This is a genomic window from Mesorhizobium sp. XAP4, from assembly GCF_029269325.1.
Classification (GTDB): Bacteria; Pseudomonadota; Alphaproteobacteria; order Rhizobiales; family Rhizobiaceae; genus Mesorhizobium; species Mesorhizobium ciceri.
On record NZ_JARIXW010000008.1, the window covers coordinates 172,769 to 281,587 of the forward strand.

At 59.5% G+C, this 108,819-nt stretch carries 110 protein-coding genes and 2 pseudogenes (1 of these 112 running past the window's edge); 68 read left to right on the forward strand and 44 right to left on the reverse strand.

All coding sequences use genetic code 11. The features are described 5' to 3' along the window. The 11 genes from P3C39_RS29325 to P3C39_RS29375 form a co-directional block, all read left to right on the forward strand. Window positions 1-1,446, forward strand: partial view of a sugar ABC transporter ATP-binding protein gene (locus P3C39_RS29325; protein ID WP_024505179.1) — the 3' portion only. Its footprint begins 138 nt before the window's first position; 1,446 of the gene's 1,584 nt are visible here — the last part of the coding sequence; its start codon lies beyond the left edge, outside the window; it ends in the stop codon at window positions 1,444-1,446. After that, on the forward strand, window positions 1,443-2,390 hold the full coding sequence (locus P3C39_RS29330; RefSeq protein ID WP_027035675.1) for an ABC transporter permease: 948 nt from the start codon (window positions 1,443-1,445) through the stop codon (window positions 2,388-2,390). The genes P3C39_RS29325 and P3C39_RS29330 overlap by 4 nt, the downstream gene beginning before the upstream one ends. 159 nt (window positions 2,391-2,549) lie before the next feature. Beyond that, window positions 2,550-4,076, forward strand: a complete 1,527-nt coding sequence (locus P3C39_RS29335; protein ID WP_027035676.1) for a sugar ABC transporter ATP-binding protein — start codon at window positions 2,550-2,552, stop codon at window positions 4,074-4,076. Next, the gene (locus P3C39_RS29340; protein WP_024505176.1) at window positions 4,073-5,089 is read left to right on the forward strand and encodes an ABC transporter permease; all 1,017 of its coding nucleotides are present in this window, start codon (window positions 4,073-4,075) and stop codon (window positions 5,087-5,089) included. The genes P3C39_RS29335 and P3C39_RS29340 overlap by 4 nt, the downstream gene beginning before the upstream one ends. 122 nt (window positions 5,090-5,211) lie before the next feature. After that, on the forward strand, window positions 5,212-6,135 hold the full coding sequence (locus tag P3C39_RS29345; RefSeq protein ID WP_050580526.1) for an ABC transporter permease: 924 nt from the start codon (window positions 5,212-5,214) through the stop codon (window positions 6,133-6,135). An 81-nt stretch (window positions 6,136-6,216) separates the two neighbouring features. Next, a complete protein-coding gene (locus P3C39_RS29350) occupies window positions 6,217-7,440 on the forward strand; it encodes a sugar ABC transporter substrate-binding protein (RefSeq protein ID WP_024505174.1) in 1,224 nt (407 codons plus the stop codon). 59 nt (window positions 7,441-7,499) lie between these two features. Continuing rightward, window positions 7,500-8,789 (forward strand): histidinol dehydrogenase, encoded by a 1,290-nt coding sequence (gene hisD / locus P3C39_RS29355; protein ID WP_275954857.1) that lies wholly within the window; start codon window positions 7,500-7,502, stop codon window positions 8,787-8,789. 59 nt (window positions 8,790-8,848) lie between these two features. Next, window positions 8,849-9,892 carry a LacI family DNA-binding transcriptional regulator gene (locus P3C39_RS29360; RefSeq protein ID WP_024505172.1) on the forward strand — a complete coding sequence of 348 codons (1,044 nt, stop codon included), beginning with the start codon at window positions 8,849-8,851 and terminating at the stop codon, window positions 9,890-9,892. Then, window positions 9,879-10,442 carry a hypothetical protein gene (locus P3C39_RS29365; RefSeq protein ID WP_024505171.1) on the forward strand — a complete coding sequence of 188 codons (564 nt, stop codon included), beginning with the start codon at window positions 9,879-9,881 and terminating at the stop codon, window positions 10,440-10,442. The genes P3C39_RS29360 and P3C39_RS29365 overlap by 14 nt, the downstream gene beginning before the upstream one ends. A 10-nt stretch (window positions 10,443-10,452) precedes the next feature. Continuing rightward, complete coding sequence (locus P3C39_RS29370; RefSeq protein ID WP_275954793.1) at window positions 10,453-11,343, forward strand: N-acyl homoserine lactonase family protein; 891 nt, start codon at window positions 10,453-10,455, stop codon at window positions 11,341-11,343. Window positions 11,344-11,354: 11 nt separating this feature from the next. Continuing rightward, window positions 11,355-12,287 (forward strand): 3-hydroxyacyl-CoA dehydrogenase, encoded by a 933-nt coding sequence (locus tag P3C39_RS29375; RefSeq protein ID WP_245265400.1) that lies wholly within the window; start codon window positions 11,355-11,357, stop codon window positions 12,285-12,287. A 134-nt stretch (window positions 12,288-12,421) separates the two neighbouring features. Here P3C39_RS29375 and P3C39_RS29380 read toward each other — a convergent pair whose 3' ends face one another. The 6 genes from P3C39_RS29380 to P3C39_RS29405 all read right to left on the reverse strand — a co-directional run bounded on the left by P3C39_RS29380 (window position 12,422) and on the right by P3C39_RS29405 (window position 16,876). Then, window positions 12,422-12,742 carry a hypothetical protein gene (locus P3C39_RS29380; protein WP_275954792.1) on the reverse strand — a complete coding sequence of 107 codons (321 nt, stop codon included), beginning with the start codon at window positions 12,740-12,742 and terminating at the stop codon, window positions 12,422-12,424. After that, window positions 12,739-13,245 (reverse strand): hypothetical protein, encoded by a 507-nt coding sequence (locus tag P3C39_RS29385; protein ID WP_275954856.1) that lies wholly within the window; start codon window positions 13,243-13,245, stop codon window positions 12,739-12,741. The genes P3C39_RS29380 and P3C39_RS29385 overlap by 4 nt, the downstream gene beginning before the upstream one ends. 122 nt (window positions 13,246-13,367) lie before the next feature. After that, window positions 13,368-14,111 carry an amino acid ABC transporter ATP-binding protein gene (locus tag P3C39_RS29390; RefSeq protein WP_275954791.1) on the reverse strand — a complete coding sequence of 248 codons (744 nt, stop codon included), beginning with the start codon at window positions 14,109-14,111 and terminating at the stop codon, window positions 13,368-13,370. Next, on the reverse strand, window positions 14,108-15,082 hold the full coding sequence (locus P3C39_RS29395) for an amino acid ABC transporter permease (RefSeq protein WP_013525195.1): 975 nt from the start codon (window positions 15,080-15,082) through the stop codon (window positions 14,108-14,110). The genes P3C39_RS29390 and P3C39_RS29395 overlap by 4 nt, the downstream gene beginning before the upstream one ends. A 59-nt stretch (window positions 15,083-15,141) precedes the next feature. Beyond that, window positions 15,142-15,975, reverse strand: coding sequence for a transporter substrate-binding domain-containing protein (locus P3C39_RS29400; RefSeq protein WP_275954790.1), 834 nt, complete (start codon window positions 15,973-15,975; stop codon window positions 15,142-15,144). Between the two features lie 439 nt (window positions 15,976-16,414). Beyond that, window positions 16,415-16,876, reverse strand: coding sequence for a hypothetical protein (locus tag P3C39_RS29405; RefSeq protein WP_275954789.1), 462 nt, complete (start codon window positions 16,874-16,876; stop codon window positions 16,415-16,417). Between the two features lie 168 nt (window positions 16,877-17,044). Between P3C39_RS29405 and P3C39_RS29410 the strand changes: the two genes are divergently transcribed. Then, window positions 17,045-17,788, forward strand: coding sequence for a hypothetical protein (locus P3C39_RS29410; RefSeq protein WP_275954788.1), 744 nt, complete (start codon window positions 17,045-17,047; stop codon window positions 17,786-17,788). A gap of 104 nt (window positions 17,789-17,892) precedes the next feature. Then, window positions 17,893-18,168: a hypothetical protein gene (locus tag P3C39_RS29415; protein WP_275954787.1), complete on the forward strand. Its 276-nt coding sequence runs from the start codon at window positions 17,893-17,895 to the stop codon at window positions 18,166-18,168. Window position 18,169: 1 nt separating this feature from the next. Here the strand turns inward: P3C39_RS29415 and P3C39_RS29420 are convergent, their stop codons facing one another. Then, window positions 18,170-18,763 carry an SOS response-associated peptidase family protein gene (locus P3C39_RS29420; protein WP_275954786.1) on the reverse strand — a complete coding sequence of 198 codons (594 nt, stop codon included), beginning with the start codon at window positions 18,761-18,763 and terminating at the stop codon, window positions 18,170-18,172. A 71-nt stretch (window positions 18,764-18,834) separates the two neighbouring features. Beyond that, complete coding sequence (locus tag P3C39_RS29425; protein ID WP_275954785.1) at window positions 18,835-19,098, reverse strand: DUF982 domain-containing protein; 264 nt, start codon at window positions 19,096-19,098, stop codon at window positions 18,835-18,837. 797 nt (window positions 19,099-19,895) lie between these two features. Between P3C39_RS29425 and P3C39_RS29430 the strand changes: the two genes are divergently transcribed. The 3 genes from P3C39_RS29430 (at window position 19,896) to P3C39_RS29440 (ending at window position 24,074) form a co-directional block, all read left to right on the forward strand. After that, window positions 19,896-21,089: a tyrosine-type recombinase/integrase gene (locus P3C39_RS29430; protein WP_275954784.1), complete on the forward strand. Its 1,194-nt coding sequence runs from the start codon at window positions 19,896-19,898 to the stop codon at window positions 21,087-21,089. Between the two features lie 673 nt (window positions 21,090-21,762). Beyond that, complete coding sequence (locus P3C39_RS29435; RefSeq protein ID WP_275954783.1) at window positions 21,763-23,235, forward strand: protein adenylyltransferase SelO; 1,473 nt, start codon at window positions 21,763-21,765, stop codon at window positions 23,233-23,235. A 326-nt stretch (window positions 23,236-23,561) separates the two neighbouring features. Further along, window positions 23,562-24,074 carry a ferritin-like domain-containing protein gene (locus tag P3C39_RS29440; protein ID WP_063170775.1) on the forward strand — a complete coding sequence of 171 codons (513 nt, stop codon included), beginning with the start codon at window positions 23,562-23,564 and terminating at the stop codon, window positions 24,072-24,074. 607 nt (window positions 24,075-24,681) lie between these two features. Here the strand turns inward: P3C39_RS29440 and P3C39_RS29445 are convergent. Together P3C39_RS29445 and P3C39_RS29450 are read right to left on the reverse strand one after the other, a co-directional pair. After that, window positions 24,682-24,987, reverse strand: a complete 306-nt coding sequence (locus tag P3C39_RS29445) for a hypothetical protein (RefSeq protein WP_013525146.1) — start codon at window positions 24,985-24,987, stop codon at window positions 24,682-24,684. Further along, on the reverse strand, window positions 24,941-25,144 hold the full coding sequence (locus tag P3C39_RS29450) for a hypothetical protein (protein ID WP_275954782.1): 204 nt from the start codon (window positions 25,142-25,144) through the stop codon (window positions 24,941-24,943). The genes P3C39_RS29445 and P3C39_RS29450 overlap by 47 nt, the downstream gene beginning before the upstream one ends. Before the next feature lie 477 nt (window positions 25,145-25,621). Between P3C39_RS29450 and P3C39_RS29455 the strand changes: the two genes are divergently transcribed. From P3C39_RS29455 to P3C39_RS29500, 10 genes are read left to right on the forward strand one after another with little or no spacing between them, the layout of a single operon-like run. Next, entirely contained in the window at window positions 25,622-26,326 is a 705-nt protein-coding gene (locus tag P3C39_RS29455; RefSeq protein ID WP_013525145.1) for a heme-binding protein, read from the forward strand. Further along, window positions 26,323-28,203 (forward strand): methanol/ethanol family PQQ-dependent dehydrogenase, encoded by a 1,881-nt coding sequence (locus P3C39_RS29460; protein WP_275954781.1) that lies wholly within the window; start codon window positions 26,323-26,325, stop codon window positions 28,201-28,203. Before P3C39_RS29455 ends, P3C39_RS29460 begins: the two co-directional genes overlap by 4 nt. Further along, window positions 28,184-29,053, forward strand: coding sequence for a substrate-binding domain-containing protein (locus P3C39_RS29465; protein WP_275954780.1), 870 nt, complete (start codon window positions 28,184-28,186; stop codon window positions 29,051-29,053). Before P3C39_RS29460 ends, P3C39_RS29465 begins: the two co-directional genes overlap by 20 nt. Beyond that, window positions 29,050-29,583 carry a c-type cytochrome gene (locus P3C39_RS29470; protein WP_013525142.1) on the forward strand — a complete coding sequence of 178 codons (534 nt, stop codon included), beginning with the start codon at window positions 29,050-29,052 and terminating at the stop codon, window positions 29,581-29,583. Before P3C39_RS29465 ends, P3C39_RS29470 begins: the two co-directional genes overlap by 4 nt. Next, complete coding sequence (coxB, locus tag P3C39_RS29475) at window positions 29,580-30,590, forward strand: cytochrome c oxidase subunit II (protein ID WP_275954779.1); 1,011 nt, start codon at window positions 29,580-29,582, stop codon at window positions 30,588-30,590. The genes P3C39_RS29470 and coxB overlap by 4 nt, the downstream gene beginning before the upstream one ends. Further along, a complete protein-coding gene (gene ctaD / locus P3C39_RS29480; protein WP_013525140.1) occupies window positions 30,587-32,563 on the forward strand; it encodes a cytochrome c oxidase subunit I in 1,977 nt (658 codons plus the stop codon). The genes coxB and ctaD overlap by 4 nt, the downstream gene beginning before the upstream one ends. After that, window positions 32,560-33,165, forward strand: a complete 606-nt coding sequence (locus tag P3C39_RS29485) for a cytochrome c oxidase subunit 3 (RefSeq protein ID WP_013525139.1) — start codon at window positions 32,560-32,562, stop codon at window positions 33,163-33,165. The genes ctaD and P3C39_RS29485 overlap by 4 nt, the downstream gene beginning before the upstream one ends. 1 nt (window position 33,166) lies before the next feature. Beyond that, window positions 33,167-33,508: a hypothetical protein gene (locus tag P3C39_RS29490; RefSeq protein WP_063170778.1), complete on the forward strand. Its 342-nt coding sequence runs from the start codon at window positions 33,167-33,169 to the stop codon at window positions 33,506-33,508. Then, window positions 33,505-34,383: a cytochrome c oxidase assembly protein gene (locus P3C39_RS29495; RefSeq protein ID WP_275954778.1), complete on the forward strand. Its 879-nt coding sequence runs from the start codon at window positions 33,505-33,507 to the stop codon at window positions 34,381-34,383. Before P3C39_RS29490 ends, P3C39_RS29495 begins: the two co-directional genes overlap by 4 nt. Further along, entirely contained in the window at window positions 34,364-34,780 is a 417-nt protein-coding gene (locus tag P3C39_RS29500) for a c-type cytochrome (RefSeq protein ID WP_013525136.1), read from the forward strand. The genes P3C39_RS29495 and P3C39_RS29500 overlap by 20 nt, the downstream gene beginning before the upstream one ends. 77 nt (window positions 34,781-34,857) lie before the next feature. Here P3C39_RS29500 and P3C39_RS29505 read toward each other — a convergent pair whose 3' ends face one another. The 5 genes from P3C39_RS29505 to P3C39_RS29525 all read right to left on the reverse strand — a co-directional run bounded on the left by P3C39_RS29505 (window position 34,858) and on the right by P3C39_RS29525 (window position 39,096). Then, window positions 34,858-35,637, reverse strand: a complete 780-nt coding sequence (locus tag P3C39_RS29505) for a hypothetical protein (protein WP_275954777.1) — start codon at window positions 35,635-35,637, stop codon at window positions 34,858-34,860. A gap of 56 nt (window positions 35,638-35,693) precedes the next feature. Continuing rightward, window positions 35,694-36,086: a phage holin family protein gene (locus P3C39_RS29510; protein WP_013525134.1), complete on the reverse strand. Its 393-nt coding sequence runs from the start codon at window positions 36,084-36,086 to the stop codon at window positions 35,694-35,696. Then, the gene (locus P3C39_RS29515) at window positions 36,083-36,691 is read right to left on the reverse strand and encodes a hypothetical protein (RefSeq protein ID WP_127368832.1); all 609 of its coding nucleotides are present in this window, start codon (window positions 36,689-36,691) and stop codon (window positions 36,083-36,085) included. Before P3C39_RS29515 ends, P3C39_RS29510 begins: the two co-directional genes overlap by 4 nt. Before the next feature lie 272 nt (window positions 36,692-36,963). Continuing rightward, window positions 36,964-37,809 (reverse strand): manganese catalase family protein, encoded by an 846-nt coding sequence (locus P3C39_RS29520; RefSeq protein WP_063170783.1) that lies wholly within the window; start codon window positions 37,807-37,809, stop codon window positions 36,964-36,966. 171 nt (window positions 37,810-37,980) lie between these two features. Continuing rightward, window positions 37,981-39,096, reverse strand: a complete 1,116-nt coding sequence (locus tag P3C39_RS29525; RefSeq protein WP_164752036.1) for a hypothetical protein — start codon at window positions 39,094-39,096, stop codon at window positions 37,981-37,983. A gap of 158 nt (window positions 39,097-39,254) precedes the next feature. Between P3C39_RS29525 and P3C39_RS29530 the strand changes: the two genes are divergently transcribed. Both P3C39_RS29530 and glf read left to right on the forward strand, forming a co-directional pair. Continuing rightward, window positions 39,255-40,427, forward strand: coding sequence for a glycosyltransferase (locus P3C39_RS29530; RefSeq protein WP_275954775.1), 1,173 nt, complete (start codon window positions 39,255-39,257; stop codon window positions 40,425-40,427). A gap of 2 nt (window positions 40,428-40,429) precedes the next feature. Beyond that, window positions 40,430-41,572 carry a UDP-galactopyranose mutase gene (gene glf / locus P3C39_RS29535; protein WP_275954774.1) on the forward strand — a complete coding sequence of 381 codons (1,143 nt, stop codon included), beginning with the start codon at window positions 40,430-40,432 and terminating at the stop codon, window positions 41,570-41,572. 87 nt (window positions 41,573-41,659) lie between these two features. Here the strand turns inward: glf and P3C39_RS29540 are convergent, their stop codons facing one another. Further along, window positions 41,660-42,826: a beta-glucosidase gene (locus tag P3C39_RS29540; RefSeq protein WP_013525128.1), complete on the reverse strand. Its 1,167-nt coding sequence runs from the start codon at window positions 42,824-42,826 to the stop codon at window positions 41,660-41,662. A gap of 451 nt (window positions 42,827-43,277) precedes the next feature. On the opposite strand from P3C39_RS29540, the gene P3C39_RS29545 reads away from it, so the two are divergent. Continuing rightward, window positions 43,278-43,553 (forward strand): hypothetical protein, encoded by a 276-nt coding sequence (locus P3C39_RS29545; protein ID WP_275954773.1) that lies wholly within the window; start codon window positions 43,278-43,280, stop codon window positions 43,551-43,553. 1,272 nt (window positions 43,554-44,825) lie between these two features. On the opposite strand, the gene P3C39_RS29550 is transcribed toward P3C39_RS29545, so the two are convergent. Further along, window positions 44,826-45,335: a hypothetical protein gene (locus tag P3C39_RS29550; RefSeq protein ID WP_275954772.1), complete on the reverse strand. Its 510-nt coding sequence runs from the start codon at window positions 45,333-45,335 to the stop codon at window positions 44,826-44,828. Between the two features lie 535 nt (window positions 45,336-45,870). Between P3C39_RS29550 and P3C39_RS29555 the strand changes: the two genes are divergently transcribed. The 3 genes from P3C39_RS29555 to P3C39_RS29565 all read left to right on the forward strand — a co-directional run bounded on the left by P3C39_RS29555 (window position 45,871) and on the right by P3C39_RS29565 (window position 47,326). After that, complete coding sequence (locus P3C39_RS29555) at window positions 45,871-46,605, forward strand: Crp/Fnr family transcriptional regulator (RefSeq protein ID WP_013525123.1); 735 nt, start codon at window positions 45,871-45,873, stop codon at window positions 46,603-46,605. Between the two features lie 19 nt (window positions 46,606-46,624). Further along, window positions 46,625-46,861: a hypothetical protein gene (locus tag P3C39_RS29560; RefSeq protein WP_024504626.1), complete on the forward strand. Its 237-nt coding sequence runs from the start codon at window positions 46,625-46,627 to the stop codon at window positions 46,859-46,861. Between the two features lie 225 nt (window positions 46,862-47,086). Then, entirely contained in the window at window positions 47,087-47,326 is a 240-nt protein-coding gene (locus tag P3C39_RS29565) for a hypothetical protein (protein ID WP_032899472.1), read from the forward strand. A 387-nt stretch (window positions 47,327-47,713) separates the two neighbouring features. On the opposite strand, the gene P3C39_RS29575 is transcribed toward P3C39_RS29565, so the two are convergent. Next, window positions 47,714-47,998, reverse strand: a complete 285-nt coding sequence (locus P3C39_RS29575; RefSeq protein WP_013525119.1) for a hypothetical protein — start codon at window positions 47,996-47,998, stop codon at window positions 47,714-47,716. Between the two features lie 111 nt (window positions 47,999-48,109). After that, a complete protein-coding gene (locus P3C39_RS29580; protein ID WP_013525118.1) occupies window positions 48,110-48,358 on the reverse strand; it encodes a hypothetical protein in 249 nt (82 codons plus the stop codon). A gap of 278 nt (window positions 48,359-48,636) precedes the next feature. On the opposite strand from P3C39_RS29580, the gene P3C39_RS29585 reads away from it, so the two are divergent. The 3 genes from P3C39_RS29585 to P3C39_RS29595 all read left to right on the forward strand — a co-directional run bounded on the left by P3C39_RS29585 (window position 48,637) and on the right by P3C39_RS29595 (window position 53,560). After that, complete coding sequence (locus tag P3C39_RS29585; protein ID WP_275954771.1) at window positions 48,637-51,789, forward strand: GAF domain-containing protein; 3,153 nt, start codon at window positions 48,637-48,639, stop codon at window positions 51,787-51,789. 111 nt (window positions 51,790-51,900) lie between these two features. Next, window positions 51,901-52,227, forward strand: a complete 327-nt coding sequence (locus tag P3C39_RS29590; protein ID WP_027161870.1) for a low affinity iron permease family protein — start codon at window positions 51,901-51,903, stop codon at window positions 52,225-52,227. Beyond that, window positions 52,172-53,560, forward strand: coding sequence for a phospholipase D-like domain-containing protein (locus tag P3C39_RS29595; protein ID WP_275954770.1), 1,389 nt, complete (start codon window positions 52,172-52,174; stop codon window positions 53,558-53,560). The genes P3C39_RS29590 and P3C39_RS29595 overlap by 56 nt, the downstream gene beginning before the upstream one ends. A gap of 138 nt (window positions 53,561-53,698) precedes the next feature. Here the strand turns inward: P3C39_RS29595 and P3C39_RS29600 are convergent, their stop codons facing one another. The 6 genes from P3C39_RS29600 to P3C39_RS29625 form a co-directional block, all read right to left on the reverse strand. Continuing rightward, window positions 53,699-53,920, reverse strand: a complete 222-nt coding sequence (locus tag P3C39_RS29600) for a hypothetical protein (RefSeq protein ID WP_013525114.1) — start codon at window positions 53,918-53,920, stop codon at window positions 53,699-53,701. A 9-nt stretch (window positions 53,921-53,929) separates the two neighbouring features. Next, complete coding sequence (locus tag P3C39_RS29605; RefSeq protein ID WP_013525113.1) at window positions 53,930-54,130, reverse strand: hypothetical protein; 201 nt, start codon at window positions 54,128-54,130, stop codon at window positions 53,930-53,932. A gap of 714 nt (window positions 54,131-54,844) precedes the next feature. Next, a complete protein-coding gene (locus tag P3C39_RS29610; RefSeq protein ID WP_013525111.1) occupies window positions 54,845-55,138 on the reverse strand; it encodes a DUF768 domain-containing protein in 294 nt (97 codons plus the stop codon). Between the two features lie 142 nt (window positions 55,139-55,280). Continuing rightward, window positions 55,281-55,883 carry a DUF4142 domain-containing protein gene (locus tag P3C39_RS29615; protein WP_082826787.1) on the reverse strand — a complete coding sequence of 201 codons (603 nt, stop codon included), beginning with the start codon at window positions 55,881-55,883 and terminating at the stop codon, window positions 55,281-55,283. 59 nt (window positions 55,884-55,942) lie between these two features. Continuing rightward, window positions 55,943-57,340 (reverse strand): cytochrome b6, encoded by a 1,398-nt coding sequence (locus tag P3C39_RS29620; protein WP_013525109.1) that lies wholly within the window; start codon window positions 57,338-57,340, stop codon window positions 55,943-55,945. 234 nt (window positions 57,341-57,574) lie between these two features. Beyond that, complete coding sequence (locus tag P3C39_RS29625; protein WP_013525108.1) at window positions 57,575-57,820, reverse strand: hypothetical protein; 246 nt, start codon at window positions 57,818-57,820, stop codon at window positions 57,575-57,577. Between the two features lie 714 nt (window positions 57,821-58,534). On the opposite strand from P3C39_RS29625, the gene P3C39_RS29630 reads away from it, so the two are divergent. After that, a complete protein-coding gene (locus tag P3C39_RS29630) occupies window positions 58,535-59,044 on the forward strand; it encodes a DUF892 family protein (protein ID WP_024504634.1) in 510 nt (169 codons plus the stop codon). Window positions 59,045-59,555: 511 nt separating this feature from the next. Here the strand turns inward: P3C39_RS29630 and P3C39_RS29635 are convergent. Continuing rightward, window positions 59,556-59,720 carry a hypothetical protein gene (locus tag P3C39_RS29635; protein ID WP_164752019.1) on the reverse strand — a complete coding sequence of 55 codons (165 nt, stop codon included), beginning with the start codon at window positions 59,718-59,720 and terminating at the stop codon, window positions 59,556-59,558. Window positions 59,721-59,829: 109 nt separating this feature from the next. Here P3C39_RS29635 and P3C39_RS29640 point away from each other — a divergent pair. Continuing rightward, window positions 59,830-60,015 (forward strand): annotated as a pseudogene (locus P3C39_RS29640) (amino acid synthesis family protein); the annotation flags it as partial. A 450-nt stretch (window positions 60,016-60,465) separates the two neighbouring features. Further along, a complete protein-coding gene (locus P3C39_RS29645; protein ID WP_050596224.1) occupies window positions 60,466-60,783 on the forward strand; it encodes a metalloregulator ArsR/SmtB family transcription factor in 318 nt (105 codons plus the stop codon). A 113-nt stretch (window positions 60,784-60,896) separates the two neighbouring features. Here P3C39_RS29645 and P3C39_RS29650 read toward each other — a convergent pair whose 3' ends face one another. Next, the gene (locus P3C39_RS29650) at window positions 60,897-61,196 is read right to left on the reverse strand and encodes a DUF1236 domain-containing protein (protein ID WP_013525105.1); all 300 of its coding nucleotides are present in this window, start codon (window positions 61,194-61,196) and stop codon (window positions 60,897-60,899) included. 464 nt (window positions 61,197-61,660) lie between these two features. On the opposite strand from P3C39_RS29650, the gene P3C39_RS29655 reads away from it, so the two are divergent. The 3 genes from P3C39_RS29655 to P3C39_RS29665 all read left to right on the forward strand — a co-directional run bounded on the left by P3C39_RS29655 (window position 61,661) and on the right by P3C39_RS29665 (window position 64,204). Next, complete coding sequence (locus tag P3C39_RS29655) at window positions 61,661-62,038, forward strand: low affinity iron permease family protein (RefSeq protein WP_063170791.1); 378 nt, start codon at window positions 61,661-61,663, stop codon at window positions 62,036-62,038. Between the two features lie 590 nt (window positions 62,039-62,628). Further along, entirely contained in the window at window positions 62,629-63,585 is a 957-nt protein-coding gene (locus P3C39_RS29660; protein WP_346016456.1) for a DUF4142 domain-containing protein, read from the forward strand. Between the two features lie 22 nt (window positions 63,586-63,607). Further along, complete coding sequence (locus P3C39_RS29665) at window positions 63,608-64,204, forward strand: hypothetical protein (RefSeq protein ID WP_013525101.1); 597 nt, start codon at window positions 63,608-63,610, stop codon at window positions 64,202-64,204. Window positions 64,205-64,704: 500 nt separating this feature from the next. On the opposite strand, the gene P3C39_RS29670 is transcribed toward P3C39_RS29665, so the two are convergent. Next, on the reverse strand, window positions 64,705-66,477 hold the full coding sequence (locus P3C39_RS29670) for an SLC13 family permease (protein ID WP_275954769.1): 1,773 nt from the start codon (window positions 66,475-66,477) through the stop codon (window positions 64,705-64,707). A gap of 1,141 nt (window positions 66,478-67,618) precedes the next feature. Between P3C39_RS29670 and P3C39_RS29675 the strand changes: the two genes are divergently transcribed. After that, entirely contained in the window at window positions 67,619-68,548 is a 930-nt protein-coding gene (locus P3C39_RS29675) for an NAD(P)/FAD-dependent oxidoreductase (protein WP_224673150.1), read from the forward strand. A gap of 63 nt (window positions 68,549-68,611) precedes the next feature. Here the strand turns inward: P3C39_RS29675 and P3C39_RS29680 are convergent, their stop codons facing one another. Then, window positions 68,612-68,851, reverse strand: coding sequence for a hypothetical protein (locus P3C39_RS29680; RefSeq protein WP_013525097.1), 240 nt, complete (start codon window positions 68,849-68,851; stop codon window positions 68,612-68,614). A 693-nt stretch (window positions 68,852-69,544) separates the two neighbouring features. Here P3C39_RS29680 and P3C39_RS29685 point away from each other — a divergent pair. From P3C39_RS29685 to P3C39_RS29695, 3 genes are all read left to right on the forward strand, one after another. Then, window positions 69,545-69,838 (forward strand): helix-turn-helix transcriptional regulator, encoded by a 294-nt coding sequence (locus tag P3C39_RS29685; protein WP_013525096.1) that lies wholly within the window; start codon window positions 69,545-69,547, stop codon window positions 69,836-69,838. A 239-nt stretch (window positions 69,839-70,077) separates the two neighbouring features. Continuing rightward, entirely contained in the window at window positions 70,078-70,329 is a 252-nt protein-coding gene (locus P3C39_RS29690) for a hypothetical protein (RefSeq protein ID WP_024504642.1), read from the forward strand. 314 nt (window positions 70,330-70,643) lie between these two features. Further along, window positions 70,644-70,919 (forward strand): hypothetical protein, encoded by a 276-nt coding sequence (locus tag P3C39_RS29695; protein ID WP_013525094.1) that lies wholly within the window; start codon window positions 70,644-70,646, stop codon window positions 70,917-70,919. A 1,723-nt stretch (window positions 70,920-72,642) separates the two neighbouring features. On the opposite strand, the gene P3C39_RS29700 is transcribed toward P3C39_RS29695, so the two are convergent. Together P3C39_RS29700 and P3C39_RS29705 are read right to left on the reverse strand one after the other, a co-directional pair. Then, window positions 72,643-73,542: an SIR2 family protein gene (locus P3C39_RS29700; RefSeq protein ID WP_024504643.1), complete on the reverse strand. Its 900-nt coding sequence runs from the start codon at window positions 73,540-73,542 to the stop codon at window positions 72,643-72,645. A gap of 543 nt (window positions 73,543-74,085) precedes the next feature. Next, window positions 74,086-74,394 carry a hypothetical protein gene (locus P3C39_RS29705; RefSeq protein ID WP_013525091.1) on the reverse strand — a complete coding sequence of 103 codons (309 nt, stop codon included), beginning with the start codon at window positions 74,392-74,394 and terminating at the stop codon, window positions 74,086-74,088. Window positions 74,395-74,958: 564 nt separating this feature from the next. Between P3C39_RS29705 and P3C39_RS29710 the strand changes: the two genes are divergently transcribed. The 4 genes from P3C39_RS29710 (at window position 74,959) to P3C39_RS29725 (ending at window position 78,507) form a co-directional block, all read left to right on the forward strand. After that, window positions 74,959-76,593 carry a GMC family oxidoreductase gene (locus P3C39_RS29710; protein ID WP_013525090.1) on the forward strand — a complete coding sequence of 545 codons (1,635 nt, stop codon included), beginning with the start codon at window positions 74,959-74,961 and terminating at the stop codon, window positions 76,591-76,593. Between the two features lie 571 nt (window positions 76,594-77,164). Beyond that, the gene (locus tag P3C39_RS29715; RefSeq protein ID WP_013525089.1) at window positions 77,165-77,509 is read left to right on the forward strand and encodes a hypothetical protein; all 345 of its coding nucleotides are present in this window, start codon (window positions 77,165-77,167) and stop codon (window positions 77,507-77,509) included. Window positions 77,510-77,795: 286 nt separating this feature from the next. Further along, entirely contained in the window at window positions 77,796-77,972 is a 177-nt protein-coding gene (locus P3C39_RS29720) for a hypothetical protein (RefSeq protein WP_013525088.1), read from the forward strand. Window positions 77,973-78,009: 37 nt separating this feature from the next. Then, window positions 78,010-78,507 (forward strand): metallophosphoesterase, encoded by a 498-nt coding sequence (locus tag P3C39_RS29725; protein WP_013525087.1) that lies wholly within the window; start codon window positions 78,010-78,012, stop codon window positions 78,505-78,507. A gap of 237 nt (window positions 78,508-78,744) precedes the next feature. Here P3C39_RS29725 and P3C39_RS29730 read toward each other — a convergent pair whose 3' ends face one another. Beyond that, complete coding sequence (locus tag P3C39_RS29730) at window positions 78,745-79,176, reverse strand: hypothetical protein (RefSeq protein ID WP_063174019.1); 432 nt, start codon at window positions 79,174-79,176, stop codon at window positions 78,745-78,747. A gap of 305 nt (window positions 79,177-79,481) precedes the next feature. Between P3C39_RS29730 and P3C39_RS29735 the strand changes: the two genes are divergently transcribed. The 3 genes from P3C39_RS29735 to P3C39_RS29745 are packed head-to-tail and all read left to right on the forward strand — an operon-like array spanning window position 79,482 to window position 81,613. Then, window positions 79,482-80,507, forward strand: coding sequence for a glycosyltransferase family 2 protein (locus P3C39_RS29735; protein WP_224673147.1), 1,026 nt, complete (start codon window positions 79,482-79,484; stop codon window positions 80,505-80,507). Next, on the forward strand, window positions 80,482-81,174 hold the full coding sequence (locus P3C39_RS29740; protein ID WP_013525084.1) for a class I SAM-dependent methyltransferase: 693 nt from the start codon (window positions 80,482-80,484) through the stop codon (window positions 81,172-81,174). The genes P3C39_RS29735 and P3C39_RS29740 overlap by 26 nt, the downstream gene beginning before the upstream one ends. Further along, window positions 81,167-81,613 carry a GtrA family protein gene (locus P3C39_RS29745; protein ID WP_275954768.1) on the forward strand — a complete coding sequence of 149 codons (447 nt, stop codon included), beginning with the start codon at window positions 81,167-81,169 and terminating at the stop codon, window positions 81,611-81,613. The genes P3C39_RS29740 and P3C39_RS29745 overlap by 8 nt, the downstream gene beginning before the upstream one ends. A gap of 3 nt (window positions 81,614-81,616) precedes the next feature. Here the strand turns inward: P3C39_RS29745 and P3C39_RS29750 are convergent, their stop codons facing one another. From P3C39_RS29750 to P3C39_RS29770, 5 genes are all read right to left on the reverse strand, one after another. After that, complete coding sequence (locus tag P3C39_RS29750) at window positions 81,617-82,240, reverse strand: hypothetical protein (protein WP_013525082.1); 624 nt, start codon at window positions 82,238-82,240, stop codon at window positions 81,617-81,619. Further along, on the reverse strand, window positions 82,227-83,474 hold the full coding sequence (locus P3C39_RS29755) for a hypothetical protein (RefSeq protein WP_013525081.1): 1,248 nt from the start codon (window positions 83,472-83,474) through the stop codon (window positions 82,227-82,229). The genes P3C39_RS29750 and P3C39_RS29755 overlap by 14 nt, the downstream gene beginning before the upstream one ends. Beyond that, the gene (locus P3C39_RS29760; RefSeq protein WP_013525080.1) at window positions 83,471-83,707 is read right to left on the reverse strand and encodes a hypothetical protein; all 237 of its coding nucleotides are present in this window, start codon (window positions 83,705-83,707) and stop codon (window positions 83,471-83,473) included. Before P3C39_RS29760 ends, P3C39_RS29755 begins: the two co-directional genes overlap by 4 nt. Window positions 83,708-84,094: 387 nt before the next feature. Then, window positions 84,095-85,003 (reverse strand): lipid kinase, encoded by a 909-nt coding sequence (locus tag P3C39_RS29765; RefSeq protein ID WP_013525079.1) that lies wholly within the window; start codon window positions 85,001-85,003, stop codon window positions 84,095-84,097. A gap of 20 nt (window positions 85,004-85,023) precedes the next feature. Continuing rightward, complete coding sequence (locus P3C39_RS29770) at window positions 85,024-85,545, reverse strand: hypothetical protein (RefSeq protein ID WP_275954767.1); 522 nt, start codon at window positions 85,543-85,545, stop codon at window positions 85,024-85,026. A gap of 297 nt (window positions 85,546-85,842) precedes the next feature. On the opposite strand from P3C39_RS29770, the gene P3C39_RS29775 reads away from it, so the two are divergent. The 4 genes from P3C39_RS29775 (at window position 85,843) to P3C39_RS29790 (ending at window position 90,987) form a co-directional block, all read left to right on the forward strand. Next, a complete protein-coding gene (locus P3C39_RS29775) occupies window positions 85,843-86,106 on the forward strand; it encodes a hypothetical protein (protein WP_013525078.1) in 264 nt (87 codons plus the stop codon). 332 nt (window positions 86,107-86,438) lie between these two features. Then, window positions 86,439-87,830, forward strand: coding sequence for a family 16 glycosylhydrolase (locus P3C39_RS29780; protein WP_275954766.1), 1,392 nt, complete (start codon window positions 86,439-86,441; stop codon window positions 87,828-87,830). A 101-nt stretch (window positions 87,831-87,931) separates the two neighbouring features. Then, window positions 87,932-89,677, forward strand: a complete 1,746-nt coding sequence (locus P3C39_RS29785) for a type I secretion system permease/ATPase (RefSeq protein WP_013525076.1) — start codon at window positions 87,932-87,934, stop codon at window positions 89,675-89,677. A 20-nt stretch (window positions 89,678-89,697) separates the two neighbouring features. After that, the gene (locus tag P3C39_RS29790) at window positions 89,698-90,987 is read left to right on the forward strand and encodes an HlyD family type I secretion periplasmic adaptor subunit (protein WP_338039895.1); all 1,290 of its coding nucleotides are present in this window, start codon (window positions 89,698-89,700) and stop codon (window positions 90,985-90,987) included. Window positions 90,988-91,685: 698 nt separating this feature from the next. Here the strand turns inward: P3C39_RS29790 and P3C39_RS29795 are convergent. Both P3C39_RS29795 and P3C39_RS29800 read right to left on the reverse strand, forming a co-directional pair. Next, window positions 91,686-92,111, reverse strand: coding sequence for a nuclear transport factor 2 family protein (locus P3C39_RS29795; RefSeq protein WP_255337261.1), 426 nt, complete (start codon window positions 92,109-92,111; stop codon window positions 91,686-91,688). A gap of 386 nt (window positions 92,112-92,497) precedes the next feature. After that, on the reverse strand, window positions 92,498-92,812 hold the full coding sequence (locus P3C39_RS29800) for a YMGG-like glycine zipper-containing protein (RefSeq protein WP_013525070.1): 315 nt from the start codon (window positions 92,810-92,812) through the stop codon (window positions 92,498-92,500). Window positions 92,813-93,078: 266 nt separating this feature from the next. Here P3C39_RS29800 and P3C39_RS29805 point away from each other — a divergent pair, with 266 nt between their 5' ends. Both P3C39_RS29805 and P3C39_RS29810 read left to right on the forward strand, forming a co-directional pair. Beyond that, on the forward strand, window positions 93,079-93,273 hold the full coding sequence (locus tag P3C39_RS29805) for a recombinase family protein (protein ID WP_245268668.1): 195 nt from the start codon (window positions 93,079-93,081) through the stop codon (window positions 93,271-93,273). A gap of 369 nt (window positions 93,274-93,642) precedes the next feature. After that, on the forward strand, window positions 93,643-93,828 hold the full coding sequence (locus P3C39_RS29810; protein ID WP_245268667.1) for a recombinase family protein: 186 nt from the start codon (window positions 93,643-93,645) through the stop codon (window positions 93,826-93,828). Between the two features lie 34 nt (window positions 93,829-93,862). Here the strand turns inward: P3C39_RS29810 and P3C39_RS29815 are convergent, their stop codons facing one another. After that, window positions 93,863-94,918 (reverse strand): sensor histidine kinase, encoded by a 1,056-nt coding sequence (locus tag P3C39_RS29815; RefSeq protein WP_013525069.1) that lies wholly within the window; start codon window positions 94,916-94,918, stop codon window positions 93,863-93,865. Continuing rightward, window positions 94,915-96,354: an ATPase domain-containing protein gene (locus tag P3C39_RS29820; RefSeq protein WP_013525068.1), complete on the reverse strand. Its 1,440-nt coding sequence runs from the start codon at window positions 96,352-96,354 to the stop codon at window positions 94,915-94,917. The genes P3C39_RS29815 and P3C39_RS29820 overlap by 4 nt, the downstream gene beginning before the upstream one ends. A gap of 256 nt (window positions 96,355-96,610) precedes the next feature. On the opposite strand from P3C39_RS29820, the gene P3C39_RS29825 reads away from it, so the two are divergent. The 4 genes and pseudogenes from P3C39_RS29825 to P3C39_RS29840 form a co-directional block, all read left to right on the forward strand. Next, on the forward strand, window positions 96,611-98,527 hold the full coding sequence (locus P3C39_RS29825; RefSeq protein WP_275954764.1) for a PAS domain-containing sensor histidine kinase: 1,917 nt from the start codon (window positions 96,611-96,613) through the stop codon (window positions 98,525-98,527). Between the two features lie 725 nt (window positions 98,528-99,252). Further along, window positions 99,253-99,636: a hypothetical protein gene (locus P3C39_RS29830; protein WP_224673134.1), complete on the forward strand. Its 384-nt coding sequence runs from the start codon at window positions 99,253-99,255 to the stop codon at window positions 99,634-99,636. Window positions 99,637-99,678: 42 nt separating this feature from the next. Further along, entirely contained in the window at window positions 99,679-99,924 is a 246-nt protein-coding gene (locus P3C39_RS29835) for a hypothetical protein (RefSeq protein WP_013525065.1), read from the forward strand. 393 nt (window positions 99,925-100,317) lie between these two features. Further along, window positions 100,318-100,653: pseudogene (locus tag P3C39_RS29840) on the forward strand (helix-turn-helix domain-containing protein); the annotation flags it as partial. 476 nt (window positions 100,654-101,129) lie between these two features. On the opposite strand, the gene P3C39_RS29845 reads toward P3C39_RS29840, so the two are convergent. Both P3C39_RS29845 and P3C39_RS29850 read right to left on the reverse strand, forming a co-directional pair. After that, on the reverse strand, window positions 101,130-101,357 hold the full coding sequence (locus P3C39_RS29845) for a hypothetical protein (RefSeq protein ID WP_013525064.1): 228 nt from the start codon (window positions 101,355-101,357) through the stop codon (window positions 101,130-101,132). A 9-nt stretch (window positions 101,358-101,366) separates the two neighbouring features. Continuing rightward, window positions 101,367-102,110 (reverse strand): Crp/Fnr family transcriptional regulator, encoded by a 744-nt coding sequence (locus tag P3C39_RS29850; protein WP_013525063.1) that lies wholly within the window; start codon window positions 102,108-102,110, stop codon window positions 101,367-101,369. A 1,084-nt stretch (window positions 102,111-103,194) separates the two neighbouring features. Between P3C39_RS29850 and P3C39_RS29855 the strand changes: the two genes are divergently transcribed. The 4 genes from P3C39_RS29855 (at window position 103,195) to P3C39_RS29870 (ending at window position 104,646) form a co-directional block, all read left to right on the forward strand. Beyond that, entirely contained in the window at window positions 103,195-103,425 is a 231-nt protein-coding gene (locus tag P3C39_RS29855; protein ID WP_013525061.1) for a hypothetical protein, read from the forward strand. Beyond that, on the forward strand, window positions 103,425-103,667 hold the full coding sequence (locus P3C39_RS29860) for a DUF982 domain-containing protein (RefSeq protein WP_013525060.1): 243 nt from the start codon (window positions 103,425-103,427) through the stop codon (window positions 103,665-103,667). The genes P3C39_RS29855 and P3C39_RS29860 overlap by 1 nt, the downstream gene beginning before the upstream one ends. Before the next feature lie 79 nt (window positions 103,668-103,746). Next, window positions 103,747-104,139 (forward strand): response regulator, encoded by a 393-nt coding sequence (locus P3C39_RS29865; RefSeq protein ID WP_013525059.1) that lies wholly within the window; start codon window positions 103,747-103,749, stop codon window positions 104,137-104,139. 300 nt (window positions 104,140-104,439) lie between these two features. Next, window positions 104,440-104,646 (forward strand): DUF982 domain-containing protein, encoded by a 207-nt coding sequence (locus P3C39_RS29870; protein ID WP_275954855.1) that lies wholly within the window; start codon window positions 104,440-104,442, stop codon window positions 104,644-104,646. A 597-nt stretch (window positions 104,647-105,243) separates the two neighbouring features. Here P3C39_RS29870 and P3C39_RS29875 read toward each other — a convergent pair. Next, complete coding sequence (locus P3C39_RS29875) at window positions 105,244-105,465, reverse strand: DUF768 domain-containing protein (RefSeq protein WP_013525056.1); 222 nt, start codon at window positions 105,463-105,465, stop codon at window positions 105,244-105,246. Window positions 105,466-105,897: 432 nt separating this feature from the next. Here P3C39_RS29875 and P3C39_RS29880 point away from each other — a divergent pair, with 432 nt between their 5' ends. Together P3C39_RS29880 and P3C39_RS29885 are read left to right on the forward strand one after the other, a co-directional pair. Continuing rightward, window positions 105,898-106,149: a hypothetical protein gene (locus tag P3C39_RS29880; RefSeq protein WP_024505862.1), complete on the forward strand. Its 252-nt coding sequence runs from the start codon at window positions 105,898-105,900 to the stop codon at window positions 106,147-106,149. A 657-nt stretch (window positions 106,150-106,806) separates the two neighbouring features. Beyond that, window positions 106,807-107,538, forward strand: a complete 732-nt coding sequence (locus tag P3C39_RS29885; RefSeq protein WP_275954763.1) for a Crp/Fnr family transcriptional regulator — start codon at window positions 106,807-106,809, stop codon at window positions 107,536-107,538. Window positions 107,539-108,819: the final 1,281 nt, after the last annotated feature.

Below are 108,819 nucleotides of genomic sequence, written 5' to 3' on the forward strand. Positions count from 1 at the left end.
GAGAACGGTGCGGGCAAATCGACGCTCATGAAGATTCTCATGGGAGCTTATCGAACGGATGAAGGCCGCATTCTGTTCGCCGGAGAGGACGTCACGGCCTTGTCGCTTCGCGACAGGATCGACCGCGGTATTGCAATGATCTTCCAGGAACTGAGCGTCTTGCCGAACCGCTCGGTTGCCGAAAATCTGTTCATCCTTCGCGAGCCACTCGCCTTCGGCATGCGCGTCGACACCAGAACAATGGTTCGCGATGCCCAGGCTCTGATCGAGCGGTACGCCTTCTCGCTTGATGCTTCCGCGCGTGTGGGCGATCTGGCCTTCGCCCAACGCCAGATGGTCGAGATCCTCAAGGCGATCTCGCGGGGCGCCAAGCTGCTCGTCATGGACGAGCCGACTTCATCACTGACCATCCACGAGGAAGAAACGCTTTTTCGGACCATCGGTCAGCTCAAGCAGGGCGGAATCGGTATCGTTTACATCAGCCACCGCATGGCCGATGTGCTGCGGCTTTCGGATCGCATCTCGATCATCAAAGATGGCCGACTGGTTGGCCCACTTGATCCGAGCAAGACATCCATCGAGGATATCGCTGCGATGATGTCGCGGCCGAGGGGCGACGCGCCTTTGCCGACCGCCACAGTGTCCGCGAAACGCCACCCGGCAACGTCGATCGGGGCGCCGGCTCTTGAGGTCCGCGATCTAGCCACGTCGCGCAAGCTGTCCGACATATCGTTCTCGATCGATCCAGGCGAGATCGTCGGCCTTGCCGGGCTTGTCGGCAGCGGCCGCTCGACCTTGGGCAAGGCTTTGTTCGGCATCCTTCCAGACGTATCCGGCCACATCAGTGTCGCAGGCGAACCCGTTCGGCCGGGCAGCGTAAGCAGAGCGATCGCTGCTGGTGTCGCGCTTGTTCCCGAAGACCGTCGGCTCGAAGGGCTTGTTGGCGGGCGCTCAATCGAGGAGAATCTTGCGCTTCCCCGGCTTTCCGATTTCTCGCTCGCGGGTCCCCTTGGGCCGATGGCGAAGGCGCGGATAGCGGCTCTGTTCAGACAATACCGCGACGACCTCAACATCCTGTGCCGCGGCCCCTTACAGAAAGCCCAGGAGCTTTCAGGCGGCAATCAGCAAAAGATCGTCTTCGCAAAATGGCTGGCAATGAAGCCGAAGCTGTTGATCCTCGATGAGCCAACTTCCGGCGTGGACGTCAATGCCAAGCGCGATATGCGCGAGCTTGTGCGCCGCACGGCGGGCGATGGCGTCGCCGTGCTGCTCATTTCTTCGGAACTCGAAGAACTCCTGGATTTGTCCGATCGCATTCTGGTGATGGCGCAGGGGCGGATAACGCGCAGCATGGGCAGCGCGCACGACGAGACCGGGCTTCGCGCGTTGCTGCAGGCCGAGGCCGCCAGACAAACCAGCGTACACGCTCAGGGAGTTGCAGCATGAAATCGTCCTCGATGCCGATGCGCGCTAGTGCGATGAATTTTTTCCGCGATCACATCACCTATGTGATCTTCCTGGCGATCACCCTCTATTTCGTCTTGTTCGCCCCCCATTTCGCGTCAGTCTCAACCGCAAGCGCCGTTCTGCGTATCACAGCCATCGTTTCCGTGATGGCGATCGGCATGACGTTCGTCATCATCTGCGGTGAAATCGACCTGTCGGTCGGTTCGGTTGCCAGCTTTTCAGGTATGATCGGAGCGTTGCTGCTCGATCAGAGTGTCCCGGCCTATGTCGCCGCCCTTCTGGTGTTGGGCGCCGGGGCCTCGATCGGCGCGGTGTCGGGCGTGCTTGTTACAAAACTGCGCATTCCATCGTTTCTCGTAACGCTTGGAATGTTGTCCATCTTTTCCGGACTGGCACTGACCATCACCGGCACCCGGCCCGTGTCGATCGTCGATGATGATTTTTCGAATCTGTTCTGGAACGGCAGTTTTCTGGGCATGCAGGCACCGATCTGGTGGACGATCGTCCTTACGGCCGTCGGCTACTACCTGCTGCATCAAATGCCCTACGGCAGGCGTGTTTATGCGACCGGTGGAAATGCTGTTGCCGCGCGCTTTTCCGGTGTGCGCACGGACGGCGTCAAAATCTTCGCCTTTGCGATATCCGGCATGACCGCATCCCTTGCGGGCCTGATGCTCGCGGCCCGCTCCACGGCTGGCAATCCCAGCCTGGGAGCGGGTCTTGAACTGGATGTGATCGCGGCCGTGATCATAGGCGGGACAAGTCTCTTTGGCGGTTATGGATCAATCGTCGGTTCCGTCGTCGGCGCAATCTTCATAGGCATTCTCGGATTTGGTCTTCTCGTGCTCGGTCTATCGACCAGCATCCAGGAGGTCATCAAGGGAGCCATCATCATCATTGCGGTCTCATTGAACCGCCGTTGAAAGCAGCAGCCCGGCATGAAATCGGAAGATATGCGGCTCCGCAATTAAAGGGTCGATGATCTGTTGATTACAGCGCATTTCGATGAAATAGTAAAAAGAGAACGTTCTCACTGCGTGTTTTGGGATGGAAGAGGGCGTTTTGGAGGAAATCTGTTGAGTGTGTCGCCGCCACGATTGCAGGCCGTTGCCGTTACCAAATCCTACGGCGCGACCACAGCATTGGAAAATGTGTCGCTGGATCTGGCGGCGGGCGAAGTCCATGCGGTGCTCGGCGAAAACGGCGCCGGCAAATCCACGCTGGTCAAGATCCTCAGCGGTGTGATTGCGCCAAACAGCGGTCAGATGCGTCTCGACGGTGCGGTCTATGCGCCGCATTCGATCCTGCATGCGCGACAAGCAGGCGTCGCCACGGCTTTCCAGGAATTGAGCCTCGCGCCCAACTTGACCGTTGCCGAAGCGCTGCTGCTGCCCGCCATGAAGCGCGGGGCGTTCGGCCTGGTCTCTCCCTACCAGACAGCGCGAGCCGCAGCTGAAATCCTGCATCGCTATCGTTTGGATGACGTCTCGCCGATCGCCGGCATCGCCAGCCTGTCGCTCGCCCACAGGCAGCGGCTCGAGATCGCCCGAGCCATGCACTATGCCGAAAAGGTTCTTATCCTTGACGAGCCTACGGCAGCATTGACCGATGTCGAATGGCTGTTCGATCTGGTTCGCAGCACGACTGCGGCCGGGACCGCCGTCCTCTATATTTCACACCGCCTGGCCGAGGTGCGCACCTTGTGCAAGCAGGCAACGGTGCTGCGAAACGGCCGTTCCGTGGCAAGCGTCGGACTATCGGACGCCAGCGATGCCGATATTTTCGAGCTGATGGTCGGCCGCACGGAGATGGCGCACGGGCGCCGCACCCACTCGTTCGCTCGCGAGACGCGTTCCGCGCTCGAACTGAACAATGTCACCGGCGCAAAGCTCAAGGGCGTCACACTCGACGTGAAAGAGGGCGAGATCGTCGGCATCGCCGCTTTGGAAGGCCAAGGCCAGCGCGAACTTTTCCGCACCCTTGTCGGCCTGGATAAAGCGACGTCGGGACAAATCCTGGTCGGGGGAAAGCCCGTACAACCTAAAAGCCCACGTCATGCCATCGCGGCCGGACTGAGCTTCCTTCCCGAAGAACGCAAGGTGGAAGGGATATTCTCGACACTGTCGACGGCAGCAAACATCGTGCTGCCCGTCATCCAGAACATCAGCCGGACCGGTTTTGTCTGGCCCGCGCTGGAACGGCACAGTGCCGCACGGGCATCCGAAGGGGTCGAACTCAATCCTCGCTATCTCGATTTTCGTATCGCCGACCTCTCCGGAGGCAATCAGCAGAAGGCATTGCTTGCGCGTGCGATGTTTACGGGCGCGCGTACATTGCTTCTCTACGATCCGACCCGAGGCGTCGATGTCGGCACCAAGCAGGCTATCTACGCGGCCATTCAGGCCTTTGCCGACAGGGGTGGATCGGTGCTTCTCTATTCATCGGAACTTACAGAACTGACGCGTCTGGCCGACCGCTGTCTGGTGCTCTACGGCGCACGAATTTTCGAGCAGTTCACGGGCGAAGCCATCGAAGAGCGTGCGCTGGTCGCAGCCCTTACCGGTCATTCCCGAGACCCCGCAAAATCAAAGCGCGAGGCCGCGGCATGAGCATTCTTGCAACCAAGGCGGCAGCCACCTCTCACCGCCTCGCCCCGTCAATGCCGGCAAGGGCAAAAGCCTTACTGGCCAGCGGCACCGGCATCATCATCGTTCTCTACATCATCCTGTATGGCCTGTATTCCATATGGGATCCTACCGCGCTGACCGCCGACACAGTGCTCAACCTGACGAACAATGCCGTTCCCCTTGCGATCGCGGCGGCGGGTCAGACGTTGATCGTGCTGTCCAGAGGCTTCGACCTTTCCGTCGCCGGCGTCATCTCGCTAACCAATGTCATCATGGCGGCTTATCCGCTGGACGGCCCGTTGGGGGCAGTCGAAAGCCTTGCCATCTGCCTGGCGATCGGAGGCGTGGTCGGCCTGGTAAACGGTTTCCTGGTCGCCGTGCTGCGTCTCCAGTCGATCGCCGCCACGCTGGCGACGATGATCATCTGCCAGGGCCTTTCATTGGTGATCCTCGACGCGCCGGGAGGTACGGTCGCGGATTTCATCTCCTATGATCTGACCGACGTGCTTTTCGGCGTGATCCCGATCTCGGGGCTCTTCGTCGCGGGCGTTGTCGCTCTCTGGATGATTTGCCGACGCACGGCGTTCGGCACAGGCCTTTATGTCGTGGGGGCTGATGAAACAGCTGCGCATCTGTCAGGCATCAATGTCAAACGCGTCCGAATTCTAAGCTTTGTTATCGGTGGCATGCTCTACGGCCTCGCGGGTTTCATGCTCAGCGCTCAAACTGCGACAGGAAATCCCAACGCAGGCGCCTCTTTCCTGATGCTGACCTTCGCTGCCGTGGCGCTCGGCGGCACGTCGCTGAGCGGTGGGCGCGGCAGTGTCATCGCCAGCATCATCGGCGCCGCCACGCTCATGTTGCTGCAGAAGGTGCTGTTCGCCGGCGGCGTGTCGTCCTTCTACACCGGCATTTTCCAGGGCGTGGTGCTCGTGCTGGCGGTGGTGTTTGGAAATGTCGTGACGCATTTTGTTGAACGAAGAGGTGCAACGTGACCGAAGCGCACCCTCCCGGGGCGGCTGTAGCCCCTGCCCCGCGGGCCCAACGGCACACGGAACGTGTCGCCGACAATAGGCGTACCGCACGCTTGCGGCCAGAGACAATCACGGCGGTCTGCGTGTTCGGTATCAGTATCCTGCTGGTGCTGGGTTCACGCTTCGTCAGCCCGGCACTCGGTTCATGGGATCACGTCAACACCATAATCCTTCTGGCGTCGTTCCTGATCGTCGTGGCCTTCGGCCAGGGGATCGTCATCATGATCGGAGGTCTCGACCTTTCAGTCCCGGCGCTCATAACGCTTGGCGGCGTGCTGACGACCAGTTGGATCGATGCCTCCAGCGGCATGAGCTTGCCGCTGATACCGGCGATCTTGCTGATCTGCGCGTGCATTGGCGGGATCAGCGGCCTTGGGGTGACCTTGCTGCGTATCCCGCCCTTCATCATGACCATGGCGACGGGGATCATCACCGCTTCCGCAGCACTTGGGCTTACGAGCGGCACACCGCGCGGCGCGGCTCCCCCAATCCTGACCGCTCTGATGAAAGCGAGTTGGATCGGCATCCCGGTCATCCTCCTATTCATCCTGGTTTTCGCCATCCTCGGCTCAGTGCTGCAGGGTCGAACATCCTACGGTCGCCGCCTGACAGCCATCGGCGCGAATCCGGTCGCGGCTCATGTCGCGGGCATTGCAGTGCGCAGTTCGGTTCTGATCGCCTATATGCTGAGCGCAGCCGCATCCGGGTTTGCCGGCATGATGCTGGCGGGCTACGCAAACGGCGCAACGCTGCGCATGGGCGACGACTATCTGCTTCCCTCGATTGCGGCCGTCGTCATCGGCGGCTCGTCCATTCTTGGTGGCAGCGGCTCTTTCGTCGCCACGATAGGCGGTGCCATCCTGCTCACCGCGTTGAGTACGGTGATCTCGGCGCTTGGCATTCCACAGGGCTGGCGCACGGTCATCGAGGGCTCGATCATCCTCATTGCCCTGCTCCTGCTGAGGGAAAACACCTTCGCGTTCCTAAGACGCCGACTGGCGCGGTAAAGACCGCCCGCGCCCGGCGATCCGGGACGTTCAGTGAGAACGTTCCCATCAACAAGCGGTCAACGATCTGGGAGACCTTCGATGCCAAACTGGAAGAGAAAACTAAGTCTATGCGCAGCCGCTCTTTGTACTGCCGCGGTCAGCCTTTCGCTCACCGCCCCGTCGGCGTCAGCGCAGGACAAGAAGTTCAAAATCTACCTGAGCATGAGCTACAGCGGCAACTCTTGGCAGTCGGAGGCAGCCAACATCGTCAAGGCGCTTGCCGCCACCCCACCCTACGACAAGACCGTGGAACTGACCCAGGTGATCTCGGGCACGGATCCCCAGGCTCAGATCGCTGCGTATGAGAGCATGATTGCCGCCAAAGCCGACGGCATTATCAGCTTTCCGATTTCTTCCACCGCCCTCAATCGCGTCATCCACAAAGGCTGCGAGAAGGGCGTGAAGTTCTTCATGTACGACGCGACGGTCACCGAGCCCTGCGCCTACAACGTCAGTTACATTACCGCTGGCTTTGGCGAGAACAGCGCTCAGGCCCTGGTCAATGCGCTCGGCGGCAAAGGCAAGATCTTCCTCAGCCGCGGCGTTCCCGGCAACTCGGTCGACAAGCGCCACACCGATGGAGCCATGTCGGTCTTCAAGAAGTACCCCGGCATACAGGTCGTGGACGAATACTATTCCTTCTGGGACGACCGTACGACCCAGCAGGAAACAGCCAAGGCGCTCGCAGCGCATCCCGACGTCGACGGCATCTGGGCTCAGGCCGGTGAATACGGTGCGATCCAGGCCCTCATGGACAAGGGAAGCAAACTGGTGCCGATGACGGGCGAAAACTCGAATGGCTTCCGCCTTGCGCTGGCCAATCCAGATTTCCAGAAGCGTGGCCTGAAAGGCGTTTCCGCCGGCTCGCCGCCGGCCAGTGCTGGCTATGCTTTCAAGCTGATGATGGAAGCCCTGACTGGAAAGCGCGATCTCAAGCCGGGCAACATCGAATATCCTCTGCCATGGGTGCCCGCCGACCAGGTCAAGCTGTGCAAAGGCCAGACGTTCGAAGATGGTTGCAACGCCTTCCCGGAAGGCGTCGTGCCCAGTTCCTTCGTGACGGAGGTGTTCAGCCCGACGCTTCTGCCGGAGCTTTCCATCCAGTCGGCGCTTGAAGGCAAGCCAACCCCAGGCGCGACCATCCAGCCTTTGCCGGCCGATGTTCCGAAAGCCGCCGACGAGCCCGGCATCAACTGCCAGAAATGCGAGCCGCCGGCAGACCAGTACAAGCTCACCAAGGTTCAGCCAACCGTCAATCCGTAATGGCCAAGGCGGGCGGCGTCACGCCGCCCGCTCCACCTTTTTCAAGAACGAGGACGAACATGCCCAGTTATCTCAAGCGCGGCCAGGACGCGAGCACAGTGGCGGCGGTCGACGCCAGAACGCGATTGACCGTTGAAAATATTCTCGCCGACGTCGAGGCGAGAGGTGACGCGGCCGTGCGCGAGCTCTCTGAAAAATTCGACAACTGGTCGCCAGAAAGCTTTCGCCTTTCCGAGCAGGACATTGAAAAAGCCCTGTCCGCGGTTGCTCCACGCGATCTCGAAGACATCCGCTTCGCCCAGGCGCAAGTGCGCAATTTTGCCCAGCATCAGCGCGATTCCATCAGGGATATCGAAGTCGAGACCTTGCCCGGCGTCGTACTCGGCCACCGCAACATTCCAGTCAATGCCGTTGGCTGTTATGTGCCCGGCGGCAAATATCCGATGGTTGCTTCGGCGCATATGAGCGTAGTCACGGCGCGCGTAGCCGGCGTGAAGCGCGTGATTGCCTGCGCACCGCCTTTCCACGGCGGCCCGCATCCGGCGATCGTCGCCGCCATGCATCTGGGCGGTGCCGACGAAATCTACGTGCTTGGCGGTGTGCAGGCAGTAGCCGCCATGGCGCTCGGCACCGGTACTATCGCCCCGGTCGACATGCTGGTCGGTCCCGGCAATGCCTTTGTCGCCGAAGCCAAGCGCCAGCTCTTCGGCCGCGTCGGTATCGACCTCTTCGCCGGCCCGACCGAAACACTGATCATCGCCGACGAAAGCGTCGACGGCGAGATCTGCGCAACCGATCTCCTCGGCCAGGCCGAGCATGGGCCCACCTCGCCCGCCGTCTTGCTTACCACCTCCGAGAAGCTCGCCCGGGCAACCATGGCCGAAGTCGAACGGCAGCTTCTGCGGTTGCCGACAGCGGAACTCGCCGGCAAGGCCTGGGCAGACTACGGCGAAGTGATCGTGTGTGAGTCCGATGAGGAGATGGTGCGCGAGGCGGACCGCATCGCTTCCGAGCATGTGCAGGTCATGACGAGCTACCCTGATTACTTCTTGAACAACATGACCAACTACGGCGCCTTGTTCCTTGGGCCTCGCACCAATGTGGCATTTGGCGACAAGGTCATCGGCACGAACCACACGCTGCCGACCAAGAAAGCAGCGCGCTACACTGGCGGACTGTGGGTCGGCAAATTTCTCAAGACCTGCACATACCAGCGGATCCTCACCGACGAGGCCAGTGGACTGGTCGGCGAATATTGCTCGAGGTTGTGCATGCTGGAAGGTTTTGCCGGACACGCCGAGCAGGCCAATATCCGCGTGCGGCGCTACGGCGGCCGAAACGCCGCTTGACGACCTTGAACAAAGCACGTCGAAACATGGTTCGCCGCTAAAACTGGAGCCTAGCAGCCATGACCGAAGTCGTCCTGAAGCAGCCTCACACGCCCCGCATAACGGTGAAAGATTTGGCAAGACAATTGGGCATGTCGGTATCCACGGTTTCGCGAGCCTTTTACGAGGACGCCGTGATCGCGCCAAAGACGCGCGCGAGAATCCTCGCGCGCGCGGCGGAACTCGGCTACCAGCCCAATCCGCTCGCACGCGGCCTCATCACCAAGAGCAGCCGCATCGTCGGCATCGTCGTGTCCGACATCACCAATCCATTCTATCCCGAAGTGCTGACGCGGCTGACAGGAAAGCTGCAAGCCCTCGACCTGAATGTGATGCTGGTGGTGACCGACCCAAAGCGCAGCGAGGATGAGACGCTTCGCGTCCTGCTCTCCTATCACCCCGACGTGGTGATCATCCTGGCCACGACGCTTTCTTCGGCATCGTCCGATGCCTGCCGCAAGGTCGGTACACCCGTCGTGTTCTTCAACCGCTACGATGCCAGCCAGCGGTCCTATGCGGTGACTTGCGACAATGAACTCGGCGGCAGGACGGTCGCCGACCACCTGATCGATCTCGGACACAGGCGCCTGGCCTATGTCGCCGGCTTGCCGAATGCCTCGACCAACGTCGATCGCTGGAAGGGTTTTCATGCCCGCTGCCTGGAAAGAGGCGTGCAGGCTCCTCTCAGCAGCGTAGGGCAGGAATTCAGCTACGCGGCTGGCTATGCCGCCGCGCATGGGTTTCTCTCGTCCGACGAACCACCGACCGCGCTTTTCTGTGCGAACGATATCCTGGCGATCGGCGCGATGGACGCGGCAAGACGCGATTTCGGCCTTTCGATACCGGACCGTCTGTCCGTCGTTGGTTTCGATGACATCGCGATGGCCTCCTGGCCGTCGCATGATCTCACAACTGTTGGTCAGCCAATGGAACTGATGGTGGAGCGCACCGTGGACCTGACGCTGTCCCTGTCGCGCAACGATGCCAGTCAGCCCGCCCTGCAGCGCATTCCGGGAAAACTCGTCGAACGCAGCACCACGAGGGCCATCGATGGCAGGCAATAAGTCTTCTCTGTCGATGCTGGACTGGGCGGCGCAAATTCATGGCCCGGACTGTGCTGGCTTTGGCCCCGCTCGCGAAGTCGCGGCCTTGTCTCTGCCTGAAGGTGTGGCGGATGAGGTGGTCGCCTATGGTCTCGAGGCCCGCCAGGTCTACAACGGTCTTAAGCGTTTAATCGGGCAGGTCGCTGGCCTGATGATCCTGCTGCAGGCAAGCGGCCGCCGCGAAGTGCTCGATCTTCCGTCTATCGCCAGTGCCGCGGAATTGTTCGACGAACTCCGCGAACGCCTTTCAAAGTTGCGGACAACGTCTCGCCTTGATGTGCATCTGCAGCAGTTGATCAGCGCACACAGGCTCGTGGGCACCTGCCTCGCTGTTCTGCGCGAGCAGCAAGCTGCCAAGAACACCCCAGACCTCGCCGAGCCGCTCGGCAATTTGTCGGCGGCTTACAGGCATCTGCAATCGGCATCCGAGGATCGCTTCGGAATGACCATGGTCGATTTCAGGCATTCCTGTTGCAACTGCGGGGCCGAAGGCCGCTTATCATCAGTCTAGGGAGGAAATAATGTCACAGTATTCGATCTGGATTCTCGAATATTCCTACGTCACCAAATACCACAAAAGTGGCGTTCTTTATGGTGCGCACAACCAGGGCTACGTCAAACTTCCGTACTGCTACGCCCTGATCAAAGGCAACGGACACGTTGCCATGGTGGATGTCGGCTACAACGACAAAGACTATGGAAAGCACCTTGGAGACAAGTTCGGCGTCGAGAACTGGCGCTCCCCAAAGGAGGTTCTCGCCGGGGTCGGCCTGACACCCGAGGAGGTCGATACGGTCTTCATCACCCACGCCCATTTCGACCATTTCGGCAATGTCGAGGATTTTCCGAAGGCGAAATTCTACATTCAGGAACGCGAGATCGCGAAGTGGACCTGGGCGATGTCGCTGCCTGACAGGCTCCGCTGGATGATGGTGGCTGTCGATCCCGGTGACATCATCCGTGGCGTCGATCTTGCGCGCCAGAAACGGCTCATTTGCGTCGATGGCACCGTAGAGAACGCTCTTCCGGGGATCGACCTTCATGTCGCCTACGACAGCCACACCTTTGCGTCCATGTGGGTCAATGTCCGCAACGACGGCAAGGCGCGGTCTTCCGATGCCTGGGTGCTCGCCGGCGACCTGGTCTATGTCTTCGAGAATGTCGAAGGCCTAGGGGGCGTCGTCGATGTCGATACGCCGATGTATGTGCCGGTCGGTCTTGCTCTTGGTAGCCAACAGAACCTGTTGATGGCCACCGAAGCGATGATGAAACAGGTCGGCTATGAAGCGCAACGTGTCATTCCAGTACACGAGGAAAGGCTCAAGGACCGCTTTCCGTCGCGGATCACCAAGGACGGACTGCGCATTTCGGAAATCTGCCTGGCTGACGGCGAGACATCCAAGGTACGATGATGTCAACAAACTTGAAGCAAGTCGCCGTTGTTGGCGGCGGCCTCGTCGGAAGCGGCTGGGCGCTGGTCTTTGCGCGTGCCGGCATCCCGGTTCGCCTATTCGACGCAAGTGAAGACATCCGGCAAGCCGCGCCCTCTCGTATCCGCGCCAGTCTTTTGGACATGCTAGAATTCGGCTTGGTCGATGACGTCGATGCAATCGCGCGGCGCATCGAAGTGGTCGACAGCATGGTCGATGCAGTATCGGCGGCCGACTACGTGCAGGAATCGGTCTTCGAACGCGCCGATGTAAAAACCGCCGTTTGCGCCGAGATCGGTGCAGCCATACGTGACGACGCGGTGGTAGGCAGTTCCAGCTCCGGCATACCGGCTTCGATGTTCACTGAACAGGCCCCAAGGCGATCGCGCTTTCTGATCGCCCACCCGGTAAATCCGCCGCATCTGGTGCCGCTTGTCGAACTGGTACCCGCGCCATGGACAGATCCGGAAATCGTTCCATGGCTGCGCGAGGCGATGGAGCAAGTCGGACAGGTGCCGATCGTCGTCAACCGTGAGATCGAAGGCTTTATTCTCAACCGCCTCCAAGGTGCGCTGCTGAACGAGGCCTGGGCGCTGTTGGATGCGGGCTTGGCAAGTGTGGCCGACATCGATCGAACAGTTGCTCATGGTCTCGGCCTGCGCTGGTCGTTCATGGGACCGTTCGAGACGATCGATCTGAATGCGCCCGGTGGCATAGAGGATTACGCGCAACGTTTGGGAACGCTTTACCACTCGATCGCGCAGGATCGCCGCGATCCGAAACCTTGGTCTCCTGATCTGATAGAATTCGCCACGGCCGAGCGCCGGGAAGTACTGGCGAAGCCAGAGCTTGAGGCCCGTTCGGCATGGCGCAACCGTCGGCTTATGGCTCTAATTTCTCATAAGCGGGGTCAACCGGAACGTTAGATTTTCCTCCTCCGCAAGAAGCGATGGAGGTCACATGACGTGTATGGGAATGGCGGTTGAGATGCCGGCGGAATAGCACCGTTCCCGACCTTCGTCGCACTCCAAGCAGCCTTCACCACGCGTTGAGCAAGTGCCTATGGATATGCCTCCTCGGGGCGAGCGAGCATCATGAGATCACCGACGTTTTTCTGATCGGCAAGCGTCCAAAGCCGATCGGCAAGCGAACGTACGGCAAGTTTCGGGCAACCGTAGCGGGCCAGGGCGGCAAATTTCTCCTGGAGCGCTGCGTCCGACATAGGTCGATAGAGGCTGCCGGTAGCAACGCCTTCGGATACCGCTACAGAAGAGCCATCCGTGTACCGGATTGAGACATGCGCGGCTTCGACCGACGCGCCAGCGTCGACCTCGACTGGGCGCACCTTGGCACGGAGAGCCTTGACCTGCGGATCGTTCACCGCGGCATCGCTGAAGTCTTCGCACCAGCATGGCCGCGCAACAGACTGACGGCCACCGCATGCTGGGCGCTCACCTGCGCCTCGCGCCCCGTGGTGACTTCGGGGCGATCAGCCGCCCTCGGGCCCTCGCCGGCGGCCCTTAGTCTTAGACCCGCCTGCGTTCGATAAAGGCAGATCGTCACGGCCGCCACGAGCACGGGCAGCATGTAAGCCAGCGGATTCTGATTAAAGAGGGCCGGACCGATCAGCGGCAATCCCGAGAGGTAGGGGACAGGCAGCGAAGCAAATCCGCTGACCGCGGTTCCGCCGCCCGCAAGCCCGAACAGGGCGCGGGCCAGGAGGGCCGTGAGGCCAGCGCACAGCAAGTTGATGGCAATCCCGGCTACGAGCTGGTTGACCGCGAGGCTGACGCACAGCAGGGCGAGCAGAAGTCCCGCCACCGCGCCCAGCAAGACCCCGGCGACGAGCCCCGCGACCGGTGAGCCTGTGAGATAGGGCCGAATGCGCTTGCGATTCTATCAGTCCCGACATGGACCGGTGGATTGCCGTGCCTGGTGCGCGATCGGCGAACTGGAACCGCTGCCCCATGACATCTCACCGCCATTGGCTTGGCAAAATGTACGTATCAGTGCTTCAGTATCTGGCTGAGAAACAGCTTGGTCCGATCGTGCTGAGGATTGCCGAAGAAGCTGTCCGGCTTGCCTTCCTCGACTATCCGGCCGGCATCCATGAAGATGACGCGATCGGCCACCGCCCGTGCAAAGCCCATTTCATGAGTGACGCAAACCATAGTCATGCCGTCGCGCGCTAGCGCGGTCATCGTATCGAGCACTTCCGACACCATTTCCGGGTCGAGTGCCGATGTCGGCTCATCGAACAGCATCACCGCCGGCTTCATGCTCAGGCTTCGCGCAATGGCGACGCGCTGCTGCTGGCCGCCCGACAGCTGGACCGGGAATTTGTTCGCCTGTTCGGGAATGCGCACGCGCTCCAGGAACTGCAGCGCGGTTTTGCGTGCCTCGGCGGCGGAAACGCCCTTGACCCACATCGGCCCGGCCATGCAGTTCATCAGCACGGTCAGATGCGGAAACAGGTTGAAGTGCTGGAACACCATGCCGACATTGCTGCGCACGTCGGCGACGTTCTTCATCTTTGGGTGAAGATGGATGCCGTTGACGGCGATGTCGCCCTTCTGATGCGATTCGAGGCGATTGAAGCAGCGGATCAGTGTCGACTTTCCGGAGCCGGACGGGCCACAGATGACGATGCGTTCGCCTTTGTGGACCGTCAGATTGATGTCCTTCAGGGCATGGAACTGGCCGTACCATTTGGAGACGGCTCTGGCTTCAATGATGGCTTGAGCGCTCATCGCACCTTGCTCCTGGCATAGTGCCGTTCGATGCGGGACTGGATCAGCTCGAGGCAGATCGACAGCATCCAGTAGATGAGAGAAGCCGAAATCAACATTTCCATGTGCTGGAAGGTCTTCTGGCCCAGCGTGCGGGCAAGGAACATCAGTTCCCAGACGCCGATGACCGAGACCAGCGAACTGTCCTTGAGCATGGAAATGAACTGGTTGCCGGTCGGCGGAATGATGACCGGAAGCGCCTGCGGCAGTATGATCCGGCGCATGGTCAGCGAAAAGCCAAAACCCATCGAGCGCGATGCTTCCCATTGACCACGGTCGATGCTCTGGATTCCCGATCGGAAAATTTCGGTCATGTAGGCGCCGTAGCACAGCGAGAGCGCCAGGATGCCGGCGGGTACCGCACCGACCACGAAGCCCAGTTGCGGCAGGCCGAGATAGATCAGATAAACCTGCATCAGGAGCGGCAGGCCGCGAAAGAACGAAGTGTAGAAGCTTGCGATGGCGTAGGCGAAGCCGTTGGTGGAGAGCTTGGCTACGGCACCCAGTATGGCGATCAGGGAGGCGATGATGATGGAGATGGCCGAGACGTAGAGCGTGGTCACCACGCCCTGGGAAATCAGGAATGGCAGCTTTTCCCGGATGAAGGGCAGGCTGAGATGAAAGGTCGCGAAGAAGGCCAGGAAGAGCAGCAGCAGTTCGAACCAGACGATGGCGATCTGGACACGCAGCGAGGCGAAGCCGATCAGGACGACATTGAGGACGAACAGAAGCGCGATCACGAAGGCGATGGCAAACCGACCATAGAGGCCGCTCTGCGACGGTTCGCCGATGACCGGGCGCATCAATTCGCCGAAGCTCGTCGACGTCAGGTTGAAGGCGAGGAAGATCGCAAAGACGACGCCGAACATCGTCGCCACAAACCACGGCTTGTGCACGAGGACTTCAGCTTCGACGGTATCGGGGTAAAGCATAGCCTGTCCCTTCGAATGGTCGGCGGCCCGCACAGGCGAGCCGCCAGCGAACGTCGGAACTAGTTTACGACCGAGTAGTCGACCCCGTACCATTTCCTGGAGAGCGTGCTCAGCGTTCCGTCGCCTTTCATGGCCTTCACGGCATCGGCGATCCTGGCCGAGAATTCCGGGTCACCGTGTTCGATTGCGACAGCCAGGGGCTCATAAAACACCGGATCGCCGATCTGCTTGATCGGATAACCGGCTTTCACGGCATCGACGATGCTGGGCTGCGACGAGACGACGGCATCGAGCCGAACGCCGTCACCGACCCGCAGATCGTCGAAAGCGGTGGTGGAGTTCTCGTAGGAGTGCACTTCCTTCGGGTTGAGCTTGTATTCGAATGGCGGCGCACCGGCCGCGTCGAGCGTCAGATCCTTCTTGGCATAGGCTTCGAAGGTCGATGTCGTCGTCGCGCCGACAACCTTGCCATCCAGATCGCTCAACGATTTGGCCTTGCTGTCCTTGTGAACCGCAACCGCTGCTGGCGTGTAGTAGTAGACAGCGGGAAAATCGAAGATCTCGGCGCGCTTCTTCGTCGGCGTCATCGAGCCGACATGCATGTCCCAGCGGCCGACCCAGTTGCCGGCGGTGATGATGTCCCAGCCCGGCGTCACGAACTCGACCTTGACGCCGATACGCTTGCCGATCTCCTTGGCGACATCGATGTCGAAGCCGTCCAGCTCGTTGCTGGCATTGAGGAAGGACTGCGGCGCCCAGTTGGCGTCAGTTGCGACCTTGAGAGTTCCGGCCGCCACGACACGGTCCAGCACCGCGCCGGCCTGAGCCGGAAGCGTCGTCAATGTCAGGGCAAACGAAGCCGCCAATGTCGCCAATTTCAGAGATGTTTTCATGTGTACCGTTCCCCTTGTTGTTGTTGCAAATTTAGAAATGAGACCGCTGTCGGCGCATCCTCTGAAACATGTCGGCGCCGGCGACTGTCGGCGCTCCAAGGAAGAACGGCGTATAAACCGCAGTCCTGCACGCGTCCGCAACAACAGCGGGCGATTGTCGCGCGCAGGACGGAGGAAATTCGCCCCCGCCGCGGGCGGTGAACGGGACAGCCGTAGGAGCGTCAGCATAGCGCCGGCCGCAGGACGGGACGCGGGACCGACTGTCCCCGTCCGGGGCGGTCCGCATGACTTTGCGTCACGATGGAAGCCGACCAGCCGTGATCGCGCGCAGTTCCGGTCCTCGGAAGTCAAGCCGCTGATCGCATCGATGCTGCTGGGTTGCCAGCACCAGCGCGAGTTGGCCCGGAAATCGATGAGCTCCTGCGCCCTTCGGCTCCTCTCAATTGCGTGGCAGCTTGTGAATTTCCCGCCTGACAGGCCCGCCCCTGTCACAACTGGTGCAGAAAAGCGCGCGCTCGACCGAACTGAACAGAGCGCCTTTTCCGTAGCGTTTGATGAGCCCGGCTGGTTTTACCGTTGCGTGGTGCGAACAGGATCTGCACCAGGCCCGCAACACATGCCATTCGCGAAGATCGCCGAGCGCAACATCAAGGCCGGCGTGAACGCTGCCGTCGATGATGGTCTGTGGCGGGATCGTCACCTCACCAGGTGTCAGAATTTTCTCCATCACATGCCGACTGTTGTAGTGGATTAGCAACATGCCCGGCCGGCGCCGGATGGCGGCCTGCCAGGCTGCCTGACTGACCGTTGAATCGGGAGAACGCGAGATGGTTTCTGACAAAGCCTGCTCCTCGCGATCCCAGACCTCGATCCGAAAATTGTCTTCCGCTGTTTTCGCCATAGCTTCGCCGGCCAGCGCGATTGACGCCGAGCCACGGTCCTTTGCTGCTCAAGATCACGCTGAAATAAGGAACATATTCCTCTCTCGTCAAGGCATACTTGACTCATCGTTCTCTTTTTGTTCTCCTTGACAGAGATAGGCCATAGGAGGCGAACCATGGAACTTCGCTTGAACATCGAGAACGCAACACCAGAAGAGCTCGCACGCGGCATCGCCGCAGCCGAAGCCGTGTTTGCACGCGCCGGCATTACGGCTTTGCAGGGCGCGGAAGGACTGTTTGCGTTGGAAGGGTGGGATATCAAAGGCTTTCCAGAAGACGACAAGCCTACTGAAGACGAGAACCAGGCCGCCACAGTCTGGCTGGAGGCCGACGAGGCTGCGACGACTGCTTGTTGTGCGGGCTGGCCGGAGGACAAAATTCCGCGCCATCAGGTCATGGAACTGATCAACGTTCCCCGCAAGAAGTTGCAGGCCGAGGCTCTTCCGGACACGTGGCCGGCGCGTAAGCAGCTCTATCCTGACCTCGTCAAACGGCTGGAGGTTACAGCTGGCCCAGACCGCCAGATCGATTTCGACATTGCCTTCGTTCTGGGTTGGGTGCCCGAGCGGCCGACGCTGGATCGAGTTGAGCCGCTTTCCGAAGAGGGAGACCGTATCCCCTTCTTCACCAGCGATCTTGCCCAGGTCGAAGAGATGGCCCGCAAGGCGCTCAGGGACTGGACAATCGAGATCGACAGGGATCCCTGCGATGCCCACGTTTTCGACCCGGCGGCCAGTGATGACGATGATGAATTGCGCATGGCGGCATGGCGTGATTTCGACGGCTCCCTGCACATGGAGAAGCCACCGGCAAATCCTGCAATCGCGCTGACGCTGGCCATGATGCGTGGCCAGTCGATGCATTTCGAATAGTGGTCAAACGCAGTCGGGTTTCACCAACGCCATCGGTCATCGACCGCGACTGGCCTCACCAGGTTGCGCTGCCAGATGACCTTTGCACCGACCGGAACTTCACCATGATCGCGAAGTTCTGCCAGGAACGAGGGCTTAAGCACCAGACACGGCATGTGCAGGCGATATGGCCGAACGGCAAATATGAAACCTATCGGCTCCATTGCTTCAGCGAAGCCGCATCTGCAGAGGCCTTTCTCGATCACTTCGAGGGGCTGAGGTTCGATCCGAGGCAGGATCGGGAGAATGGAAAGGTGCGAGGCGTCTGGCGCCGCACGGGCGAATATACGCCGGTCCTCGATCTCGGTCCGCTCAGCGTACCAGAGATCTTGCGCAGCTAAGTCACGAGCTTTCGGGGCGAACTGTCTCCACCGAGAGGGATCCAGCGGGAAGCGGACGCAGCAGCTCAGCCTCAGGCTTTGTCAAATTGATCCAGGCCGCCCAATTCTCGGGCTGAAGGACCACCACCTGACGATTGTGATATAGCGCGACGTCCGGCCCGGGTTCGGTCGTCAGCATGGTGAAGGTGGGAGGCTTGTTGCCGACAGCTTCACGCCAAAGCCCGGCGATGACCATGAACGGAGAGCCGTTGAGCGTGAAGCGATGTTTCGCCTTCGGATACTTCGTGCCTGTGAATTCGAAGAACGCGGACGCAGGAACGAGGCAGCGTTTGCTGTTTGCGAACTGCCGGCCTTCGGAGCGGAAGTTGAACACAGGGCCGCCTTTTGGTCCGGCCGGCGGAAATCCGAACGTCATCGATGTCAGTTCGATCGCATCCCCGGCGGCACGCATTATTGGCGCCGGTTCACTGATGCGCACGTCGTCCGCCTGTGGCAGGTCGAGTTCGGTCTGGTGGGTGGGGATTTTGAGCGCCAGCGACGCCATCATCCGGCAATATTCAGCCCAGAGGACATGCTGTTCGTAATCGTTGCACATGGAAGGCTCCGGACCTGGGCGACCTGTCTACAGTAAGGCAGTCGAGGCCACGATGAAAAGCGGATCGGCGCTCAGCGGAACGGATCCCGCTCAACGAGGATGTCGGCCTCCTTTGCGGCCTCAACGAAGGCCTTGCGTGCGTCACGGGTTTCTTTCAGGCCCTCGAGCACACCAAGGCAGGCTTTGCGAGCAGCGACATGTTTCTTGCCGGTCATCGCCGGCCATCGGTTCAGCAGGATGTCCGCTGCCTGGGCTACTCGCTCAACTGTATAGATCGTGTTCCTCGACCTGCCGAGGGCCACGCGTACAGGCTTTTCAAAGCGCTGGTCTTGCACGCAACCCTCCCAAACGCGAACGCGACTCAATTCATGATGAGATCTTAGGTTCCCGGTCTCTAGTGCTGTCCGAAGAACCTGTGGGCTGTGCATCAGTTTGGAAATCCGTTCACATCTAACCCCATTATATGAAAAAATCCCGCATCGGCCGTGTTTGAGGGACGGCAAATGCCCCTGCAACGATACGGCGAAAATTCGAGCCCATTGATCTGGACTTGCTCCAGCGGGTGTTCGACCAACTGTGCATCGAGCGCCGTCTAGCCCAAAAAGACAAGGAACAGAGGGAAGACCTCGCTGCGGAAGTCGTCAGCGTTTTCCAGAACGGGATCACGGACGAAGCGGATCTATTGGCGGTAGCGCTCTCCCGACTCGAACCCCCGCGGCCGCGGTCTGCTATCCTATTTTCACGTCGCCACCGCCGTTTGCCGCATTGGCCGGACAGATCCATTCCAGGCATTCCAAGGAAAGGGTAGCGTGATTGCTTCTTAGGTGAATGCTCCACTGTCGCGGAACTCAGCCCGCGAGGCGATGTGCAGCGAGTAAAGCAATGAAACGCGCACCTGGCGGGCTCCCGCTGTTCGGCATTAATCGAGAACAGGCAGCGGTAGCTATCGGCGTCAGTCCAACGACGTTCGACCAGATGGTCGCGGATGGCCGTATGCCACAACCGCGGATGCCTAGCAAAGAGCGCGCTTTGTCTGGGACGTGGAGGAACTGGCAGAGGCATTCGGGCGGCTACCACACCGCAACAGCAAACTTGACGGCATGTCCTCCAGCGATAATCCTTGGGATCGCAGATGATGGACGTGGCGAGCACCATGGTGAAATTCAATCTGAAAGGCGTTGTCGAAGACAGGGATCGGCACGGCAATATCCGGCTGTACTTCCGCGCACCGGGTAGAAAAAAGATCCGTCTGCGAGAAAAGCCAGGTTCAGCCGAGTTCCACGAAGAAGTGCGCTGCGCGCGAGATGGCGTTCCTTATGCTTCGCCGGGCAGTCTGATGTGGCTTTGCCAGGAGTATTTCCGGCGCGGTGGCGCAGAGGTCGGCGAAGGCACGATGCTTCGACGACGAACGATACTCGAAGGCGTGTGCAAACTGCCTCACCCGCTGAGCGGGTCGGTCAATCCGGACTTTTCGACGAAGGGTTCATTACCATTCGCGGCCATGAAGCGGGCTCACGTCAAGGAGCTTCGTGATACCCGGTCAGACGCTCCGGGGGCAGCCAACAATATCACAAAAGCCATTAGCGCAATGTTCGCCTGGGCCAAGGATGCCGAGCTGGTCGAGGTCAATCCGGCAAACGGAATAAAGCGCCTGACTTCGGGCAATGGCGAAGGTTTCCACACCTGGGAAGTGTCGGAGATCGTCCAGTATGAGAAACGGCATGCGCGCGGCACCATGGCTCGTATGGCGCTGGCGATTTTCATGTTCACAGGTTTGCGACTGTCCGATGCAGCAATCTTTGGCAGACAACACATTACCCAGGTTCGCAACAAGGATACCGGGACCTGGGAGAAGTGGATCAGGATCAAGCCTGGCAAGACCGACAAGAGCAAGGTGCGCAAGGAAGCGATTGTCGTCGAACTGCCTCTGCTCCCAGAACTCGAGGATGAGCTTTCCTTCGCCCCGGCCGGCAACCTGACATTCCTCGTCACCGAGTATGGTCGGCCTTTCTCGGAAAACGGCCTTGGCAACAAGATGCGCCAATGGTGCGACGAAGCGGGGCTCCCGGGCTGCAGCGCCCACGGGGTCCGCAAGGCAGGCGCCACCGTTGCCGCAGAAAACGGTGCCACGCATGAACAGCTGAAGGCGATTTACGGCTGGACGACGTATCAGCAGCCCGATCATTACATCCGCAAGGCACGCCGCCGGATAGTGGCGCAGTCTGCCCGGACGCTTCTGGTATTCGATCGAAACGAGAACGAAAATGTCCCACTTTTGGAGGGGGTGGAAGAGAGTGGGACAAAAAAGTACAAAAAACCCAATTAAATCAACGGCAGAGAAAGCCGATGGTGGGCCCGGAGGGCCTTCCACCAGGGAAGGCTTCGGTTCGGGCCCGCCATGCTCTCCTCGAACGTAGCGGCTATGACGCCAAGGATGGCATTTGAAGGACCCCCTTAGGGTGATTGTGTCCAATGGCGCGCGATCGCTTGGATCAAAAACGCGGGAACGCGACCTTATCTTCTTTGATCTCGCCTGATGACATGCCCGTACGGATCCGCCCGGCGAGCGTATGGGTTGCGGCCAGCGTACCGTCGGGGACATCATCATAAAACTGACGTCCGCGCCATTCGGGAGGCGCCCCAGCTGCAACGTAGTCTCGACAGTTTTTCCTTCGCCTGCGGCCTAGTACGGCCATGAGGGTGACCCGACAAGATCGTCGTCATGGACAATGGATCCACAAGGCCTTCTGTGGTCAAGACAGCAGAAGGGGTCAGCTTGCCTGTCGCCTTTCGTCGCACGGTAGCCCCGAAACGCGACGTAGGCGGGTAGTTCAAAGCTTATCCGGTGCCGGCCTGATGGATCCGAATGGTACCAGCGAGATTGTGTCCTATATGACAAGTGAAGACAGTCTCCTCGAGACGGGAGCTGTTGGGTCCTTCCGTCAGAGCCAGATTTCATGACGGCACCTGCGACCGCCGAATAAACCCAGGGCATTCAGATGCGGCTTCTCGCCCTCAACAACAGCTATGCGCAATTGCCCGAGCGCTTCTTCGCGCACACGGATCCGAAGCCGGTGTCCGAACCCCGGCTGATCCGATTCAACCGGCCACTTGCGGAGGAACTCGGGCTCGATGCCGACCAGCTTACCAGCCCGGATGGATTGGATATGCTCTCTGGCCATAGATTTCCGGAAGGCTTGCAGGCAATCGCCCTGGCCTATGCAGGTCACCAGTTCGGAAACTTCGTGCCTCAGCTCGGCGACGGGCGCGCTCTGCTGCTTGGCGAGGTGGTGGACGTTAACGACATTCGCCGTGACATCCAGTTGAAGGGATCGGGACCGACGCGGTTCTCGCGCAATGGCGACGGCCGCGCAGCCGTCGGCCCGGTTCTGCGCGAGTATGTCGTCAGCGAAGCAATGGCCGCGCTGGGCATTCCGACGACTCGAGCCTTGGCGGCTGTGCTCACCGGGGACCCGGTATATCGCGAGGTCCGGCTGCCCGGCGCTGTCCTTACAAGAGTGGCGGCCAGCCATATCCGGATAGGCACCTTCCAATATTTCGCTGCGCGCCACGATACCGGAGGCCTCAAGATCCTCGCCGACTATGCCATTGAACGCCATTTCCCGCAGCTGGTCGGGCAAGCGCGGCCGTACCGCGCTTTGCTTGAGGCCGTTGTCGCTGCACAGGCCGATCTGGTGGCGCGCTGGATGCTGGTCGGCTTCATCCATGGCGTCATGAACACCGACAACATGACGATCTCGGGCGAGACGATCGACTATGGCCCATGCGCCTTCATGGACGCCTATGACCCGAGCGCGGTGTTCAGTTCGATCGACCGTGTCGGCCGCTATGCCTATGCCAACCAGCCTCATGTGGCGACATGGAATCTTGCACGCTTTGCCGAGACTCTGCTGCCGCTCATGAGCACGGACGAGAGTGAAGCCGTCTCTGAAGCCGAAGAGGTGCTTGGGTCTTTCCAGTCCTCATATGAGACTGTGTTGCAGCGCGGCTTCCGCAGAAAACTCGGATTGCTGACCGAGGCGGAAGGCGACTTGCAGCTCGCGGCTGATTTTCTGGATGTATTAGCTCGCGGCGAAGCCGACTTTACGCTCGCCTTCCGGCGTCTGGGCGACGACCTCGCCGCCCCGGACGATCAGGGCGGGGCGCGGCAGTTGTTTGAGGATCCAGGCGCATTCGATGTTTGGTCGGCGCGCTGGCGCGAGCGCATCGCAAGCGATGCTGCCGACACGGCCGCGCGCCGGGCGGTCATGCATGCCGTCAATCCCAAATTCATCCCTCGCAACCATCGCATCGAGGCTATGATCCAGGCGGCGCTGGGCGGGGACTTCACACCTTTCGAGGAGATTTTGAGGGTCATCAGCCGGCCCTTCGATGAGCAGCCGGACATGGAACGCTATGCTGACCCGCCACGCCCGGATGAACGCGTCCTACAGACATTCTGCGGCACATGAGACATTGAATGATGGCCGGTTAACATGTGCAAATGCGGAAGACCCTTCGCAAGCTACCGTCGTGAGTAGTCGGAAGCGTCTGATCTATGACGATTATGGACTCACGGAAGCTTGTCGATCACCCGTGCCGATGCTTCCACCGTTGCAGCTAGGACTACCTGAGCGTCGGGCGGCGGGTGCTGGGAGACAGATCTTGAGCGTCAAGGCTCCGCAATAAATTGGTCGCGTTCAATTTCACTGCAATCAGAGAACACCCTCCGGAACCAGTTGCCCCGCATCGAGTTGCTATTCCGCCTCGCTTTTGAGCGCGAACGGGAGAACACAGGATGGCACCCACTAAGAAGGCATCACCGAAGGGCCTGAACGAACTTTTCCACGACACGTTGAAGGACATCTATTTCGCCGAAAAGAAGATCGTTGCGACGCTGCCGAAAATGGCAAAGGCCGCTCAAAGCCCAGATTTGAAGGCGGCGTTCGAAAAGCACCGCGAGGAAACGAAAGAACACGTTGCCCGGCTCGAACAGGTTTTCGAAGTGATCGGCAAGAAGCCGCAGGGAAAGACGTGTGCGGCTATTGTGGGCATCACCGATGAAGGTGCCGAGATCATGGAGGAATATAAGGGCACACCTGCCCTGGACGCTGGCCTGCTGGCTGCGGCCCAGGCTGTGGAGCACTACGAAATCTCACGCTATGGCACACTGAAGACCTGGGCCTCCGAACTGGGGCTGGATGAAGCTGTTTCGCTCCTCAATTTAACCCTTGGAGAGGAAAAGGCGACCGACGAGGCGCTGACACAACTCGCTGAACCGGCTGTCAACATGGCTGCCGAAAACGTGTAGTAGCCCCACCAGGCGAAGACTGGCCCGTCGCTACGCGAATCTCACGGGAGGTATCAATGGGATATCTAGGTACGCTCGTTTCAAGACTACTCGGCAAGAAGCCCGGCCCCGCTGGCAACGGCGATATGCGCAAGTCGACTGGCGCGGGTCCTGCAATAGCAGCGCATTCGAAAGACGCGAAGACAACGGCGCCGACCGGCCAGAACCGATCGGCGGCAGCAAAAGAAAAATGACCGACGCCGTAGGAGCGTAGTCACTGGACAGCCAACAATGCGCCCATTTCCGGTCAACCCTTTGAAGCAGGCGGTTCGGTCCTGTCCAGACTGACCCCGTCAGGTCGACTCGCAAGGCTTGCAACCAGTAAAATAACAGTGTCATCAGTACAAACATCGACAAACGGTCTAAATGGTTGATGGAACGTATGTTATATTTCCTTCCTCTCTAATTCGACCGATGCGCAATATTATGCCCTACAGAAGACCCACTGAATGAATTACGCAGGTCCAAAGGATCGTAATTAAACCTCTAATAGGCCATTCCAGATTTCGAATGCAGTTCAGCTCGGGAAGGAGGGTGGCAAAACCCAATCCCGGAGGCGCCTGGACCTTTAGACCAATGCTATCGGTAGGTAGCGGATGATGATCTCGTCCTGCCGGAAACGGCGCTCCAACTCCGCTCGGCGCCTTCGCCAATCGGGCAGATCGACTTCTTCCGTCATCACCTCGAAGATGACAATCTCGTCCATGTCGGACTCTTTTCCCTCCCTCCATACCCCTTCCGCGGGCGTCCGAAAATACGCGGTGACACCTTTGAACGTATTGGCGAGTTCGTCCTTCACACGATCGAAGTCTTCCTTGGCGAAGGGCTCACCCGCGTTGTCGGAACGAGGAAGCAGGATCTGGACAAGGTGCATGCGGCCGCCTCCAAGCTCTTCCAACGGCGGCGACCGGCATCATGTTCCATCGGCTGACGCTGCGGGCAAAGGCGCAAATGTGAATCAGGCTGACAGGAAGTTCCTGCATTCCGTGACTCCAGATGGGAATCCTGGCCTTGCGTGAAAGTGCTGCCACCCGCAGCCAGCCCGTGACACCGCCGCAGTTGGAGGCGTCTGGTTGGATGTAGGCGAGCCTCGACCAAGCAAAGCCGTGCCCGAGTCCTCAAGACATGCAGGTTTTCTCCCATTGCCAGAGGCCTACAGGCCTGCAGGTGCCTTGGCGATGCTGGCGCAGCGTTCATAGGTGCCGGCACAATGGTAACACGATCTCGGCCGCGGATATTGCGCCAGCGACACGGACAGACGGCAACCTTGCATCGGCGCACGCGGCTGCGCAATTTTTTGCAAAAGCAGGAACATAGCTGCATCGCCCAAGTTAAATAGCGACGGCATTGGACCACGGACTCATTTTCGCATTTTCCAGGCTGCCAGAATGCTCCGGGGTTCTTTGATGCTCGAACGAATGGGCAGGACAATGTATCGCTGTCGGCGTTTGCTATCAGCCTTTGCTCTGGTGTTGTTGACGAGTGGCCTGTTCCCACAGGGCCCAGCCATGGCACAGGCGCCCTGCCCGGCCGACCACGATAAGCTGCTCGCCGCACTCAAGGCCAATGTGAAAGCAAGCGGCGGACCTGCCAACGGAGGCTTTGAGACCAACGAATGGGCCGCTGTCGTTGCTCGCGACGGCGCGGTGTGCGCGATCGCTTTCAGCGGTCCCACCGCCGATTCGCAATGGCCAGGCAGTCGCCTCGTCGCGGCGGAGAAGGCCAATACAGCAAATGGGCTCAGCCTGGCGCAAATGGCCCTATCGACGGCCAATCTCTACGCGGGGACGCAGCCGGGCGGGCCGCTTTTCGGCTTGCAGGAGACCAACCCGGTCAACCAGGCCGCAGCCTATGCGGGCGATCCCAAAACGTTTGGAAGTGCCAGCGATCCTCTCGTCGGCAAGCCAATCGGAGGCGTCGTCGTGTTTGGCGGCGGGCTTGCCCTCTATGACGGCAAGAGCATCGTCGGAGGCCTCGGGGTCTCAGGAGATTCCTCATGCGCCGATCACAATGTCGCCTGGCGTGTTCGCGCGGCGCTTGGCCTCGACAAGGTTCCCGCCGGGGTCAATCCCAATCGCAAGGACGCCATCGTCTACGATGTCGATCCCGGCGGCAAAAGCGCCTCGGGCTGGGGCCATCCGCTTTGTGCCGGCACCGAGGCTGACATCGCGGCGGAGCTCGGCGCCGGCGTGGGAGGCTCGATCCACAAATGAAAGGCATGCTGCACCCGGCACCAGCGCGCGTTGACGCAGGACACGGCGCCCGCGCATTGGCGACCGAGAATTCCTTTCGCACGGGCATACTCTCGGTGATGCTGCTGGCATGCGGCCTGTTTCTGAGCGGTGCCTCGGAGCCCGCATCGGCGGCGGCTATCGCGCCGCCCGCCGCCGCGGCGCCACCCGATGACGGGCAATGGACAATGCCGGCCAAGAACTACGCGTCGACCCGCTTCAGCGAACTCAGCGAGATCAACGAAGGCAACGTCAAGAACCTGCAGGTCGCCTTCACCTTCTCGACCGGCGTAAACAAGGGCCAGGAAGCAGCGCCGCTGGTCGTCGGCAACAACATGTACATCGTCACGCCCTTTCCCAACATCGTCTACGCGCTCGACCTTTCCAGGCCGGGCGCGCCGATGAAGTGGAAGTACGAGCCCAACCCCGAGCCGGCGGCACAAGGAGTGGCCTGCTGCGATGTCGTCAACCGCGGAGCGGCCTTCGCCAACGGACGCATCTTCTTCAACACGCTGGACGGCCACACGATCGCGCTCGATGCCAATACGGGCAAGCCGATCTGGAACACTCATATCGGCAACATCAACATCGGCGAGACCATCACCATGGCGCCGCTGGTGGTGAAGGGCAAAGTTCTGGTCGGCAATTCCGGCGGCGAAATGGGCGTCCGCGGCTGGGTCAAGGCGCTGGATGCCGGAGACGGGCATGTTGTCTGGACGGCTTATGGCACTGGACCCGACAAGGATGTGCTGATCGGCCCGGACTTCAAGCCCCACTACGACATGGACAGGGGCACAGACCTTGGCGTGACGACATGGCCACCGGAAGCCTGGAAGATCGGCGGCGGCAATATGTGGGGCTGGATCTCCTACGATCCGGAGTTGAACCTGATCTTCCACGGCACGGGCAATCCAGGACCGTGGAATCCGGATTTGCGGCCAGGCGACAACAAATGGACGTCCGGTATTTTCGCGCGTGACGCCGATACCGGAGCGGCGAAGTGGTTCTATCAGTGGAGCCCGCATGACCTCCATGACTATGACGGCATCAACGAGCAGATCCTTCTGGACATGACCTGGCAAGGCAAGCCGCGCAAGGTCCTTGTCCGACCGGAACGCAACGGCTACCTCTATATCCTCGATCGGACCACTGGAGAGGTGCTATCGGCCACAGCCTATGGCCCGGTCAATTCCAGCAAAGGCGTCGATCTGAAGACCGGCCGCCTGATTGCAAACCCTGACAAGAGAACCGGCACCGGCAAGGTGGTCCGAGACATTTGTCCGACGGCATCCGGCCTCAAGGACTGGCAGCCATCGGCGTTTTCGCCGAGGACCGGCCTGCTCTACATCCCCCACAACAATCTCTGCATGGATGAAGAAGGCGTCGAGGTAAACTACATCGCAGGCACGCCCTATGTCGGCATGAACGTACGTATGATCCCCGGGCCGGGCGGCAATCGTGGTGCTTTTACCGCCTGGGATGTTGCCGCCGCCAAGCCGGCCTGGGTCCTGAAGGAGAACTTTCCGGTATGGAGCGGCACCGTCGTCACTGCCGGCGATGTCGTCTTTTACGGGACCATGGAAGGCTGGTTCAAGGCGGTCAGCGCCAGGACTGGCGATCTGCTTTGGCAGTTCAAGACATCGTCCGGCATCATCGGCCAGCCAATAACCTATCGCGGCCCCGATGGGCACCAGTATGTCGCAATTCTGTCAGGCGTCGGTGGCTGGGCCGGCGCCATCGTTTCGGGCGACTTAGACCCACGCGATGCCACCGCGGCACTTGGCTTCGTCAACGCGATGAAGGATCTGAAGAACGCTACCACGGCGGGAGGCACGCTTTATGTGTTCCGGCTGCCTTGATGGATTGAACTTGACCGTACGTCCGGCGCGAAAGGCGTTCCAACGGGTGGCGATCGGCATGGCCGGGCTCGCCTTGTTGCTCTTTCCGGCTGTTGCCAAAGCACGTGAATTGAGAGTGTGCGCCGACCCGAACAACATGCCGTTTTCCAATGCGGCCGGTCAAGGCTTCGAGAACAGGATCGCGGAAATTGTCGCCACTGATCTTGGCGCCAAGCTGACGTATACCTGGTGGGCGCAGCGCCGTGGCTTCATCCGCAACACGCTGAAGGCAGGCCTTTGCGATCTCGTGCCCGGCACGCCTGCCAATCTCGAAATGCTGCGCACCACCACGCCTTACTACCGTTCGTCCTATGTCTTCGTGACCCGCCAGGACGGCCCGGACGTGACGTCCTTCAACGACCCGCGGTTGCAAGAATTGCGCATCGGTGTTCAGCTCATCGGCGACGATGGCGCCAACTCACCGCCTGTCCAGGCGCTTGGCCGCCGCGGCATTGTCGGGCACCTCATCGGCTATCCCGTCTATGGCGACTACTCTGCTCCCAACCCTCCAGCGCGCATCGTCGAAGCTGTCGCGAACGGCGAGATCGATCTTGCCGTGGTCTGGGGTCCGCTCGCCGGCTATTTCGCGCAGAGGCAAAAGGTGCCGCTCCGGATCACGCCGGTCACGCCTCGCATCGATGGACCGCAACTGCCGCTGATGTACGACATCTCAATGGGTGTTCGACGCGAGGACGATGCGCTGCGTGGCGATGTGAATAGCGCGCTTGCCCGACACAAGGCCGAGATCGACGCGGTTCTGGCGCGATACGGCGTACCGCGTCTGGACATGGCCGGGAGACCGGCCCGATGAGGCGCGCTCTGGCGATGTTGCTGCCCTTGACACTGGCCCTGGTCGCCTGCCAGCGCGAGGAGCGCGACACGCGACCGCAATCGGCGCTCGGCTCAGGTGAGCAGCCGACGCCTGTGACCACGTTGGAGCCGGGCGGACAGCGACCCTCCCCCACCGACAACAAGGCGGCGAGCTTCGAGGCCAACGCCTTCCACATGAGCGAGGGCAAACGCCTGTTCGGCTGGTTCAACTGCTCGGGCTGCCATGCCAATGGCGGTGGCGGCATGGGTCCGGCGCTCATGGACGAGAAGTGGATCTACGGCAGCTCGATGGAAAGCATCCACGCCACGATCCGCGACGGCAGGCCCAACGGGATGCCAAGCTTCGGCCAGAAGATACCCGACGACCAGATATGGGAGCTGGCGGCCTTCGTGCGCGCACTGGGCGGCAACGCGCCGTCTTCCGCCGCGCCGCAACGCAATGACGACATGATGGTGCATCCCTCGGAAAACCGCCTGCCGGATGCCGCGACACTGGGCAAATCACCGTGAAGCGCCCGGCCTCGATGGCCTTCGCCTTCTGTGTCCTGTTTCTGCAGGGATGCGCAGGCTGGCAGTCGGCGCTTGACCCGAAGGGCCCCGCAGCCGGCGAGCTGGCCTGGCTCATTTGGTTCTTTGCCGCGCTTTGCGCGGTTGTTTGGGCGCTGGTGATGATCGCTCTCGCAGCACCGCTGGTCATGCGATCGCGTTCCGGCGATGAACCCCTCCTACTCGACGAAGCGGCCGAACGCGGCAAGATGCGCGTGGTCGTGTCCGCCGTCGGAGTGACCACCATCATCCTGATCGGACTGACGCTGCTAAGCTTTTTCGCCAACAGGACGCTGGCTGCGATCGGCTCGGAGGCTGCGCTGACAATCAGGGTGACCGGGCACCAGTGGTGGTGGGAGGTGCGCTACGAGGATGCTACGCCGAGCCGCATCCTGACGACGGCAAACGAGATTCATATCCCTGCCGGCGAGCCGGTGCGGCTGCTTTTGACCTCGACCGATGTGATCCATTCCTTCTGGATCCCAAGCTTGGCCGGCAAGCTCGATCTTATCCCGGGCCACATGAACGTCCTGGATATCAAGGCGGACAAGCCAGGCGTCTACCGTGGTCAATGCGCTGAATTCTGCGGTGCGCAGCACGCCAACATGGGCACCTTCATCATCGCCGAGCCGCGTCCGAAATTCGATGCCTGGCTGAACGACCAGTTGCAGCCGGCCGGCGCGCCGGCGAGCGGCGAAGCCAAGGTCGGTGCGGACCTGTTCCTCAAACGCCCCTGCGTGATGTGTCACAGGATCGGGGGGACGCCGGCCGGCGGAACGGTGGCTCCCGATCTCACCCACATAGCCAGCCGGCAGACGCTCGCTGCCGGGACCTTGACGATGAGCCGCGGCAATCTCGCCGCCTGGATAGCCGACCCGCAAGGCATCAAGCCCGGCTCCCACATGCCGGTGGTGGAGCTCAGCGGCGATGAGCTCAATGCCGTGGTCGCCTATCTCGAGGGTCTGAAATGAGCAGCGCGGATCTCACAAGCCAACGCGACCTGCCGCCGGAGCGCAAGGTATCTGCAAAAGGCGACATCGCGCCCGAGCATGACGGACCGCGCGACACCGGCATGGATGATGCCGGCCTGCATCGCTGGCTCGAGCGCACCTGGCGGACGCCATCCGGCATCGTCGGAGCCTTGTCGAGCGTCGATCACAAGGTGATCGCACGACGCTATTTGATCACCGCTTTCGTGTTCCTTGGTCTTGGCGGCCTCAACGCTGTCGTCATGCGCATCCAGCTTTCTGGACCGCAACGCGGGCTGATCGGGCCCGACCTCTACAATCAGCTGTTCACCATGCATGGCGTTACGATGATGTTTCTGTTCGCCGTGCCCATCGTGCAGGCGACCGGGATCTACCTGGTGCCGCTGATGGTCGGCACCCGCAACATCGCGTTTCCGCGCCTGAACGCGTTCAGCTATTGGGTCTACGTCTCGGGCGGCGCTTTCGCCTGGGTGTCCTTCGCCCTCAACATGGCCCCTGATGTGGGCTGGTTCGCCTACGTACCGCTGTCCGGCCCCGAATTCGCACCGGGCAAGCGGGCTGACGTCTGGGCGCAGATGATCACCTATACCGAAGTGTCGTCACTGGCCGTCGCGGTGGCGACCATCGTCACGGTCTTCAAGCAGCGAGCCCCCGGCATGTCGCTGGACAAGATCCCGCTCTATGTCTGGGCGATGCTGGTCACTTCCTTCGTCGTCGTCTTCGCGATGCCGGCGGTGATGATCACCTCGACTTTCCTGATCCTTGACCGGCTGGTTGGCACGCACATCTTCAACCCGGCCGAAGGTGGGGATGCTCTGCTGTTCCAACACCTCTTCTGGTTCTTCGGCCATCCGGAAGTTTACATCATCTTCCTGCCGGCGACGGGCATGGTGTCCTCGATCATTCCTGTTTTCGCCAGGCGACCGACATTCGGTCATCTCGGGCTGGTCCTGTCGCTGATCGCGGTCGGCTTCCTTTCGTTCGGGCTTTGGGTCCATCACATGTTCGCCACCGGCCTGCCAAAGCTTGGCGCCAGCTTCTTCACCGCATCCAGCATGATGATCGCCATCCCGAACGGCGTACAGATCTTCTGCTGGCTGGCAACATTATGGGACGGCAGACCGGTGATCCGAACTCCGTTGCTGTTCGTCTTCGGCTTCTTCTTCATCTTCGTCATCGGCGGGCTGACCGGCGTGATGCTCGCCTCGGTGCCACTGGATCTTCAGGTCCACGACACCTATTTCGTCGTCGCCCATTTCCATTACGTGCTGATCGGCGGCTCGGTGTTCCCGCTGCTTGGCGCGGCTTATTTCTGGTTCCCGAAGGTCACCGGCCGCATGATGAGCGAACGCCTCGGGCGGTGGCATTTCTGGCTGGCCTTCATCGGGTTCAATGCAGCCTTTTTCCCGATGCATCTGGTCGGCCTGTGGGGCATGCCACGACGTGTCTACACCTATCCGGCCGAGCTTGGCTGGGGCAACATCAACCTTTTCATCTCGGCTGGGGCGTTACTCTTCTTCCTGAGCTTTGTCCTGTTCACCTTCAACCTTGTGCATGGCGCGTTGAAAGGCACCTCGGCCGGCAACAATCCGTGGGACGCAGGAACCTTGGAGTGGGCAACATCCTCGCCGCCGCCGAGCTATAATTTCGCACGCATTCCCATCGTGACTCATATCGAGCCGCTCTGGGCCGAGCGCGAGGCGCTCCCTGTAGCGACCGGGCTCCGCGTGGACGCGCGCGAACTCCTCATCTCGACCGTGGCCGAAGCTCATCCCGACATTCGCGAGAAATCGGCCGCCCCTTCGATCTGGCCGCTTTTAGCGGCGCTGGCCGTCGGCGGCACGTTTCTCTATTCAATCTTCACGCCCTGGGCGATCGTCTGGGGCGCCGCGCCAATCGCCATCACGTTGATCGGATGGTTCTGGCCCAAGGGCGATCCGGAGGACGAGGAATGAAGCAGCGCGCCGCCGCCGATCTTTCTGGCCTGCCCACCTTCGGGCACGGTCCGCGCAGCCCGACCTGGTGGGGCACGCTGGGTTTCATGGCGCTGGAAGGCACGGGCTTCGCGCTGGCGGCCGGCGCTTATCTCTACCTTGCGCAGTCATGGCCAGACTGGCCGCTCAGCGCACCGCGCCCGAACCATTGGCCAGGAACGATCGTCACCATTTTGTTCATCGTCAGCCTTGTGCCTAACCACATCCTCCACCGCTATGCCAAGCAATGTTCGATGGTGCCGGTGCGGATCGGGCTGATGGTCATGTCGCTGCTCGGCATCGCTCCGCTCGTCGTGCGCTGGTTCGAATTCCCGGCCCTCAACATCTATTGGGACACCAATGCCTATGGATCGATGCTCTGGGTGCTGCTCGGGCTGCACACCACACATCTCATCACCGATGTCGGCGACACCATCGTGCTGACTGTGCTGATGTTCACGCGCCACGGCTATAGCGGCCGTCGCTTCGGCGATGTCGGCGACAATGTCTTCTACTGGGACTTCGTGGTCCTGACCTGGATTCCGATCTATCTGCTCATCTACTGGGTGCCGAGGCTAGGCTGAGATGCGTGCATTACGCCTGGGAACGTCTTGGGGTGGTCTTCTGTCAGGGCCGCTGGCGTGGGCGGTCTCGACACAGCTGAATTATGCGCTGGTGCCCTGGCAATGCAATCGCCAGGTGCCGGTCGTGCTTCCCGTGGCGCTGCTGCTCGTCTTGTTGTCGCTGCTCGGCGGGGCGCTGTCGTGGCGGGCGAAGCGGCGAGGCGGTGCCGCATTCAAGCCGAAGCGTACGCGCGCCACAGAGCGCTTCGTCGCCAATCTCGGCATGCTGTCGGCGTTGCTGTTTGCGCTTGTGATCCTCATGCAAGGCAGCGCGGCGCTGATCCTGGATGAGTGCCTGCGATGAATCTGGACGGGCTGTTCTCTACTTCCATCTGCTACGGCGCCGGCGCACCCGAGGCCGGGTGGACGCTCGCGCTGCCCATCACCCTGCCACTTGCCGTGCTTGCCCTGATATATGTCGTTGGAGCTGGCCGGCTTTGGCGGCGCAGCAGCCGCGGCAGGACTCTGCGGCTGCGCCAGGCTCTGCTGTTCACGGCCGGATGGGGCGTGTTGACGGCCGCGTTGGTCAGCCCGATTCATGCACTCGGTGAGCAGATCTTTGCGGCGCATATGATCGAGCATGAACTGCTGATGGCCGTGGTGGCGCCGCTGCTGGTCTCCGCCAGCCCGGCTGCGGCCTTGATGTGGGGATTTCCCGCCGGGGTCCGGCGCATTCTTGGAATGGCCGGGCACGGCAGATGGCTGAATGCGGTTTGGTCTTTCGTAACTCGACCGCTCAGCGCGACCATTGCCCACGGCCTGGCCATATGGATCTGGCACCTTCCGGCGTTGTTCGAGGCCGCGCTCGAACGCGGCGTGATGCACTATGCACAGCACGCGAGCTTCTTCGGAACAGGGCTGCTGTTCTGGTGGGTACTCTTGCCGCGTCCCGGCCGCCAGCATGCCTATGGGACCGCAGTGATGCATCTTTTTGTCACCTCGCTGCACACTGGCCTGCTTGGCGTGCTCCTGCTGCTCTCGCCGCGGCTCTGGTACCCGCAGAACGCGGTGGGTGCGGCACTATGGAATTTGAGCCCCCTGGAAGACCAGCAACTTGCCGGGCTGGTGATGTGGGTTCCCGCTGGACTGATCTATGGCGGCGCAGCGCTGCTGCTGGCCGCGCTGTGGATCAAGGCGAGCGGAAGGGGGGAGGCGGCGCATGCCTACGAGCTTGTCTAGGCTGCTTGCCGGCGCCAGCGCCGCGCTGGTGCTGCTCGTTGCGGGCGTGGCCGGAATGACCTGGTGGTCCGATCAGGCGGCGCGCATCCGCCACGAGGCGGAGGCGGCCACGGGAGGTGACATTGCGCGCGCCATGCCGATCATGACTGCGAATGGTTGTTCCGGCTGCCATACGATTTCGGGCGTGCCGGGCGCGCAAGGGCAGGTCGGTCCACGCCTCGACGCCAGTCTTGCTGACCGCACCTTTATCGGCGGCGGGCTGGCCAACAATCCAGAGAACCTGATCCGCTGGATACGATCTGCCAGGGAAATCAATCCGCGCACGGCCATGCCATCGACCCGAATTTCGGAGCAGCAGGCGCGCGATATCGCGGCCTACCTCTACGCTCTGAAATGATTGAGCGGTTCACCGTTTGACGGACAACGCCGGCCCTTCTGAAGAGACCGATTATCGTTGATCCAGGATCATTCAAGCTAGGTTTGACGCTGAGATGGATCGGAAATCCGTTCACGCACGGCGTGCTCGGTCTTGTCTGCTGTGGACTTCACGATCTCGCCGAGCTGATCGGCGATCGTGTCTGCTTCCATATGTTGCCGGCCAGCTTCCTGCTTGATGGTCTCATAGGCTTCGGCGGCGACCTGCTTGGCCTCGTCGAGACCCCTGTCGAGCATGGTTTCGGCGGTATCGCGAAGCTTTTCGCCATAGGCGCCTAGCTGCTCATCCTCCGTTGCGGTATGGGGCAGCATTGCACCTATGGCGGCGCCGATGGCGAGACCCGCGGCCGCTATGGCCAAGGGCTGGTTCTCCAACAGATCTTGCGCGGAGCGGGCGGCTTTCGCCGCCATGTCGCCGGTCACCGATCTTGCAGTGGCCGTGGTGCCCGTGAAACCCTCGGCGGCGCTGCTTGCAGCGCTGGAAACGGTATCGCCGACGCTGGTGGCAGCCGATGACAGCGATGCGGCGGCATCGGAAAGCGTATCGCCCAGGCCTCCACGTTCCCGTTCATCATGTCGTCCCGGCGCCGAGGGCATTGAGTAGCCAGCCGAACCGCGGGCGGTGTCTGCGGTACCACTGCCGAACATCAGCCAAGCCAGACCCGCGCCCACCATGGTGACCGGCAAAGGATTGTCTCGGACCTGCGTTCTGAGGTTGGCGAGCATGGCCGAACTCTCCCCTCCCGAGAACAGCCCGGTGAACTCATCCAGCAATTGTCCCGGCGACATCTTGCCTCGAATGGATTCGGCGGTCTCCATCACCCGCGCACGGGCTGCCTCGGCCTCGCGTTCAAGTTCGGCTGCGGATTTCTCAGTCATCTCACTTGTTCCTTGATCACGCTCGCATCGCGCTTGAGCTGTTCCTGGGTGCGGTCGGGGGTAAGTTCCGAAGGCGCCATGCTGGCCGTCCCGGTCCGCAGCAGGATAATGCCGAGGGCCGCCACGACCACGCCGACCAGCAGGGATGACCACCCCGCGCCAAGTCCTGCCCGCGTCAGTGCAATAACGAGTGCCTGCAGCAACACCATTAGCGCGGCGAGCAGGCAGATCGCGCCGCCCAGCACTTCCGCGGCACCTGCTCCGGCTTTCGCAAGCTTTTCAGAAAGCTCGGCCCGAAACAGCCTGGCCTCGGTTTGCACCAAAGTGGTGACATTCTGGGCCAAGTCGGTGATCAGCCCGGCAAGGCTTGGGTTGTCCTGGGTGTTCATCTGTCCTGCTCCGCGCTCTGCATGGCCCCATCATCGCCGACGACGCCCGAATCCTGCGACCGATCAGCGGACCAACCCTGTGCCTGATCGGTGTGGGATTTGAGGTCTCCCGGCGCATCCTGAAATTCTCGACCCGCCGGCGGCGAGGCCTTGATGAACCGCCCGAGAGCCAATCCGGCCAATACCGATCCGGCAAGCAGGACACCGGGATTTTGCCGGCCAAAGGACTGCACGTCCTCCAGGACCTGGCCGAACGGCTTCTGTTTCAATGACGATGAAAGCCGCTCCAGGCCACCGGCAGCATCCAATGCGAACTTCGATGCGTTCCTTTCATCGTTGTTGGCCAGGTGATCACTGGCCGCGCGCAGTGCGCCGCCCAGCGCCGCCAGGCTCGATCCGATGTCGCGCTGCGCTTCCTGCGCCTTGTCGGAGATGACCTCCCTGGCTTCAGATGCATAGTCGCCAGCCTTGCGGGTCACCGTATCACGCGCGTCGTGAAGCAACTCGCTGGCACGCTCATTTTCCTGGCGAAGCCTTTCGGAAACGTCGCTTTTCGCCTTGTCGAAATCGGTGGGCTGTCCGCCCTGATCGTTTTCATGCTGCATGGGGCCACCTAGTGAAGACCGAGGAAGGAGAGGACCGCCAGCACGACAACGATAACGCCGATAAGATAGATGACACTGTTCATGTGCACGTCCTCCGTGGCTGTCCAACTTCGCGGAGCCGGCGATGTTCCCTAGGTGAAGCATTTATGTCGAAGCGGAAATGGAGAGCTTCGTCAGGCACGCACCAGTCACCAATGGGTGCGCCCTACTCCGCAGGAGCCGCTAGCAGGAGACAGCCGAGTGCCGGCTGCCTCCGGCATTGCTATCTTTGCCTATTCGGCTGCCCGCCTGTCGATCATCTGCTCGCTCTGGGCGCCGGAACTTGGCCGAGGCGGCGACAGGATGGGCTCCTCGCCCATTGGCGAACCGGCGACCAGGGAGAACTCGCCCTTGCCGTCCATCGACGGTCCTTCGCTCCAACGTCCCTGCGCTGGTTCGACACCTTCGACGAAGCAATTGATGAAGGCATAGGATACGTCCTGATGCTCCTTTTCCTGCGGGAAGGAGTTGGGGACCGGCAGAGACGCGTTCAGTCCGCCCATATCTTCGATTGCCGCGAGCCACTGCTGTTGGTGCATGGTGTCGCGCGCAATAAGGAAGGACAGCATGTCCTTCATGCCGGGATCGCTGGTCATGTTGTACAGGCGGGTCGCAAGCACGCGGCCGCTTCCTTCCGCGGTGACGTTTGCGACCATATCCGCGGCAAGATTGCCGCTGGCATAGACATGCGAAGCATTGAAGGGAACGCCGTTGGCGTTTTCAGGCAGTGCGGCCAGGCCGGTCGACAAGATATGGCGGAAGTTCATCCCGTTGAGGACCGAGCCGCCGACCGTGTCCGACGAGATGTCCTCCTGCAGCGAAAGTGGTGCACCCTCAAGATTGAGGGCGACCGCAGTCGCCAGCATTTCGATATGGCCGAGCTCCTCGGTCGCCGTGTTCAACAACAGGTCGCGGTATTTGGCCGGCCCGCGGCATCCCCATGCCTGGAAGAAATACTGCAAGGCCACGCGGATCTCGCCTTCTACTCCGCCGATGGCCTGCTGCAAGGCACGGGCAAAGACTGGATTGGGCGTTTCCACACGAACCGGGTACTGCAATTTCTTGTCGGTGTAATACATGGCTGACTCCTGGTTGGAAGTCAGCCGAACCTCAGCTCTGATGCATTGTTCCGTGCGAGGAACACTTAATTCCGGCAGTTTTCCGCGGGAATGTCTCGAGCCACGGACGCTTATTCGCAATGCGAGCCGTCCAGTTCGTTGATGCGGTCGGTACGAGTGGCGCCGACCGGATCACGCGACCCTGGAAAGCAGAGCGACGTCACATCTGGCCAAGCCGTAGCGCCACCGATGATCGGTCGTGGCGACCCGGCTCTGATAAAACAGTGAAAGCTGGCTGCCTTCGATCATCACTGTCGAGTGGCCGTTCTCTCCCGGCTGGCCTGGTTCCAGCACCGGGCCGATCGAGACGTAAGGTCCAGCAACGTTATCCGCGATGGCAAAAAACACGCGTTGCCGGTTCCCGCGAAGGCCATTGGGCAGAAAGCAAGTGGCATTGAGAAGCACGCGACCGTCCGGCAATTCGACCAGTTGTGCGCCCTCAATGCCCCATTCATAGTCGGGATCCTCTCTTGTGTTGTGGTGAGGCACATCATTGTGGTCGAGGATCTTGCCGATCCGCTTCCAGGGACCGAACCATGAGTCGGATTGGCTGCGTGCGAGATAGATGTCGGGCTGCGGCACCCTGGTGAATTTTGGCATGGCGGAATAGACGAGGTAGCGCTTGCCGCCAATAAGTGCGGGATGCGGATCGTAAATGCCATCTTCCTCCGTATCCGGGATCGCGAGGATTGCGGGGCTAAGAACCACCCACTGGAACCCGTCATTGGAAACCGCATGCTCGCAGCGGCCGCCAGACTTCATGAACTCGGTCTGGATGAACATGTGAAAGACGCCGCTTTCGTGGATGACCCCCGGAGCCGCAACACCACTCCCATTGATTGGAAGCTCGATCGACTGATGCTCGGTCCACGGCCCATATAGGTCCGGCGCCGTGGCGTGCAGTATCGTCCACGTCTCGGTGGTCACCGTGCCGCTCGAGCCGAAGACGTGCCACAGGCTGCCATCAAAGACGGGGCAAGGGTCCTTGAGATCATCCACGCTTTGCGGATGAAACAGCGGAAAAACGTTGGTCGCAAAGTCGATCTTCATATCAGCCCCGGAATTCGCCTGGCACGGACTCGCCAGCGATGCGGGCGAATCAACTTGATGTCCTGCGCATTTTATAGCCAGCGACTTCAACGCAAATACGGCAGGTCCGTTCTCCACCGACATTCCGCCGTCGCTCACGCTTTCAAAGCCCGGCGATGCGCGGCGGGCGTTCTCAGCTTCGCGGAAATATGGTCGCATTCGTCATCCGAGCGGTGACCGAGAGCTCTTCACTTCACCTTGGAACAACTCACGCGCTGGAAAGTTAGGAGCTGGCATCGAAGTCTATTTCTCCTCGATCCGCGCTTAACAAATGTTAGTCGTAACATAAACTAAAGATTACGGGAAGGAACATCTCAATGGAAGCAGCCTTGGGCAGGGTATCCGCCAGTAAACACACTGGCAGGGAAAATCTACTGGTTTGCTTCTCCCACTTGCGATGGAATTTCGTTCATCAACGGCCGCAGCATATCCTCACCCTCGCATCCGAGCAGCAGAGAGTGGTCTACTTTGAGGAGCCTGTTTTCGAAGAACTGCCACAGCCGCAGATGCGGACGAGCGAGGCATCGCCAAACATCCTGATCGTGACACCAGTGCTGCCGCTCGGCGCGTCGGCCGCGAAATCAGATGCCGTGCAGCGGAGGTTTGTTCAGCAGATCATAGCTTCTATGCCGCACAGCCGGCTGATCGCCTGGTATTACACGCCGATGGCTCTCCGCTTCACGGAGTTTCTTGACCCAGACATATGCGTCTACGACTGCATGGACGAACTCTCCGCCTTCAAGAACGCGCCGCCCGAACTGGCGCAGATGGAAAAGGCACTTCTGCGCCGCGCCGATCTCGTTTTCACCGGTGGTCTGAGCCTGTTCGAGACCAAGCGCCGCCTGCATCAGGCTATTTACCCCTTTCCGAGCAGCATCGACGTGAAGCACTTTCACAAGGCAAGGCTGCCAGGAAAGGACCCAGCCGATCAGGCCGGCATTCCTCACCCGAGGGTGGGGTATTTCGGCGTCATCGACGAGCGGCTGGACGCCGGACTCGTGGCGCTAGCGGCGCGGACGATGCCGGACGTGCATTTCGTCATGATTGGCCCCGTGGTCAAAATCGATCCTGCAATCCTGCCGAAGGCCGACAACCTGCATTGGTTGGGTGCCAAGGCCTACTGCGACCTGCCCGATTATCTGCGCCATTGGGATGCCGGGTGGATGCCGTTTGCACTCAACGAAGCGACCCGGTTCATCAGCCCAACCAAGACGCCAGAGTTCCTGGCTGCGGGCCTGCCCGTAATCTCGACGGCAATCGTTGACGTCGTGCGCAGCTACGGCGCTGCTGGACTGGTGGAAATCGCCGACAGTGACGACTTGGAGAGCAAGCTGCGCTCCATGCTTTTGCGACCGCGTGAGAGGCTGCTGCCGCAAGTCGATGCCTATCTGGCTGACATGTCGTGGGAAAGAACATGGAAGGCCATGGCAGCTCACATTGAGGGCGCCTACCGACGCAAGAAGGTCGTCCCGTTGCGCAGGAGCGCATAGCCATGTTCGATTGGCTGATCGTCGGCGCGGGGTTTGCCGGCAGCGTGCTTGCCGAAAGAATAGCCTCGCAGCGTCATGAAAGCGTTCTCTTGGTCGATCGCCGCAGCCATGTCGGCGGCAACGCCTATGATTGCTATAATGAAGCCGGCATCCTCATCCACCGCTATGGGCCACATATTTTTCACACCAACAGCCAGTCGATCGTGGACTACCTCTCGCAGTTCACCCAATGGCGCACATACGAGCATAGGGTTCTGGCGGCGGTGGATGGGATACTGCTCCCCATCCCGATCAATCTGGACACGATAAACCGCCTTTATGGCCTCGAACTGAATTCTGCACAGTTGGAGGAGTTCTTCGCGTCGCGACGCGAAACGGTAGAGGACGTGCGAACGGCCGAGGATGTTGTCGTCAGCACCGTGGGACGCGAACTCTACGAAAAATTCTTCCGTGGCTACACCAGAAAGCAATGGGGCGTCGATCCGAACCAGCTGAGCAAATCGGTGACGGCACGAGTGCCGACCAGGACCAACCGCGATGACCGATATTTCAGCGACAGCTTCCAGAAGATGCCTGCCGGCGGATACACGAGGATGTTCGAGCGCATGCTCGACCATCCGAACATCAAGATCATGCTGCAGACCGACTTCCGCGAAATTCGTGACGAGATACCGTTCAACCGCCTGATCTATACCGGCCCGATCGACGAGTACTTCGGCTGGCAGCTGGGGCGTCTTCCTTATCGTTCGCTCCGCTTCGAGCACGTCACCCTCGACCAAGAGCAGTTTCAGCCGGTTGCCGTCGTCAACTATCCCCAGACGGAAGATTACACCCGCATCACCGAGTACAAACATCTGACCGGCCAGCAGAACGCGCGGACCAGTCTGACCTACGAATATCCCACCGATATCGGGGACCCGTACTATCCGGTGCCGCGGGCCGAAAACGAAGAGCTCTTCAAGCGCTACGAAGCGCTTGGCGCAACCTGTCCCGACGTGTGGTTTGTCGGTCGCCTGGCAACCTACCGCTACTACAACATGGATCAGGTGGTCGGGCAGGCCCTGGCAACCTTCGCCCGCATCCAGAAGACCGTCCCGGAATGGGCGAGCGCGGGGAAGGCGTCGTTGGCCGAAGGGGCGCTGTAGCTCGCCCACCCGGACGTACCTGGGAGCATCGAGCGTGGCAAGGCGGCGCCGACAGGCGCTCGCAACATCCCTCGTGCCGCTCATGTATTAACGCGTCAGGTTCGCCGCGAACAAAGCTCGCTGGCGGGCCAATTCCTCCGCGATGGGCTTGCGGACGTGCCGACTGCCGTCCGCCTGGACGACCGAAAACAATCCCACCTCCGCATGCCGCGAATTGTCCCAGCCCGGATAGGCGGTTATCGGGTATAGGCAAATACCTTCGATCGGCGCTTCGAGGTCAATTGCGGCACGCACCTCGTCGCAGACATAATGGAGCCACGCCGCCCCGCCTGATCCCTCGGAGCCGGTCTCGGCGATGAACATCGACTTGCCATATCGATGCGCGACCTCGATCAGCATCTCGGATAGGGCACGGTACTCGTGGTGCCCCATGGGAATCGTCGGCCCGTTGAGGTACCACTGATTGTGCGGGTAGAAATTCAGGCCAACGACATCGACAACATCGTCGCTGCCCCCCAACTCAGGCTCTGCCCGGCCCAGCAGCATGTCGTAAGCTTCGAACTGTCCGAGACGGGCATTTTCGGCCCGACGCCGTTCGGTCCGCGTTCGGTCGCGAGGGGCAATGTGGATAAGCGGCTCGGCCCAGACAAATCTGCAAGCGGGATCGACCTCGCGCATCGCGCGAACGCCAGCTATTGCAGCTCTCACGAGGTGCCTCTTGAACCATCCCCGCTTCTTCGGGCCAACGCGCGGGAAATAGCCAACCTCAACAGCCCAGGCGAAAAACGAGATTTCGTTGATCGGGCACAACAAAGGCGCTGTACCGGCGATTGAACGATGAACCCTCACAGCTTCTGCAGCGAACGAGGCATAGGCATCGATGAAATGCATCGACCCTTGATCAACGTGGTCTGGACATCCGTAGTGGAAGATGTCCCAGATGACCTGGACACCTGCCGATTGCGCTGCTTCGACCATCGGCGTCCAGCTTGACCAGTCATAGTTTCCAGGAGCGGTTTCGATGAGGTGCCAGCGCAATCCGTCGCGGACGGTACGAAGACCGAGTTCGGCGCAACCGCGGTAGTCGCCCAGGGCGTGCAAATAGTGCGAGGTCGCACGGATAAGATCGAGGCGGACGCCGTCCTTGCGCCGGTGCGACGAGCACTCAAAGCCAGCCATGAAAAAACTGGCGAAGGGCGACGTGCCCGCAATCGAAGTCACCTCATTGCCTTCGCTGTGTCGTGCTTCGCTCATACGAAGTCTCCTGCAGGCATTTGGGCTCAGTCTCGGCTGCCGAATGCAGATCGAAGCAACCATGAGCAATCCGGCTGCCGTATCTCATCCGCCAGGCTGCACTTTCGTCCTGTGCTTAACGGGATGGTTCCAAACCGGATGATCGAGCCTTTGTTCCCGTCGACCCCGTCAGAGGCAGACAGCAGCCAGGGAAGAAGCTGCGCGAGGCAAGTCGGGGGTCAGGCACATGCCGTGATCGGATCATCCAACGCTCCGACGAAGGCAGGCAACAGTCCGTTCAAATTTCGACTTTCCAATATCGATCATGCTGGCGAGAGGGACGCGGCCCGTCGCGTCAAGCCGCTCCGTCGATCTTTGCCGGCAGAGCGCGCGCCATTCAGCTCAAGCGGGAACATTGGCTACGGCAGCAAGTTTGATCGCCATAGCAAGGGGCCGCAGGGCGGGCGCGCAGATGAGACATCTGCTCAAAGAAATCCTGGTCGAGATCGCTGAAATCCTTCCAGCGATGGCTCAAAAGCGCGACAATTCGGCCGAAGCACTGCCCGTCCATGCGCCGAACTTCCCCCACGATCTGGAGCCGGTTATCCGGGCAGACCCTTCCTACGAGGTGCCATCGCAACGCGCCGACGATCGGCATAAATCAGTCGCAGTTGAGCAAGCCGCAAGCTGTATGGAGGGATGCGGCGCCGGCTCGGATGATCTTACCTTTGCCAGTCACTGCAGATGAACCCACGGTCAAGGCTCACGCCTCTGACGGGCACGGCGTCGAGTGCCGAGCGAACGGCTTCAACGTTTGAGGTGTGGGGCCGGGCTTACGGCCTGAAGATCAACGGCGGTTGGCCTGCGCCTCTTCATCGCGCCATCGCTTCGGTCCGCCTGCGCTACGCGGCACAGTCGCGCGTGAGCCAAACCGTACCCACGGGTCAATCTCTTCTCCCAAGAAGGCCGCGCCATGGAGGGACCAATAGCGCGGCCCGGCCGAGGTATGACCCACTAGCCTTCGTCGGATGCCAGTGACAATATCCCACCAGGCGCCACCTGCAGCAGTTCCCTTGGACGGTCCTGTTCTGGCAATGAGATGATCCAGCCATAAGGTGCGCGGCTCAACAGCCTCCACCCCGTAGCATGTCTTTAAAGTGGCTTCTTCGAAGTGCGCTCCGGAGTGTGCAGCAGCCACATCACACGGGTTTTGTCGTCGACGCTGCCTTCTAAAGGCGCGTGGTAGCGGGAGCAGTCATGACACCCTCCGATGGGGCGGAAGCATGTTCTTCGCTCACAGCCGGCGGAGCCCAGAAACTACCGCCGCGAGAGCAATAATATTTTCAGTCGAGATCATGTGACCGGCAGAAGCGTTCTAGTGCCTCTCTTTCAGAAATCGGGCTTCACGAAGCAGCGAATTCCAATCCGTGCCGATAAGCTTGATCAGACCGCGCGCATCCGGCTCTGAAATACCGACTTCTTCAGACAGACGGCGGGCAAGCAATTGCTGATTGCCCTTTTCGACTCGGCCATCGCCATCCTTTCATTGGGTTCCTCCTTTGGGAAGCCAACTTGCGGAATGACCTTTCGTTTCACGAAACAAGAAAAAAGCCCGCGTCCGATTCGCGGCAGCGAGGATAGCGCCATTCGCTAGGGACTGTCGCAGGCGGTGCAAAGCAGGCCCACCTGGGGCGATCCAACACCACACACCTTCGATAACGTACGCAAACCGGTCCCAACAGAACCTGCGCGAAACCCGTGCAAGCCGCGCCGAAACGCCCCGCAGCCCCTCAGAATTAATGGGGATTGGCGTCGGTGGTGTGTTTTGGGACGTGGGCGGTCAGGCGGGTCTCCTGACCCCCATGTTGAGGAAATGCTTCGGTCCGGGGCCGCCACGGTCCTCGAACGTAGCGGCTATGACGCCAGGGACTGGTATTTCAAGGGCCGCTATGGGAGATGGTCCAAGGGCGCGGGATCGCTCGGATCAAAAACCGCGGGAACGCGGCCGTATCTTCTTTGATCACTGCCTGATGAACATGCCCGTATAGGTCTGGCCGGCGAGCGTATGGGTTGCGGTCAGCGTGCCGTCGGGCATCATCCTAAAACTGACGTCCGCGCCATTCGGGAGGCGCCCCAGCTTCAACGTATTCCCTACAATTTTTCCTTCGCCCGCGGCCTCACCCGGATTGTCATCGCTCAGAATTCCCCATGCGTAGGTTACGGTCACCTTCCCGTTTGAAGAAACAGATTGAACAGACAGTTTACCTTCATATGTGCCTTCCAATCGCCCGACCCAATTGCCCGAAAAAGCAGCGTACTTTGTTGGAACGTCCTTTGAAGGAGGAGTGATTGCCACGGATTGGTCCATTATTGCCGGGCCAGGGGGAACAACGGCAGGATCCAAGGCGGATTGGGAGGGAATGGCAGCAGGTTCGATAGCGGCGGATTGCAGCGGTTCAGGAGCCGATTGGCACGCGGCTAGGGCAAGTGCTGCGAAGGCCAGTATAAGGTTCCGCATCAATTTCTCCACATCGTTTTCCGACGGACAAAACCGAAAGCCCACTGATCGGCAGAAAGTTCCATTCCCCACCAGGCCGGATCTTTGGAGACGCCTGATGGACCCAAGAGTGACCCCAATAGATAGCCGCTCGTCAACCATGTAGCGACATTGCGCGGCCGCACCTCAAGCGGGCTCGTTGAGATGCCCATTTGCAAGGCCGGATTTCTCGCTTCAGGTGAGACGCCTTTTGCCTGATGCCTGGCCGGAGCCATCTGGCCCTCATAGGTGAGGTTGCAGCGTCAGGCCTTGGCGGATCAACCACCTCATGTGATGTCGCAGCGACCATTGCGAGCGCAGCCTATGTCATAGGTTAATGCGCTGCTCGAGGGGCTCGATTATGGGTGTGCAGCACTCCTGTGCCCCGTGCAATGAAGTCCCGGCCAAGGACCTGCCTCGGCATCCTGAATTCCCAGTTCCCGACCAGCAGTCCGGCGCCTCGTTACGGCTATCCGGAACTTTTGACGCGGATGCAAGTTCGATAACCAACATCAGCTAGGTAGCCACTTTGTCACCCACTTCATCCTCGGATGTACTTATCCGCAAGCTCCAGAGCATCTCGGATCTCCGAGAGGGCGATATTGATGTTTTGAAAGACATCCAAATTCAGGAGAAGGATTTTCTTGCCAATTACGACCTGGTGCGTGAGGGTGACCGCCCTGTCAATTCGTTCGTGGTTTTGGATGGCCTGCTCGGTTCCACCAAACTTACCGGCGATGGCAAACGGCAGATTACATCCTTCTTTGTGGCTGGGGACATTCCCGATCTGCATGGACTGCATCTGTCGGTCATGGATTGCAATTTCACGACCCTGACAGCAGCCAGACTGGGCTTCATGCGACATGACGCTCTTCGAGCCATTTGCGAACAGCATCCCCGAATCGCGACGGCTTTTTGGCGCTCGACGCTGATCGATGCAGCGATTTACAGGGAATGGGTAACGAATGTGGGACGACGAGAGGCCTATACGCGCATGGCTCACATCTTGTGCGAACTGATCTTTCGCTTGCGCTCGGTTGGACGCATCCAGGATCACGTCGCGGATCTTCCCATTACCCAGGCAGCACTTGGCGATGCATTGGGCTTGTCTACAGTCCACGTCAACCGAATGCTTCAGGAACTTCGACGTAGAGGCCTCATCGCCACCACAGGCCCAAGGGTGCAGGCTCTTGATTGGCCCGGCCTCACTCGTGCAGGTGATTTCGAAACGACCTACCTGCACCAAAGGAACCCCGCAGCTTAGTGGTGACGGAAGCTTTCGGATGGCACGATTTTTCTTTGATAGTGGCGATCACGATGTGGTCATCCAGGACGAAATCGGCATCGAATGTGCCGGTCTGGAGGAGGTGCGCCGCGTGGGCTTCGAAGGCCTTATCGACCTTACGAAAGATGCACTGACCGAGGTGGACGGGCAGCAAGTATTTGTTGAAGTGCGGAACGAAAACGGCGACAGGATTCTGAGGCTGAGCATCTCGCTTCAGATCAAGCTGATGAGATAACGTGCGATAGGACTTGCTTCGACAGAACGCTGCCGAACGCCGGCACACCAAACGGAGCGGCGACGAAGCCGAATGCCGCGTGGCCGGACTGTCGCACGAAGATGCCGCCGCCATTTGCGACCAGCTCGGGTTCTCCACATTGGAGAAATCGGAAAGCCGCAGCAGAAGGGCATGCCCGCCTCAGTGGCGCAATCCGACTGATTTAATCGATGTCCCGATTTTTGTATGAAGTTCTGGAACGCGCACTCTCAGCGCTCGTTCATGTTGTCTCAGCAGAGGGTCGTCGAGATGCAACGAAAAGCGAACGAGGCAAGCCGGGTTGCGAAAGGCCAGGACCTTGAGGTCGAACATCTGGTCGAGCTCACGGAAATTGACCCCAAGCAGGCACGAACGCTGCTTCGCAGGCATGGCGCCGATTGGCCGAAGCTCAAAGACGAGGCGGAAGCTCTGAAGAAGGAAGACTAATCGTCACCTTCCGAGCGGTTGGCGAGAAAGCAGTTCTAGCTCATCCTCATCCGTGACCCCAGCCTGGTAGTAAGCCAGAATACGTGATGCGCGCCGCTCCTTCTCGGTTGCGGTTTCGTTTTTGATTTTGCTGCGTGCGAAGACGCGACTGAGCAGGGCAAGTTCTGATGGGGTGAAGGCGTCTCTATGCATCGCATCTCAACTCCCGCGCGCCCGTCTCGAGAGCGTCGAGGCGGGCTGAAGCCGTGTTGCAGCCTCTGCGCGTCTTTCGGAGATTAAACAAAAAGGCTGTCTGCACCAGCCAGAAACGGTCTTTTTCGGGTTCACGGCGTGATCTGCCCGGCGGCCGCAACATCTGGCTCGATGGCGACAGCGGAGAAACCGGCTTCAACCCGATCGCAAGACGCCTGGCTCCTCTGTTTCCTTGAACTCTTCCGTATCCCTGGGCGCGGCGACCAGATCCTGGAATCCGATAGTGGCGACGAGATAGCCTGCTTCGTCGTAAACCTTCGTCACCCAACTGGTCGGGTCCACGCCATCGACAATTCCGTCGAGCATGGCCTCCTTGGCTGCACGCTTCGCCTCTCTGACAGCCTCATCTCGATCAGCCATATCGGCAAAGATTGCAGGCTGGGCCATGCCTTCGATAAACTCGAAGCGAAATTTCGGCATCGGTCGCTCCAGTCATTGTGCCAGCGCATCGGACATTTCTGGCAGGTTTGACGCTCAACGCGGCGGTGTCGAAAAGGATGCAGCGGGTTGATTGCGCGTGATCATCAAACCTCAGGCAGCATTGCTGCCTCCCATCTCCCAGTCGCCTTGCCAACGTGCGCGCACGGCGATCATCAGTGTGGCCGCTTCCGTCATTCCTGTTTCAAACAACCTGATCAGCTCTCTCGCTACGGCGTTGGCCGCCGCCGTGTCGGGCAAGATAGCAAATTCCTGGCACAGCGCGTCGAACGCGTCGCGAAGGATGTTCAGGTCACTGGGGTAGAGAGCTTCCGTATTCGTGCGGGTTGGTCGGCTAAGCATCAGGCGCTCCTATTCGGCTACAGTGGGATTGCTCCCAAGCAGCGGCGCCCGTTACACAGCCGCTGACAATGGCTTTATGCGGCACAGCCCAGCAGGTGTCATTAAACTATGATGCACGGCGCGTCGTTCGCCCGTTGAGGGCGCATACGGAGTTGTCCTTCGCTGTCGTGACGCAAGTTTCTTCGCAATGCGTCGGCGGCCTAGCCCCGACCTGTTGTCCGGCGCCTGGAACTCTTCGCGACTGACGGCATTATCTAGTCCGACCAACCGGGGGCGAAATGGGAGTCACGTCACGCGAAAGTTCGTCTGAAGTGCAGCGCTTCCAGCTTCTGGCGGGGTTGGGTGACAGGATTCGGGAGATCGATGATCCTGCCGAACTGGCATTTGCGGCAGCGGAATTGCTTGGGAAGCATTTTGGCATCAGTCGAGCCGGATATGGCACGATCGATCTCGAGAAAGAAACGATAGCCATCGACAGAGACTGGAACGCGCCGGGAATCCGAAGTCTGGCCGGAACTCTGAACTTCAGGGACTACGGCTCCTATGTCGATGATTTGAAACGAGGTGAGACGGTCGTCTTCGAGAATGCCGAGACAGACCCGCGAACCCACGACCATGCCGAGGCTCTCAAAGCAATCAGCGCCCAATCCGTCATCAACATGCCGGTCACGGAGCGCGGCGGGTTGGTTGCGTTATTGTACCTCAATCACTCCGAGCCAAGACACTGGACGCCGGCCGAGGTTGCTCTGGTTTCGGAAGTGGCTGACCGGACGCGCACCGCAATTGAACGGCTTCGTGCGGAGAAGGCCCTGCGTGAAAATGCCGAGCGCCTGGCCTTTCTGGATCGCCTCGGCAGAGAGATATCCCCGGCGACAGATGCCGACGCTGTCATGGAGGTCACCACCCGTCTACTTGGCGAACATCTAGGCGTTTCGATTTGCGCCTACGCTGACATGGAGCCGGACCAGGACCACTTCACCATTCGCGGCGACTGGAGCGCTCCTGGCTCGCCTAGCATCAGGGGATACTACAGTCTTGCCGATTTCGGTCGCCTCGCTGTTGGCAATCTGACCGCCAATCGGCCGCTCGTCATCAACAACAATCTCGAGGAAATTGCACCAGAGGAAGCAAAGACCTTTCAGGATATCGGCATAACGGCAACGATCTGCATGCCCTTGGTCAAGCAAGGCCGGCTGGCTGCGCTAATGGCCGTTCACGACACGCAGCGCCGCGTCTGGTCGCAGCGCGAACTGTCCTTGCTGGCGGAGGTGACAGAGCGGTCATGGGCTCACATCGAGCGCGTCCGCTCGGAACAGGCTGCCCGAGCGAGCGAGGAGCGGCTAAGGCTAGCGACCGATGCAGCCGCTATCGGAACGTGGGACTATGATCCCATCACAAGGGTGCTGCGTTGGGACGACCGATGCAAAGCTCTCTTCGGTCTGCCACCTGAGGCGGAGGTGACATATGAGAGCGCGTTCCTGGCCGGTCTCCATCCAGAAGACCGCAAAAGGGCGGATGAGGCCGTACGCCGGGCGCTCGCGCCGGGCGAGTCTTCCCGCTACGACATCGAATATCGGACGATCGGGCTGCGCGACGGAAAGGAGCGTTGGATAGCTGCAACGGGCGAATCTCTTTTCCGGTCCGGACGCGCGGTGCGTTTCATCGGCACCGTCATGGATATTACCGCGCGAAAGCGGGTGGAGAGCCAGCTTCAGATGATGAATGCGACTGCCGCCGCCGTGGCAGCCGAGCTGGACGTGGAGCGCATTGTCCAGATTGTCACCGACGCTGGCGTCGCGCTGTCAGGCGCGCAATTCGGAGCTTTTTTCTACAATGTCCTCGATGACAAGGGGGACAGCTATGTGCTCTACGCCCTGTCGGGAGCGCCACGCTCCGCTTTCGAAAATTTCCCCATGCCACGCAACACGGCCGTCTTCGAGCCTACTTTTCGCGGGACGGGCGTGGTGCGTTCCGATGATATCCTCATGGATGGGCGCTATGGAAAAAATCCGCCGAGGAAGGGAATGCCGGAAGGCCATCTTCCCGTGCGATCCTATCTTGCCGTGCCGGTCATTTCGCGATCGGGCGAAGTGCTGGGTGGCCTGTTCTTCGGACATTCCGGTTGCGGTGTCTTTGCCGCAGAGCATGAGACAGCCTTGCTGGGGCTGGCCGGTCATGCCGCCACGGCAATCGACAACTCCCGACTGTTCAAAGCGCTGCAGACGCTCAACGCCACTCTTGAGCAGCGTGTGGCTGAGGAAGTTGCCGAACGCGTCCGAGCAGAAGAGCACCTGCGCCAGGCGCAGAAGATGGAGGCCGTGGGACAGCTTACCGGTGGCATCGCCCACGACTTCAACAATATGCTGGCTGTCATCATTGGCGGTTTGAATCTCGTGCAGCGCAAGCTCCGAAACGGCGACACGAACGTGAACCACTTCGTCACCGGTGCAATCGATGGGGCACAACGCGCTGCGGAACTTACCAGGCGGCTGCTTGCCTTCTCCCGCCAGCAGCCCTTGGCACCGACGCGCCTGAACCCTAATCGACTCGTCTCCGGCATGAGCGAACTGCTGAGCCGGACGCTTGGAGAGACCATAGCAATCGAGACGGTGCTCGCCGCTGGGCTGTGGCATGTGGAGGCCGATGCGGGGCAATTGGAAAGCGCATTGCTCAACCTTTGCGTCAACGCACGCGATGCCATGCCCGGCGGCGGAAAGCTCACGATTGAAACGTCTAACGCCCATATTGACGATCGGTATGCGAGAGAAAACGCGATCTCCTCGGGCCAGTATGTGATGATAGCGGTCACCGATTCCGGAACGGGCATGACTGCGGACGTGCTGGCAAGAGCCTTCGATCCGTTCTTCACCACAAAGGGAGTCGGCAAGGGTACCGGATTGGGACTTAGCCAAGTGTATGGGTTTGTTCGTCAGTCCGGCGGCAGCGTCAAGATCTATTCCGAACTCGGTGTCGGAACCACCTTGAAGATCTATCTACCGCGGTCGCATGGCGGCATTCCCGACAGCCCGGCCGCCGCCTTGGCGGGCGAGCATCCGGGACGTTCAGACGAGGTCATCATGATCGTCGAGGATGAAGATCGTGTACGCCTGATGGCCGCAGAAGCGCTGCGAGAACTGGGCTATTCCGTCCTGGAAATGTCGGGGCCACGAGACGCACTTGCCGCCGTGGAGAGCGGGCATGTGCCTTCGCTTCTGTTCACCGATGTGGTCATGCCGGAAATGTCAGGCCGCGAACTGGTGGAAAAGGTCAGGACATCGCACCCGTCACTAAAGGTGCTCTACACCACCGGCTACACGCGAAACGCGATTGTTCACAATGGCACGCTCGATTTTGGAACGGAGCTTTTGACCAAACCCTACACGATCGACGAGCTGGCCGAGAAGGTCCGAAAGGTGCTCGATCGAAAGTAACGATCGGCCAGAGGCGATGTACTCAAGCGGCCGACCCAAATCCACTGCAGGCACTGCGGGGCGGTATGATGTCTCGCCGGAACCAGGGGGGACTGCCGCGAGTTCTCTGGAATGGCAAATCATCCGATCACCAGCGCCCTTACCACAATCGGCACACTGACTTCCCGTCCCGCTGCGTTCCTGGTCCTGTTGGCCTACGCAATTCTTTGGATGATTTTCGAGCGACAGAGCTTGGATTGGCATGGAGCCGCAACATTGTTCACGTGGGCGATGACGCTGTTCATCCAGCGCGCGGAGCACCGCGACACTCAAGCGATCCACGCCAAGCTGGACGAGATCCTGCGGTCAGATCACGCGGCTTCAAACATCACCCGGATCGACGATGAAGAGCCCGAGGAGATCGAAAAACATCGCCATCGCCAGCAACAGGGCGATTGACGTGCAGCCTTTCGGTTCCGTTGCGTCAGGCGCCCGCAAGAAGACCTCCCGCATTGCGCCTTGGCGAAAGGTGCTCATCTATCTGGCCATTGCCGCCATCGGCAGCCTGCTCACGGTGTTGATCATAAACCTCACTCCGCAGCCGCGCGTTCTACGATCTATCGTCCCCCACCGGTTCGACGCTGCGGATCCCCAATTTTCCAAGACGATGAGCAGCTATTCGCAAGGGCAGATGTTCGGTTCCAACGCGGTCCAAACTCTCGTCAACGGAGACGAAATATTTCCCTCAATGCTGCAAGCAATCGGGGCGGCTCGATCCAGCGTCAACATGGAAACGTATATTTATTGGTCAGGAGCCATCGGCTACGAGTTCGCGATCGCATTGGCGACGAAGGCCCGCGAAGGCGTGGAAGTCCGCGTGAACGTCGACTGGGTTGGCAGCCTTCCCTTCGACGAGGACCTGATCCGCATCATGACGACGGCAGGTGTGCGGTTCGAGCGCTATCGGCCGCTACGCTGGTATACGTTGGACCGTGTAAACAACCGAACTCATCGCAAGCTGCTGATCGTTGATGGCCGGATCGCTTTCACTGGCGGGGTCGGCATTGCCGATGATTGGCGCGGGAACGCACGCAACTCAAATGAATGGCGCGACACCCATTACCGGATCGAAGGACCAGCCGTGCCCGCATTCCAGGCGGCGTTCGCCGAAAACTGGCTTGAGACGACCGGCGAGACATTGCAGGGCGGGAAGTTCTACCCTGCAGTTGCGGCCGCTGGCGGTCTCGATGCGCAGTTGATACTTTCTTCGCAGCCAAACGGCTCGGAGAACATGGAGTTGATGATGTTGGCGGCAATAGCCGCGGCCAAGGATCATCTGCGCATCGGCATGGCCTACTTCGTGCCGGACGACATCGCGCTGCAGCAGATTCTTGATGCAAGGAAGCGAGGCGTCTCGGTCGATGTCATCGTCCCCAATTGGCTCACGGATGTGCCTGTGGTGCGAAAGGGCTCGCGCTTTTTCTGGGGCGAATTGCTCAAGGCCGGTGTGCGCATCTTTGAGTTTCAACCCACAATGTACCATCCCAAGCTTTTGATCGTCGACGATGTCTGGGTGAGCTTTGGCTCGGCTAATCTGGATGAGCGATCCTTGCGCCTCAACGATGAGGCCAGTCTGAACGTCTACGGCTTGGAATTCGCGCGGACGCAAATAGACGTTTTCAACGAGGACCTGAAGCGATCAAGGCAGGTCAGTCTGGAAGAATGGCAAGCGCGTCCGCTAAGCGAAAAGGTCACCGACTACTTTGCGAGCAGGTTTCGCTCCCAGCTCTGATAATGGCGAGGAGGCGGAGATCCAAAGTCCCGCGATTGCTCGCCAGGTATTCGCAGCCTTGCTGGATCAGGTCGCGGAAGCCCTCCCAGCCGCGCTCGCCGCTGGACTCTCCCAGTGTTCCGCACGGATGTGGAGAGCCTAAAAGACTTCGATCACCTTACGGCTTCTCTTTTTGAGAGCCTGGATGGGTTTGCGGCGAGTTTGCGGCTGCGCCGGCGACGACTCCACCGGACGCTGTGCAAGCCTTGCCTGTCTCAGCCGCGCCGTCTTCTCGGCGCGTTGTGCGCGTTCAGCGTCCAGCGTCTCTTGGCTGATGCGTTTGGCGCGGTCGTATCTTTCCTTGTCATGATTGCGCGTCACGGACACCTCCTAGCCAGCAACAAAAATCCTGCGAACCTTTTTGGTGACACGCTGCTTGCGTTCTATGGGAGACGGCGTGATAGCCTGTGCGAGGCGCGCTTCCTTCAACCGCGCCGTCTTGGCGGCGCGCTCAGCACGTTCCTTGTCGACAATGATTGCTGCAGCTGATGTGGTCTTCTCGTTGCGAGCGTCATTATTGGTCCGCGGCATCTCAGCGCCTCGCCTTAATTCTTGTCGCCCGCAGAGCCATTTTGTACCTGGGTCGTGCTCTAACCTGGTGTATCGCCCCCTTGGGCGAGATTTTGCCTCGATGAGCCGGCTTCTTGCGCAGGTGGTTGTCGTTGTCCGCTTGTGGGATGGCCATCTCGGTTCTCCTATGCGGGCCGAACTTCGATATGACACAAGTGTTCCAAGGCAACGCGCAAGCTGCTGGGCTATTTTCGATGCAAGGAAACGCGCTTCAGGCGCGTGATCGGGGAACCGTGACAGGGGGCCGTAGCTGGAACTTTGAGAGCGCAGATAGCGTCGGCGCCTGCACATGAACGGCGGTCTTCTCCCCTCTCGCAAAAGCTGTCAGCCGCGGCGGTGCGATCACCGGCAGCAAAGGAGCTTGCTGTCGACGATGAACTTCCTGGCGACGAGATCGTTCGGACTTTGCTGCGGCGCAGGATCCCCCCGCGAGCGCATTAGCTGGGTATTGTATGGCGTTAGGGCCGTTGAACCACCACCGGGGTGTGTCAGCAGCACCTTACAGGCAGCCGCAGGTCCAAACGAGCAGCACCGTTCCAAGCGCATAAGGGACCAGAAGCAAACCTATCGTCACCCAGAAAGCCGGCTCTGCCAAGGCGGCCATGTCCTTGCGAAACTGCTCCATGGGGCTACCCCGGCAACTTCGACAAACGAAAAGAGCTGATCTGGTATGGCCTACGGCCCGCTTTTGGCATCTTCGACCTCCAGCGCATCCATGAGGGCTGCCACATCGCTGGGTTCGCCAGCGGCGTCACCATGCACGCCAGTTCGCGCTTTCTTGAGCGCTTGCTCGATCGCATCTTCAATGTTTCCGAGCTCGTCCTCACGCACCTCGCGACCATAACCGGCCGCTTCGGCATCCTGCTCGAATTGCTGAGCCAGCACGGCGAAGCTCACTTCCTCTTGGCCGGCAAGAGTGCCGACATTCTCCTGCAGCCAGCTTTCAAAAAACTCTTTGGTCGCGTTCATCGGATAACTCCTCCACCGGATTAAGCGCGGCGGCGATCCGAAGTTCCGCCATGGCGTCACTTTCTCAATCAGACGAACAGAAGCGCGTGCGCTGACATTCACGGAAGGCAGCTGAACTTTCAGGTGCCACATGACCGCCGCTTCATTTGGCCTTTTGCGTATCCGGCGCGAACAGGGCTTGGCCTGCCAGCTTCGCGTGCAACGTGCGGGCCAGGTCAAGATGTTCAAGCACCGTCGGCAGCTTTTCGGAGGCGAAGCGCTGAAGCGCTGCATCCTCGCCCGAGCCTATCTCCCAAGCCAGGAGCTGCGCCGTCCTTTGGTGATCGACGATCTGCGCCCTCAGGTACGCCAGCTCAAACGCGGCGCCGTCGAGCTTTTCGAGATCGGAACGGATTTTCTTGTGATCTGGATCGAGCCCTTCGGGAAGTGGAATCTTGCTTTTATCGGCCACGGATTTCAGCTGCTCATTGGCCTTGTTGTGATCATCGACCATCCGATTTGCAAATTCACGGAGGTCTTCGTGGCTTGTCTTTCCAGCCGCGAGTCGCCCGAACTCTATCTCGGCCCTGCCGCCTGCCGTAATTAGCTGTACGAAAAGCCGATCCTGATAATTCGTCTGGTGCGGTGCTGGAACTCCAGGCTTCTCCATACTGGTATCGGGGGCAAGACCGGCTGGATTGCCGATTTGCGCCAGCGCACAGCAGGGCGACACTGCCAGGACTACTGTCATTATGGCGGCACGCATGAACTGTCCTCCATTCAATACCTAGTTAATTGTCGGCCACGGTTTTTCCCGGATGATGTCTAGAGCGTGAGCAAATAGGCCACCAATGCTTCCTTTTCCGATTGGTCGAGCTTCGTTCCGAGCACCAGGTTGAAGAACTCAACGGTATCGCCCAGCGTCATCAGACGGCCGTCATGAAGATAGGGCGGAGAATCCTTGATCCCGCGCAACGTGAAGGTCTTGATGGGTCCATCTGGAATGGCAACCTGGTCGTTGAACGTCTGACCAACTTTGTAGAATCGCTCGAGCTTCAGGTCGTGCATATTGTTGTCCATGAAGGACTGGGCTGGAACATGACATTCGCCGCAGCGGCCCTTTCCCATGAACACCTGCTCGCCCTTGATCTCCAGCGCACTGGCGGTAGCCGGGTCAAGTCGTCCAAATGGATCGAGCTTGGGTGCCGGAGGAAAATCGATGATGTTCTGCATCTGCGCCATCATCGCGACCTGGTTGGGCCGATCCGGCAGGTTCACGCCCTTGCGGGTGGCGCTCACGTGATCGCCGTTGAAATAGGCGGTGCGCTGTTCGAACTCCGTAAAGTCTTCCACGGAACGCAGCGAGCGCTTGGATCCGTGGATCTGCTGGTTGAACAAGCCGCGCAGGCTGGTTGTGTCGAGCCGGAAGCGCTCGGCTTGCGGCCGCACGTCCGGGGTGAGGTGAAACGCCCCGTTGGTGTGGAAATTGGAATGGCAATCGAGGCAAGCGACACCCGTGCTTTGCATCGCTACCTTCCTGTCCTCGGTCTGGTTGAATTCCTCCTGCGGAAATGGCGTCAGCAGCAGACGAAGTCCTTCCATCTGCACGGGCGTGATGATGCCGTTCATGTATTCGTAGAAGTTGCGTATCGTCAGCAGATCCCCTCGCGACACATCTCCAAGCTCCGGGTGCGTGGTCAGAAATATTGGAGGTGGAAACTCCGGGGTAAGGTGATCCGGTAGATCGAAATCGACGTCGAAGCGGCGCAGATCGCGTCCTTCATCAGCGCCGATCTCTCTAATCTCACTTTCAGGAAAGACCTGACCTCCGGCGGCCTGCTTGACGTGCGGCAACGGTAGGAAGCCTTGCGGCAACAGACCACGATCACGAATTTCCTGAGGGGTTTTCGCTGCCAGGCTGCTCCAGGTTTCGCCTGCCGGCAGTTTCACTCGCGAGCCTTCTTGTACAGCCTTGCGCCCGCCCGACATCATGACGCCGGGCATCGGCCGGTCGGCCAGATCGTAACGGCTCTCGAGCAGGCCGCGTTGCCGTTGTGTCACAGCCGGCTTTTGCGCCTCGTCAGTTTCCTTGACCGCAGAAAAAGGCAAGCTTGGCAATGGACGATACGTCAGATCCGGCGGCAGCGGGTCCGAAGCAACATTGAGCGTGAACGTTGCAGCGCCAAGCAGGACCGGCAAACCAAGATTGAAGATACGCGACATATCCCCTCCCCACAGCGTTGAATTTGGCCCCAACCAGTGCGCGCAAGCTTTGTTCCATAGCTTTGATAGCCCCAACGCTCACGCTCGGCTTTTCGATGATCACCGGTGTCGCTGCTCTGGAGGGTGCGATCTGCGTGCCTTGCCTGCGTACCGCTCTCGCCATCTTCTGGCTGATGACTGCACGTCCGCTGCCGACTCGTGGCCTTGCAGCAGGCCTGCATCGAGCGAAGCTATCTATCCCGACATTCCGGATTGTATCACCCCATCGGCCGACGACCCGTCAGACATCGCCGCATTGTTGATCTGGTCCGTCCCGAACTGAGCGACCTGAACCATCATGGCCCTGGCCTTTGCAATGAGTTCATCGTCGGGAAGAGTATGCCCGGCCTGCAGGGTAACTGTAATACACTCGCCTCCCTCGCCCCGAAATTCCACGACCGGAGCCTGGTCTCGGCTGACGACAACTCCCATCATCTGCATAAAAACCTCCTCGTCGCTTCCTGCATTGGCCAGACAAACGCAACCCAGCTCGGCTATCTAATCCTTGACATAGGCCCCAGGTTGACGCCCGCCTCTGGGCGCCTTGGCGTCTTTCGAATGCTCGGCGACCGCAGGGCCTGCTCCGGATATTTTCTCTGGGGCCGGTGAAGGTGTCGCCGGCTTTGACGGGCTCCTGCCGCTCGATTTCTCGGGGCGGTGTGATATGTCAGTTGAAGACTTGTCTGAAGAAGTCATGGCTCTTTCCCTAGCGCGAAAACCCCAATACCAACCTGCGAAACGCCGTGACGTTCCATCGTGATATGATCTCCGTTGTTGAACCTGGAGGCCTCGCTGGGGCGCACCGGCAATGGGCTGATTTTGCAAGACGAATGGCAACGGCCAAGGCGCTCGGGCAAGACACAGCCTGACACATCGCGGCGCGGGTATTGGAATGCGAGCCGACGCGAAACGCTTCATTGAGATCATCCATCACGGAACCCGCGGCAGGCAGCAGCTTCGTCATTTCTGCAGGAATGCGTTTTGCCAACGCCGACACCGCGACCATGCCCGTCGCCCGCCACTCTCTCCTGGTGCCAAGCGCCCGCTTGCAGCGCCTACCTCGAGGAGCCTGCAATACAGGCTGACTCGGCAGCAACCGATGAGGAACAATATCTCCCTTTGAAAGTTCTGGCCGACCCATGAAGGAGGTATGAAATGTCAGAATCACGCGAATGGCTTGTCCAATGGCTCAGGGATGCTCACGCCATGGAGGAGCAGGCCGAAACCATGTTGAATGGGCAACTGAACCGGATAGAGAACTATCCTGAGCTCAGCGAGCGGATTCGCCAGCACATCCAGGAGACCAGACAGCAGGCTGCTCGGCTGGAAACCTGTCTTGACCGCATCGGACAAGGATCTTCCACACTGAAGGATGCCGGCGGCAAGCTGACGGCAATGGCGCAGTCGCTCAGTGGGGTGTTCGCCGGGGACGAAGTGATGAAGGGATCGCTTGCAAGCTACACGTTCGAGCACATGGAAATCGCCTCCTACACAATCCTGATCGCCGCCGCCAAATCGCTAGGCGAAGCAGAGGTCGCCCAGCTCTGCGAAGAGAATCTGCGTGAGGAAGTTGCGATGGCGGACTGGTTGAAAAGCCATATTCCAGCGACAGCCGAGCAGTTCCTCGCGCGGGCCGACTCGGAGAGTGACAACGCCAAGCGCTGATCTATATCGTGGCTCGCAGGCGATAAGTGAGCGCCGGTCAGCGCAGCGTACGGACCCGCGCTGACCGCCGTGGCGCGGGCCCACATAGCAACTACCTTGACCAGGTAATATTCGTATCGGTCTTGGGGGTGACCGTCCTGTTTGGGCGGCAACGAGAAACCAACGACCTGGTCTGATGACGGCAGTTCCTCATGCGGCGTGGAGCGTCATTCCGATTGAAAACAGGAACTGAGAGAGCGGCATCTTGCGTCAAGACGCAGTCGCAAGAAGCATCGTTAGGCCACTGAAGTGAGAACCTCCGTCGGGCCGGGCCACGAAACATTCGGCAGCGGTCGGGCGTTGTGTCGGGAGTTTGGGGCGACCCGCACCGCCATGTTTTCTTGGCAGGTGATCGAGTGCGTTCTGGGAAATCCGCGTGCCACGCGGCCTCCGTTGTGGCCTGACGATTCGTCCCATCAAGCTGGTCGTTTGTGCCCTCATGCGAGGAGGAAGTCCTTCCAGGCCGAGCGGGTCAGGCAACACCGGAGTATTTTTTCATTACCCTTGCTGCTCGCACGAGTGACGACCAATCAGCTCCCATAGTGGCGACGAGGTCACTAGCTTCTTCGCTGGAAATGCCGGTGCGGGCGGCGAGCTTCTTCGCAAGCAAATCGAAAGCCAGTTCGACTATCGTCATCGTTCAGCCCTTTCGCTAAGCTCTCCAATACCCTCTCGGAGGGTCTCTCGCATTAGCCCATGTTAATGACGCCATTATCCGCGAGGCGAGAAGCAATTTCCTTCACCTCGTGGGCGGCACGACCTATCTCGAATTCTGCAACACACGCAGCGCGCCTGGCGCGCTGCTGTCGCTTCCGATGATGCACAAGAGCGAGAACGGTCGCCGCTCACACTTCATCACCGCCAATTTTCAGATCGCAGACGGCCCGGCTGCCGACGAGATCGTCGTGGCCATCGGTGCTGCGGACGGCGGCTGGGTCGGCATGCGTCAGGAAGGCAGTCGCCGATTGACGGGAACAATTTAGCGAACAGTAAATTCAACGGTCTTCTGGTAGGAGGCAAAAGTGTCCCAGCGAAGCGTCGACAAAGACCGATTGGAGCGCGCAGACCGCGAGGCAAAAGTTGCTAACGCGGCCGAGAGAGAGGCGCGTTATTTGAAAACTGCGCGACTTCGAGAACAACGCCTTGCTGCCGAAGCCAAGGGTCCCCAGGCTTCGAAGAAAGGCCGATCCAGGAGCTAAGGCGCTTAGCCGCCGAGGCTGGCCGTGAGACAGCGACGCCCTTCTGATGGAACATACACCACGCTAATAGTTCTAGCGCGCCGGGCACGCGACGATCCCGGCACATCCTCATTGGGGCGCCCGCCGCTGCCGTTAAGGGAGGCCGGCGCAAGGCGCGCTCGACGCGTGAGCGAGGGGAACATCATGAATCCCGAAAAGCCCAGCATTTATGCGCCATCCGCCGAGCTGCTCGCTGCCATGGCTAATGAAAAGCGCCTTCTCGCTCTAATGATTCTTGCTGACGGAGAAATGTCCGTTTCTGATCTGGCGCCGCGATTGGGGCTTAGCAACTCAGCACTCTCCCAGCATCTCGGCATGATGCGAGAATCTGGTCTGGTCACCCGGAGGCAGGAGCGCCATAAAGCGTATTACTCGTGCACAGATCTTGCCCTGAAAGTCCTTGAGCTCCTGGACTGGCTTGTTGAGCGGAAAACTCTGCCTGGCCGCGACCATCATCCATGAAGCCGGACCTTTGGAAGGTTGCGATGTCGGGACTCAAGGCTCGTCACCGGATTGTGGAGATTTGTAAGCTTCGACCCCGCCGCCAGCGATGGCGGCGGGGTTGGATGGTTCGTTCAGTCATAAACCTTGATGATTTTCCGGGTGCCCGGGTCCACCAGCACCGTGCGGTTGTCGACCACAACGTAGCGATATTTGACGTTGGGGACCTCATGGATCTCAACCGTTTCCGGCAGGGCTGTCCCGACATTCAGTTCCACGCCGGGGAGCTTGACCGACGCCAGGGGCTGCTTCTTCACATATTCGCGGATGACGGTGTCCTGTTCCGGCTGGATGATGATGTCGTCCGCGGCGGCTGAGCCGATCCCAGCCAATAGCAACATCGCTGCTGCGGTGTTCTTTAGAAGCATGTTCATATCTGCACTCCTGTAGGGACGGGCGCAACACGATCATCGTCCCGCGCCGCCCGGCAAGTTGAACATGGAGCCGCCCTAAACGTTCCGCCCTAGGTACTTAGGTCTAGTCCCCTTGGGACCTAAGTCTGGTTCTGGAAACCGCATTGGTCCTGTCAGCGGCAGCGGCTGGAACGCTTGGCTTCCGCGGCTGTTGTGTCTCGAATTTGGAAGAATGCAGATGGATAAAGTGTGGACCAAGCACGCTGGTTGTTCGCGGCTGTGATGGCACTCGTTCTTGGCTGGCCTGTGGTGGATCGGCGCAGCAACGTCCCTTCCGACGCCGAACCCCTGTATCTTTAACCTGCAGTAGGTGACCTGATGTTGCGCGACAAGGAGAGTCGGATCTTAGAGGCAGGCCTGCTGGCGGCGGTGCCTGTTTGTGTGGCGATTACCGCACTGGTCGCCTTGATGACCTTGGCCAGCATATGAATCGGTTCCTTTTCGCAGCCTCCGACTTCCTATCTCGGCCGCCAGGCTTCTATGTCATGCTCGTGGCAATGGTTTTGTGCACCGCCCTGGTGCCTTTTGGACTGACAAATGCGGTCACCTATGCCCTGTCGGTTGCCGCCATCGTGATCACCGGTGTTGTCCTTCTACAAGGCTATCGCGATACCGCCGCCATTCACGCAAAACTCGACGAGATCATCGTTTCACTGAACGAAACCAGGAACGACGTTGTCGGATTGGAGCATGCGGAGCCGGACGAGATCAGGGAGAAGCTTGTAAAACTCGAAGAAGAAGCGTCCCGAACAGTCGGGGCTGCCAGGCGCGAACTTTCGAAAGCAACAGGAGAGAGATCATGAACAATCTCATTTGGCTCGTTGGTGCGGTGGTCGTCGTCTTGGCGATTTTGAGTTTTTTTGGTCTTCGGTAGGCGACGAGCATTTCCGCCGACAACCTGAAGGATCAGGGGGAACTACACTTGGCGTCGCAATTGCTTTCATGAATGACAATCAGCCGCCCCCCGACAAGTTGATATCCGAGCCACCGCCAGATTGGCAGGGCGTGTTTTTTGCCACCGCTGCCCTCGTCTCGTCCTTATGCGCCCTGCTGCTGGCATTTTGGATGTCTCTTTGACCGCTGTCGGAGGGGCCCACTGTCCTATCAAGAGCCAAAAAGGTTTGGCATCAAAGTTGCATTGACAAGTTGGGGCGGATGAAGCCCGCCGCTTCGCAAATGGGGCGGCGGGCTTTCACAAGCTAACCCTCAGAAACGAGCCTTGGCCGGCAATTTACTTGGCGAAGGTCACGCATGTCGACCTGCTGACACCGCCGGGATGCCTGGGTAAGCGCAATCTGTGGCGCTACCGACGTCTTTCCGCCGTGTGGTGATCTTCTGGTCGGCCGTCCCGTCTGCTTCAGGCTCTTTGCCGGCAAGCATACCAAACTCACCGTTGGATTTTTTCCGCCATCAGGTCCCCTCTGCGAGCAATGGCAACTCTTCGATCGGTCTGGGGTTCCTGGACAATCTGGGATCGGTGTCACTCCGCCCAGCTCGTGACGGCGGGAATGGCGCCCCGAAAATATCCGACATTTATCAAGGCCCGGAACAAAGATGGCGCCGGGAGATTGGAGTTCATCGTCCTCCTCAACCAAGGAACCTAAGCATGAGAACCAAACTACGCATGGCATCGCTGTCGATCGCGACCGCAATGACCGCTGTGCTGCCCGCCTTGTCAGCAGAGACGGCCCAGGACTTCGTCACGAAGGCCGCGATCGGCGGGATGTTCGAAGTGCAGTCCAGCAAGGTCGCTCAAAGCAAGCTCCAGGATCCGACCCTTAAGGATTTCGCGCAGAAGATGATCTCCGACCACGGTGCTGCGAACGCCAAACTCGAGAGTATTGCCGGCGAACAGAAATTGCAGGTGCCCGCCGACCTCGACGCTGCCCACAAGAACGAAGTCGACAAGTTGCAGTCAGCTGCGGCGCCAGTCGATGCAACCTATGCCGACATGCAGAAGACGGCGCATGCCGATGCTGTAAGCATGTTCGAAAGCTACGCCAAGGAAGGCGACAATTCCGCTCTCAAGTCGTTTGCAAGCGAGACGTTGCCGACACTCAAGATGCATCAGGAGATGATTGGCAAGGTCGCGGCTGTCGCTCCTGCCCCCGACAGTTCCGCGCCAGCCGCGTCCGATGCGGACGCCACAAATTCTGTGGCACCGGTGCCTGGCGCCAACAGCTTCACCGAGGACCAGGCCAAGAACGCCATCGAGAAGGCGGGCTACTCGGACGTCTCCGCCCTGACGAAGGATGACAAGGGCATCTGGCGTGGAACGGCGAGCAAGGACGGCAAAGCAGCACCCATCGCCCTCGACTTTCAAGGCAACGTCGTTGCCGGCAAGAATTGATCACCAACCAAGGACAAATCAGATGAAAACCGTAACAGGCCTCTTCGACAATTATGATCAAGCAAGCGACGCTGTGGGCGAGCTTGAAGCCACGGGCGTTCCGCACGACGATATTAGCATCGTGGCGGGTAATTCGGGCGGCCGGCTTACGGGCGAAGCGTCGGAGGCTGGCGAGGATGCGGCAGCAGGGGCTGGTGTCGGCGCCGTAGTCGGCGGGGCCGGCGGCCTGCTCACCGGCCTTGGCCTGATGGCCATACCTGGTCTCGGCCCCGTGGTTGCCGCGGGCTGGCTGGCAGCGACTGCGGTCGGCGCTGTCGGCGGTGCCGTGGTCGGTGGCGCAGCTGGCGGCATCATCGGCGCGATGACAGAGTCCGGTGTGCCGGAAAGCGACGCACATGTTTATGCCGAAGGCGTTCGGCGCGGGGGAACAATGGTTATAGCCAGGGTCGAAGACGACCTTGTCCCCGACGCGGAACAGATACTGAAGCAATATAATTCCGTCGACATAGCCCATCGGCGAACCGAATACGAAGCGGGCGGTTGGACCGGCTTCGATCCAACGGACGAAGTCTACACAGGTGATGACCTGGAAAGCGCCAGAGGTCGTCGCAACGTGTGAGATGAAATGACTGGGCGGCTAACAGCCGCCCTCGTCCTTCCTGCGCGATGTGCAACGCTGGTATCTCAGGTAGCACCAAGGTCGAATGGTCGTCGCGACGACTTGCAGTTCACCAGGGCCCTGCCGCTGAGCAACACACGACTTGTGATGCTGATCGCAGCCCGAAAGGGCCTCGTATTCTCGAAGAAACATTTATCGGCCTGTCGTCATCACGAAGGTGAACCGGCTTTTCCTAGGTGAGAAACGACGTCAATGCTCCCCCAAGCCCCTGACAATCTCGCTGCGGTGTATAGTCCATGGCCTAAGGTTTGTTTGCTGGCTTTCCCTTTGCCCCGATAGAGCGGCCGGAACACAGTTTCTGTTGCCGCGGGCGGGACGAGAGGGGAACTGCTGGCGACACTGACCGCAGGTTGGCCAGCCCGCGTCAGGCTTGCGCGGCGACCTCATTCACGAATGTGGTGTCGTGTGGGATTTCCAAGAAGGCATCCGAATATCGGATGTCAGTTCATTGGCCAGACGATCATAAGCAGCGGCACAGCAACAATGACTACGAGGAAAGACAGGGGCAGTCCCAGACGCGGATAGTCGCTGAAGCGGTAGCCACCCGGCCCCATGACAAGCGTGTTGCACTGGTGTCCGATCGGGGTGAGAAAATCACAGCCGGCGCCAATGGCGACAGCCATCAAAAACGGTTCGGGCCTGTAGCCCAGATCACTAGCAAATTCGGCGGCGATAGGCGCCATGACAAGGACGGTGGCGGCATTGTTGAGGAATGGCGTAACGGCCATGGCGGCGACAAGGATGAGCGTCAGAGCGCCGGACGCCGGAAGGAGGGTCCCCAGTCTAGCAAGCTCGCCGGCAACTACTCCCGTAGCTCCTGTACTGCGTAGTGAATCGCTCACTGGAATGAGAACGGCGAGCATGACGAGGATAGGCCCATCGAGCGATTGGTAAACATCGCGGAGCGGAATGACCTTGAAAAGCACAATCGCGACCGCGGCCGCGAAAAAAGCGACGGACACTGGCAGCAGCCCAAACGCCGTCGCCACCATGGCGAGAGCAAGGACCACTACCGGCACGATACCCTTGCGGACGCTACCAAGAAGGATAGCCCTTTCTGCCAGCGGTAAGCAGCCGAGTTCACGAAGTATCTCGGGCATCCTCGCTGCACTGCCCCGCAAGACGACAACGTCCCCGAGCCTCAGCTCGACTGCGGCCAGCCTGCGGTCGAGGCGCTCCCCACGACGGCTGACGGCCAGGAGGTTGACATTGAAGCGATCGTAAAGGGCAAGGCGCTGGGCGGTCCAGCCGATCAAAGAGGAGCTTTCACCGATTACGGCTTCGATAGCGACCATTTCGTTGGTGGTGTCGTCACCACCGCCCCTATCCCCGGTCACGCTGAGCCTGCCCTGGGAGACAAGGCGATCCAGCGCTTCTGGGTCGCCCTCGAGCAACAGGATGTCATCCACCTTGAGGACCACGTCGGGCAGTGGCGTCATCCGCATCGTGCGATTGCGCAGGATCGACGTCACGATTGCATCGCCCCCGGCGAGCTTCATGAGGTCTGCGACGGTTTTCCCGAGCACCGTGGAGTCGGCGACAATTCGAGCCTCTGTAAGGTAATTCTTGATGTCGAGGGCTTCATTCAGTGACCCGCCATGCTTTTCGCGCACCGGCAACAACCAATAGAAAAACAGCAGGAAGATCGTTCCGGCAGCGGCTATGGCAGCTCCAACAGGTGTGAAGTCGAACATTGTGAAGGCGGTTCCGATCAGCTCCTCTCGCACTCGGGACACTACGATGTTGGGTGATGTTCCCACCTGCGTCATTAGTCCGCCGAGCAGTGACCCGAATGCCATGGGCATCAGGAATATCGAGGGTGAAATGTTAGACCGGCGCGCGAACTGGAAGGCGATCGGAATCATAATAGCGAGCGCCCCGATATTCTTTACAAAGGCAGAGAGGATCGTGACCACGATCACCAGCAGCGCCAGTTGCGACCGAACTCCCGATAATTTCGGAGCAAAGCGCTTGATCGCTGCCTCCATGATTCCCGAGCGTGCTATCCCTGCGCTCACCAGCAGAGCACTGCCGACAATAACCACGATATCGTCGCTGAACCCGCTGAAGGCTTCGTCAAAAGGCACTATGCCAACCGCGAGAGCAAGCAACAGTGCCACAGCCGCGACCAGATCATATCGATAGCGACCCCACACGAACGCTGCCATCATCACGAAGGTTACGGCAAACGACAAAATTTGCGGCGTAGTCATGTCTTCGAAGGCCCCGGCGCCAGTGCGACTAATGAGAAACCCCAAACCGCCCCTTTTGTTGCTTCGCTCATTGCGGGGCGCAAAGCGGTCCGGCGGCGTTGGGCCAGGAGCGGATCGGCAGCGTTTAGAAACGGATTTTACGAAGCGGTCTTCGGACTTTGACAGACATCGATGTGCTCTGACCAATCCGACGCTTCAGCCCCAAACCAGGAAGGCCGAGCCGGGATCAAAAAGGATGCGCTTGCCTCATGTCGAGTCCACCTGGAAAACCGCCCGGAGACCACGGATCGGGCGGCGTGCGGAGATCTTTTTCTCACCTGAAGTGCCACAGCAACACCCCCGATATGCAGGGAGGTGCCTCTGGTGCCTGACCCGTGGGCGAGCAGTTTTCTTGGCTACATTCGATTCTCAGGAAGCTTGAATCACGCGGCCTCTCTTTTGTTTTCGTAGCTGACAGGAGCCCCCTCGAAAGCCAGATCACTCCCGCGAGCCCAGTTCTTCTCAGCATCGATCAGCTCATTCTCCCCAGTCAAGCCGTTCAGAAACAGCCTGAGTACGTGCGCAGCTGTCCGTTCTCCGGCCCACGAAGCAACAGGTACGCCGCGCTGTTCGCAGACCGTCGCACAAACACGGGCAAGCATCACAATATCGCTCGGTTCCAAAAATCGACCTGGATACAACATACCGTCCTCTGTTGGAAAGCCTCGTGAGCCTTTGATTACGCGAGGTCACCGGCAGCAACAATCAACTATGATAGTCTGCACCTCGACTGGGTCAGTAAATTTGAGCGGCCCTTCAGACGATCGGCATTGCGCCCTCCGGATCGGAAGGACGGGGCTATCAGGTGGGTTTTCCCGGCAGGTCGATCCGATTCGAATCGCGTCGGCTTGGGAAATGCGCACGGTCGCAGGTCTAACAAGTTGGCCTGTGAAATGCCATGTCGGCATTTTCGGGCACCTCGAATTGAAGCCTGATTTGCAGAAGCTGGAATCGCTTGATGGCGAAGACTGCGCAAATCAGATTGAGGCGCGCGCCATCGCCCGGTGAAAGGGACCTCGACGAGTTGCCGCGTAAATCACGTTTGGAGGCCTGACCGTCGCTCATCCCCTCTGCCAAAGCAGGGAACAAGATCCTGTTTGCAATGTTGGGCGAAATGCCAATTTCTTCCCCCGGTCATGAATTCGACGTGGCTATTGTCGGCGGCGGCCCCGCAGGACTTGCGGCAGGCATGTATCTGGCCAGATTCCTGCATTCGGTGATCGTGGTCGACGCTGGCGACGCACGAGCCAAGCTCATTCCAAAATCGCATAACTGTCCTGGCTTCCCGGACGGCGTAGGCGGGTCAGAGTTGCTCGGCCGTCTCAAAGCCCAGGCACAGAGATACGGTGCAGGCGTAGTGGACGGTCGTGTAGCGGGCGCCAAGAAGCGCGACGGGACCTTTGTGCTGACGACCACCTTCGGGACCATCCGAGCAAGGCGCGTGGTTCTTGCAACCGGGATCGTGGACAAGGCCCCGGCAATAGAAGGGCTGGAGGAGGCCGTCGCGGCCGGCACCGTCCGACTGTGTCCGGTCTGCGACGCCTATGAGGCCGTGGGCAAGCGCATCGGCGTCGTCGGCCCAGAGCATCTGGCGCTCAAGGAAGCCCTGTTTTTGAAGGAGTACAGCGGTCAGGTTACCTTGCTTGCCAACTATCCGGAGGATATTTCCGATGCCGCCCGCGGCATGGCCTCGGCAGGCGGCATCGAAATCTGGGACACCGTCGAGGATCTTGTTGCTCGAGCAACCGGGTTCGGCGTTGTCATGGCCGACGGTGCGCCAATGCGGGAATTGGATGTGGTGTACCCCGCAATGGGGTCTGATGTGCGCTCTGAACTTGCCGTCGCACTCGGTGCAGAGTGTGACGCGCAAGGATATGTTCTGGTCAGCCGACACCTCGAAACGTCGACTGCGGGTCTCTATGCCATTGGAGACGTGGCTGAGGGCCTCAATCAAATTGCCGTTGCGTTTGGCCATGCCGCCACCGCAGCAACACATATCCACAATGCACTTCAGTCTAGACCGGAAAGCTGACCGGCCACCCTAGCACAGGGCGCGCGCCATAGCGCTCCAGGTCAGTGCGCTTCGAAGGACGCTTCAGATCCGCTCATCGGTGGCCGGCCTCGGGCGCGAAACGTTCAAATCAATTTTGTCCGGCAGGTTTGGCCAGGCATTTTTGATAGCGGTGGTTGTCATTCTATGGACAGGCGGGATGATGACCATCCGGACGTGTCGTTCAGGCCAGAGCGGGTTCCCGAAAATCAGGAAAACGACTGCTACCAGGACGCTTACCAACCCCGCTGCAAACACATTCGCGATGATCTCACCAGGCTGCATACGCTCTCCATGAATGAGTACCCGCCACGCCAAGCGAGCCGTGGCGGGTATCAACCAACCGACGATGAAGGGACGATGATCGACGGTCACATTTCCAAATGTGGAAAAGGCTTCATTGTTTCACAGGTCAGACCTTTGCGATTCCATGTCGGGCTTTAGTCGGGCCCAGACAAGATAGAGTGCTTGCCAGGAGGTGTGTAGCAGCGCCAGCTTGAACGCCCGTCAACGACCAGCAATAACGGCTTTCGGAAACCAGGTCGCCTTGATCCGCAACATATTTAGTGGGTCCGCCCCACTTGCGGGTAGAGGCGGACCCGGACGAGGCTTGGGGACCTCGACCGGCAGCGGGGGACGCTGCCGCTTTTCCAACCTGCCGCGACATATCAGGTTCCGCTGATTCAAAAAAAGCCCGCCACCGCGAAGTGGCGGGCAGGTTCTGGAGTGTGCTGGGACCAACCAGCATAGGTCAACGAGCCGCAACAGGGTTGGTTGCGATAGCGGCGGACGCCCGCCAACCCGCAGCGCTCGCTTCAGGCGCCCACTGCTTGCCCCCCGTCCCGGTGCCCGCCTATTGCCTGTCGCATGCATTGCTGAGACATCGCTCGTGACGTCCCCCGCGACGGGAATTGCTCGATCCTTCGATCGTCGCATAGATCGAAGGAACATTTTAGACGTATCGAATGTTCAAATCCTATGGACAACCGAACCCAACTTTCACCAGCTCAATCGAGAGCAGCACGCGCCCTGCTGAACTGGCCGCGAGTACGGCTTGCCGCAAAAGCGAGCGTTAGCGAAATGACGATCAGAGATTTTGAGAACGGTATTCGAAATCCGCGTCCCCACAAGATCGCGGCCATGCGTCAGGCGTTTGAGGACGCGGGAATTGCTTTCACCTTCGAAGGCGCTCCATCGCTAGCCCGCCCTGAAGGGCATAGCAGTCTCTCCACCACCAATAGAATGTGGCGCAGCCGGCAGAGACAAGCATAACGATAAAGGTCCTTGAGCCTCGTATTAGCAATCCACTTGACCCACGGCCCACCTAAAGGGGCGAGCCAAGAAACCGGTCAAGCCGGTGAGGCGTCGTTGCTGTATGCATCGTTTGAACATTACTTCGGATACGCTCCTGACTTCTTCATTGACCTCGTCAGGCTTGGTACCGGCATCACCGGCGGCTGGTCCGCAAGGTCGCTGGCAGCCATGGGGGGAGCCGGTTCTGGAAACGGCAGATGGCTCGCGATCCAATCGTCGAGGAACCTGCGGCCGCGAGCATCATCCGGTCAAACCAGGATCGTAGTGGAGATGGCATCGTGGATCGTGCCATAGAGGCTGTCGATGGGCTGGCGGAAGCGTCCATGCAGTCACGATGCTTTCAGCTCATCGAACCTCGGGCGCCAAAGAGTGTTCCGTTGGTTTTTGCTGAAATGGCGGGAACTTTTTCCTCCGGCGGTGATTTTCGTCGCCATGACAAAACTGTCTGACCTTGGACCTCGCATCCCCCGCAACGGGGGTAATTGCATTCGCGAAAAGGACCGCTTCTACGCGTGTCCATCTTGCGGCCAGAAAGTCGATCAGACCGATTTGCGGCAAGTCATGTGGCACGAACGGCCTGGCCACGAGCCGCTGGAGCCGGAAGACAGCGCGACGATAATCAAGTTCCCGGAGCCCCGGAAATAGCGATCAGTCGCATGTGACCCGCCGTCCATCGAGGCAGCGGGCGCGACTTCCCCCCCTCGCAAAAATCAAAGGAACAAAGGTCAGATCTCGCAGTTGTGCGATCACCTGGGAGGGAACGATGTTGCATCACGAAATCGGCACTGTTTCGGACTGGTCGAAGTTGGTGTCGGACGATCCTCTCATCGCCGCCGATATCGCCCAGCGTCTTTCTGTGCTAGCGTGCAATGACAAGTCTACCGCTGCCGACGTCCAGTCGCCCAGCGCCGTGAGATTTCGAGGTTCCGACCTCACCAGCGCAGCACCCACCGAGTATCCGCGGCCGATTGTGCTTCTAGCGACGATCTGTGGGTCGACGGTCGTGGGTATAACGCTGCTTCTGGCGGCGGCGGTTTGAGCCACGGGACCTGATGCCGCTCCCCCAGACACTGTCTTCGATTGAGATGACGCTCGAATGTCCGGCATGCGGAACGGCTTTCATCAAACCGGGGCGTTGGTTCATCGCTGCCGCCCACTATCGGTGCGAAGGTTGCCAGCGTTTACACCGCCTTACCTATCCAGAAAAGGTGGAATTGTTCGACAGATATACCAAGCGTCTGACGACAGTCTCGCAGCGAGGGACAACGAGGCCGCGCGAGTGCCCCAGCTTACAAGGCAACGACAAGGCCAGTGACGCTCCACCGGGACGGGAAGGGTAACCGACGAGGCAGCGGAAGAGTGTTCGCCTGCCAGCACGTCCGGCTGATGCTTGGTTCGATCACTCGTTTTCTGACCATCTCGTTGCATGACAGCGACGACGGCAGAGCTTTGGTTCATAAAACCGAGGAGGTTCGTTTGAGCCTGGCTTCACGTTTAGGACGGCGTCCCGTAGCGGCCGCCACATGATCGAGCGGCCTTCATCCGCTGCAAGCACCTTGCCGCGGCGCACAGATTACGATGGCCGAGATGAAATGATAAAGATTGCCGAGGCGTTGATGAGAGCATCGACACTGATAGACATGCCAAACGTCGGCATGCCGCGATGGTCTGTAGCACTCGCCATTCTGCACGATGCGGAGGGTGGCGCTTCCAGCATGTGGAACATATCGAAAGCCGCTGTGTTCTGGCGCCAAAGGAGATCGCGATGATCCGTTGGCTAGTCAGAATCGGCGCCTTATATGCGGCATACAAACTCGGCGAAGCTGCCGGGCGCAGTGAGCAGGAGGTCATTCCTCTCCCGCCCTCCGACCGGCAACGGCAGCCAGGTAGGCAGGAGCGGACCGACCTCGGCGTCGAGCCATCCTAAAAACGCAGGTCGCTGGCCGCAGGCCGGTTCTTCAGCGAATAAGCTCGTCCCATGACAGGCGTGTGACGCCAACGCTCTGTGCGAAGGACGGGGCGCGGCGCTGAGCTTCGGGATGTTGGTCAATCGATCGATGCACAGCGAAGACCCGTCATTGATCAGCAATGACGGGTCTTGCTTTGAGACCACTTGGCCCGGGGTTGTAAGCCAAGCTGCCACCCAAACTTTGATTCGCGACACAGGTTCCCAGCTTGGCCAAATAATGCCGGTGGCGTCATCACCACACAAAGGCCCGCCGCTGAACGGACCAGGCGGCGACGGGCCGCACCAGACCGCTTGGCTGTGCAGGCCAAGCTGCATGCCGAACATCGATCTTTTCACAAGGGTTCCAGCGCCGTGGTTCGGACCGGAGGAGGCCGGTTCTGGTAGGCAGCGTCCAGGTCGCCGACAGGCACCACACGAACATCTATCCCAAAAATTGCGATCGCATCGGGAGGACTTCGAAGCTGTCGCCAACTTCGGGCACCGATGATGGGAAGCGACGCTGCGCGTGTCCGGCCAAAGTCGCTATAATGTCCAAGGTTGCGTCCCAACAAAAAAGCCCGCCACCTTTCGGCGGCGGGCAGTCTCACAGGGGGAAAACACACTGAACGGGAACAGTGCCCCCTTCGAAGCTCGTTGATGCGAGAATGTTCCAGCGCCTCCGCCAGAATAGTTGAAAGCTCACATGGGAGATCGCATGCTCTATGGGATGCGATTTTCAAACTGGCCACACAAACTGGCTATGATCGCCTCTGGAACGACGTTCTCTGCCGTACGGCGTTCCTTGAGAGCCCGCCTAGCTGCCCCTTGATCTGACTGTTTCAATCGCTCTTTGTCTGACGACGGTTCCCTCATGGGTCGTCTCTCCAGGCTCGGCTCTGTCCCCAACCATCTCCGCCAGCCGGCTGAGGAAGTCCACCAAAGCAGCTTGCGGCTCGTCGATTTCGCCGACGACGACCGAAATGCCCCAACGTCCAAGCACGGCCTCCTCCACAGGGTTTCGGCTGGTCATGAAGATGAACGACGGCGGGCGATCTTTCTCATAGCCGGACCGATGCCACGTCTGCCAGAGACGGTGCAGCAACAACCGAATGTTTGGGTCGGAAAGGCTATAGCCAATGAAGAGGATCGTGCTGCCGAGTGCATCCGAGCGAAAACGCACGTCCAGCGGAGAATTGAAGGAGAGACGATCAAGGTAGTCCGTTTCGGTGAGGACGAGGGAAGAATCCTCGTCGAAATCACCATGGAATTTGACGATGTGGGTAACGCCTTGGCGGGCCTGCGCTACATCGCGTGCATTGGCCACTTTCACGTAGTCCCGACCGTATATTTCGTAAGCCAGTTCCAGGTTCCGGTCATAATTGGTTGTGTAGATGACAGGGAAATCGAGCTTCACGATGAGACGATGCAACTCGGATTTCTCGATCCGGTCCTTGGGGACAGACCAATTTCGGTCCATCCAACTGCGAAGTGGCCCGATGCTGCCATGCTTGATCCGATAATACTCGGCCAGGGTTTGAAAACGATCGCGTCGCATGGAAAATTCGTCGTCGACACCGAGCTCCTTTGCCATCCGCTCTATCAGCTTCTCCCAAGAAGGGAGTCCAACACTGATCGACACCCCTGCCCCAACAAACAGAATTGCGCTGCGGTGGTGAATTGCGTTGGCGAGCGAATCTACAGGGTCATCGTTCATGGCCAAGGCTTTCGAGGCCACGCGCGCAGGCAGACCCTAAAGGCGCTTGTTGTTTCGGTTGCTGTCGATCTTGGAATGCAGCCAACCATCTGGAACCGCACGGCTCATGGCAGCCGCATTGTGGTTCGCTGCCAGCGACCGGCTCCTGTTTCTGCTTACCGGTCATGTGGATCCGGTTCTGCGCCAGCCACTTGCCGCGGCTTCGTTCCAGTCGCGCAATTGCTGAGAGCCTGCGTCGCTTCGGGCCAGGGAAGTCGGCGAGAGGGTAGTTCATTGTCGTGACGGCGATGATTGTCATTCCGGCCTAAACACCCGTGGGCTGACATGTTCCTTGTGCTCGAAAATATTCCATGTGGTGCCTTCGCCAGAGCTACGGGTTCAATGCGGGAATGGTCTCGCGTCCAGGGTCGCGGCCCGCCTCCCCGAAAGCGGCGGCATGCAGCAGTGTGCGTGACCGTCACGGTATGCGGTCACCGCCTCTCCCCGGAATTCGACCACCTTGTTGACCACGACGATTCCCTGCACCTGCCTATCTTCCTCCCTTCACAGCTGATCGTTGTAGGGCTGCTTGGTTATCCCGACTTGCCTGGCCAGCTCGGCAAACGGTGGCACACCCGCTTCGAACTGTTTGGTGTTAGCCAACCGCAAAAGCCGCAAAGGAAAACAGACTGCGTCCCGGTTGGCGGGCGACATGTCCTCGAAGAGGCGCTCATCAGCCGTGAACGAGGCCTCCGCGGTCTTCAAAGCCATGTCGATATCATCAACCGAAAGAAGGCCCCTCCGGACCAGGGCGTTATTGATGGCAGCGACCGCCATAAGCAGACCTTCCAGTTGCAGGTTGGCGACGTTCATGGGCCATTGTCCTTCATATCGTTGGGCGCCCGTCTATCGATAATCCTGCTCCGGAAGCCTTGTGCCCTGCCGGCCATGGGGTTGCCGGCACGCCAGAGCGTTTCGGCTGCGCGGCGGCGCCGGAACTGGCATCTGGTGGCGCCATGGCTTGGATCTCCGCTGGGCTGCTGGACAACTCTCCACATGCCTCGAGGTTCCGGATCGCCATGGCAACCTCGCAAGCAGAGGCAAGGCTTCAGCCGGAGCCAACAGCGTGTCTGTCGGCGAGCCATGGGCGGGAAATCTCGCGGATCGAACCGGAATACCACCACCGAACTCAGGCTGAGAAGTAGCGTTCACCATAACCATGCCCCTTTGAGGGTGGTCGCGACAAAAACTCTTCCGGTTCGGGCCCCTTGAAGTCGTCACGGACCTCGTCACCAAAGCCACCTCTTTTGGGCCGGCGCTTCAAATGCGATCAATTGGGTGGTTGCCAACTGCTCCTCGCGCGCTACCTGCTTCGCCCAAGCCGGGCGCGAAGGGTGGGAGCGTGCCTTCGGGGATCGAACAAATCCGGAGTGAACGTTGATCGCTCAATTCACCGCAGCGGGCGACGGACTTGCCTACGACATCTGCATAGTCGGAGGTGGCACTGTCGGCCTGGCCATTGCCGCCGCGCTCGAAAATGCAAAGCTACGCGTCTGCGTTCTGGAAGCGGGCGGCAGGTGGCAGACCAATAGATCGCAGGAGCTCTACCACGGCATTGTCGCAGATCCCCTCGTCCATCCGCCTGTCCAGAATTTCCGGATACGAGCGCTGGGAGGATCGAGCCGAGCATGGGGTGGCCGCTGCGTGCCGTTCGATAGCATCGACTTCCAGAAGCGCGAATGGGTGTGCAATTCGGGCTGGCCGATCACCTATGAAACCCTGCTGCCCTACTACCGTCGGGCGCACGAGGTGATCGAGGTCGGGTCTTACGACTACGATCCAACAAGCGCGTTGCCTGGTTCTCGCGTTGAGCTATTCGAGGGCGTCGACGGCGATTTGTTCAGGACCCGCCTGGAGCGGTTTAGTCGACCAACCAACGTGTGGAAACGGCTTTCCGGGTTGCTGCGGACTTCGCGTCATATCCACATCTGGTTAAACGCTGCGGCGACGGGAATTCGCCTGGCGCCGAACGGGCGTTGCGTCCACCACATCGACTGTGTTGACTTGAAGGGCACAAAGCGTGAGGTCACGGCTTGCCATTACATTGTAGCCGCCGGCGGTTTTGAGACCACCCGATTGCTACTTGCCTCGAATGATGTGATGCCGGCTGGTATCGGCAATGCCCGAGATCAGCTCGGTCGTTTCTATATGGCCCATCTGGGAGCCACAGTCGGAGCACTAAAGTTGCCGAACGCCCAGCAGGCGGTGGCTTTTGGCTACGAGCGGGACGCGGCCGGCATCTACTGCCGAAGGCGGCTGTCGCTCACGGAGCAAGCGCAGCGGGAGCATTGCTTGCTCAACCAGATCTTCCGCACCCATCTGCCAGATCCAGCCGATCCCAGACACAACGACCCGATCCTCTCGGCGATGTATCTCGTGAAAAGGACATTTCTCCCGAAACACCTCAGAGGTCGGCAGCAGCATTCAGTGACGCTGGACCAAAAGCTCGCGCACGTTCAGAACGTCGTATCGTCGCCAGTGCGCCTCGGGCGCTTCGGTTTGGGCTGGATGGCGAACAGAACGTTCACGCGGCGAAAGCTGCCCTCCATCGTATTGGGTCCGCGCGCTAATGTGGTCAATCTTGAGTTTCATTCGGAACAGGAGCCGAACCCCGCAAGCAGACTGACGTTGGTGAGCGAACGCGACCGATTGGGTATGCCGAAGCTGCGCGTCGATTGGAAAATCACGAACAACGATCTCCAAAGCGTCGCGCGCGCCTATCGACTGCTCGGTTGGAAGCTGGAGAAGATCGGAGCTACCATTTCAGGATTTGAACCTGGCCATGTGGTCGAAATGGCAGGCAAATCAGGCGCCATGGACGGTCATCATCTCGGTACCACGCGAATGTCTGCGAGCCCGACCGACGGGGTTGTTGATGCTGAATGCCGAGTTCATGGACTGATGAACCTGCACATCGCGGGCGGCTCGGTTCTGGCAACATCCAGCCAGGCGAATCCCACCTTGACGATCTTGGCCCTTGGGCTCCGTCTCGCCGACAGGCTTCGTCGGTGATGATCACACCGGCAGCTGCTGAGTGACTGCGCCCAACTCGCGCCTAGCGTGGGCTGCTTCATCACATTCGGAGGCCCCTTGCTGTGTGTCAGGCTATCTGCTGTCCGCACGTATCGCCAGCGTCTCTAGTTCGCGCGAATGTGGGCAAGCTCGCCAGCGAGGCACGCATACTCGTAAGCTGGTGCTTAAGGCTCGTCCGCCACCTTCGCCATCGCTGTGCCATTAAGCGACGAAAAACGACGCGACCGCGCAGCCTGTTGGCGGCTGTAAAGCAATTCCGAGCGCAGTTCGTTCGGCCTCGATTGGCGCCTTTTGCAAAGGGCGTGCAAGAACCGTGGCTCGGAGCGGGCCTTACCCGACTGGAGTCGATAGCGAGGAGAGGAGTGCTTCGTTCAAAATCCCGCCATCGTGCCAACTTGCGCGCTTGATTGTTCCATTTCAGCACGTGCGCCACTGTCTCGATTTTTGCGACCGCTTGCCCGAAGTCGGGGTTCCTTAAAATCAAAGCAGCCGCCTCGCAACTTCGGCCGTAGTCGTACGTTGTGCGATTCACTGCGTAGGAGTTCACAACATGCCGATAACAACCCGGAAGCAAAAGAGCGACTTTGCCAATGACAAGCCCATCCCCGAGGAGGATGCGGCCGTACTGGAGAGCATCGCAGGCCACGAGGATAGACACGGTGCGGAACCGGGCGTTTTGGGGTCCGACATCGAGCAGCCGATCGGCGCGCAGCCTCGAAGCGAGATCACGGGCCGTCACGACGAGGGAGCCGGCGCAAATGAAACGGTCGACGGGTTGAGCGACACCGAAGAGATGACCCGCAGCTTCGCTGAAGACATCCCTACCGGACGAAGCGAAGGAGATGATGAAGACGTTCCGGTTTTTGAGCGAGGGCGGACCAGAACGGATCTTTGAACCAACGACAATGCTTCGCCCGCCGGCTTGGTCGCGTGGCGCTTAGAAGCGCCTGTAGACTGGCTCACCCATAAAGCGCACCGCCGGTCCCTCCCCACGCCGGCCTGGAATTTATACACCTAAGGGCCGACCTGCTCGCTCGTTGTTGGAGATGATGCCGGTTGCAGGGCTCGGATGTTGTTTCATCGGCGTATCAGGCGGCGACGCTCGGCAGGTTAGCAGATCCGAGGGGGGAACAAACCCGGCACGGTGATGGTTCGGTGGCATCAAAAGGTGATTGGGAACGATGGGTAAGAAGCCCAAACAGCCCTCAGAAGCCACGGCGGATCGTGAAAGGGTGATCGAAGCGCTTTACTTTGCGCGCAAGTGCGGCCTCACCAAGGAGGAGGCACTCAAGATGCTCAGGGAAGCCCAAATCAGGATCGATGGTGGACCCAAAAAAAGCTCCGGCAACCGAACTTAGAAGCGATCGTCGATCGCTCGTCACAGCCAGCGGCGGCATGATCTTCTTCACCTCCGACACGCATTTCAACGATCCCCGCATTCTGCGGCTCGGCCCCCGCCCCTTCAGTTCATTGGCGGGGCATGACCAAGCACTGATTGAACTTTGGAACGAGACTGTTGCTCCAAGCGACGAGGTCTGGCACCTCGGCGACTTCGCCAAGGGATCTGCCGAGACAGTGTCTTCGCTGCTGTCCTGCCTCCACGGCACGAAGCACCTGATCATCGGCAACAACGACGGCGTGGTAACGCTCGGCGCTTCGGCTTGGGCTAGCGTGCAACACTACAAGGAGCTAACTGTCGAGGGCAGTTTCCTGGTTCTTTGCCACTACCCGTTCCGCACCTGGAACCAGATCGGCAAGAAATCAATAAACCTGCACGGCCATTCTCATGGCCGGCTGAAGCCAATGACGCGCCAGCACGATGTCGGGGTCGACGCCTGGGATTTTCGCCCAGTGACTTTTGCTGCCATTCAGGCCAGGCGCCGCCGAGGTTAGCGCAACAGAGGGCCGAGCGATCGACGTCTTCACGTCGTGATGCCAGCCGCAAAGAGAAGCCCAGAATCCTGCCCCTGGGAATGCAGCCTTGCCTGGAACGCACCGCAAGTAGAGCGCCCACCCGTTTGCGTGACAACCTTTGGGGCCGAACCCCGTCGTCACCACGGCGGAGCGCTGGCGCGCCAATCGTTCATCCACCTCGCTCTGAACGAGCTTCAATCGCCGTCCTTGGCGACCTCAATGCCACATTCTCTCTCTAAGCCACTTGAGAAGCCTGTTCCCTCCGATTGACCGGCGGACTCGAGCGGCAGCCCACTGCCCTCTGAACGTGGTTCCGACATGGCAACTGCAGACGATGTCATGCAATTCCCCGTCGGACAGTTCGAAGAAGCGCTTTGCTTCCCCATAGGTGTCATCCTTCAGGCCTAACGCACGCAGTAGCGGGTCCTCGAAGGCCACTGTAATCGGTGAGCCCTCACCGCGCGCCGCGTCGCGAGCTTCGCGCTTCAAATACTCAGTGCCAGTAAGCGCTCTCAGGCGTCGCTCGGGACTTTGTTCCAGCAACTCTGCCCAGCGCTCGATGCGCTGTTGGCGGGTCATGATCGGGTATGTCGACAGGGGTTCTACATCTGCAATTGTCTGCAGTTGGCTGAGAGTTTGGTGTTCCATCGTCGGCTCCTTTTGATCGAAGTCCCTTCCCCACAAAAATTATCGCGCGCCGACGCGCTGACAAGAGCTGGCAAGGCGGCCTTACCCGACAATGGATTGCGAAATGACGAAAACAGCGCATTGCTCCGCCGGTGCGCGAAACGATATCTCACTCCTAATCAGACCGAAGACGTTCAGAACGTACAGTTCGCCACCCGCCTACGACAACCATTAAATTAGTAACGTCTTATGGAACTTTGGGGCTGGCGTTTCATTTCATCGGCATGGAGGCCACTGTGATCCAAGGTACCGGGACCGGAGCGAACGTGTCGCTGCGCTACTCACTGGTTCTGCCGATATACAACGAAGAACAAGTGCTGCCTCGCCTGGTCGAGCGCATCAGGTTGCTAATCCACCAGCTGGACGGTGAGACCGAGGCTATTTTCGTTGATGACGGAAGCCGCGACGGCAGCGTCAGATACCTTCGGTGCGTGGTTGCCGCCGAGCCTCGTTTTCGGCTGATCGAGCTTTCCCGCAATTTTGGGCACCAGATAGCAATTACAGCCGGTATGGACGCCGCCCAGGGGGATGCTGTCATCGTCATGGATGCCGACCTCCAAGACCCACCCGAGGTGGTCCTCGATCTGGTGGCGAAGTGGAAGGAAGGTTTCGAGATTGTCTATGCCCGGCGCGTTAAACGCGAAGGCGAATCTTTGTTCAAGCGCTTCACGGCAAGTCTCTTTTATCGCTTACTGGAAAAGATGACGACCGTCGACATTCCGCGCGACGTTGGAGATTTCCGGTTGGTCGGCCCCAAAGCGCTGAGAACTTTCAGACAGATGCCCGAACAGGATCGCTTCGTCAGGGGCATGTTTGGCTGGATGGGATTCAAGCAGGCGGCGGTGCCGTTCGAACGTCCAGCACGAGCCCTTGGCCAGACCAAATATCCATTCTGGAAGATGGTGCATCTTGCTGCTCACGCCATCGTCAGCTTCTCGGAACGGCCGCTGCGCCTGGCGCTCTGGGGTGGCTTGGCCATTTCTGCGCTGGCCGTCGCCTTTGGTGCGTTTGCAATTTATGCCTGGGCTTTTGAAACCGGCGTTGTTGCCGGCTGGACCTCGACCGTGATGATTGTATCGCTCCTGTGCGGCATCAACCTTTTCATGACCGGCGTAGTCGGGATGTATGTCGGAAGCATCCACGCTGAAGTGAAACGGCGCCCACTTTACGTGATCGATCGCCTCACCGGCTTCGACCGGGCGATGCCTGCCGTTCCCGTCAAGAACCGACGATCGTCTCGAAAATCCCGGATTGGAGTGCCGGCCAATGTCCGAACTCTTCGACAGTTATAGATCGATCTATGACGAGACAGTCCAGGGATCGATCCGATTTTCAGGGCTTAAGCACGACTTCTTTCTTAAGGCCAAGGCCGAGTTTCTGCGACGCGTTGTGGTTGAACGAGGGCTGGGCCCTGATGGCTCGGGTGTGCGGGCGCTTGATGTCGGCTGCGGCGTAGGCGTTCTCCATCCATTTCTCAAAGGCGCCTTCGCGTCCCTGGACGGCTGCGACATCTCGCCGGACTCCATCCTGCGTGCCAGGGAGGAAAATCCTGGCGTCATGTACAAGGTCTGCTCCAGCCTGACCCTGCCATACGACAACGGCGTCTTCGATCTGGCCTTCGCCAGCTGCGTCGTCCATCATGTACCGCCAGCTTCCTGGCTTGAGTTCGTACGCGAGATGCGGCGCGTCCTTCGCCCGGGCGGTGTCGCCTGCATCATCGAGCATAATCCCTATAACCCGCTGACGCGTCTGGCTGTGTTCCGGTGTCCCTTCGACCGAGATGCCGTGCTGCTCAGCGCAGCCAAAACAGCGTCACTCTTGCAGATGACAGGCTTCACGAACATCCGGTCCGAGCACTTCCTGCTGCTGCCGTCAGGCAGACCGTTTGCCCGAAACGTCGAGCGCATGCTCGCCCGCGTGCCGTTGGGAGCACAGTATGTGTCTAGTGCGCGTGCCTGAGCACCTGCCTCCCGGCGACGCGCTCACGCTGCTGGCACGCTTCGGCATGGTCGGCATCTCTGCCACAATTCTGTATGCCGCTTTGGTTGCCGCTTTTTCCAAATCGCAACCGCTCGGTTTCACGCCCATCCAGGCTTCGCTTGGGGCATATGCCGCAGCCACCTTGTTTTCGTATCTCGCGCACAAATACCTGACGTTCGTGTCGGGCCGGTCGCATCGAACCGCAGCGCCACGTTTTCTCCTGCTGGCGGCAACAGGCTTTGCCATTGCCTATGGCGCGCCGGCACTTATGACGGTGAAGCTGGGCTTGCCGCTCGTCGTTCCCGTCCTGATTACGTGCCTGCTCGTTCCCACCATCAATTTCTTCGTCCTTGACCGGTGGGTTTTTGCCGATCGCCGTCCCGGTCGGCAGGGCAACCGCTCCCGCCAGCGGCGATAATACTTAAACGGCGTCCAGTCGAAACGACACCAATTTGATGGAGCGTTTGTAAATGCTGCTGGCGGCCTTGCTGGGCGGGATCCCGTCGAGATAGTCAAACGTCATCTCGAACGTGCTGGCGTTCGAAAAAGCTGCGTGCGGAATGAAGAACGAGACGGTCATGGGTTGCTTGCCCGACAGCGTAACCTTATGCACGGATACGCCATGGACTGAGATAATCACCCTCTGGGTCATCTGTGGCGGACGAACGACAGCGGCCATTTGTAGCGTTGCCTTTAGGCCGTCGCGAAGCGGCGGTATCTGCAGGCGGAGCCGCGAGGTTTCACCCAGCGAATGCGTGCCGTCGGCTGCTGGCCCCGACCAGCCACAAACTTTCATGCCGGAAGCCCGTTTGGCGCCGTCGGACCGGAAGGACACTGTCTGGCCGAGTGAGTAGATGCCAACGGTATCGCGGTTGAGGCAGGTTGTCGTGCGGTCGATGTAATAGGCCCGATAGTCGGGGTGGACATTCGGATGGAGAGCCAGCGCAAGGATGAGGATTTCTGACACGGCCAAAGCCGCGGCGAGCGCGTAACACCCAAGCGAGATCGCGCGTGCGTAGGGGTTGCCGACGTCAGACCAAAGCAAGGTAGCCCCCAATCCATGCCACTGTCATGAAATAGCAGGCGACCAGAAAGAGAAACAAAGCGGCTATCCAGGTCAGTTTCGATGCCGACAGCAAGAACGCCATCAACAGTATCAGAGGCGCAAGCCCAATGACGTATCTGACCATGGAGGCCAGATTCGTAATCAATGGCACGACAATGCTGATCGCGCAAAAGATACCAGCGCCATATTGCTTGCGAGCCATCAGCACGACTGATAGCGCCAGCCCGGCGATTGCCGCGAGCGCACTCCATTGCGGCGCCGTGGGCAGCCACCCGGTCTTGGGAAACGCTGAGAGGCCGTCCCACAGAAACAGGATCGGGTTCCCAGCCACTCGTCCAAAGGCGCGTTGGACGTGCAGGAACGCAAAGCCGTCGCCGACAGTGACATACAAAAACAGGATGTAAGCGAACAAGCCGGCAGGCGAGATCAAGATAGCGACGAGCAGATCCGGCCGACCGAGCACCCAACGAGGAAAGGAGAGTGGTGAGCCGCCCCCTTTCCGATGCTGTTGGAACATTTCAATGACGGTCGCAAAGACGACAAGGACCCCAACAAGCCGCGTTGCCGAGAGGAGCGCTGACGAGATGCCAGCGGCGGGATAGCTGGAGCGTTTGAGTGCCAGGAAAACGCTCGAGGTCAGGAGCACGAAAAGAGGTTCGGAAAGGAAAGTGGTGAAGTGGAAGGAGAACGGGCCACTAAGCAAAAAAGCGCAGTACAGCACATAGGCCTGCATGTTCTTCTTCAGCAGCGGCCATGCCACCAGACATGCGGCGTAGCTGCATGCAAGTGAAGCGACGGTTGCGACCACTATCGTGGGGAAAGGAAAAATCGCTCGGATCACCGCTACCAGCAACGGGTAGAATGGAAAGAAGCCCCATCGTCCGACATTGCTTTGGTTCGGGATGGGAAAGCGCTCGTAGCCGCGTTCGGAAATATCCACATACCAGTGGCAATCCCATCGGCAGAGCGCACGAGCATAAGACTCGAAGCCTGGCTCTGCCAATGTTGAAGCAACAGCGGCATAACGGATGGCAAGGCCAGTGAAACCGAACAGGAGCGGGACTGCCACCACCGCTGCCGCTACCATGTGGCGCCTGTTGATCGTCGGGCCGTAGTCGGGGAAAATCTCGAACTGCTCTGCGCCCTTCATCGACGGCGCATCGCCGGGGCTCTTGATGGCCGGGACGAGATTGTCAGTCCCGGATTTTCTCATCGCGAAGCACCGGCGCGGCGCGTTTCCATCCCCTGATGGGAGCCCGCTTCGACTGTGACCAAACCGCCGACCGTGGCCTTGCCAGCTTCATAGTCGACCGGCGTGGCGTGGCCCGGCGCCTTTGCCTTCTCCGGCGCGTTGCTTGCCCGACGGTCGTCGCGCAGTTCCAGATGAGTGACGCCGCCTGCCGTCACCTCGAGCCCAAAGTCGATGCCAGTCTGTCTCTGCGCCATGTGAGAGATTCTGGAGCGCGGCCGGCGGTCGTCAAGAGGTTGCTAATATTCGAACGGCAAAGGGCAACAATCCTTTGCCTGCATCACATATCAGTTCATTTTGAACCAGCCTTCGGGAACGCTAAGGGCCGCGTTCGGCACCTTTGCCAAGGCGCGTTGTAACGAGCCGCAGCAACCGTTTGCATTCCGGCTCATGACGCAAAGCTCCGGCCAAGGACTCTTTTCAGGCCGGTCGTGCCAAGCGGCCACGGCCCCAAGTCGCGCATGTCGACCTGCTAGCAACAGACCAAGGAAATCATAATTTGTCGAGCTCGCCGCTTCTCGTATGGACCGGTCGTTGTCGCCGTTTTGATGACCTCGGGACGATCGTGGGGCCAAATTGCTTGCCTAGTGGAGGTCAGCGTCGTCGACGGGCGGAGGCGCGAAGACCGAGATCGCCTTTGGATGGACCTTGAAATGGGCTGGTGTCGAGGTGACGATCTCACCATCGGTGTTGACCGGCATCGGCTTCTCCGTCTCGATGTCGAACTCGACGCACCTAGCCGTGCGCACCTCTCGCCAGGCGCCATGCCTTCCAGACCGGAAGGAGCGGAGCATCAGCGCCAGCTTCCAGAGGTTCGTCATTTCCAAGCTATAAAGATCGAGATGTCCGTCATCGATCTCGGCCGTCTCTTCCACCACGTTGCCGCCGCCGTAATGGCGACCGTTTCCCACCGCAATCTGGTAGGTTTCGACGTCGGTCGACGCGCCTTTCTCAATAATCTTCGCGTGGAATCGCGTGGCCCGCGTCAACACTTTCACCGCCGCCAGCGCATAGCCGAGCCTGCCGAAACGCTTCTTCAAAGTGGGATCCAGACCCTTCGCCAATTCAGTGCTGAGTCCGATACTCGCAACGTTGAAGAAGGCATTGCCATTGACCGTGCCGATATCGATCTGCCGGAGTCGGCCCCGCACGATCACGTCAGCGGCCTGCAGAAGATCCATAGGGATGTCGAGTGTGCGAGCGAGGTCATTAGCCGTTCCCATAGGAATAATGCCCATCGGCAGGCGGCTTTCCACTACAGCCATCGCCGCCGCCGACAACGAACCATCGCCACCGCACACGACCACAAGGTCCGCCGTTTGGCGCAAGCGAACGATGTCACGAGCGATCTCCGGCAACGCCTCGAACTTTTCGACAGTGACAGAAAGCCGGCCGCGCTCCAGCCGCTCCACAATCGGGGCGATCAGCTCCTGGCCGCGCCGCGCCTTTGGATTGAGGAGCAGCAATGCGCGCCTTTTGGCCAGTTTGCTCATTCAAAGATCGATCCGATGGTTCATAACGCATGCACACAAGGCGGCTGTTCATTCGACCGCAGCCGACGTTTTTGGCTCTCCGGACCTACCTCCACCGCGGTTGCGAAAGTCGCAATTTTTTGACCTCCAGCGGCCCCTGGATCGCTATCCGAGTTCGTGGCCGTCACGCCGTGCACAACCGTCCTGGCAATTTCGCACAGGTTCTGGTGGTGCGTGAGATAGACCACTTGGCCAGCACATGCCATTCCCAAACAAGCTGAAACCTCCTCGGAGAGGACATGGTCGAAGGAATGATCATCGGCGCGCCTATTTATCGCGGAAGAGGTTGAAGCGCGGTCGATCGCATCGCGGATATATCCGGGGCGGATTTGCAGTCCGTCCTTCAGCGCGCCGCTTTGATGCTCCGGAACGTCGCCGGCGTCCCGCTGGAGCCTGAGACAGAAGATGCGCTCAAGCCCATTGCCGGAGAGATTTAAATCGGCAGCGCCAGATCGGCCTGGCTCTGTAAAATCTGGGAGCCGGTCGCGATTGGCCGGAACCAAACAGAACAGCCGTAATTATCAGCCGAGGGAAGCAACCGCATAGGAAGCGGAACGATGGCTGAAATTCTTGAAACTTGGCAGTTCAAGGTTGCGCTTCAAACGTGCTGAGAAATCGTTGAGGCGCGCAAAGGAAGAAACGGACAGGAAAAATGGCGTGGTGAATATCGCCCTGTGCTGCAGGGTCCGGGCAGCTCAACAGCGCGTGACGGAGGCCTCGGGAGCGCCAGACCAATATCTATACGCGGGCGGCCTCCAAATCACCCCCGAATGGACATGAAATGGCGAGGAGTTGCCGTCATGACAATACTGTTTGAGCCGCTGGACTCGGATTACCATAAGCGCAGCGTGCTTTACCACGCCACGCGGTTGTCGATGCTCCACGATCGAATGCTGATGCGTTTCGACAAGGTAGACGAAGCGGCCGATAAGGTTGAAGCCGCAGCGGCCGTGCTGGTCGATATCACCCACGGCTCTGCCCTTGACGCGTTCCAGAACTCGGTGTTGCGGAATTCGTCGGCAGATTTCCTTCAGATGGAAACGGGTCAGACCCTCGGCCTCTGATCTGCGAGGAATGGCCGCAAGCGTTCGGCGGCTAGGGGGAAGGTCCCGCATCCGCGCCCGATGGGCAGGGCTCTCGCGGGTGTCCCGCCAAACTTGCGATTCGGGTCCAAGGTTCCGCACGTTCGGCAGCATTCTCGTTGGTGCGCGCTCTTCGCCCAACCGGCCCCAGTCGCCCCACTTCACGCTCAAGCCAGCTTCGCCTGACGGACGCGTCCTGCCCCTCGGGCCTTTACGTTTTGATAACCCTCCTGAGTTTGAAGACAAAACCTATCGGCTCCTTTTGCCTTGCATCGTGTTAGGGCTTGGAACAAACCAACGGAGCTGCAAGCAAAATGGCCGCCGTAACCAATGCCAAGGGCGTTCCGCTCCCCTATAGTGGGTCCTCCGCAAGGTGGTACTCGGCGACGAATTCGGGCCCGGCCCTCTACGGCAGCATCTACAACGATTCGCTGTATGGCGACGGCAGCGTCAGCGTTACGATGTATGGCGGCCAGGGCGACGATATCTACTACCTGTACTCCGCGAAAGACAAAGCGGCGGAGCTGCCCAACGAGGGCATCGATACGATCTCGACCTGGATGAGCTACAGGCTGCCGGCGAATTTTGAGAATCTGACGGTCACCGGCGATAAACAATATGCCTTCGGAAACGCATTGAACAATATCGTCGTCGGCGGTTCCGGCCAGCAGACGCTCGACGGCTTGAAGGGCGACGACGTTCTCAAGGGTGGCTCCGGCGCTGACATTTTCGTCGTCAAACCAGGCAATGGCAGCGACCTTATTCTCGACTTCGGCGCCGACGACACCGTGCGCGTCGGAGGCTACGGCTTCCTCTCTTTCGACCAGGTGCACGCCAACATGGTGCAGTCGGGATCGAACGTCCGACTTACCCTGTCGCCAACCGAGTTTCTCGTCTTCGAGAACAAGACCATCGACCAGTTCAGCGCCAACCAGTTCGATCTCGCCCTGGACAAGTCGCATCTGACGCTCACCTTCTCGGACGAGTTCAATACGTTGAACCTGCACAGCGGTTCTAGCGGGACCTGGGATACGAACTTCTGGTGGGGTGCTCCGAACGGCAGCTCGCTCACCACCAACAGCGAGCTTCAGTGGTATATCGACACCAGCTACGCCCCCACGAGTTCGGTCAACCCGTTCAGCGTACAGGACGGTGTTCTCACCATTACGGCCGCCCGGGCTCCCGATGCGATCAAGCCCTACATAAACAACTATGATTACACGTCAGGTCTGCTGACGACCTACCATTCCTTCGCACAGACCTACGGCTATTTCGAAATTCGAGCCGACATGCCCGAAAAGCAGGGTGCATGGCCGGCCTTCTGGCTTCTTCCGGCGGATGGCTCCTGGCCGCCGGAACTGGACGCAGTGGAGATGATCGGCCAGGATCCCAACAAGCTCACCCTGACCAGCCACTCGAATGCCACGGGGTCGCATACAAAAGTGACCTCGACCGTATATGCAGCGGATACCGCAGGGTTCCACAAATATGGGGTGCTTTGGACCCCAAGCGAACTGGTCTGGTATTTCGACGATGTCGAAGTTGCCCGCGCACCAACGCCTGCCGACATGCACAAGCCAATGTATATGCTGGTCGACCAGGCTGTCGGCGGCATGGCGGGAGCGCCCGCCGACGGGCTTGCCACCCCTTCTGAAATGCACGTCGACTATGTTCATGCCTACGCGCTGAATGACTGGTTCATCTAGGTGCCATGCTGGAAGATGGAGTGAAACCGACATCCTTCACCAACTGGTCTCGAACGCGTTCATTGCCGCTTGCCGCCGCACTAGGCCCGAGGTGAAGGACGATGTCTCACTCCCACCCTTCTGAGCCGCCGCGAACAACGCTCACGGCCGTATTGGCTTCCTTTCGGCGGGCATTCGCCGGCATCGCCTTGATGAGCGGGGTCGTCAATGTCCTGGCGCTGACCGGCTCGTTCTTCATGCTGCAGGTCTACGATCGCGTCATCCCCGGCCGCAGCGTGCCGACGCTTGTCGGCCTTTGCTTGTTTGCGGGCACGCTGTTCCTCTTCCAGGGCGTTCTTGAGCTGATCCGATCGCGGCTGCTGGTGCGTATCGGCATGGCGCTCGATGCGCGGCTCAGCGGGCAGGTCTACACCGCACTGATGCGTCTGCCGTTGCGCACGAAGCTTCCCGGCGATGGCTTGCAGTCATTGCGGGACCTCGATCAGGTCCGATCGTTCCTGTCGAGCGCTGGGCCGACCGCGCTGTTCGACCTGCCCTGGATGCCGCTTTATCTCGCAATCTGTTTCCTGTTCCATTTCTGGATCGGCATGACCGCGCTCTTGGGCGCCATCATTCTGTTTGCCCTGACCTTACTGGCGGAACTGCGCACGAGGGAGACGGCGAAACGTGCTAACAGCCAGGCCGCTTCGCGCAACACGCTGGCGGAAGCGACACGCCGCAACGTCGAGGTGCTTCAGGCAATGGGTTTTGGCCCACGCATTGCCGATCGCTGGTCTGCCGTCAACGACGACTATCTCAAGACGAATGCCAAGGCGAGCGATTTGGCGGGGACGCTCGGAACGATTTCGAAAGTCGTGCGCATGATGCTTCAATCCGGCATCCTGGCGATCGGCGCCTGGCTCGTCATCCATCAGGAGGCAACAGGAGGCATCATGATTGCCAGCTCGATCATGATGAGCCGGGCGCTGGCACCGATTGAACTCGCGATCGTGCATTGGAAGAGCTTCGTCAGCGCCCGCCAGGCCTGGGCCCGCCTCACCCACCTTCTGGGGCTGCTGCCCGAGGCTGCAACAACTGTCTCGCTGCCGCCGCCGTCGTTTCGCCTCTCGGTAGAGCGCATCAGTGTGGCGCCGCCGGGCGAGCGCCGCCTTGTCGTCCAGGATGCGGGCTTCGTGCTGGAGAAGGGCGCCGGCCTCGGCATCATCGGTCCGAGCGCTTCGGGAAAATCCTCGCTCGTCAGAGCCATCGCCGGCGTCTGGCTGCCAGTGCGCGGTACCGTCAGGCTCGACGGTGCGACACTCGACCAGTGGTCGTCGGAAGACCTAGGCAAGCATGTCGGTTATCTGCCGCAGGATGTCGAGCTGTTCGACGGCACCATTGCCGAGAACATAGCTCGCTTCGAACCCCGGCCCCCCTCGGACAAAATACTGACCGCTGCGCGCGCCGCCGGTGTTCATGATCTGGTGGTTCACCTGCCTGAAGGTTATGAAACGCGCATTGGCGAGGCCGGGTCGGCGCTTTCGGCGGGCCAGCGACAGAGGGTCGCTTTGGCGCGTGCTCTCTATGGCGATCCGTTTCTTGTCATACTCGACGAGCCGAATTCCAATCTCGATGCCGATGGCGAAGCCGCCTTGACGGTGGCGATCCAAGGCGTGCGCGACAGAGGCGGCATGGCCATCGTGGTGGCGCATCGCCCGAGTGCATTGCAAAGTCTTGACCAGATCCTTGTCATGACGAACGGCAGCATTCAGGCCTTTGGCCCGAAGAATGAGATCATGACCAAGGTGACCCGTCCCATCAGCGTTCCGTTGAAAGTTGTCCCAAGTCCTGAAGAGGCGGCGCTCTGATGCCGGAGAGGGCGACATCGGTGATCGACCGGGCCATTCGACGTTATCTGCTTGGCGGCATTGCGACCTCCATCCTACTGGTCGGTGGAGCGGGCAGCCTTGCCGCCGTGATCGACCTCTCTGGCGCGGTCATTGGATCGGGAAAGCTGGTTGTCGATTCCAGTGTCAAAAAGGTGCAGCATCCGACGGGCGGCGTGGTCGGCCAAATCTTCGTGCGCGAAGGCGATGCCGTGCAAGCGGGACAGGTTCTGATTCATCTGGATGAAACCGTCACCCGCGCCAATCTGGCCATTGTCACCAAGAGCGCGGATGAACTCGATGCCCGCCTGGCACGTCTCAAGGCCGAGCGCGATGGTGCGGACGCCATCGGTTTTCCGCCGTCGCTGATGTCTCGGCGGGACGATCCGGATGTCAGCGGAACAATGGCCGGAGAGCAGTCGCTCTTCGAGTTCCGCCGGCAGGCACGCGCTGGCCAGAAGGCGCAGTTGGCGGAACGTATCTCCCAGCTCGCCGAAGAAGTCTCCGGCCTGACCGAGCAAAAGGACGCCAAGAGCCAGGAAATCAAGCTGATCGGAACCGAGCTCGCGGGCATGCGCACATTATGGGAGCGCAAGCTGGTCTCGATCGATCGCATCACCGCGCTCGAGCGCGAGGCCGTGCGGCTGGAGGCTGAACACGGGCAGTTGATCGCGGCGATAGCGCAGTCGAAAGGTCACACGTCGGAAATCCGCCTGCAGATCATCCAGATCGATCAGGATCTGCGCAGCGAAGTCGCCACGGAGCTGCGTGAGGTCCAGGCAAAACTCTCGGAGCTAGTCGAACGCAAGGTATCGGCCGAGGACCAGCTCAAGCGCATCGACATTCGAAGCCCGCAGGCCGGCGTCGTCCTTCAGCTTGCCGTACATACGATTGGGGGTGTCATCACTGCGGGCGAACCGGTCATGCTCATCGTGCCGGTCGCGGACCGACTGACCGTCGAAGCCCGTGTCGCTCCACAGGACATCGATCAGCTGAAACAGGGGCAGGAGGCGACGCTGCGGCTTTCGGCCTTCAATCAGCGGACCACGCCTGAACTCAACGGAAGCGTCAGCAAGATCTCCGCCGATCTCAGCACCGACGAGCGCACCGGCGCCGGTTATTACACCGTGCATATCGTTTTGCCGCGCACGGAACTTGCCAGACTCAAAAGACTGACCCTGGCGCCCGGCATGCCGGTCGAGGTGTTCTTCACGACCAGCAGCCGCACGATGCTGTCCTATCTCGTCAAGCCCCTGGCCGATCAGATCCAGCGAGCATTCCGGGAGGAGTGAAGCGCGCCTGGGCTGCAGCGACCGGCCGCTTCCCGCCGCGAGCATTCATCGGCTGGGAAATTGGCGGAATGCTGCTTTCGGTTTATTGATCCTCGACGACTCCCTGCTGGGCTCGATCCACTGGCCGCCTCCGAGGTAAAAGGCACGGGGACGTCGAACGCGGGCACGTTGGCTTCAATGCTCAACCGGCCTAGGGGTTAAGGACCGAGTGGAGCCGCGCCTTGAGGGTGGCTGCAGCATGCCAGGACATAGCCGACCGAGTTCTGCCGCGTCCGGCATGGCCAAAAATAGGAATTGACCCCTCGCCCGAGTCAATTCTTGCTTGACATTTATGTTCCCGTTCTGTTCACTTCCCGAGCCTGCCGGAAAGGCCAACTGCCATGCTCATGCCGATCATCACGTAAGGCGCTCAAAGGGATGAACCTGCTTAACCGGCAAGCATGCTGGCCTCATTGCGTGGTCGCGCGAGGGTAACCCTTCGGTGGCTTATGGCGAGCCGACGACTCTGTTTGCGGGTGGCGACGTGCCGGACATGGAATAGCTGGAGGTGGTTTCATCCTTGGCAGCTACTTTGAATGCGTTCCGGAATTCTGAGGTTGGCATTTCGTCGGCGAGTGCAGCGATGCAAACGCGCATCGCGTAATCCACCTGTTTTGGAATGCGGGACAACGAAAAGATCCGACAGGAATGCCAACCCCCTACTCCACGATCTTCCAGTATGAGTCCTTGCGGATCACCTTTCCGTCACGAAATGTGTAGAAATCGCAACCTCGAACTTCCTTTTTGACGCCCTCGCGGGTGGTGCCGGTGAGGGTCCATTTCGACATGCCGGTGTTGGCAGCCTCGTCCGCAAAGTGCTGTCCACTGCCGTAATGCACATCGGGCAAACCCTCAAAGCGTGTCGCTAGCGCGTCTCGTACGCTGCGCTTGCCCTCGCAGCGCGTTCCCCAAGGCTCGGCCCCCCTTGGCATCTCCAGAACGCAGTCGTCGGCAAAGAACGCCATGATGCGGTCCAGATCGTGCGCATTGAAGGCCTCGCAAAGCTCCGTCAATGTGGCTCGAATGTCCATTCGCGAACGGCTCCTCGGATTTCGAAGTAGGTCACTGGCGGCGGATCCGGTCAAGTGTCCAGCCAGACACCCTGGCTATGACCGGGATGGAGCGCGGCTTCCGCCACTCATCCCTTCTTAGCGAACGCCCAGACCATCAGCGGGTATTCCTCGTCGTTACTGAGATCCCGCCACAGGCCGTAGGCGCGAACAGGGCCACCGATTCCGCTTGGCTGCCTGTTTGCCACGGCTCTTCAGGGTGCCGGCAAGGCTCTCAGTCATCACGACCTCCAGAGACCCGCCGTCCTTGCTGGTAGCACTATGTTATGGGCAAAAGATGACAACGCAGCGCCGCCGCCGGCGGCGCGATCAGAAACAATGTACCAGCAGGGCCACCGCCCCACAGTGGAGCTTCCGTTCCCATTTCCCACTCAGACAACGGATGAGCAGACTAACCCTGCTTAATAATCGCCGTTGTAGTACCTGTCGTCGCACGGCGCCGTGTAGATGCGGCCGCGGCGGTCCTGGTAGCGGCACATCTGTTCGCCGCGACGCTGCGGCGTAGTGGCCGAGCCGACGACGGCGCCGAGCAGGGCGCCGCCGGCAGCGCCGATGAGCGTGCTTTCGGTGTTGCCGCCGATGGCCTGACCGACGAGGGCGCCGCCAGCGCCGCCGATCAGAGCGCCAGTTCCGGCCCGCTGCTGGCCTTCGGTCTGCGCGCACCCGGCCAGTGCCGCGGTCATCAGCACGGCGGCTATGACTTTGTGAACGTTCATGTAAGGTCTCCCTTGAAGGCCTGATATCCCTATGGCTTGCCACCTGCGGCTGCAATGCGGCGGAACGGGGGCACGAGCCGTCACGATAAAAGACATGGTTTCTCGGGTGTTGATAGAAGCCTGCCTGCTATTTTCGTCGCTTCTCGTTTTATGGCGACAAGTCCCATTCGGTACAAAGTGTCGATCATTGTGTAACGAGATTGAAGCCTCATACCGCTAGGATCGTCCGGTTCAAGCGGACGTTCAATCTGCCTTCCAGGCGCTAAATGATGGAACAGGCGCACACGGTCCGTCGACCTGCTGAGAACGCACAGCGCGTGCGCGCAGCTCAATACCTGCGAATGTCCACCGACCACCAGAGCTATTCGGCCGACAATCAGAAGGATGCAATCCGTGAATTCGCGGATGCGATGAACTACGACACCGTGGCCACATACGAGGACGCCGGTCGCAGCGCTTGAACCTCGAAGCAAAGGCTGTTGGCGGATGTCGAAACGAAGAACGCGGATTTCGAATCGTCATCGTCTACGATGTGAGCCGCTGGGGGCGATTCCCGAACCCCGATGAGAGTGCGTCGTACGAGTATCGGTGTCGTGTTGCCGGCGTTGAATTGAATATTTTGGCGAACAGTTCGCAAACGATGGCAGCATCGGATCAGACCTGCTCAAGGCGATAAAGCGCACGATAGCGTGCCGAGCACAGCCGGGTGTTGTCGGTCAAGGTGTTTGCCGGCCAGTGCAGGCTCGTTCGAATGGTGACACCGGCAGGGAGGGTCGGCCGGCCTGGGCCTGAGGCGCCGGTTCATCGACCAGCTTGGGCGCACAAAGACCATGCTCGCTCTCAAAGAGTACAAGGGCCTCCAGACGGATCGGGGCATCCTCGTGCCTGGACCACCTGATGAAATTGCGACGGTGCGCTGGATCTACCATGAATACGCGAAGGCTGGTCGGACCGAGCTTCAGATTGCGCGGTCGTTGAATGCCAAGGGAGTGGTCACCGGTCTCAACCGACCTTAGAATTTCCGCTGCCCAAATTGTAGCGCTGCCGCGATCAGCCTAGCCGTTCATCGGGTGCAAGGCGGGACAGTAGGCCGCGAATAGAGAAACGCAGGCCATCCGACGCGAAAACAAGATCTGGAGCCTCTCCAAATAGGCTGGTCAATGCGGCGCGCATATAGCGTGTTCCATACCCTACTCGCGAGGGTTGAACTACCGACGGTCCTCCTGATTCGATCCATCTCAGCGTCAGCACTGGTTCCGAACTCGCCGTTATATTCCATTCCAATCGTATCCTGCCTTCGGGGCGGGACAAGCCGCCATATTTAATGGCGTTTGTTGCTAGTTCATGAAGCGAGAGGGCGAGAGTTGTACCGGCATCGCGCGAAAGCAGCACCTCGGGTCCGTCGATCGTGATGGCAGTTTGTTGCTTGGAAAGGTATGGCGCGAGGACCGATTTTGCGACATCCGTTAAGGCCACGGTCTCGCCACCGGCAGCAAAAACTGCAGAATGAACATCCGACAAGGCTCTCAATCGCCCTTTGAAGTCTTCTGCAAGCCCTTCTGCCGAGATCGCACCGCGCCTGGTCATATCGAAGATGGATATGACGGTCGCCAGGATGTTTTTCACTCGATGATTTAGCTCAAGGCGGAGTTCCGTCTCCCGCTCAAGATAGTCACGCACGTCGCGCTGGCGAATTCTGGTGAGGAGTGCCGACTGGATTCCGCTTATCAGTTCGAGCGCAGCCACTGGACGCTGATAGTATATCTGGCGCGAACGTGGCCAGGCAGCACTCAGCGCCGCTTGGATGCGTGACTGCTGTGCCCCACGGTCCAACAAAACAACGATTGGAATTTCCGACCAATTGGGCTGCGCCTGAAGGAAACCTTCAACTGTTGCGATCGCCTGAGGATTCAAGGCTTCGTGGGTGACAACCAGCACTCCAGGGGACAGTGCAAGCAATCCCTCTAAGTCCTCGGGGCTCGCCGCTCGAGCCCGTAAACCACGTTCCTGAAGCAGGGAGGCGGTGTAACCAGCATCCTTGCGGTAAGGCGCCAAAATGAGCACCCAATCCAGTGTTCCCAGCCCGTTTCGCTCGACGTCGCTCACGTCTCGGGCAGAGGATTGTAGGCAACCACGGAAACGCCGGAACTCGCGATGAACAGTTCCCGGACATCGAGATCGTGGGGACCGTGGCGTTTCTTGACGACCGTGATATTGCGCCTAAGGCGGCCTTCATGCTCGGACATGCGCAGCAGAAGCACGGTGTCGCCGAGAAAACTGACGTCCACGTCGATCCCAACATTCTGCCCGAGCAAACCATGCTGGGCGACAATGAGCATGGTTAGCACGTCAGCGCGAGCGAGATGTTTCAGGAGAGACTGGATGTCCAGCACCGCCTTTTCCCGGTGGGGAAGAGAATTCAGATAGCCGGTGAAGCTGTCAATCACGACTACCCGGGTATTGTTGCGACTGACGACTTGCTGCACAATCTGGCCGAACTCTCCGGGCGAGATTTCGTTTGGACTAAAATCGTAGATGACGAGTTGGCCGTCCTTGTAGAACTGCCGAAGATCCATCCCAAGGCCTTCGGACCGGCGAAAGAAAGTCTCCAGCCGCTCCTCAAACAGGAACAGGGCCACGCTCTCGCTCCGTTGAAGCGCGGCAGTGGCGTAAAGCGACGACATCGTCGACTTGCCTGTCCCCGACTGACCAATCACGAGCGTTATGGTTCCCGATTCCTGGCCGCCGCCGAACATCTCGTCGAGAGCGGCTACCCCTGATTTGATCAGTTGCGGCTTGGTCACTTCGGCAGGCGACCCGGGCACAATCCTCGGAAACACCACAACGCCTTCACCCTCGCGAATAGCCATATCGTGATAACCGTCTGCAAACGGCACGCCGCGCATTTTGCTGACTTCAACACGCCGGCGCACGCCGCCGTAATCCTCGAGAGATTTATCAAGCCGGATCACGCCGTGGGCAATGCCCTCGATTTCCTCGCCATTGTGATCGCCTCCGCTGGTCTGGGTGTCGAGCAACACCGCCACAATGCCCCGCTTGGCCAGGAAGGCCTTGAAACCAATCAGCTCGCGCCGGAACCTCGGTGTGTCGCCGGTAATCAGCCGGATCTCGAGCAGCGAGTCATAAACAAGCCTGTGTGGCTTGTGTTCTTCAATCGCGCGTTCAATCGCCTTGCGCGTCTCATCCAATCGAAGGTCCGCAGTCTGGAAAATCGTCTGATCGGCCGCTCCGCTCAGGGTCTCCGAAGCGGACAATTCCTCAACGCGGATGCCATCAAGCGTCCAGCCGTGTGAGGACGCAATCGCTTGCAGTTCGGCGGCGGTTTGCGAAAGGCTGACATAGATGCAGCGTTCACCGGCTGCCACACCAGCGCGCAGGAATTGCAACGCCGCCGTCGTCTTGCCTGCGCCTGGATCGCCTTGCACGATATAGAAATTTGAAGCGGGCAATCCACCGCGAAGAATTTCGTCCAAGCCGGCAATGCCGGAACTTACAACGGGCTGCTTCTTTCGCTCGGTCATTCCGCCATCGTCTCCAAACAGGAATCGCAAGCCGCCAGTATCACAGGTTCGAAGTAGAACTGGGTGGAGCGATCGGCGGCCCGGCCCGGTATCTGAAATTCCAATTTCTGTAATGGCCGCGCCCCCGTCAGGCAAGTAGCTCGTTGCAGGCCACGGCAGTCACGGCCTGTGCCACAGCGCGCACGCCTTCCCATCGTCTGTGGAACCATCCAAGACGCCAGCAGTTTCACAGAGTTAACAAATGAACGGATGGGGTATGATTCAAGGAACCGTCGATAAAGCCGATGAGGATCGCTACCGCGTTCTCGTCGAGGCCGTTACTGATTATGCGATCTATATGTTGGACCGTTCGGGAACCGTGACGAGTTGGAACGCGGGGGCCGAGCGGTTCAAAGGCTATTCCGCCAGCGAGATCATCGGTCAGCATTTCTCGTGCTTCTACACGGAGGAGGATCGCGAAGCTGGTCTTCCATCGCGGACTCTGGAGACAGCAGTCCGCGATGGCAAATTTGTGACCGAGGGCTGGAGGGTTCGTCGCGACGGGACTCCTTTCTGGGCTCACGTTGTGGTGGATCCTATACTCGATCCAAGCGGCCAACTAACCGGCTTCGCCAAAGTCACCCGTGATCTTACCGAGCGCAAGAAAGCGGAGGAGGAAATCCGGAAAAATCAGGAGCAGTTCCAGCGTCTGGTTCAGGGCGTGACGGACTACGCGATCTACATGCTTGATCCTGAAGGCGTAATCACGAGCTGGAACTCGGGTGCAGAACGCATCAAAGGTTACTCGGCCGACGAAATAATCGGCAAGCACTTTTCTCAATTCTACACGCCCGAGGATCGCGAGCGAGGCAGTCCGCAAAGTGCCCTGGAGATCGCCGCCCGTGAAGGGCGAGTTGAGCGCGAAGGCTGGCGTATACGCAAAGACGGCACTGCGTTCTGGTCCCACGTGGTCATCGACGCCATTCGGCACGAGGATGGCGAACTCCTGGGGTTCGCGAAGATCACACGCGACATTACGGAGCGGAAGAAGGCGCAGGAGTCTTTGGATCAGGCACGTGAGGCCCTTTTCCACTCCCAAAAAATGGATGCGATCGGCAAACTGACGGGCGGCGTCGCTCACGATTTCAACAATTTGCTGATGGCGATTCTGGGTAGTCTTGAGCTGCTCCGCAAACGGCTTCCCGACGATCCACAATTGCTGCGTCTTCTCGACAACGCGGTGCTCGGCGCGCGACGGGGAGCGTCCTTGACGCAGCGCATGCTGGCCTTTGCCCGGCGGCAGCAACTCGATCCAAAGCCTGTCGATTTGATAGGGCTCATACACGGAATGAAGGATCTCTTGGAACGATCGCTGGGCTCAAGGGCGATCATAGAGACGAAATTTCCGCTCTCGCTTGATCGTGTGATGGTTGATGAAAGTCAAATCGAACTCGCATTGCTCAATCTGTGCGTCAATGCCAGGGACGCGATGCCTGGCGGCGGAACGATCGTCATCTCCACTCGGATGGAACAGGTCGGCGAAAGCAAAGAGGCTGGCTTGGCCCCGGGCCCCTACGTCTGCCTCTCGGTAGCAGACGCTGGCGAAGGAATGGACGAAGAAACGCTGGCTCGGGCGACGGAACCGTTTTTCACCACAAAAGGCGTTGGCAAAGGTACGGGTCTCGGTCTGTCTATGGTCCATGGGATGACAGAACAAATGGGCGGGCGCCTGACGCTTAGGAGCCGCAAGGGAGCAGGAACGACGGCGGAACTGTGGCTGCCGGTGGCCATCGCGAGCTCGGAAGTCGCGCGCGGGCCGGATGTTCTTGCCGAGGAAGCCATTGAGACGGCGTCGCTGCGGATTCTGGCAGTGGATGACGATGCGCTGGTCCTTTTGAATACCGCGGCAATGCTCGAGGATCTCGGCCATACTGTCGCGGAGGCGCATTCTGCGGCGGCAGCCCTCAGGTTGCTGGAGGAGCAGCCGTTCGACCTCGTCATAACGGATCATGCTATGCCGAAAATGACGGGCCTGCAGCTATCGAATACGATCAAAGGCCAGTGGCCGAACGTACCCGTCATTATAGCAACGGGCTACGCCGAACTCCCGGGGACTCGCGACATCAAAATTCTCAGCAAGCCGTTTACTGAAGAAGAATTGGCGAACGCAATAGCAGCCGCTAATGTCGCGTAGGGTCGCCTTAGAGACCACCCCCTCTGAGTTCCTTGATGCGTCAAGCTGGGACAAGACCCTCCAATATTTCTCTCTGAGTGTACTTGCGAAGCGGCAACCTGCTCGGCGGTCAGAAGGGAGTTTTCTATGGAAAGTGTACGTTCAAGCAGCCGAATCGTGCGAGAGGACGACTTCGTTCTTCGAAAGATCGCTCTGGTCGCCTGCCCTACCAGCCTATGCCGCACTTAGCTCCCGGATCTAACTGTTTGCAAGGATTGGGAACCGCGAGGCGCGCAGTCGCGCAGTCAAGCAGGAGTGCGGACAGGCCTACCCAGCAGCGAAACAGAAAAGCGCTGGCGCTGGGTCTTCACCGGGGTTAAGGGCCATGTACGAGCTACCCTGCATGTCCGATTTTCAGCCTGCGCTAATATTGTAAATGAATGGTGAACTGTGCGCACCGACTTCTCCGGGTCTTGCGTTTGGCGTCACTGTGGTTCCCGAAGGGCCGATATACTCCACCAGCGCGAGGCATGACCGCTCAGATTCTGTTGGTCGGCGCCAAGGTTCGCGCACCTCTGCGCCGGCCGCCAGGGCACTTTGAGGTGAAATGCCGCTCACCGGAGCTAAAACCCAGCAATTGGCCGACAATCGCCGAATAGCCGATTGGTTGAAAACGTACAGCGAATCCGTTGGGGTTATGCTGGACAACAGGGTAAACAATTCCTTTCGCTGGAAGGGAGGCCGCGATGGTTCGAACGCATTTAGAAGTTGCACAAGCCGTAATCGCAACCGGCTATCTTGTTCGGCATAATTCCATGATCGGAACTGCCAAGTTTCGCCAAGACGTGGATCGTTCAAGGCGCGCAATCGAGACATCGCGCGAACTGCTCAAACGCCTTCGCCAACGTCACCACGATGACATGGCGCGAGGGTGGGAAGATCCGGGCGTGGCAAGCGTCGCCGTCTCCGCCTTTGACGCCGACATTCTCCGCTCGGCATTCCGAGAGTTGGTCAGGCAAACGGGTGTGCCTGAGTATCAATGGCGTGATCTGGCCACGAGCCTGGTACATGAATTCACCGGGTGCGAGCAGATGGAAACTGGCCTGGTGGATTGGATCACCAGCAAGTAGCGCTACAAGGAAACCTTTTTGGGGATTCGGAATTAGGGTCGCATGGCCCGCTTCTTCTTTGATTTAACCGACGATGGCGAAGTCTTTCCCGATCCTGAAGGAACCGAAATTGCGAGCCGGGAAGCCGCTGAAGATGAGGCAGCAAGAGCGTTGCTTGAAATGGCCAAAGACCGGATGCCGGACGGCACTTTCAGAGAGGTTGCCATCCATGTCCGCGATCACACCAGCAAGCTCCTATTCACCGTGAAGGTCACGGTCGACTTGGTGCGTGAGCCGCCCGATAGATGAAGACGCGGCCCTAGCTATTCATTATGGCTGCGCACCAACGCCAGCGGCATGCGGTCGCTGAGGCTGACATCATCCTTTCCGAACATCACGTCAACGCGCCGCATTATTGCTGAGTCCCACTAGCTGCTACAGCGGCTAGTCGAGAAGGCAGGCGCTATCCAGCCCTAAGGGGAGAGCTGGTTCCTTATTCCACCGGATAATGTCGACATCCTTGCAAGATGCACATCATGCCCGCTTTTGCCTCGATCAGGAAATAGTCAGATTCGTACGGAGCAGAGTCTGTACGATTCCAACCCTTTAACTTTGTACACCCCTGATTTGTAATTGGGCGGCCGAGGGGCCGCCGTGCATCAGGTTGCATTTCACTGTCAATCGCGCGCCAGAGGGCGTATCCTGTTGGGCTATGTCCACTACTTCCACATCCAGACCAGCTATACGGCCCTGATCAACGCAAAATCAAACCTTGAAGAGCGGTTGGCGCGCTGGCTCCTAATGTGTGACGATCGGGTCCACGGCGAGCGCCTTGCGATCACCCATGAGTTTCTTGCCGTCATGCTTGGAGCAAGACGCCCAGGCGTTACCGTTGGGCTGCAAGTGCTGGAAGGACGTGGTTTCATCTATTCTCGACGTGGCGAAGTGCACATCAGGGACCGCAGCGGACTTGCGGCCTGCGCAAACGGCACCTACGGCAAGCCAGAAGCCGATTACGTTCGGCTAGTTCGATTATAGCGCTCTAAGTTCGATTATAGCGCTCCAAGCATGCCGGACGTAGACCGCAGTGATCCAAGCACCTGCGCCTCGCGCCAGCAATACAGCCCGTCCCGCCCACATTGCCGGTGACACGAAACGGCTGCGGAAGCCGCGATGCGACCCGATTGCAATCCAACCCTGGGCGCGCACGGATGTTCCGGTCTTAACACTTTCTTGCCCAAAGAACAGCCTCGCGCAGGCCAGGCCCATGCAAGACGCGCGTCTACTCGTGATCGAGGTCTTCTGGGCGCTGAGACCGCGCACCACCATGAGTCCCGCGCGACCCGCCGATTAGCCTTCCTCGGCGCTATTGACGTTCGCAAACCGACCGGCTCATTGGTTGCGGCACAACGGTCCCGGCGGTCTGTCGTAAGGCCCCGCCGATGCGTACGGCGGGTTCGCACGCTGGAGCCCCTGCGCGGCCACACAGCGAAACCGGGTAAGCTCAAAGCCACTCAGCTTCCCTGAAGCGTGATGCTCAAGCTCAGCAGCCTTTCACCAGCCTCGTCCCTGACATAGATCGCCAATTGCTGCCCATCGGGGTCCTTGAAGAATTCAAGCGCCAAATCTCTGAGCCCGTCCATGCCCTCTCGGCATGCTTCCTCGATCCCATCACATTCGATCCCCTCATCGTCTTTTATGAGCTCGTCGCGGACACTGCTGTCAAAGAAATATCTCGCCATGGAACACCTCTATTGGCGCAACACGTCAGCGGCCCTTTGGTGCAGATACATCCCATCAAAATCCCCGGCGCGAACGAGCCCTGACCAGTCGGTTGCATGAAAATGCGAGCCCACGGTGGATATCAGGCCGTCGCGTCTAAGATCCTGAAGAACTCGGTTCACGTGTACGGTGGAAAGGCCGAGCGCATCACCAAGCGCAGCCTGCGTTATCGGAAGGCGGGCCACATGATCTTCTATGCGGCCGACTGCGCGGAGGCGGACAATAAGTTCGCACAAAATATGAGCCATGCGAGTATAGGCGTCGCGTCTTCCGACGTTGGTGACCCACTCTCGATAGATCGCCGCATCGACAAGCGTCGAGCGCCAAAACACTGTGGTTATCGAAGGGTGCTGGTCGCAAATAGAGCGAAGAGCGTCGTGCCGCATGAAGCCCACCCGAGAGGGCATTAGAGCCGTAAAGGTGCAATCCATGACCGACAGATGCAGTCCATGAAGGTCGGGAATGTCGCCGGGAACAAAAAAGGAGGTGATTTGGCGTTTGCCGTCGCCTGTCATTTTGGTCGAGCCTATCATGCCGTCAAGAACAACAAACGAAAGCGTCGGCTGGTCGCCATCGCGCAGAATGTCTGCGTTGGCCTGATATTGCTTCTCCTCAATCCGGGCATTTCCCAAAATTGCAATATCTGGTTCTGCCAGTTCCGAGATGGTCTGGAGCTTGCGGATCAAAATGTTCGAGGAAGGAACCTGCGCCATGAAGAACCTGTTGGGGTTGGCGCCCAACTTACAGCGGGCGCTAATGTTCCGCCGCGCTGCCCAGAGCAGACGGCCCGTGGCCAGCCAGCGCGACCGACCTGCTTTCTTGCCAGCGTCGAGACGTCACTATCATAGTTGATTGTGGCTGCCGCTGACCTTGCGTAAGGGACATCCATCGCAATCGTCTAACAAGGAAATGGTATGTTGTATCCGGGCCGATTTTTGGAGCCGAGCGATGTTGAGATGCTGGCCCACGTTTGTCACACGGTCTGCAACGAGCGCGGCGTACCTCTCGCTTCGGAGAGAGGAGAGCGCATAGCTGCGCACGTGCTCAGGCTGTTCATGAACGGCTTGACTGGGCCGAATGAACTGCTTGACGCTGAGAGGAACTGGGCTAGGCGGCCTGACCTTCCGGTCGAGCAGATTGATATCAACTACACAGGTATGAGAAAGGCCGCGTGATCCAGTTTGGTTTTTGCAGCCGGCACTTGGGGAGATGCCGCGTGACCGGGAACAAACCTTGCTTTTGAGAGTTTGTAGAGCCGTTTCAGCGGACGACTGACCGAAATGCTCCTCGCCGTGAAGAGTGCCATCTCGAGGGCCGTTTTGGCTGGCAGGCGTGCCAGTGCGGAAGTGTTCGGTGTGGTTGACCTCACGACCAAAGCGGGTGCCAAAATCGCTCCCATCACCTTGGGAATGGCCATTCAATTCGTGGCGAACGCATCGGTGCTGGATACGACGTTCGCCGAGCCATGGTCTTCTACGGCGAACCGGCGACGCCGAGCCTAAGGGCGAGAGAGTGCGAACGCTTATGGGCGCAGTTTGGCGGCGCGCTCCTGCGACCGTAATCCCACCATCTTCCGGACGATGTATGTCCGAACAGGCACATTCTTCCTTCGGGGTGGCCGACCTTCCGCGCTGAGTTTGGATGACCATGAGCGCCCATGGATGGTCTGATGACAGCGCACAGACCCAAGAAGGTCGCGCCCGTCACCACCCGCTTTGTACGCTTCTGGTACTTGTCTTTTTCAGAAAGTGCGCCACAGAATAGACGATTGAGGTTCTGTCTCTCTGGGAGGATGGGATGGACATTCAAACACCTGTCCGGCCTGCGCAGACGACGGCCAAGGAGCTGGTTCGAGAGAGCCTTTTGGGCCCTCAACCGGGCGCCATCATTTCCGTGAAAGCAACCATTACAGCAGTGCGCGAGCGCGGCCTTTATCTCCATGAGACGGACTGCCAGTTGGTCGCGATGATCGTCGATTGTGCCACGAAACGGGAGCTTTTCGTTGCGTTCGACGTGCGCGAATCCTGATGCCCCTTCGTTGGTTCAACCCGCCTGTCTACGTCAAGACCGACAGACCGGGATTCCGCCTTGGGATCAGCCGTATCGACACTGCCGCCGAGGAACTACTGAAGTGGTCCAACCGTGGCCCCAAATGGCGACTGGCGGCGGAGGCCTGCCTGACGGCGATGGATGGCAAGATGCCGACCAACGACTTCCGTGTACTCTTCGAGGATGCGGCTGAGGAGGAGGAAATGCTGCTGCCCGATTAGCAATGTTAGGGGCGTCGAGGAACATTCGCAGCCGGCCACCGTTGCATGCCCGGATACCAACGAGCGAAGCTGGCGTCGAATGAACTCAGGTGCCGTCCTGGTCGTGGAGGATGAGAGCCTTATCCTCCTGGATATCGAACACTCGCTGCGTGAAGCCGGGTTCGAGGTGATTGCCGTCTATAAAGGGGACAATGCCATCGCGACCTTTGATCGTAACCCGGATGGTGTCGCAGCCCTCCTGACCGATATAAGGATCGGAGAAGGCCCCACTGGCTGGGACGTCGCCCGTCACATGCGGACCGTCAACCCCAGTTTGCCAGTCATTTACATGAGTGGCGATGGTGCGGAGGACTGGCCGTCACTTGGAGTGCCAAACAGCCTCATGATAACCAAGCCGTTCGTTATGCCCCAGATCATCACGGGCCTCGCAAACCTTCTCAATTCACAAGCAGGGCTGGCAGCTCCTGGCTGACGTGCCCCCCAGTCACACGATCCCCTCGCTCAGACATTTGCATCAGACATTCCGATCTCCTAAATTAGCCTCGTGGTGCAACTGCGATACGGCTTAAGGCAAGACTCGGACGAGAGCTGGACGGTATTCGACGTGTTTACCGGCCAGCCAGCCGATGCATGGGGGGCACCGGCGGAATATTTGGATCAGGAATACGCCGAAGATCTGGTAGGCATACTGAATGCCGAAGACCTCAAGCGTCGATTGTCGCGAGGGAGGGTCGTATGATGGCAACCCACTGGTTCACCCCCGGTTCCCGTCATCGGGGGGCGACCCGGCATGACCTACAACGTCAACAGCGTGGAGGCCGCTTCCGAATATCTGGTGAAATGGACAAAGCGTGGCCCTAAGTGGAACCAAGCTGTCCGCGCCTGCATGGCCGCTATGGCCGGTGAGGCGACGGCTCAAGAGGCGCGGAGGTGCTTCGAGGAGGGGCAGTTCCGAGCTGCTCATGAAAAGACTGACTAGCCCGCCACCCCGTCGACACCTGCGGGCAGCATTACCGGATGGGTAGCTCGCTGAAGACCAAGCCAGATACAAACGTGGCGGAGTTCACGGGCCGGACCTAAGTCCCGCCGCCAAAACGCATTGGTCCGAGCTTGGCTTCCGGTAAGGAACTGTCTCGGGAGATCGATGTTGCGTGGGCGGCCACAGCTACGTCCCTCCCCGCGGTCGTCGGTTCGCACGGGGGGCGAACCCTAGCCTTGAAAGGGATTGTAGCGTGGGATGGACCTATGACTACCCAATCTTCTACAACCGTCACGGGGCTTACCCTGACCGCAGTTTGCCGGATGGATCAAACTCCCCACAAAGGACTTTCAATGCCCATACCTGAGGAGTTGGGAGATGCGGAGCTCGTTTTCGACTGCCCCAAATGCTGCCATCCTATTGTAAGGCGAGGATCATGGTTCAAGGTAATATCCATGTTTCGTTGCGAGGCCTGCAATGCCAAGATTCGTCTCGGCTACCCAGACAAGCTGGTGTTGTTCGAACGGCATCGCCATCTGATAAAAATCCCACCAGCGGATGCATCCGCTTTTTGAATGAGACCGTAGCTCCGCGGACCTACTCTGGAATTCCGGCGTCGAAGTGAGCGATGGCTTCGACGAAAATGCGGTAAAGGCTATCCACATCCTCATCCAGCTCTATTCTCTTGATGCCGACCGCTTTGGCGTCGGCCAGGAGCTTGTGGGTGAGTTCACCGATTGAGACCGCGTCGGGAGGCGCCGTCTCTGGGATGTCGTTAGCAATCCACTTGTGCAGAAAGTTGATGCCGCGTGTGCTCATCTAAAGTTCCACGAGCCGCGAAGAGCACAGAACGCAAGCACAGCGACAGCGGCCGAGATCAGAATTCCTTTCGGGTTCTGCCACCTTGGTGGAGGGCGAGGTACTAGTTTCTCGGCATGATCGCTCATATCGAGACAAGCTACGCCGGGAGATTAGGTTCCGCTTATCTTTGACGCGTTCGGTCATCGGCAGGGCTGCCGAAGAGGCAAGCTGGACAAGAAAACCGCAGCTAGTCGGCTTTGTGCCTACCGCTTAACCTTTGTTATTGCAGTGGTGCTGCCCTGCGGTATTTACGCTGCGCCGCTGCGTCCTATGATCGGTCAGCGAGAGCTTCCGAAAGTTGAGCACGTGAAGGAATGGACCTATTTTGGGTGATGCCGATGCTGGTCATTGTCCACCTTTCGAGTGTCGCGAACGCCGCAGATCAACAGGATGGATTTGATCGTGAAAGGAAGCCGACCGAGTATTTCGTTGTTGGATTTCGACATACTCTCCCGGGCTCTTACGTCAGCCGTCCGGGATAGCCCGGACTCCAATTGGAAGGTCCAGGCGCGCGAGCTTGTGCGCCTCTACACCGGCAAAAAGTCAGCCGACGAAAATTTGATCGCAGCATTGGTTCATGCCAGTCGCGCCCAGTTGGACTTGGAGGAATCCAAGGCCGGTCGGCCCGGCAAGATTGATTGAATACCTCCACTTGCTCGACGTGCTTTATCACCGGATTCTGGATGGCGTTTCTAATGCAAGGCTAGAAATGCAGCGCGACGGAATTTGACCTCACAACGCCTCACCTCAGCTGAAAACACGCTCAGCACCAGCGGGTGCTGCATGGAATAGTTCCGGCAAATCGAAGTTCGGCTCCGAACGGAGACGGACATGGCAGTGACCCAACGTGCCAACGACAATCGAATGCCAGAAAAGAAGCCGTTTGGCCGCGCGGGGGAGATGTCGCGCGAGCAGGCGGAGGAAGCAGTCAGGTCGCGACGAAGGTACAAGATGGCGAGACGGGCACGGGAGTCGAAGCGAGGCTCGGCCATGCCTCGCATCGTTGCTGTCAGAAGCCAAGACTAGGCCGTTGCCGCTTCCGCTGGTCAGGCAAAATGAAGACGGGGGCCGGGGCGTCAGAATGTCGGTTTAGTACAAACCCGAGCTCGGTACGTTTCCAACTCTGACATTTCTTCCAAGTCTTTTGTAATCACGGTGGCGGGGGCTCGCCGTGCATCGATTCGCATTCTCCTATGATTGTCGCGCCAAGAGGCGTAGCGTCACAAGATCGTCTGCACGTTTTTACGGGCGCGGACGGCAAGGAGATTGGAAAGCTCTTGCCCCAGGCGGGATTGAGCCATGACCAATCCAAAGAACAATTCCTATAAAAACGGATTGCTGTGTCGGCTCAACCCCGATGACCTAGCGCTTCTGCAGCCACACCTTGAGCCATGTGCCCTCAATTTGAGAATGAATCTGGAGCAAGCCGCTTCGGAGATCACTACGATGTACTTCCTGGAGGACGGCATCGGTTCTGTGGTTGCGAGGACCTTGGGGAGGGAAGCCGAGGTTGCGCTTATCGGTTTTGAGGGAATGACTGGTGCGGCGCTCGTGATGGGGGCTGACTATGCCGCGCATGAATGTTTTGTCCAGCTGCCCGGCAACGCTTTCAGGATCGGAGCTGAGCCATTCAAGGCGGCACTCTCGAACAGCCCGACGCTGCGCCTCTTACTCTTGCGCTATGTCCAGTATCTCCACATCCAGACCAGCTATACGGCGCTGATCAACGCGCGCGCAAACCTTGAAGAGCGTTTGGCGCGATGGCTTCTAATGTGTGATGATCGGGTCCACGGTGGACGCGTTGTAATCACCCATGAGTTTCTAGCCATCATGCTGGGCTCGAGGCGTCCGGGAGTTACCGTTGGGCTTCAGGTGCTGGAAGGACGCGGGTTCATCTATTCCCGACGTGGCGAAGTGCGTATCCGGGACCGCAGCGGCCTTCTGGCATCTGCAAATGGCACCTACGGTCAGCCGGAGGCAGACTACGTGAGGCTGCTTGGAGACATCCGCTCGTCTCCAGACCTGACTTAGATCATTGGGGAGCACAACCGGTTGCCATTAGAGATCATCTCGCAATCCGGCGCTTCAGATCGACATCCTTCAGGGAGATCAACGTCGTTGGCATACTATACCTTGGCCTTGCGCCACCCAGCCCACCACGCTTCCCATTCCAAGCAGAACCATCTCTCCCCTCGAGGTTGCATGGAAAATCACCAGCACAGATTCAACTGTCATATTGAGCGAGGGATCGTGGGGAGTTTGGGATTGCGTCGCCAATAGGCCGGCGTCGCCAATACCCGGCAAGGTTAGGCGGTGGCGACCTTCTCGGGTGCACTGCCCACACGGCCGAAGCGGCGGCACACGTCCTGACGAGATTGCCAGGGCGGACTTGATGCCGTCGCTATCCGCATAGCGGGCATTGTCAGATCTGCGGGGACCTGATCGATCTCCGCCTACGCCCGCAGCAGTGGGCAATTAGGTGATCAATAAACGAACGTGCTACATCGGGCTGACTTTTCCCATTCCCAACGCCTCAGCGACATCGAGCTTTCGCGTGCGATCCGTGCCAACCTTATGCGCCAGCGGGCGTGTCTTGCTTGACGAGCTTGCTTGCGTCCGCATGGAAGTCAGAGACGCCTCTGCTGTTCGCTACCATCTACGGTCGGACTTTGCAGAAGCTTCGCTTCAAGCACTAGCGACGCCCAAGGCCCCCCAAATCAAGCCGTCCTGTAAAGGCTGAAGTGTCTGTCCCACGACCAGGGAACATGTCTCTGAAATGGAAGTTCGGGACGCGATTGGTAAGGAAATCTCCTTGAAACAGCCGAGCAAAGCCCCGCCACCGATTCGAGACCCGGTGCCGGGCCACCTGCGATCAAATCTTTTGGTAGCGCTGGAACCTGTTTCTGAAATCCAAGTTAAGTTCAGCTTGGTTATCAATCCCCACCAAGCGTAGGCGAGCAAGGCCCGTCGCTGTTGTTGTGTGCTCAGCGGCGGGCTTACTTCATTTAACATCACGATTTCGCCTCACGGATCGCCCGCAAAGTCGCGTGGCCTAGCTTGTCCTCTCGCTTCAAGGTCTTCACACGTCCGACAAGGTCGACGGTGGTGGGGATAACGCTGATTCTGGCGTCGGCAGTTTGAGTTACGCGACCTGATGCCGCTCTCCCAGAAACTATCTTCGGTTGAGCCAGGGCGTTGGTTCATCGTTGCCGCCCACTATCGGTGCGAAGGTTGCCAGCGTTTACACCGCCTTCCTTATCCAGAAAAGGTGGAACTGTTCGAAAGATACGCCCAAGGGTGTGAAGACGGGCT

Excerpts from the sequence above, each read along its gene's own strand:
- P3C39_RS29330 (WP_027035675.1), top strand. The coding sequence starts at position 1,443 with ATGAAATCGTCCTCGATGCCGATGCGCGCTAGTGCGATGAATTTTTTC.
- P3C39_RS29340 (WP_024505176.1), top strand. The coding sequence starts at position 4,073 with ATGAGCATTCTTGCAACCAAGGCGGCAGCCACCTCTCACCGCCTCGCC.
- P3C39_RS29350 (WP_024505174.1), top strand. The coding sequence starts at position 6,217 with ATGCCAAACTGGAAGAGAAAACTAAGTCTATGCGCAGCCGCTCTTTGT.
- hisD (WP_275954857.1), top strand. The coding sequence starts at position 7,500 with ATGCCCAGTTATCTCAAGCGCGGCCAGGACGCGAGCACAGTGGCGGCG.
- P3C39_RS29360 (WP_024505172.1), top strand. The coding sequence starts at position 8,849 with ATGACCGAAGTCGTCCTGAAGCAGCCTCACACGCCCCGCATAACGGTG.
- P3C39_RS29365 (WP_024505171.1), top strand. The coding sequence starts at position 9,879 with ATGGCAGGCAATAAGTCTTCTCTGTCGATGCTGGACTGGGCGGCGCAA.
- P3C39_RS29370 (WP_275954793.1), top strand. The coding sequence starts at position 10,453 with ATGTCACAGTATTCGATCTGGATTCTCGAATATTCCTACGTCACCAAA.
- P3C39_RS29390 (WP_275954791.1), bottom strand. The coding sequence starts at position 14,111 with ATGAGCGCTCAAGCCATCATTGAAGCCAGAGCCGTCTCCAAATGGTAC.
- P3C39_RS29395 (WP_013525195.1), bottom strand. The coding sequence starts at position 15,082 with ATGCTTTACCCCGATACCGTCGAAGCTGAAGTCCTCGTGCACAAGCCG.
- P3C39_RS29400 (WP_275954790.1), bottom strand. The coding sequence starts at position 15,975 with ATGAAAACATCTCTGAAATTGGCGACATTGGCGGCTTCGTTTGCCCTG.
- P3C39_RS29405 (WP_275954789.1), bottom strand. The coding sequence starts at position 16,876 with ATGGCGAAAACAGCGGAAGACAATTTTCGGATCGAGGTCTGGGATCGC.
- P3C39_RS29415 (WP_275954787.1), top strand. The coding sequence starts at position 17,893 with ATGATCGCGAAGTTCTGCCAGGAACGAGGGCTTAAGCACCAGACACGG.
- P3C39_RS29420 (WP_275954786.1), bottom strand. The coding sequence starts at position 18,763 with ATGTGCAACGATTACGAACAGCATGTCCTCTGGGCTGAATATTGCCGG.
- P3C39_RS29430 (WP_275954784.1), top strand. The coding sequence starts at position 19,896 with ATGATGGACGTGGCGAGCACCATGGTGAAATTCAATCTGAAAGGCGTT.
- P3C39_RS29435 (WP_275954783.1), top strand. The coding sequence starts at position 21,763 with ATGCGGCTTCTCGCCCTCAACAACAGCTATGCGCAATTGCCCGAGCGC.
- P3C39_RS29440 (WP_063170775.1), top strand. The coding sequence starts at position 23,562 with ATGGCACCCACTAAGAAGGCATCACCGAAGGGCCTGAACGAACTTTTC.
- P3C39_RS29445 (WP_013525146.1), bottom strand. The coding sequence starts at position 24,987 with ATGCACCTTGTCCAGATCCTGCTTCCTCGTTCCGACAACGCGGGTGAG.
- P3C39_RS29455 (WP_013525145.1), top strand. The coding sequence starts at position 25,622 with ATGGCACAGGCGCCCTGCCCGGCCGACCACGATAAGCTGCTCGCCGCA.
- P3C39_RS29460 (WP_275954781.1), top strand. The coding sequence starts at position 26,323 with ATGAAAGGCATGCTGCACCCGGCACCAGCGCGCGTTGACGCAGGACAC.
- P3C39_RS29465 (WP_275954780.1), top strand. The coding sequence starts at position 28,184 with ATGTGTTCCGGCTGCCTTGATGGATTGAACTTGACCGTACGTCCGGCG.
- P3C39_RS29470 (WP_013525142.1), top strand. The coding sequence starts at position 29,050 with ATGAGGCGCGCTCTGGCGATGTTGCTGCCCTTGACACTGGCCCTGGTC.
- ctaD (WP_013525140.1), top strand. The coding sequence starts at position 30,587 with ATGAGCAGCGCGGATCTCACAAGCCAACGCGACCTGCCGCCGGAGCGC.
- P3C39_RS29485 (WP_013525139.1), top strand. The coding sequence starts at position 32,560 with ATGAAGCAGCGCGCCGCCGCCGATCTTTCTGGCCTGCCCACCTTCGGG.
- P3C39_RS29490 (WP_063170778.1), top strand. The coding sequence starts at position 33,167 with ATGCGTGCATTACGCCTGGGAACGTCTTGGGGTGGTCTTCTGTCAGGG.
- P3C39_RS29495 (WP_275954778.1), top strand. The coding sequence starts at position 33,505 with ATGAATCTGGACGGGCTGTTCTCTACTTCCATCTGCTACGGCGCCGGC.
- P3C39_RS29500 (WP_013525136.1), top strand. The coding sequence starts at position 34,364 with ATGCCTACGAGCTTGTCTAGGCTGCTTGCCGGCGCCAGCGCCGCGCTG.
- P3C39_RS29505 (WP_275954777.1), bottom strand. The coding sequence starts at position 35,637 with ATGGAGACCGCCGAATCCATTCGAGGCAAGATGTCGCCGGGACAATTG.
- P3C39_RS29510 (WP_013525134.1), bottom strand. The coding sequence starts at position 36,086 with ATGAACACCCAGGACAACCCAAGCCTTGCCGGGCTGATCACCGACTTG.
- P3C39_RS29515 (WP_127368832.1), bottom strand. The coding sequence starts at position 36,691 with ATGCAGCATGAAAACGATCAGGGCGGACAGCCCACCGATTTCGACAAG.
- P3C39_RS29520 (WP_063170783.1), bottom strand. The coding sequence starts at position 37,809 with ATGTATTACACCGACAAGAAATTGCAGTACCCGGTTCGTGTGGAAACG.
- P3C39_RS29525 (WP_164752036.1), bottom strand. The coding sequence starts at position 39,096 with ATGCGACCATATTTCCGCGAAGCTGAGAACGCCCGCCGCGCATCGCCG.
- P3C39_RS29530 (WP_275954775.1), top strand. The coding sequence starts at position 39,255 with ATGGAAGCAGCCTTGGGCAGGGTATCCGCCAGTAAACACACTGGCAGG.
- glf (WP_275954774.1), top strand. The coding sequence starts at position 40,430 with ATGTTCGATTGGCTGATCGTCGGCGCGGGGTTTGCCGGCAGCGTGCTT.
- P3C39_RS29540 (WP_013525128.1), bottom strand. The coding sequence starts at position 42,826 with ATGAGCGAAGCACGACACAGCGAAGGCAATGAGGTGACTTCGATTGCG.
- P3C39_RS29545 (WP_275954773.1), top strand. The coding sequence starts at position 43,278 with ATGAGACATCTGCTCAAAGAAATCCTGGTCGAGATCGCTGAAATCCTT.
- P3C39_RS29560 (WP_024504626.1), top strand. The coding sequence starts at position 46,625 with ATGGCACGATTTTTCTTTGATAGTGGCGATCACGATGTGGTCATCCAG.
- P3C39_RS29565 (WP_032899472.1), top strand. The coding sequence starts at position 47,087 with ATGAAGTTCTGGAACGCGCACTCTCAGCGCTCGTTCATGTTGTCTCAG.
- P3C39_RS29575 (WP_013525119.1), bottom strand. The coding sequence starts at position 47,998 with ATGCCGAAATTTCGCTTCGAGTTTATCGAAGGCATGGCCCAGCCTGCA.
- P3C39_RS29580 (WP_013525118.1), bottom strand. The coding sequence starts at position 48,358 with ATGCTTAGCCGACCAACCCGCACGAATACGGAAGCTCTCTACCCCAGT.
- P3C39_RS29585 (WP_275954771.1), top strand. The coding sequence starts at position 48,637 with ATGGGAGTCACGTCACGCGAAAGTTCGTCTGAAGTGCAGCGCTTCCAG.
- P3C39_RS29590 (WP_027161870.1), top strand. The coding sequence starts at position 51,901 with ATGGCAAATCATCCGATCACCAGCGCCCTTACCACAATCGGCACACTG.
- P3C39_RS29595 (WP_275954770.1), top strand. The coding sequence starts at position 52,172 with ATGAAGAGCCCGAGGAGATCGAAAAACATCGCCATCGCCAGCAACAGG.
- P3C39_RS29605 (WP_013525113.1), bottom strand. The coding sequence starts at position 54,130 with ATGCCGCGGACCAATAATGACGCTCGCAACGAGAAGACCACATCAGCT.
- P3C39_RS29610 (WP_013525111.1), bottom strand. The coding sequence starts at position 55,138 with ATGAACGCGACCAAAGAGTTTTTTGAAAGCTGGCTGCAGGAGAATGTC.
- P3C39_RS29615 (WP_082826787.1), bottom strand. The coding sequence starts at position 55,883 with ATGCGTGCCGCCATAATGACAGTAGTCCTGGCAGTGTCGCCCTGCTGT.
- P3C39_RS29620 (WP_013525109.1), bottom strand. The coding sequence starts at position 57,340 with ATGTCGCGTATCTTCAATCTTGGTTTGCCGGTCCTGCTTGGCGCTGCA.
- P3C39_RS29625 (WP_013525108.1), bottom strand. The coding sequence starts at position 57,820 with ATGCAGATGATGGGAGTTGTCGTCAGCCGAGACCAGGCTCCGGTCGTG.
- P3C39_RS29630 (WP_024504634.1), top strand. The coding sequence starts at position 58,535 with ATGTCAGAATCACGCGAATGGCTTGTCCAATGGCTCAGGGATGCTCAC.
- P3C39_RS29635 (WP_164752019.1), bottom strand. The coding sequence starts at position 59,720 with ATGACGATAGTCGAACTGGCTTTCGATTTGCTTGCGAAGAAGCTCGCC.
- P3C39_RS29645 (WP_050596224.1), top strand. The coding sequence starts at position 60,466 with ATGAATCCCGAAAAGCCCAGCATTTATGCGCCATCCGCCGAGCTGCTC.
- P3C39_RS29650 (WP_013525105.1), bottom strand. The coding sequence starts at position 61,196 with ATGAACATGCTTCTAAAGAACACCGCAGCAGCGATGTTGCTATTGGCT.
- P3C39_RS29655 (WP_063170791.1), top strand. The coding sequence starts at position 61,661 with ATGAATCGGTTCCTTTTCGCAGCCTCCGACTTCCTATCTCGGCCGCCA.
- P3C39_RS29665 (WP_013525101.1), top strand. The coding sequence starts at position 63,608 with ATGAAAACCGTAACAGGCCTCTTCGACAATTATGATCAAGCAAGCGAC.
- P3C39_RS29670 (WP_275954769.1), bottom strand. The coding sequence starts at position 66,477 with ATGACTACGCCGCAAATTTTGTCGTTTGCCGTAACCTTCGTGATGATG.
- P3C39_RS29675 (WP_224673150.1), top strand. The coding sequence starts at position 67,619 with ATGTTGGGCGAAATGCCAATTTCTTCCCCCGGTCATGAATTCGACGTG.
- P3C39_RS29680 (WP_013525097.1), bottom strand. The coding sequence starts at position 68,851 with ATGCAGCCTGGTGAGATCATCGCGAATGTGTTTGCAGCGGGGTTGGTA.
- P3C39_RS29685 (WP_013525096.1), top strand. The coding sequence starts at position 69,545 with ATGGACAACCGAACCCAACTTTCACCAGCTCAATCGAGAGCAGCACGC.
- P3C39_RS29690 (WP_024504642.1), top strand. The coding sequence starts at position 70,078 with ATGGCTCGCGATCCAATCGTCGAGGAACCTGCGGCCGCGAGCATCATC.
- P3C39_RS29695 (WP_013525094.1), top strand. The coding sequence starts at position 70,644 with ATGTTGCATCACGAAATCGGCACTGTTTCGGACTGGTCGAAGTTGGTG.
- P3C39_RS29700 (WP_024504643.1), bottom strand. The coding sequence starts at position 73,542 with ATGAACGATGACCCTGTAGATTCGCTCGCCAACGCAATTCACCACCGC.
- P3C39_RS29705 (WP_013525091.1), bottom strand. The coding sequence starts at position 74,394 with ATGAACGTCGCCAACCTGCAACTGGAAGGTCTGCTTATGGCGGTCGCT.
- P3C39_RS29715 (WP_013525089.1), top strand. The coding sequence starts at position 77,165 with ATGCCGATAACAACCCGGAAGCAAAAGAGCGACTTTGCCAATGACAAG.
- P3C39_RS29720 (WP_013525088.1), top strand. The coding sequence starts at position 77,796 with ATGGGTAAGAAGCCCAAACAGCCCTCAGAAGCCACGGCGGATCGTGAA.
- P3C39_RS29725 (WP_013525087.1), top strand. The coding sequence starts at position 78,010 with ATGATCTTCTTCACCTCCGACACGCATTTCAACGATCCCCGCATTCTG.
- P3C39_RS29730 (WP_063174019.1), bottom strand. The coding sequence starts at position 79,176 with ATGGAACACCAAACTCTCAGCCAACTGCAGACAATTGCAGATGTAGAA.
- P3C39_RS29740 (WP_013525084.1), top strand. The coding sequence starts at position 80,482 with ATGTCCGAACTCTTCGACAGTTATAGATCGATCTATGACGAGACAGTC.
- P3C39_RS29755 (WP_013525081.1), bottom strand. The coding sequence starts at position 83,474 with ATGAGAAAATCCGGGACTGACAATCTCGTCCCGGCCATCAAGAGCCCC.
- P3C39_RS29760 (WP_013525080.1), bottom strand. The coding sequence starts at position 83,707 with ATGGCGCAGAGACAGACTGGCATCGACTTTGGGCTCGAGGTGACGGCA.
- P3C39_RS29765 (WP_013525079.1), bottom strand. The coding sequence starts at position 85,003 with ATGAGCAAACTGGCCAAAAGGCGCGCATTGCTGCTCCTCAATCCAAAG.
- P3C39_RS29775 (WP_013525078.1), top strand. The coding sequence starts at position 85,843 with ATGACAATACTGTTTGAGCCGCTGGACTCGGATTACCATAAGCGCAGC.
- P3C39_RS29780 (WP_275954766.1), top strand. The coding sequence starts at position 86,439 with ATGGCCGCCGTAACCAATGCCAAGGGCGTTCCGCTCCCCTATAGTGGG.
- P3C39_RS29785 (WP_013525076.1), top strand. The coding sequence starts at position 87,932 with ATGTCTCACTCCCACCCTTCTGAGCCGCCGCGAACAACGCTCACGGCC.
- P3C39_RS29800 (WP_013525070.1), bottom strand. The coding sequence starts at position 92,812 with ATGAACGTTCACAAAGTCATAGCCGCCGTGCTGATGACCGCGGCACTG.
- P3C39_RS29805 (WP_245268668.1), top strand. The coding sequence starts at position 93,079 with ATGATGGAACAGGCGCACACGGTCCGTCGACCTGCTGAGAACGCACAG.
- P3C39_RS29810 (WP_245268667.1), top strand. The coding sequence starts at position 93,643 with ATGCTCGCTCTCAAAGAGTACAAGGGCCTCCAGACGGATCGGGGCATC.
- P3C39_RS29820 (WP_013525068.1), bottom strand. The coding sequence starts at position 96,354 with ATGACCGAGCGAAAGAAGCAGCCCGTTGTAAGTTCCGGCATTGCCGGC.
- P3C39_RS29825 (WP_275954764.1), top strand. The coding sequence starts at position 96,611 with ATGATTCAAGGAACCGTCGATAAAGCCGATGAGGATCGCTACCGCGTT.
- P3C39_RS29830 (WP_224673134.1), top strand. The coding sequence starts at position 99,253 with ATGGTTCGAACGCATTTAGAAGTTGCACAAGCCGTAATCGCAACCGGC.
- P3C39_RS29835 (WP_013525065.1), top strand. The coding sequence starts at position 99,679 with ATGGCCCGCTTCTTCTTTGATTTAACCGACGATGGCGAAGTCTTTCCC.
- P3C39_RS29845 (WP_013525064.1), bottom strand. The coding sequence starts at position 101,357 with ATGGCGAGATATTTCTTTGACAGCAGTGTCCGCGACGAGCTCATAAAA.
- P3C39_RS29850 (WP_013525063.1), bottom strand. The coding sequence starts at position 102,110 with ATGGCGCAGGTTCCTTCCTCGAACATTTTGATCCGCAAGCTCCAGACC.
- P3C39_RS29855 (WP_013525061.1), top strand. The coding sequence starts at position 103,195 with ATGGACATTCAAACACCTGTCCGGCCTGCGCAGACGACGGCCAAGGAG.
- P3C39_RS29860 (WP_013525060.1), top strand. The coding sequence starts at position 103,425 with ATGCCCCTTCGTTGGTTCAACCCGCCTGTCTACGTCAAGACCGACAGA.
- P3C39_RS29865 (WP_013525059.1), top strand. The coding sequence starts at position 103,747 with ATGAACTCAGGTGCCGTCCTGGTCGTGGAGGATGAGAGCCTTATCCTC.
- P3C39_RS29875 (WP_013525056.1), bottom strand. The coding sequence starts at position 105,465 with ATGAGCACACGCGGCATCAACTTTCTGCACAAGTGGATTGCTAACGAC.
- P3C39_RS29880 (WP_024505862.1), top strand. The coding sequence starts at position 105,898 with ATGGATTTGATCGTGAAAGGAAGCCGACCGAGTATTTCGTTGTTGGAT.
- P3C39_RS29885 (WP_275954763.1), top strand. The coding sequence starts at position 106,807 with ATGACCAATCCAAAGAACAATTCCTATAAAAACGGATTGCTGTGTCGG.